The organism is Comamonas odontotermitis (assembly GCF_014207855.1).
GTDB classification, from domain to species: Bacteria; Pseudomonadota; Gammaproteobacteria; order Burkholderiales; family Burkholderiaceae_C; genus Comamonas; species Comamonas odontotermitis_A.
Window position 1 is genome coordinate 56,300 of the sequence record NZ_JACHKZ010000008.1, and the last position, 113,122, is coordinate 169,421.

98 protein-coding genes, 1 tRNA gene and 1 pseudogene (1 of these 100 only partly in view) are annotated in these 113,122 nt (G+C 62.3%); 46 read left to right on the plus strand and 54 right to left on the minus strand.

The window, feature by feature from the left end; translation table 11 throughout:
• A protein-coding gene (locus tag HNP33_RS08395; RefSeq protein ID WP_184707282.1) for a hypothetical protein crosses the window boundary here: on the plus strand, positions 1–911 show its 3' portion. Its footprint begins 718 nt before the window's first position; 911 of the gene's 1,629 nt are visible here — the last part of the coding sequence; the start codon falls outside the window, past its left edge; it ends in the stop codon at positions 909–911.
• Between the two features lie 33 nt (positions 912–944).
• On the plus strand, positions 945–2,462 hold the full coding sequence (locus HNP33_RS08400; RefSeq protein ID WP_184707284.1) for a hypothetical protein: 1,518 nt from the start codon (positions 945–947) through the stop codon (positions 2,460–2,462).
• A 47-nt stretch (positions 2,463–2,509) separates the two neighbouring features.
• Here HNP33_RS08400 and HNP33_RS08405 read toward each other — a convergent pair whose 3' ends face one another.
• The 4 genes from HNP33_RS08405 to HNP33_RS08420 are packed head-to-tail and all read right to left on the minus strand — an operon-like array spanning position 2,510 to position 4,593.
• On the minus strand, positions 2,510–3,304 hold the full coding sequence (locus HNP33_RS08405; protein ID WP_184707286.1) for a pseudouridine synthase: 795 nt from the start codon (positions 3,302–3,304) through the stop codon (positions 2,510–2,512).
• Positions 3,305–3,358: 54 nt separating this feature from the next.
• The gene (locus HNP33_RS08410; protein WP_184707288.1) at positions 3,359–3,793 is read right to left on the minus strand and encodes a DUF6691 family protein; all 435 of its coding nucleotides are present in this window, start codon (positions 3,791–3,793) and stop codon (positions 3,359–3,361) included.
• A gap of 10 nt (positions 3,794–3,803) precedes the next feature.
• Complete coding sequence (locus HNP33_RS08415; RefSeq protein WP_184707290.1) at positions 3,804–4,232, minus strand: YeeE/YedE family protein; 429 nt, start codon at positions 4,230–4,232, stop codon at positions 3,804–3,806.
• 37 nt (positions 4,233–4,269) lie between these two features.
• Positions 4,270–4,593, minus strand: coding sequence for an ArsR/SmtB family transcription factor (locus HNP33_RS08420; RefSeq protein WP_184707292.1), 324 nt, complete (start codon positions 4,591–4,593; stop codon positions 4,270–4,272).
• A 90-nt stretch (positions 4,594–4,683) separates the two neighbouring features.
• Here HNP33_RS08420 and HNP33_RS08425 point away from each other — a divergent pair, with 90 nt between their 5' ends.
• Complete coding sequence (locus HNP33_RS08425) at positions 4,684–5,598, plus strand: MBL fold metallo-hydrolase (protein ID WP_184707294.1); 915 nt, start codon at positions 4,684–4,686, stop codon at positions 5,596–5,598.
• 20 nt (positions 5,599–5,618) lie between these two features.
• On the opposite strand, the gene HNP33_RS08430 is transcribed toward HNP33_RS08425, so the two are convergent.
• The 3 genes from HNP33_RS08430 to HNP33_RS08440 form a co-directional block, all read right to left on the minus strand.
• On the minus strand, positions 5,619–6,899 hold the full coding sequence (locus HNP33_RS08430) for an MFS transporter (protein WP_233464443.1): 1,281 nt from the start codon (positions 6,897–6,899) through the stop codon (positions 5,619–5,621).
• Positions 6,900–7,276: 377 nt separating this feature from the next.
• Positions 7,277–8,119, minus strand: coding sequence for an META and DUF4377 domain-containing protein (locus tag HNP33_RS08435; RefSeq protein ID WP_184707298.1), 843 nt, complete (start codon positions 8,117–8,119; stop codon positions 7,277–7,279).
• A 295-nt stretch (positions 8,120–8,414) separates the two neighbouring features.
• Entirely contained in the window at positions 8,415–9,299 is an 885-nt protein-coding gene (locus HNP33_RS08440) for a M23 family metallopeptidase (RefSeq protein ID WP_184707300.1), read from the minus strand.
• 386 nt (positions 9,300–9,685) lie between these two features.
• Here HNP33_RS08440 and HNP33_RS08445 point away from each other — a divergent pair, with 386 nt between their 5' ends.
• The 7 genes from HNP33_RS08445 to HNP33_RS08475 all read left to right on the plus strand — a co-directional run bounded on the left by HNP33_RS08445 (position 9,686) and on the right by HNP33_RS08475 (position 15,053).
• The gene (locus tag HNP33_RS08445) at positions 9,686–10,252 is read left to right on the plus strand and encodes a DUF2242 domain-containing protein (protein WP_184707301.1); all 567 of its coding nucleotides are present in this window, start codon (positions 9,686–9,688) and stop codon (positions 10,250–10,252) included.
• Between the two features lie 164 nt (positions 10,253–10,416).
• Entirely contained in the window at positions 10,417–10,980 is a 564-nt protein-coding gene (locus tag HNP33_RS08450; protein ID WP_184707303.1) for a DUF6891 domain-containing protein, read from the plus strand.
• 83 nt (positions 10,981–11,063) lie between these two features.
• The gene (locus tag HNP33_RS08455; RefSeq protein ID WP_184707305.1) at positions 11,064–11,654 is read left to right on the plus strand and encodes a lipocalin family protein; all 591 of its coding nucleotides are present in this window, start codon (positions 11,064–11,066) and stop codon (positions 11,652–11,654) included.
• A 297-nt stretch (positions 11,655–11,951) separates the two neighbouring features.
• Positions 11,952–12,028: transfer RNA gene (locus HNP33_RS08460), tRNA-Arg, on the plus strand.
• An 813-nt stretch (positions 12,029–12,841) separates the two neighbouring features.
• Positions 12,842–13,243 carry a BLUF domain-containing protein gene (locus HNP33_RS08465; RefSeq protein WP_184707307.1) on the plus strand — a complete coding sequence of 134 codons (402 nt, stop codon included), beginning with the start codon at positions 12,842–12,844 and terminating at the stop codon, positions 13,241–13,243.
• 290 nt (positions 13,244–13,533) lie between these two features.
• On the plus strand, positions 13,534–13,938 hold the full coding sequence (locus HNP33_RS08470; protein WP_184707309.1) for a hypothetical protein: 405 nt from the start codon (positions 13,534–13,536) through the stop codon (positions 13,936–13,938).
• A gap of 44 nt (positions 13,939–13,982) precedes the next feature.
• Positions 13,983–15,053, plus strand: coding sequence for a linear amide C-N hydrolase (locus tag HNP33_RS08475; protein WP_184707457.1), 1,071 nt, complete (start codon positions 13,983–13,985; stop codon positions 15,051–15,053).
• A gap of 89 nt (positions 15,054–15,142) precedes the next feature.
• Here the strand turns inward: HNP33_RS08475 and HNP33_RS08480 are convergent, their stop codons facing one another.
• The gene (locus tag HNP33_RS08480; RefSeq protein WP_184707311.1) at positions 15,143–15,571 is read right to left on the minus strand and encodes a tetratricopeptide repeat protein; all 429 of its coding nucleotides are present in this window, start codon (positions 15,569–15,571) and stop codon (positions 15,143–15,145) included.
• 44 nt (positions 15,572–15,615) lie between these two features.
• On the minus strand, positions 15,616–16,491 hold the full coding sequence (locus HNP33_RS08485) for a LysR family transcriptional regulator (protein WP_184707312.1): 876 nt from the start codon (positions 16,489–16,491) through the stop codon (positions 15,616–15,618).
• A 98-nt stretch (positions 16,492–16,589) separates the two neighbouring features.
• On the opposite strand from HNP33_RS08485, the gene HNP33_RS08490 reads away from it, so the two are divergent.
• The gene (locus HNP33_RS08490) at positions 16,590–18,104 is read left to right on the plus strand and encodes an MFS transporter (protein ID WP_184707314.1); all 1,515 of its coding nucleotides are present in this window, start codon (positions 16,590–16,592) and stop codon (positions 18,102–18,104) included.
• A gap of 28 nt (positions 18,105–18,132) precedes the next feature.
• Positions 18,133–18,651: a spermidine N1-acetyltransferase gene (speG, locus tag HNP33_RS08495; protein WP_184707316.1), complete on the plus strand. Its 519-nt coding sequence runs from the start codon at positions 18,133–18,135 to the stop codon at positions 18,649–18,651.
• A gap of 96 nt (positions 18,652–18,747) precedes the next feature.
• On the opposite strand, the gene HNP33_RS08500 is transcribed toward speG, so the two are convergent.
• The gene (locus tag HNP33_RS08500; RefSeq protein WP_325064919.1) at positions 18,748–20,319 is read right to left on the minus strand and encodes a M14 family metallocarboxypeptidase; all 1,572 of its coding nucleotides are present in this window, start codon (positions 20,317–20,319) and stop codon (positions 18,748–18,750) included.
• On the opposite strand from HNP33_RS08500, the gene HNP33_RS21280 reads away from it, so the two are divergent.
• The gene (locus HNP33_RS21280; RefSeq protein ID WP_325064920.1) at positions 20,309–20,518 is read left to right on the plus strand and encodes a hypothetical protein; all 210 of its coding nucleotides are present in this window, start codon (positions 20,309–20,311) and stop codon (positions 20,516–20,518) included. The genes HNP33_RS08500 and HNP33_RS21280 overlap by 11 nt on opposite strands.
• 153 nt (positions 20,519–20,671) lie before the next feature.
• Here HNP33_RS21280 and HNP33_RS08505 read toward each other — a convergent pair whose 3' ends face one another.
• Positions 20,672–21,754: an endonuclease/exonuclease/phosphatase family protein gene (locus HNP33_RS08505; protein ID WP_184707320.1), complete on the minus strand. Its 1,083-nt coding sequence runs from the start codon at positions 21,752–21,754 to the stop codon at positions 20,672–20,674.
• 85 nt (positions 21,755–21,839) lie between these two features.
• A complete protein-coding gene (locus tag HNP33_RS08510; RefSeq protein WP_184707322.1) occupies positions 21,840–23,612 on the minus strand; it encodes a DEAD/DEAH box helicase in 1,773 nt (590 codons plus the stop codon).
• Positions 23,613–23,866: 254 nt separating this feature from the next.
• Here HNP33_RS08510 and ettA point away from each other — a divergent pair, with 254 nt between their 5' ends.
• The 9 genes from ettA (at position 23,867) to HNP33_RS08555 (ending at position 42,150) form a co-directional block, all read left to right on the plus strand.
• Complete coding sequence (gene ettA / locus HNP33_RS08515) at positions 23,867–25,528, plus strand: energy-dependent translational throttle protein EttA (RefSeq protein ID WP_184707324.1); 1,662 nt, start codon at positions 23,867–23,869, stop codon at positions 25,526–25,528.
• Positions 25,529–25,592: 64 nt separating this feature from the next.
• The gene (locus tag HNP33_RS21285; RefSeq protein WP_184707326.1) at positions 25,593–27,506 is read left to right on the plus strand and encodes a DUF1631 family protein; all 1,914 of its coding nucleotides are present in this window, start codon (positions 25,593–25,595) and stop codon (positions 27,504–27,506) included.
• A 364-nt stretch (positions 27,507–27,870) separates the two neighbouring features.
• The gene (locus HNP33_RS08525; RefSeq protein ID WP_233464444.1) at positions 27,871–28,893 is read left to right on the plus strand and encodes a Bug family tripartite tricarboxylate transporter substrate binding protein; all 1,023 of its coding nucleotides are present in this window, start codon (positions 27,871–27,873) and stop codon (positions 28,891–28,893) included.
• Positions 28,894–29,088: 195 nt separating this feature from the next.
• The gene (gene recC / locus HNP33_RS08530) at positions 29,089–32,763 is read left to right on the plus strand and encodes an exodeoxyribonuclease V subunit gamma (RefSeq protein WP_184707328.1); all 3,675 of its coding nucleotides are present in this window, start codon (positions 29,089–29,091) and stop codon (positions 32,761–32,763) included.
• Positions 32,760–36,674 carry an exodeoxyribonuclease V subunit beta gene (gene recB, locus HNP33_RS08535; protein ID WP_184707330.1) on the plus strand — a complete coding sequence of 1,305 codons (3,915 nt, stop codon included), beginning with the start codon at positions 32,760–32,762 and terminating at the stop codon, positions 36,672–36,674. Before recC ends, recB begins: the two co-directional genes overlap by 4 nt.
• A gap of 32 nt (positions 36,675–36,706) precedes the next feature.
• The gene (gene recD, locus HNP33_RS08540; protein ID WP_221452028.1) at positions 36,707–38,950 is read left to right on the plus strand and encodes an exodeoxyribonuclease V subunit alpha; all 2,244 of its coding nucleotides are present in this window, start codon (positions 36,707–36,709) and stop codon (positions 38,948–38,950) included.
• Positions 38,951–39,469: 519 nt separating this feature from the next.
• Positions 39,470–39,796 carry a hypothetical protein gene (locus HNP33_RS08545; protein ID WP_184707334.1) on the plus strand — a complete coding sequence of 109 codons (327 nt, stop codon included), beginning with the start codon at positions 39,470–39,472 and terminating at the stop codon, positions 39,794–39,796.
• Between the two features lie 248 nt (positions 39,797–40,044).
• Positions 40,045–41,565, plus strand: coding sequence for a 23S rRNA (uracil(1939)-C(5))-methyltransferase RlmD (gene rlmD / locus HNP33_RS08550; RefSeq protein ID WP_233464445.1), 1,521 nt, complete (start codon positions 40,045–40,047; stop codon positions 41,563–41,565).
• A gap of 177 nt (positions 41,566–41,742) precedes the next feature.
• On the plus strand, positions 41,743–42,150 hold the full coding sequence (locus HNP33_RS08555; protein ID WP_184707338.1) for a heme-binding protein: 408 nt from the start codon (positions 41,743–41,745) through the stop codon (positions 42,148–42,150).
• A 333-nt stretch (positions 42,151–42,483) separates the two neighbouring features.
• Here the strand turns inward: HNP33_RS08555 and hemP are convergent, their stop codons facing one another.
• A complete protein-coding gene (gene hemP / locus HNP33_RS08560) occupies positions 42,484–42,681 on the minus strand; it encodes a hemin uptake protein HemP (protein ID WP_184707339.1) in 198 nt (65 codons plus the stop codon).
• Positions 42,682–43,535: 854 nt separating this feature from the next.
• Here hemP and HNP33_RS08565 point away from each other — a divergent pair.
• Positions 43,536–44,345, plus strand: a complete 810-nt coding sequence (locus HNP33_RS08565; RefSeq protein ID WP_184707341.1) for a pentapeptide repeat-containing protein — start codon at positions 43,536–43,538, stop codon at positions 44,343–44,345.
• A 749-nt stretch (positions 44,346–45,094) separates the two neighbouring features.
• Here the strand turns inward: HNP33_RS08565 and HNP33_RS08570 are convergent.
• A complete protein-coding gene (locus HNP33_RS08570) occupies positions 45,095–45,328 on the minus strand; it encodes a hypothetical protein (protein ID WP_184707343.1) in 234 nt (77 codons plus the stop codon).
• Positions 45,329–45,583: 255 nt separating this feature from the next.
• Here HNP33_RS08570 and HNP33_RS08575 point away from each other — a divergent pair, with 255 nt between their 5' ends.
• Complete coding sequence (locus tag HNP33_RS08575; RefSeq protein ID WP_184707461.1) at positions 45,584–46,966, plus strand: PLP-dependent aminotransferase family protein; 1,383 nt, start codon at positions 45,584–45,586, stop codon at positions 46,964–46,966.
• 437 nt (positions 46,967–47,403) lie between these two features.
• Positions 47,404–48,345 (plus strand): nitroreductase family protein, encoded by a 942-nt coding sequence (locus HNP33_RS08580; RefSeq protein WP_184707345.1) that lies wholly within the window; start codon positions 47,404–47,406, stop codon positions 48,343–48,345.
• A 201-nt stretch (positions 48,346–48,546) separates the two neighbouring features.
• On the opposite strand, the gene HNP33_RS08585 is transcribed toward HNP33_RS08580, so the two are convergent.
• The 9 genes from HNP33_RS08585 to HNP33_RS08625 all read right to left on the minus strand — a co-directional run bounded on the left by HNP33_RS08585 (position 48,547) and on the right by HNP33_RS08625 (position 57,496).
• On the minus strand, positions 48,547–49,575 hold the full coding sequence (locus HNP33_RS08585) for a Bug family tripartite tricarboxylate transporter substrate binding protein (protein ID WP_233464446.1): 1,029 nt from the start codon (positions 49,573–49,575) through the stop codon (positions 48,547–48,549).
• Positions 49,576–49,985: 410 nt separating this feature from the next.
• Positions 49,986–50,399, minus strand: a complete 414-nt coding sequence (locus tag HNP33_RS08590; protein WP_184707347.1) for an ExbD/TolR family protein — start codon at positions 50,397–50,399, stop codon at positions 49,986–49,988.
• A gap of 2 nt (positions 50,400–50,401) precedes the next feature.
• Positions 50,402–51,127, minus strand: a complete 726-nt coding sequence (locus HNP33_RS08595) for a MotA/TolQ/ExbB proton channel family protein (RefSeq protein WP_184707349.1) — start codon at positions 51,125–51,127, stop codon at positions 50,402–50,404.
• A gap of 23 nt (positions 51,128–51,150) precedes the next feature.
• Positions 51,151–51,882 (minus strand): energy transducer TonB, encoded by a 732-nt coding sequence (locus HNP33_RS08600; protein ID WP_184707351.1) that lies wholly within the window; start codon positions 51,880–51,882, stop codon positions 51,151–51,153.
• 97 nt (positions 51,883–51,979) lie between these two features.
• Complete coding sequence (locus HNP33_RS08605; RefSeq protein WP_184707353.1) at positions 51,980–52,252, minus strand: (2Fe-2S)-binding protein; 273 nt, start codon at positions 52,250–52,252, stop codon at positions 51,980–51,982.
• 217 nt (positions 52,253–52,469) lie between these two features.
• On the minus strand, positions 52,470–53,600 hold the full coding sequence (locus tag HNP33_RS08610) for an alpha-hydroxy acid oxidase (RefSeq protein ID WP_184707355.1): 1,131 nt from the start codon (positions 53,598–53,600) through the stop codon (positions 52,470–52,472).
• Positions 53,601–53,646: 46 nt separating this feature from the next.
• Positions 53,647–54,336 carry a Fe2+-dependent dioxygenase gene (locus tag HNP33_RS08615; RefSeq protein WP_184707357.1) on the minus strand — a complete coding sequence of 230 codons (690 nt, stop codon included), beginning with the start codon at positions 54,334–54,336 and terminating at the stop codon, positions 53,647–53,649.
• An 84-nt stretch (positions 54,337–54,420) separates the two neighbouring features.
• The gene (locus HNP33_RS08620; protein ID WP_184707465.1) at positions 54,421–56,595 is read right to left on the minus strand and encodes a TonB-dependent receptor; all 2,175 of its coding nucleotides are present in this window, start codon (positions 56,593–56,595) and stop codon (positions 54,421–54,423) included.
• A gap of 601 nt (positions 56,596–57,196) precedes the next feature.
• The gene (locus HNP33_RS08625; protein ID WP_184707359.1) at positions 57,197–57,496 is read right to left on the minus strand and encodes an SWIB/MDM2 domain-containing protein; all 300 of its coding nucleotides are present in this window, start codon (positions 57,494–57,496) and stop codon (positions 57,197–57,199) included.
• On the opposite strand from HNP33_RS08625, the gene HNP33_RS08630 reads away from it, so the two are divergent.
• The gene (locus HNP33_RS08630) at positions 57,423–57,776 is read left to right on the plus strand and encodes a hypothetical protein (RefSeq protein ID WP_184707475.1); all 354 of its coding nucleotides are present in this window, start codon (positions 57,423–57,425) and stop codon (positions 57,774–57,776) included. The genes HNP33_RS08625 and HNP33_RS08630 overlap by 74 nt on opposite strands.
• A 15-nt stretch (positions 57,777–57,791) precedes the next feature.
• On the opposite strand, the gene HNP33_RS08635 is transcribed toward HNP33_RS08630, so the two are convergent.
• Positions 57,792–58,715: a DMT family transporter gene (locus HNP33_RS08635; RefSeq protein ID WP_184707361.1), complete on the minus strand. Its 924-nt coding sequence runs from the start codon at positions 58,713–58,715 to the stop codon at positions 57,792–57,794.
• Between the two features lie 110 nt (positions 58,716–58,825).
• Here HNP33_RS08635 and HNP33_RS08640 point away from each other — a divergent pair, with 110 nt between their 5' ends.
• Both HNP33_RS08640 and aceA read left to right on the plus strand, forming a co-directional pair.
• The gene (locus HNP33_RS08640; protein ID WP_184707363.1) at positions 58,826–59,089 is read left to right on the plus strand and encodes a hypothetical protein; all 264 of its coding nucleotides are present in this window, start codon (positions 58,826–58,828) and stop codon (positions 59,087–59,089) included.
• 152 nt (positions 59,090–59,241) lie between these two features.
• Positions 59,242–60,573 carry an isocitrate lyase gene (gene aceA / locus HNP33_RS08645; protein WP_184707365.1) on the plus strand — a complete coding sequence of 444 codons (1,332 nt, stop codon included), beginning with the start codon at positions 59,242–59,244 and terminating at the stop codon, positions 60,571–60,573.
• 129 nt (positions 60,574–60,702) lie between these two features.
• Here the strand turns inward: aceA and fabF are convergent, their stop codons facing one another.
• Positions 60,703–61,986, minus strand: coding sequence for a beta-ketoacyl-ACP synthase II (fabF, locus tag HNP33_RS08650; protein WP_184707367.1), 1,284 nt, complete (start codon positions 61,984–61,986; stop codon positions 60,703–60,705).
• Between the two features lie 110 nt (positions 61,987–62,096).
• Here fabF and HNP33_RS08655 point away from each other — a divergent pair, with 110 nt between their 5' ends.
• The gene (locus tag HNP33_RS08655; RefSeq protein ID WP_184707369.1) at positions 62,097–62,747 is read left to right on the plus strand and encodes a TetR/AcrR family transcriptional regulator; all 651 of its coding nucleotides are present in this window, start codon (positions 62,097–62,099) and stop codon (positions 62,745–62,747) included.
• Positions 62,748–62,874: 127 nt separating this feature from the next.
• Positions 62,875–63,246, plus strand: a complete 372-nt coding sequence (locus HNP33_RS08660) for a cupin domain-containing protein (RefSeq protein ID WP_184707372.1) — start codon at positions 62,875–62,877, stop codon at positions 63,244–63,246.
• Between the two features lie 133 nt (positions 63,247–63,379).
• Here HNP33_RS08660 and HNP33_RS08665 read toward each other — a convergent pair whose 3' ends face one another.
• A complete protein-coding gene (locus HNP33_RS08665; protein WP_184707374.1) occupies positions 63,380–64,795 on the minus strand; it encodes a sigma-54-dependent transcriptional regulator in 1,416 nt (471 codons plus the stop codon).
• Complete coding sequence (locus tag HNP33_RS08670; RefSeq protein WP_184707376.1) at positions 64,792–66,639, minus strand: sensor histidine kinase; 1,848 nt, start codon at positions 66,637–66,639, stop codon at positions 64,792–64,794. The genes HNP33_RS08665 and HNP33_RS08670 overlap by 4 nt, the downstream gene beginning before the upstream one ends.
• Positions 66,640–66,764: 125 nt before the next feature.
• Between HNP33_RS08670 and HNP33_RS08675 the strand changes: the two genes are divergently transcribed.
• On the plus strand, positions 66,765–67,415 hold the full coding sequence (locus HNP33_RS08675; protein ID WP_184707378.1) for a DUF4166 domain-containing protein: 651 nt from the start codon (positions 66,765–66,767) through the stop codon (positions 67,413–67,415).
• Position 67,416: 1 nt separating this feature from the next.
• On the plus strand, positions 67,417–68,886 hold the full coding sequence (locus HNP33_RS08680) for a TIGR01777 family oxidoreductase (protein ID WP_184707380.1): 1,470 nt from the start codon (positions 67,417–67,419) through the stop codon (positions 68,884–68,886).
• Positions 68,887–68,990: 104 nt separating this feature from the next.
• On the opposite strand, the gene HNP33_RS08685 is transcribed toward HNP33_RS08680, so the two are convergent.
• From HNP33_RS08685 to HNP33_RS08710, 6 genes are all read right to left on the minus strand, one after another.
• Complete coding sequence (locus HNP33_RS08685) at positions 68,991–70,076, minus strand: metallophosphoesterase (protein WP_184707382.1); 1,086 nt, start codon at positions 70,074–70,076, stop codon at positions 68,991–68,993.
• A gap of 203 nt (positions 70,077–70,279) precedes the next feature.
• Complete coding sequence (locus HNP33_RS08690) at positions 70,280–70,795, minus strand: dihydrofolate reductase (protein ID WP_184707384.1); 516 nt, start codon at positions 70,793–70,795, stop codon at positions 70,280–70,282.
• Positions 70,792–71,883, minus strand: a complete 1,092-nt coding sequence (locus tag HNP33_RS08695; RefSeq protein WP_184707386.1) for an acyltransferase family protein — start codon at positions 71,881–71,883, stop codon at positions 70,792–70,794. Before HNP33_RS08695 ends, HNP33_RS08690 begins: the two co-directional genes overlap by 4 nt.
• 179 nt (positions 71,884–72,062) lie before the next feature.
• Entirely contained in the window at positions 72,063–73,457 is a 1,395-nt protein-coding gene (locus HNP33_RS08700; RefSeq protein ID WP_184707388.1) for a YdgA family protein, read from the minus strand.
• A 285-nt stretch (positions 73,458–73,742) separates the two neighbouring features.
• On the minus strand, positions 73,743–76,232 hold the full coding sequence (locus tag HNP33_RS08705; protein ID WP_184707390.1) for a DUF11 domain-containing protein: 2,490 nt from the start codon (positions 76,230–76,232) through the stop codon (positions 73,743–73,745).
• A 230-nt stretch (positions 76,233–76,462) separates the two neighbouring features.
• Complete coding sequence (locus HNP33_RS08710; RefSeq protein WP_184707392.1) at positions 76,463–78,280, minus strand: glutamine--tRNA ligase/YqeY domain fusion protein; 1,818 nt, start codon at positions 78,278–78,280, stop codon at positions 76,463–76,465.
• Between the two features lie 159 nt (positions 78,281–78,439).
• On the opposite strand from HNP33_RS08710, the gene HNP33_RS08715 reads away from it, so the two are divergent.
• The 8 genes from HNP33_RS08715 (at position 78,440) to gsiD (ending at position 87,034) form a co-directional block, all read left to right on the plus strand.
• Complete coding sequence (locus HNP33_RS08715; RefSeq protein WP_184707394.1) at positions 78,440–78,778, plus strand: hypothetical protein; 339 nt, start codon at positions 78,440–78,442, stop codon at positions 78,776–78,778.
• Between the two features lie 147 nt (positions 78,779–78,925).
• Entirely contained in the window at positions 78,926–79,387 is a 462-nt protein-coding gene (gene aroQ, locus HNP33_RS08720; RefSeq protein WP_184707395.1) for a type II 3-dehydroquinate dehydratase, read from the plus strand.
• Between the two features lie 12 nt (positions 79,388–79,399).
• Positions 79,400–80,311: an alpha/beta fold hydrolase gene (locus HNP33_RS08725; protein ID WP_418903829.1), complete on the plus strand. Its 912-nt coding sequence runs from the start codon at positions 79,400–79,402 to the stop codon at positions 80,309–80,311.
• A 27-nt stretch (positions 80,312–80,338) separates the two neighbouring features.
• On the plus strand, positions 80,339–81,361 hold the full coding sequence (locus HNP33_RS08730) for an isoaspartyl peptidase/L-asparaginase family protein (protein ID WP_184707397.1): 1,023 nt from the start codon (positions 80,339–80,341) through the stop codon (positions 81,359–81,361).
• A gap of 271 nt (positions 81,362–81,632) precedes the next feature.
• Positions 81,633–83,537, plus strand: a complete 1,905-nt coding sequence (locus HNP33_RS08735) for a dipeptide ABC transporter ATP-binding protein (RefSeq protein WP_184707399.1) — start codon at positions 81,633–81,635, stop codon at positions 83,535–83,537.
• An 87-nt stretch (positions 83,538–83,624) separates the two neighbouring features.
• Positions 83,625–85,157, plus strand: a complete 1,533-nt coding sequence (gsiB, locus tag HNP33_RS08740) for a glutathione ABC transporter substrate-binding protein GsiB (RefSeq protein ID WP_184707400.1) — start codon at positions 83,625–83,627, stop codon at positions 85,155–85,157.
• A gap of 3 nt (positions 85,158–85,160) precedes the next feature.
• Complete coding sequence (gsiC, locus tag HNP33_RS08745) at positions 85,161–86,081, plus strand: glutathione ABC transporter permease GsiC (protein WP_184707402.1); 921 nt, start codon at positions 85,161–85,163, stop codon at positions 86,079–86,081.
• An 11-nt stretch (positions 86,082–86,092) separates the two neighbouring features.
• Complete coding sequence (gene gsiD / locus HNP33_RS08750) at positions 86,093–87,034, plus strand: glutathione ABC transporter permease GsiD (RefSeq protein WP_418903830.1); 942 nt, start codon at positions 86,093–86,095, stop codon at positions 87,032–87,034.
• 124 nt (positions 87,035–87,158) lie between these two features.
• Here gsiD and HNP33_RS08755 read toward each other — a convergent pair whose 3' ends face one another.
• From HNP33_RS08755 to gloB, 3 genes are all read right to left on the minus strand, one after another.
• Positions 87,159–87,476, minus strand: coding sequence for a tetratricopeptide repeat protein (locus tag HNP33_RS08755; RefSeq protein ID WP_184707406.1), 318 nt, complete (start codon positions 87,474–87,476; stop codon positions 87,159–87,161).
• A gap of 121 nt (positions 87,477–87,597) precedes the next feature.
• Entirely contained in the window at positions 87,598–89,166 is a 1,569-nt protein-coding gene (locus tag HNP33_RS08760) for a transglycosylase SLT domain-containing protein (protein WP_233464447.1), read from the minus strand.
• Positions 89,163–89,951, minus strand: coding sequence for a hydroxyacylglutathione hydrolase (gene gloB / locus HNP33_RS08765; protein WP_184707408.1), 789 nt, complete (start codon positions 89,949–89,951; stop codon positions 89,163–89,165). Before gloB ends, HNP33_RS08760 begins: the two co-directional genes overlap by 4 nt.
• Between gloB and HNP33_RS08770 the strand changes: the two genes are divergently transcribed.
• On the plus strand, positions 89,950–90,909 hold the full coding sequence (locus HNP33_RS08770) for a class I SAM-dependent methyltransferase (RefSeq protein ID WP_184707410.1): 960 nt from the start codon (positions 89,950–89,952) through the stop codon (positions 90,907–90,909). The genes gloB and HNP33_RS08770 overlap by 2 nt on opposite strands.
• Before the next feature lie 133 nt (positions 90,910–91,042).
• Positions 91,043–91,492 (plus strand): ribonuclease HI, encoded by a 450-nt coding sequence (rnhA, locus tag HNP33_RS08775; RefSeq protein WP_184707412.1) that lies wholly within the window; start codon positions 91,043–91,045, stop codon positions 91,490–91,492.
• A 202-nt stretch (positions 91,493–91,694) separates the two neighbouring features.
• Here the strand turns inward: rnhA and HNP33_RS08780 are convergent, their stop codons facing one another.
• The 6 genes from HNP33_RS08780 to HNP33_RS08805 all read right to left on the minus strand — a co-directional run bounded on the left by HNP33_RS08780 (position 91,695) and on the right by HNP33_RS08805 (position 98,880).
• A complete protein-coding gene (locus HNP33_RS08780) occupies positions 91,695–92,408 on the minus strand; it encodes a Crp/Fnr family transcriptional regulator (protein ID WP_184707414.1) in 714 nt (237 codons plus the stop codon).
• A 404-nt stretch (positions 92,409–92,812) separates the two neighbouring features.
• Positions 92,813–93,688 (minus strand): DMT family transporter, encoded by an 876-nt coding sequence (locus HNP33_RS08785; protein ID WP_184707416.1) that lies wholly within the window; start codon positions 93,686–93,688, stop codon positions 92,813–92,815.
• Positions 93,689–93,889: 201 nt separating this feature from the next.
• Complete coding sequence (locus HNP33_RS08790) at positions 93,890–95,392, minus strand: PepSY domain-containing protein (RefSeq protein ID WP_184707418.1); 1,503 nt, start codon at positions 95,390–95,392, stop codon at positions 93,890–93,892.
• Between the two features lie 4 nt (positions 95,393–95,396).
• A complete protein-coding gene (locus HNP33_RS08795) occupies positions 95,397–97,565 on the minus strand; it encodes a TonB-dependent receptor (protein WP_418903831.1) in 2,169 nt (722 codons plus the stop codon).
• Between the two features lie 177 nt (positions 97,566–97,742).
• Positions 97,743–98,105 carry a DUF2946 family protein gene (locus HNP33_RS08800; RefSeq protein ID WP_184707422.1) on the minus strand — a complete coding sequence of 121 codons (363 nt, stop codon included), beginning with the start codon at positions 98,103–98,105 and terminating at the stop codon, positions 97,743–97,745.
• Between the two features lie 139 nt (positions 98,106–98,244).
• A complete protein-coding gene (locus tag HNP33_RS08805) occupies positions 98,245–98,880 on the minus strand; it encodes an FMN-dependent NADH-azoreductase (protein ID WP_184707424.1) in 636 nt (211 codons plus the stop codon).
• 69 nt (positions 98,881–98,949) lie between these two features.
• On the opposite strand from HNP33_RS08805, the gene HNP33_RS08810 reads away from it, so the two are divergent.
• From HNP33_RS08810 to HNP33_RS08825, 4 genes are all read left to right on the plus strand, one after another.
• Positions 98,950–99,189, plus strand: coding sequence for a hypothetical protein (locus HNP33_RS08810; protein ID WP_184707426.1), 240 nt, complete (start codon positions 98,950–98,952; stop codon positions 99,187–99,189).
• A complete protein-coding gene (locus tag HNP33_RS08815) occupies positions 99,189–100,115 on the plus strand; it encodes a LysR family transcriptional regulator (RefSeq protein ID WP_184707471.1) in 927 nt (308 codons plus the stop codon). The genes HNP33_RS08810 and HNP33_RS08815 overlap by 1 nt, the downstream gene beginning before the upstream one ends.
• A gap of 81 nt (positions 100,116–100,196) precedes the next feature.
• Entirely contained in the window at positions 100,197–100,916 is a 720-nt protein-coding gene (locus tag HNP33_RS08820) for an RBBP9/YdeN family alpha/beta hydrolase (RefSeq protein WP_184707428.1), read from the plus strand.
• Positions 100,917–101,018: 102 nt separating this feature from the next.
• Entirely contained in the window at positions 101,019–101,663 is a 645-nt protein-coding gene (locus HNP33_RS08825; protein WP_184707430.1) for a trimeric intracellular cation channel family protein, read from the plus strand.
• Positions 101,664–101,802: 139 nt separating this feature from the next.
• Here the strand turns inward: HNP33_RS08825 and HNP33_RS08830 are convergent, their stop codons facing one another.
• The 12 genes and pseudogenes from HNP33_RS08830 to HNP33_RS20850 all read right to left on the minus strand — a co-directional run.
• On the minus strand, positions 101,803–102,252 hold the full coding sequence (locus HNP33_RS08830; protein ID WP_184707431.1) for a hypothetical protein: 450 nt from the start codon (positions 102,250–102,252) through the stop codon (positions 101,803–101,805).
• A gap of 22 nt (positions 102,253–102,274) precedes the next feature.
• Complete coding sequence (locus HNP33_RS08835; protein WP_184707433.1) at positions 102,275–102,802, minus strand: hypothetical protein; 528 nt, start codon at positions 102,800–102,802, stop codon at positions 102,275–102,277.
• Between the two features lie 306 nt (positions 102,803–103,108).
• Positions 103,109–104,179 (minus strand): alcohol dehydrogenase, encoded by a 1,071-nt coding sequence (locus HNP33_RS08840; RefSeq protein WP_184707435.1) that lies wholly within the window; start codon positions 104,177–104,179, stop codon positions 103,109–103,111.
• Between the two features lie 307 nt (positions 104,180–104,486).
• Complete coding sequence (locus HNP33_RS08845) at positions 104,487–104,987, minus strand: disulfide bond formation protein B (RefSeq protein ID WP_184707473.1); 501 nt, start codon at positions 104,985–104,987, stop codon at positions 104,487–104,489.
• 183 nt (positions 104,988–105,170) lie between these two features.
• Positions 105,171–106,304 (minus strand): sulfate/molybdate ABC transporter ATP-binding protein, encoded by a 1,134-nt coding sequence (locus tag HNP33_RS08850; RefSeq protein ID WP_184707437.1) that lies wholly within the window; start codon positions 106,302–106,304, stop codon positions 105,171–105,173.
• Positions 106,305–106,330: 26 nt separating this feature from the next.
• Positions 106,331–107,308 carry a sulfate ABC transporter permease subunit CysW gene (gene cysW / locus HNP33_RS08855; RefSeq protein ID WP_184707439.1) on the minus strand — a complete coding sequence of 326 codons (978 nt, stop codon included), beginning with the start codon at positions 107,306–107,308 and terminating at the stop codon, positions 106,331–106,333.
• 3 nt (positions 107,309–107,311) lie between these two features.
• Positions 107,312–108,184 (minus strand): sulfate ABC transporter permease subunit CysT, encoded by an 873-nt coding sequence (cysT, locus tag HNP33_RS08860; protein WP_184707441.1) that lies wholly within the window; start codon positions 108,182–108,184, stop codon positions 107,312–107,314.
• 78 nt (positions 108,185–108,262) lie between these two features.
• The gene (locus HNP33_RS08865; RefSeq protein WP_184707443.1) at positions 108,263–109,267 is read right to left on the minus strand and encodes a sulfate ABC transporter substrate-binding protein; all 1,005 of its coding nucleotides are present in this window, start codon (positions 109,265–109,267) and stop codon (positions 108,263–108,265) included.
• A gap of 292 nt (positions 109,268–109,559) precedes the next feature.
• Positions 109,560–110,243, minus strand: coding sequence for a glutathione S-transferase (locus HNP33_RS21020; protein WP_233464452.1), 684 nt, complete (start codon positions 110,241–110,243; stop codon positions 109,560–109,562).
• A 21-nt stretch (positions 110,244–110,264) separates the two neighbouring features.
• A pseudogene (locus HNP33_RS21025) lies at positions 110,265–111,221 on the minus strand (rhodanese-related sulfurtransferase); the annotation flags it as partial.
• A 609-nt stretch (positions 111,222–111,830) separates the two neighbouring features.
• A complete protein-coding gene (locus HNP33_RS08875) occupies positions 111,831–112,796 on the minus strand; it encodes a midcut-by-XrtH protein (protein ID WP_184707447.1) in 966 nt (321 codons plus the stop codon).
• 34 nt (positions 112,797–112,830) lie between these two features.
• On the minus strand, positions 112,831–113,122 hold a 292-nt coding region (locus tag HNP33_RS20850), incomplete at its 5' end, for a hypothetical protein (protein WP_221452029.1).

Here is a 113,122-nt window from a genome sequence, read left to right on the forward strand (position 1 = left end):
AGACCAATGATGTGCGGGGTTCCAACCGGGGAGCAGAGGCTTTCAAGGGCCCTTTGCTTACCGTGCATGGCGGCAGCAATACATTGCAAGCCCTGCCGCTGGACACAGCCACGCCGCCTGCAGGTGCGGCCGGGGCCGTGGTTCCCGACAGCGGTACCTGGATGGTGACCGAAGAGAGCACCGGCCAGCCCGGCCGGGGGCTGAGTATCGATCCGCAAGGCGGGCAGGTGCTGGTGCAGGTGTTCAATTACGGCAGCGATGGGCAGCCGACTTTCCATATGGGCACTGGCCCGTACCAGCAGGGGGCCGCAACCGTGGCTCTCAGGCAATACCGAGGGGGCCGCTCACTGGGCGGCGCAGCCGCATCGGGTACGGAAATGGGCGAGCCCCAGGCAATGGGCCTGCAATTCGATACGGCCACCACCGGCTGGGTGCAGTTTCCGGGTGAAGCGGCAAAGCGCATCCATCGTTTTCAGTTTGGCGTGAACCATTGGTTTGTGGAGACCATGAGGCAGCCGTTGATGTATCTGGAAGGGGAGTGGTCTGCGGTATCGGCCGATCCCAACATGGCGCTGCGGGTCAAGCTCTCGCCGGCCAATTGGCAACCTGGGGTCCATCCGCCGACTTGGTATGACAACTGGCCCGATATCAACTCCAGTGAAAAAGTGAAGTGCTGGTACGAGCAAACGGCCGACGGCAATGTGCGCTGCACGGTGACGGACAAGCGGCTGGGCAGCTATCCGGAGCTGGAATACCGCTTTGCGCTCAGCTACCGGGGGCGCAGCCTGGCCACCGTGTACCGGCTGCAGAGTGACAAATCGCTGCTGCTGTTGGGGCAGGTGCCTTTGATTCGCACAAGCAATTTTTACACCGCATTTGGCGAGGGCATCGCTTTGCCCAGGACACGCTGACATGGCGAGCGGCATGGAAGACAAGGATTTTGTATGAAGCGTTTGCGTAGACAGATTCTGGGGCTGTTGGGGCTTGCCGCGGGCATGGCTCCGGCGTGGGCCGCGCGTGATTTCACGCCGCAGGCGGGCACGTGGGTGATCGATGCCGAGTTGGATGGCAAGCCGGGGCGCGGTCTGGCGATTGACGTGCAGGGCAATACCGTGGTGCTGCAGGTGTATGGCTACGAGGCCGATGGTGCTGCTACCTTCTACATGGCTTCTGGCCAGATGGAGGGAGACAGTGCGGTGCTGCCGCTGCAGAAGTTCAAGGGCGGAACCGCGTTGGGCGGTGCGGCGCAGGATGCAGAGCTTGCCGAAAACGTGGGCAATGTGCGGCTGCAATTTGCCAATGGCGTGCAGGGCAGCATCCAATTGCCGGGCGAGCCTGCGTATGCCATGCGCCGCTTCATCTTCAACCCGCGTGGTGACCAGTCGGTCTCCCGGCGGCAGCGCTTTGCGCTGGCTGAACTCGATGCCGAGCGCCGTCCTGTTGGTTTATGGAATCTGGAGGTCTATGGCGCAGGGCGCCTGACCTTGGAAAGGCAGACTCCAGCGGAGTACTGGTATTTTGTGTGCCCGCCGGCCAATGAACATGGCACCGTGGAGTGCAGTGGCGAGATGCCAGCCGAGACATCCACCAAAAAAGCTCGACTGAGCTACCAGCAACATCTGTACGACCTGAGCGCCCTGATGGAGGTCGATGGCGAGCCCGCTCGCAGGATGACGGGCGCTTACCTGGACACCTCGACACCGAGGACGATGCCATCGAGTGGCGATCAGATATGGTTTTCGGGATTTCAGGGGGGCTATGGAGCACAGCGCATTCCAGAGCCGGGTACCTGGATCGTGCGGGACGAAAAGACCGGCAAGCCCGGCCGCGGTTTCAGCCTCGATGTGCAATTTGACCAGGCACTGCTGCAAATCTTCAATTACCGGCCCGATGGCCGCGCCACCTTTCATATGGGCTCGGGTGCATTTGCCAACTCGAAGGCGCAGATTGCACTCAAGACCTACCAGGGCGGGCGCTACCTGGGCGGGCCGTGGCAATCGGCCTCCGAGGCATCCGATGCAGGGTTGACGACCATCAGTTTTGATCGCATAGACAGCCACAAGAACATGAATGAAGGCTCGATTCGGCTGCCGCAGGAGCCGCTGCGCGTGATCGAGCGTTTTGAGCTGCAGCCAACCCGCCCTGATCTTGCCAGCCTGATGGGCGATTGGATATTCACTACCAGCAATAACGGGCAAAAGCAGTTCGTTGTTGCGCTGAACGTGATCAAAGGCAATGTGGTGAGCAATGCGGCTGGAGATTTCCAATGCGAGTTTGCGCAGTTGCTGACCGATACGGTAGTGGATTGCAACACCATGCCTGCCGATGCCGAGCGGGCTCTCCGCCTCAGTTTTCCGTTCAGTTACCAGGGGCGCAGTATGAATGGCTATAACAACATTGCCTTTCGGGTGCGGGACAGGTTTGGCAATCTCTCGGGCGTAGGCCCGCTGATCAAGCCTTGAGTACGTGAGTATCTGGGTTTGCGGCTGCTGAGATTGCGCGGCTGCGCCTATCCCGCAAAGTGGCGCAACAGGTGCTGCCATTGCAGCAGGCTGGGGTGATCGCCGTCAGCAGGCGGGCATTCTCCGGCTGTAGGCCATTGAAGGCCGCTGTGCAGTTGCAGAGCCTGTTGCGTGTACGGATGAACCAGATGCATGCTCCAGGCATGCAGCCATAGCCGCTGCAGGCCCAGGCGCTCGGCCCACCAGCGGTTGAGTGGGCCTTTGCCGTGGGTGGCATCACCGATGACGGGGTGGGCGATGTGCTTGAGGTGGCGGCGTATCTGGTGGCGGCGCCCGGTGCGTGGCTCGGCCTGCACAAGCGACAGGCGTGTGCCGGCAAAGCGGCTGTCATAGGCATCGGGGTGTTCCAGCGCGGCCAGCCTCGCAAAGCGGGTCTGTGCAGCTTGGGCGGGGGCGTCGGCCGGTGCGTCGTCGGGGCGCAGGGCGTGGTCTACCTCACAATGCGCCGGCGCCCAGCCGCGCACCAGGGCCAGGTAGCGCTTGTGGATCTGGTGATTCTCAAACTGCGTGCGGGTGCGGCTCGCGGCTTCGGGGTGCAGGGCCAGCAGCAATACGCCGCAGGTGCCTTTGTCCAGCCGGTGCAGCGGGTAGACATGCTGGCCGATCTGGTCGCGCAAGGTCTGCACGATAAAACGCGTCTCGCCCGCGTCCAGCCCCGTGCGGTGCACCAGCCAGCCCGCTGGCTTGTATATGGCAATCAGGTGCTCGTCGCGCCACAGCACGGGCAGGGGCGTGCCCTCGGTGTGTGCATGCGCGATGGCGGGGTCGATGGGAAGAGACATTTGAATCACATAAAGCGATGGCGCATGCTGGTACAGCGCCATCAGCTATCTATTTTATAGTGATCGAGCGCTGCGCTCCTGCAGCTTGCGCCACAGCCCGAACAGCACCATGCCCGCGAGCATGGCAGCGCTGAAGATAGCGGCCGATTCCATGCCTGCGGTGATACCCACCAGCGCCGGGCCGGGGCAGTAACCGGCCAGACCCCAGCCTATGCCAAAGAGGGCCGAACCCATGACAAGCGGCGCGTCGAGCGTCTTGCTGGTTGGCAACTGCATGGGCTCGCCCAGCAGACTGCGCTGGCGTTGGCGCGCCAGTGCAAAGCCGGGCAGGCCAACGGCAATGGCCCCGCCCATCACCAGGGCCAGCGAGGGGTCCCAGGCACCGGCCAGGTCCAGAAAGCCCAGCACCTTGTGCGGGTCGGCCATGCCCGATACCAGGAGACCCAGGCCAAAGACCAGGCCCACGATGGCGGCAATGATGGTGGTCATCACAGTCTCCTTACAGAACGTGGCGCGCCACAAACACGGTGGCAAAACCGGCGATCATGAAGCACAGGGTGGCGACCAGCGATCGTACCGACAGGCGGGAGAGCCCGCACACGCCGTGCCCGCTGGTACAGCCCGAACCCAGCCGCGTGCCAAAGCCCACCAGCAGCCCGGCAAGCACCAGCACTGGCCAGCTCGCCGGGCTGGCGGCGGCGGGTACGGGCGCAAACAGGCCATAGACCCAGGGCGCGGCCAGCAGGCCAATGACAAACGCTACCTGCCATGCGCTGCCCTGCGCGCGCGGTGGCAGCAAACTGCCCACAATACCGCTGATGCCAGCGATACGGCCGTTGAACAGCACGAGCAGCACGGCGGCCAGGCCGATCAGGGCGCCGCCGACCAGGGCAGCCACTGGGGTAAACGCAGAAAAATCAACGGTCATGGAGGGCTTTCATGGGGGGATAAAGGGGCTGTGCGCATCAGGGCGCGGGGCAGTACTGGGCATACATGGTCTGCAGCAGTGCCAGAAGGCGCGCGTCGGCCACCTGGTAGTAGATGTTCTTGCCTTCGCGCCGCGTGGTGACGGCCTTCTCGCGCCGCAGCACGGCCAACTGTTGCGACAAGGTGGGCTGCAGGATGCCCAGATGTGACTCCATATCGCTGACGCAGCACTCGCCCTGGCTCAGGTGGCACAGCAGCAGCAACCGGTCCTCGTTGGCGAGCACCTTGAGGGCGGCAACGGCCTGCTGCGCGGCGTGGCGCATGGCTTCGGGGGGCAGAGGAGCGGTGGGGCTATCAGTCATCGGCAGATGGCTTGTGTTATGGGCTTGCGGATATGTGTGATTTTCATTATATTGAAATATATATTGTTTTATTTGAATATATTTTTAACCATGACTTCACCAACTGCATTTGGCGTACGGGCGTTCTTTGACGAGGTGACGGGTACCGTCAGCTATGTACTGCACGATGGTGCGAGCCGGGAGGCGGCGGTGATTGATCCGGTGTGGGACTTTGATGCCAAGAGTGGCCGCACCAGCACGGTATCGGCCCAGCGCATCGTTGATTACCTGCAAGCGCAGCAGCTGGATCTGCGCTGGGTGCTGGAGACGCATGCGCATGCCGATCACCTCTCGGCTGCCCAATGGCTGCGTACGCAGGTGCCTGCTGGCACGGTCCGCACGGCGGCCCCTGTCGTGATTGGCCAGCAGATCACCGCCGTGCAGAAGGTGTTTGGCGGTATCTATGCAATGGACGATTCCATCGCACCACAAGGGCGAGACTTTGACAGGCTGCTGGCCGATGGCGACGTGCTGCAGCTGGGCGCCATTGGCATTCGGGCCTTGAGCGTGCCGGGGCACACGCCGGCAGACCTTGCCTATGCGGTAGATGATGGAAGCGGCAGTGGTGTTAGCGCCATTTTTGTCGGCGACACCCTGTTCATGCCCGATGTGGGAACGGCGCGCTGCGACTTTCCAGGTGGCGATGCGCACCAGCTCTACCGGTCCATCCGCAAACTGCTGGCCCATGCGTCGCACACCGCGCTGTATGTCTGCCACGACTACCCACCTGCAGGCCGTGCACCCGCATGGCGCAGCACGGTGGCCGAGCAGCGTGCGCACAACGTCCATGTGCACGATGGCATCGATGAGGCCGCGTTTGTTGCAATGCGCCAGGCACGCGATGCAACCCTTGCCATGCCGCAGTTGATGCTGCCATCGGTACAGGTCAATATCCGTGCAGGCAGGCTGCCCGACGCTGATGCGCAGGGCCGGCGCTTTCTCAAGCTCCCGGTGAATGCGCTGTAGCCGCTGTAACTGCGGCTGTCTTATCGGCCCGCAGACTGGTGCTGCGCGTCTTCAAAGCGGTTCACATTCCACAGGCTGGGGAAAAGCCGGCTCCACAACCCCACTACGGCCAGCGTGCACAGCCCGCCCGCCACGGCAGCAGGTACGGCCCCCAGCAGGGCGGCACTGCTGCCTGCGCGGAACTCGCCCAATTCATTGGATGAACCGATGAACAACATGTTGACCGCGTTGACACGGCCCCGCATGCCATCGGGCGTGGCAAATTGCAGCAGTGCGCCGCGCACGTACACGCTCACCATATCGGCGGCACCAGCCACTGCGAGCGCGATGCAAGACAGCCACAGCCAGTGCGACAGCGAGAACACCAGGTTGGCGATGCCGAATACGGCAACAGCCAGCATCATGCGTTTGCCCACATGCGTGCCGAAGGGGCGGTTGCTCAGGTACAGGCCCGCGCAGACTTCGCCCATGGCCATGGCGCTGCGCAGCAGGCCCAGGCCCTCGGGGCCGGTGTGCAGCACTTCATGCGCGTAGATGGGCAGCAGCGCCACCACCCCGCCCAGCAGCACGGCAAACAGATCGAGTGAAATCGTGCCCAGCACCATCGGCCTGCCGAAGATAAAGCGGATACCGGTGCCAAAGCGCTGCCAGATGGTGTCGGCGGGCGCATCCACCCCGTCCTTGGCCCGCGGCGTGGCATACAGCACCTGCACGCGCAGCAGCATCACGGTGCCGAGCGCAAACGCCAGCAGGCACGTGCCATAGGTCCACGCTGCGCCGCCTGCGGCATACAGAAAGCCGCCCAGCATGGGCGCGCCGATGGCTGCACACCGCATGACCACGCTGTTGGTTGCGATGGCCTTGGGCAGCAGCGCCTGCGGCACCAGTTGTGGCAACAGGCTTTGCAAGGCCGGGCCGGAAAATGCCCGCGTGGCGCCATACAGCACCAGCACGGCATAGATTCCGGCCACCCCCGCATGCCCATGGCTTGACAGCCACAGCAGCAGCGCGCTGCACACGCCCCCGATCGCCCAGCTGGCCGCCAGCACCTTCTTGCGCGGCAGCCGGTCAATCAGCTCGCCTGCTGGCAGCAGCAGCACCAGCATGGGAATGAACTGAGCAAGGCCCACAAAGGCCAAGGCCATCGGGTTGCGCGTGAGGTCGTACACCTGCCAGGCCACCACCACGGCCTGGATCTGCGTGGCGCCAACGGCAAACACGCGGGCCACCAGAAAGGTCAGAAAGCCGCTGTGCTGGTCGCGCAGCAGTGGGGGGTGGGCAGAGCTGGATGGAGCGGGCATGGATGGCAAGGGCAGGCGGCCATGCCGCATGCAGTGCAATCGAAGGGATTGCGGTGTTGTTGGTGGTTATGGCGCCATTCTGCCATGGCAGCTCAACTCTTATATAAGACCTGGGCTTCGCAAGCGTGCAACAGCGTATTGCCCAAAAACTGGGCATGGTGAAAATGTGCTTGCAGATCAAATGTCTTGCTCGCTTTTGCCAAGCTTATGCACAGAGGCATCCCCGCAGGTTGGGAATAACTGCGACTGTTGCAAGACCGTCTTTCGCACAAAGGCCGCTGGCAAGAGCGGGCTCTGCCTGGCCGCATGCGTGGGGCAGCTCCCGGCAACAAAAAACCCCGGCGAGCCGGGGTTGAACGAGGCGTGGCGCGTGGCGCTTACTTGGTGCGTTCGGATTCGACCGTCATGTCCAGCACGTAGGCGTAGCGCGAGGCATCGGCAGGCGGGTTCTGTACCGTGTAGCGCTTGACGCGCAGCACATTGCGAATGCCCGGCTCGTGCTGGTAGCCCTCGATGTTGCCGTAGAAATTGCCCCACTCGCCAGTCGTGGTCTTGCGGCCAGCGCCGTCATAGCGCACTTCGCGCACCTGCAGGCACTGCGTTCGCATCACGCCCGCGCTGCATGGCTTGGTCTGGGGGCCCACTTCCAGGAAGATGGTCTCGCCCGCATTGCCGTACTTGGTGGCATTGGTCGGCACGGCCTTCAGATTCCAGCGGCTGCCATCACTGAAGGTGAGCACCATGCTCTGCGGGTTGGCATCCTGCGCAATGCGTACGCTCTGCGCGCGCGGCAGCTGGGCGCCAACGGCTTGCTCCAGCTGCATCACACGGTTATCGGCGCACGCCATCTGGGTCGAGATCATATTGCCGATCGAGATCTTGTCGCCATCGAGCTGGTAGCTGCCGCCCAGGTTGTTGCAGATCTTGGTGGAGACCAGTTGCTGGCCAGGCTGGCTGCCTGCAGAAAAGTTCAAGCGCACGGCAGTCTTGGGAGCCAGGGCGGTGAAACTGGGCAGGGCGCGGCCGGATTGGTCCTGGGCGCTTTCCAGATCCCAGTGGTAGGCCTGCAGGGTTTTGTTGAGTGCAGAGGTGTTCATGCTGGGAGCGGTGGAGGCGGCGCCAGGCGTGCTGGTGGATGGGTCGGCCGAGCCCGTGCTGCTGCAGGCAGAGATGCCAAGCAGGGCGGCGGAAGCAAAAGCGGCGAGTGGCCAGCGTGTCATGGTGGAATCCTTTCTGAAATGGGATGGTAGCCGATAGGGGCTGCCAACCGGTGGTTGGAACGCATACACGTTCAGCAAGTGTGCGCCATCCTAGAGGATGCGCATGTGCGCAGGCTGTAGGCTGTTATCCGTTTTGGTTGCCTGCGTGCGAGGCAATGCTGCGAAGCAGCACTGCACAAACACTGCACAAAAGATGAGCAGTGATTAATAGTTTTAATAAAACAATGGCTTGCGCGCTTGTCCCCAGGCTTGCCCACACCATCGCCCACAGAAGTGAGGGATAAGATGGTTGCGATCAGGCTGGCAGGAAAAGGGCTGGGTCGACCATGGTGCGGTTGAGCATGACACCCCAGTGCAGGTGCGGGCCGGTGACGCGGCCGGTGGCCCCGACCTTGGCAATCACATCGCCAGCACGTACCGCGTCGCCCACGGCGCAATCAATCTTGCTGAGGTGGCAGTACATGGTCAGAAAGCCGGAGCCATGGTCCAGCCAAACGGTATTGCCGTTGAAGAAGTAGTCGCCCGTGTCGATCACCTTGCCTGCCAGCGGCGCCTTGATGGGCGTGCCGGTGGGGGCTGCGATGTCCATGCCGCTGTGCGGATTGCGCGATTGGCCGTTGAACACGCGGCGCAAGCCAAACGAGCTGGAGCGCCGCCCCGGCACGGGCGCAGGCAGCACCATGCTGGCAGGAGAGACATTGCTGAAGGTGGCCATGACCTGCTTGAGATGGACACTTTCCTTCTCATAGCGGGCATTGTCCTCGGGCGAAAGATCGACCGTCTTGGGTGCTACCTTGAGCCGCTGCTCGCTGTATTTCTTGTCTCGCACGGTGTACGCAACGGTGCGGCTGCCTTCGGCGGTCTGCACGCGGATACTGGCGGGCCCTACGGGGGCAGACAGTGGAATGCCCACGAGGGCTGTCCATTCGATCGCATCGCCCAGCACCAGCACAGGCATATCGCCGCTGAATGCCTGGGGACGACTTGCCGCAGGCCCCAGCGACAGGCGCGCCACGCCACCGGGCACCTGCGAATCGGCAGGCCAGCCATCGGATGCATGGGAGGGCGCTGCCAGCAAATGCGGCGCAAAAATGGCTGCCGCGCTGCCCAGCAAAACCTGCCGGCGGCTGACGCCTGGGCACACGGCTGCAAGGGCTGTGGGTGTAACTGGAAGGAACATGGCAGAGTGCAAATTCTGTAAAGCGCTTTAAAAAGCATAGCGTCTTGCGCTTGCCCCCTGCGCGCAAACCTTGCATTTAATGTGCAAATTTTGGTAAACCAGACGATGTGTAACCACGACTGCCACGCGGGCTGGTAGCATATTTGATGCTATCCTTTTTGCAAATGGTAAAGCGTTTGGGAAGCCCGCAGCGGCGAGATGTTTGCAATTGCCGCTGCAATACCGCATCCATCCGCTACATTAACTGCGGCAGCAGGTGCCAAGGCGTTTTCCGCAAAACCATACTCCGGGAGTTTGTGTCGTTCATGTTGGGCAAGTATTCAGACAGACCTTACCTTGCGCGCGCAAGTGGCAATCTGCAGCTTCGCGCTGCAGCGTGGGTGCTGATGGCTGCCAGTGCGGTCCTCTTATCGGGCTGCGCCAGCCTCGGCGGTGGCCAGGATGGCGGGCATTACAACGTGGTGGCACACGAAACCTTTGGTTCGGCCAATACCTATTCGCGTCTGTTTGATGCCTCACCCGAGCGTACCTGCGAAGCTGCGCGACGCGCGCTGCTGAGCCAGGGCTACCTGATCAATGTGTCCAAAGACAAGGAAGTGGAGGGCCAGAAGACCTTCCAGCCTGCGCCGGACAACAACCAGGTCATCACCATCCGGGTGGTGTGCGCCCCTGACAGCAAGGACGGCAAGGTGAGCCTGGGTTTTGTATCGGCGCTCAAGGACACCTACAACCTCAAGAAGAGCAGCAACTCGGCCAGCGTGGGCGTGGGCGCACTGGGGTCGCTGTCGCTGCCGTTCTCGGCAGGCAATGATTCGCTGATCAAGGTGGGCAGCGAAACCGTGAGTTCGGCCACCTTCTACGACAGCTTTTTTGATCTGATCAAATCCTTTCTGCGCCAGGACGACAGCCTGCGCCAGCAAAGTCTGCACGACGGCGAAGAGTTCGTGGAATAAATGGCTGGTGGCGGTTGATCCACAAGCCAAAGCAGTTCCAAAAACGCGGCCCCTGGCCTGGTGTCAGTTGTTTCTGGTAGCTACTGCGGCTGTGCGCGCACTTGCTGGCATGCCAGTGCTGGGTTAAAAGCAGTCATGGGCAACTGAAATGTGGAGCGTGCAATATGCCATTGAACCATGAGGTGCAGGACGAGATCACGGTACTGGTACACGGCGGGTTTGAAGATGCTTCTCGCATTGTTGAAATCATTGTCGACGAGATGTACGAGCCCGGAGAGCTGGACGAAGACGAGGTTCAGGTTTTTGTCGACCAGTGTTTTGCCGCCTGGGAGCTGGCCAAGCGCCAGTGGCCGCGCGTGACGGACTGTGACCGCCTCGATCAGGCCTTTGACCAGTTGGAGCAGCAAGGCGTGGTCTGCCTGCAAAACGCGGGTTACACGCAAAGCGACGGTTACAACGACATCCGCGAAGAACTTCGCCAACGCAGCGATGCAACGCGTTTCATTGGCTACTGCTTCTTTCATGAGCAGGACCTTGCCCGTGCGGTGCGCGGAGGGGGCCTGTATCTGGCCTTTGGGCCGCTGGATGCGGCGCTGGAGCATTCGCTCGGTCTTGAGGTAGGGCAGCGCGTGATGCGCGCCCTGGTTGCCGCGGGCCTGCATGCCCAGTGGAGCGGCATGTTTGACCAGCGCATATCGGTGCCGGTGTTTGACTGGAAAAGCCGCTGATCGGGCAACCATGGTTTGAGCGAAATTCCTACCCAAAGCCCCTGTCGAGGCTCCTATAAAGAAGGTTTCGGAAAGGGAGTCTCATGGAAAGAAAGCCGCCCAGTGCCTGTAGTACTCATTCTTCTGCAGCAAGGTGCCTGCTGGCCGGAGGGGCCGCCCTCGCTGCGGGCTGGTATTGGGCGCAGCGCGTCTCCATTCCGCCTGAAGTTCTGCCTGTAGAGGATTTCGACGTTGAGCGCTACCAGGGGCATTGGTATGAGATCGCACGGATTGATTATCTGTTTGAGCGTGGGCTCACATCGTGTACAGCAGACTACAGCATGAATGCCGATGGCACGGTGCGCGTGTTCAACCAGGGTTTTGATCCGGAAAAAGGGGTCTGGAAGTCTGCCAAGGCGGTGGCCAGGTTCATTGGCGCGCATACTGAAGGGGCGTTGAAGGTTTCTTTCTTCCGCCCGTTTTACTCAGGGTACTACGTGGTGCATGTCGATGACGATTACCAATGCGCAGTGGTTGTGGGCGACGGATGCCGGTACTGCTGGGTTCTGTCGCGTTCACCGGAAATGAATGACAAGCTCTATGCAGGCCTGCTGTCGGTGGCGGCTGCCAACGGGGTAGATATCAGTCGCATGCACCGGGTACCGCACGGCGCACAACCTGATCCAGAGGATTGAAGGCCCCGACCAGGCAGTAGATGACAGTGACAAAACCCCGGCCCGGTCTCGAAGCAGGCCGGGCTTTTTTCCCAGGCGCATACTGGCGAGGCTGACATGCAATTGCTCGGATCTGCAGCGCTGTCGCGGGCATTCAAAACAGCGGAGGGAAGCCAGGGCTACAAAATAGGCCTGTTCTTTTCCGTGCATAATAACGCGCAGTCATAAAAGACGAAAAATGAGATTTGCGGAGCGCTCCGCAGACTCTCGAAGTCTGACTTTGCCTGATATGGCAAAAAATCTAGTCAATTCAATAAACTGCCCGTAGCTCAGTTGGATAGAGCAACAGCCTTCTAAGCTGTGGGTCACTGGTTCGATTCCAGTCGGGCAGGCCAATCCCGCAACGCACCGTTGCCATCAATCCCATCGCTTTGGCGCGCCATGCTGCCCAGCCAAGCCGACAACCTTTCCCGAACTAAATGGATAGAGCACTGCCAGGGCATCCATGCCCTGAATGGCAGGCTGCTCTTGCTCTTGGCCGACGCTCCACGGTGAGCTAGTCATGCCTTTCGTGGGCAGAGCCGATGTCACTTCGAGATTTCGGTGCCCGTTCAGCTGTGCAGAACTATTGCCATTGCCTGCTGAGGCGGGTCGGGCGCTTACCAGTCCTTCTTCCGCTTGCTGCGTCGCGGTGGGCTATATCGGGTTTTGATGGAGGTAGCTTGCATTCCAGCCATGCACAGTGCTGAACCGCCAAAGACAAAGGCCACCCAGAGGGTGGCCTTCGTTTCGCTGTAAAAAAAGCCGACCCTGGGTATCCAGGGATCTCGTGCAAATACATAGAGAGGGAGGGAGGAGAGCACGAACTCGGCGTAAACCGTTCGAACAATATTAGCGCATTCCTATCGGTGAATGAAGAATGTTTGTATATTTTTCCGAAAAATGGAGTCAAAAAAAGAGCCTGCATTGCGCAGGCTCAAAAACGGTACTCACTCGTTTTAGTGGTATTCCCCTCCCGTGGAGGCCTTAATGATATGTCAAATTTATGATCATTTAAATTTAATAATTTTGATAAATATCACAGCGATGCAAAATTAGCAGTGCTGTCAAGTCGGCTGCATGTGCGCCTCAGCCTTAGAAAGCAAAAGAACATGGAAGTTAGCCGTAAGCCAGTTACCATGCTTGGTATCTGATTGAAAGCTTTACCTATGCCACCCCTATTGAGCTGTTTTCTTTATACAAGCCAGATGACTCCTGATTTGGACGTTCATCAGATCGGTCAGATTGTCAAGCAGGCCCGAGAGCTCAATGCCATCCAGGGCATCACCGGGATGCTGGTGTTCGATGGAGAGCGATTCGCCCAGTACGTGGAAGGGCCACCAGAGGCGGTTTCTCAACTGGCTGTCAAATTGGCAGCCGATCCTCGGCACTGTGATTTTCATCCTTTGCTGAGCCAGTCGCTTACCGGTGGGCGCAGATTTGCCCACTGGGCAATGGGCTACTCTGATGCAGATATGCACGATTTTGATATCCAGGCGCTGAACGACATGGCTGCCGATCTGGCTCTGGAGAGTTTCTCGGCTGCAGCGGTCGCCATCGACAGTCTGTAATGTGCGGAAGGCTCGGGTGAAGTAGGCCCAAGCCGGAGACACTGTATCGGGCTCGGCCTGCTGCATAACCGGATGCATGCGCGCAGGCTGCGGTCTCACCCCCCATGTACTTTTATGAAGCATTTTTTCGCAGAATGGCATGTTGGCTTCCAGCTGCTCCCAGTGCCTGCTTCGTGTGGTAACGTTGATCGCCAGCAAGCATCCAAAGGTAGCAGGCTCAAATCCTTCGATTCGAGAATGGGTGTGGGTATTGATTCGTTTCAGTTTTTCTTAACCTAGCAATTCCTTATATGAAAAAAACCACCTTTTACCGAAACCTCGTTATTGCGATGGGAGTCGCAGCTTCGTCGGCGCAGCTTTATGCGCAGGTGGCGCCTGCCTTTTTTCTGAATGACACGATCATTCGAAATATTCCGGCAAAGGACTTGCCTTCGTTTCGCTCGGCTTTGGGCAGTGTGCTGGAGAGCCCCCAAGACGGCGTTGCCAAGTCCTGGAGCAGCACCAGCAAAGTGGCATCCAAGGCCATCAGGGTGGTTCTGACGCCTTTGCAGACGGCGCAGACCCAATCGGCCAACACCTGCAGGCTGGTCAAGGCCGATGTGGCAAGGGGTAGCCAGTCGGAAAACTGGCAGTTCTGGTTCTGCAAGCAGGGTGACGGCGCCTGGAAGGCGAGCGGAAGCTCCACTCCGCGCTGATGGATCGGCATATGGCGGTATCTAAAAACACCCGGGGCAGCTGCATGAACCCTCGCAGGAGCCGGTTCTTTGGAATCAAGCCGTTGCTTCTGAGCCTGGCGCTGTTGAATGCGCTTCCCGGTGCGTCGGCGTGCACGAGGCTTGTCTTTCTGGGCGATGGTGGGAAAGTGGTGACTGCGCGCTCCATGGACTGGAAGAGTGATATCACCAGCAACCTGTGGGTCATGCCGCGCGGCATGGCCCGAAGTGGTGAAGCAGGACCGAATTCTCTGCGCTGGACGTCGCGTTATGGCAGTGTGGTGACTTCGGGCTATGACATCTCCACGACCGACGGTGTCAACGAGGCGGGCTTGAGCGCCAACCTGCTCTGGCTTGTGGAGTCGCAATACCCAAAATTCGATTCGAACAGCAAGCCAGGGTTGACCATTGCCGCCTGGGCACAGTTTGTTCTGGACAATTTTGCGACCGTGGATGAGGCGGTGGCTGCCTTGAAGCAGCAGCCTTTCACCATTGTCACGGACAGCGTCCCCGGGGAGAAGCGGTTGGCCACGCTGCACCTGTCGATATCGGATGCAAGCGGCGACAGCGCCATTGTTGAATATATTGATGGGCGTCAAGTCATCCACCATAGCCGCAGTTACCAGGTGATGACGAATTCGCCGGTTTTCGACCAGCAACTGGCGCTCAACAGTTATTGGCAGCAGATCGGTGGCACGACGATGCTGCCGGGCACCAACCGTGCAGCAGACCGGTTTGCCCGCGCGTCGTTCTATGTGAATGCCATTCCCAAGGATCAGGATGCCAACAAGACGCTGGCAAGTGTTTTCAGTGTCATTCGCAACGTCTCGGTGCCCTATGGGTTGACCACCCCTGGCGAGCCCAATATCTCGTCGACGCGGTGGCGCACGGTGTTTGACCATCAGCGCAAGCTGTATTTCTTCGAGTCGGCGCTGACACCCAACACCTTCTGGGTGGATCTCAAGAGCATTGACTTCAGCAGCGAGAAAGGAAGGGTTCTCAAACTCGACCTGGGGCCCAACCAGGATCACCCCTTTGCCGGTGACGCAACCAGCGCCTTCCGGCCCGCAGAGCCATTCAAGTTTCTGGGTATCTGAAGGTGATGGTGGCGGGCGGCTGACTCTGCACAAGCCCACGACAGAACGAGACCCCTTCGCCGGGAGGGGGCGTTCAAGCTGTGGGCTTTTTACGGCGGCAGGCTTTCCAGGTAGTCCAATGTCGACTGCGCATGGGGGTATCCGCTCGCTGTGGCTTTTTTTGCCCAGTAGAGGGCCTTGTCTCTGTCGTTTTCATACAGGTAGATCTGTGCCAGGTTGTATTGCGCAGGCGCATACCCCAGCTCCCCCGCAATCAATATCCACTCCCTGGCCTGTTTCTGGTCGTCGGCAGCAGACCGGTAGTAGGTGTAGACGTTGAATGCGGCCCTGCCGTCCCCATTGTTGGCCAGCCCTTTCTGTCGCTCCAGCTCTCTTGGCGACATCCTTGGAATGCCGACAGTCAATACATTTGGGTCGTACCGTATGCCCGTGTCTGGAGGCGGACGGTTGAAATGAGGAATATTGGTGCACGAGACAGTGCTGAGCACTGCAAGGGTGGTGATCAGGAGATGTTTCATGGATTGCCAGTGGGTTGGGTGAAGGGGCGCCTTGCAATGCTTGCTCAATCGCCCACTATCAGCAGCTCTGCCAGCCGCTGCTGCAGCCACAGTGCGGTGCTCTCCAGTGCCGCGCCCTGCAGGCTGAGCATGCGAACGGCCAGCGGGGGCAGGCGCAGCTCCGGGCAGTCCAGGGCGACAATGCGTGGCTCAATGTCGGGCGCCTGCGCGATATTGCGCGGCAGGATACCCCAGCCTATGCCATCGGCCAGCATGTCGGCGAGCACGTAAAAACTCTCCGAGCGCCAGATGCGCGGGCTGATAACCAGATCTTCCACTCCTTCGATATGCATCACCAGCTGGCGGTGGCCGGCCAGATCCTCGCGGGTGATCCGGGCCTGGGCGGCCAACGCATGGTTGCGCGCCACGAACACCATCTGCGGCACGCCCGCCACATAGCGCTGGGCAAACTGCGCATCCACGGGGCCGCGGTCGAACTGAAAGGCCAGCGCAGCATGGCGCGACTGCACGGCCTGGGCGACCTCCGCTGCCGTGCCATTGAGCAAGGTCAGCTCCAGTGCCGGAAACCGTGAGGCCAGCTCCCGCAGCAGCCGGGCGATGGGCGGGTAGGGCAAGGCTTCGTCAATGGCCACACACAACTGCGCGCTCTGGCCTGCGGCAAGTGCCTGGGCGCGTAGATCGAGCGCCTGGGCCTGATTGAGCAGGGCGCGTGCCTCTGTCAGCATCACTTCGCCTGCCGGCGTAAGGTGCACCGAGCGTCCGACGCGCCGAAACAGCGCCAGCCCCAGGTCGGCCTCCAGCAGGCCCATGGCCATGCTGACTGCCGACTGCGCGCGCCCCAGACGCCGCGCAGCTTGGGTCATCGAGCCGCAATCAGCCACGGCCACGAATTGGTTCAGGCGTTCAAGAGTCCATTCCATTCATCAATTTTACTGATTAACTCAAACTTTTAATAAATTAAAAATTGATCAATCATGGAGGTGTTGTTAAAAAATCGCCCCTCCAAAAAGAGGATTCCATGCAAACCACTACTTTTCCCTCTTCACGCAATCCAAGCCTGGGAGCCCGCCGCTGGCTGGTGCTGGGCATTGTCTCCGTCGCATTGCTGCTCATCGTCATCGATATGACGGTGCTGTATACGGCATTGCCGCGCCTCACCCATGATCTGGCCGCTACCGCTTCAGCCAAGCTCTGGATCATCAATATCTACTCGCTCGTCGTCTCCGGGCTGCTGCTGGGCATGGGCACGCTGGGCGACCGCCTGGGCCACAAGCGCCTGTTCATTGCAGGCCTTGCCGTATTTGGCGGTGCTTCGCTGGCTGCGGCCTTTGCGCCGGGAACTGGCGTGCTGATCACGGCCCGTGCACTGCTGGGTGTGGGCGCTGCCATGATGATGCCAGCGACGCTGTCGCTCATCCGCCTGAGCTTTGGCGACGAGAAGGAGCGCGCCCTGGCGATTGGCATCTGGGCCTCGGTAGCCTCTGGTGGTGCGGCCTTCGGTCCGGTACTGGGTGGGGCGCTGCTGGAGCACTTCTGGTGGGGATCGGTATTCCTGATCAACGTGCCCATCGTGCTCATCGCCTTGCCGCTGGCCTGGCGCTGCATTCCCGCCAGCGAGGGCAATCGTGAACGCCCCTGGGATCTGGTGGCCTCCATCCAGGTCATGCTGGGCCTGGTGGCTGGCACCTATGCGATCAAGGAGCTGGGCAAGCAGTCTCCTGACTGGGTCATGGCCGCTGGCGCGCTTGCGGTTGGTGTCGGCTTTCTGTGGGTCTTTGTGCGCCGCCAGCGCAGCAGCCGCCATCCGCTGCTCGATCTGGCCTTGTTCCAGGACCGGGGCTTCACCACGGCCGTGCTCTCGGCCCTGGTGGCTGCTGCCGCGCTGCTGGGCATGGAGCTGGTGTTCAGCCAACGCCTGCAACTGGTGCTGGGCTTCAGCCCACTGGAGGCGGGTTGGGCCGTGTTGCCACTGCCGGTTGCAGCCTTTGTAGCAGGTCCCATTGCTGGTCGCCTGTTGCCACGTTGGGGCAGCAGCCGCTTGCTGGCGCTGGCGTTGCTGGCTTCAGGCCTGGGCATGGGTGCCTATCTGGCACTGCACGAGGCAGCTGCGGTGTGGCAGTCGCTGAGCCTGGTGTTGCTGGGCGTGGGCATTGGCGGAGCCATTACCGCTGCTTCGGCCACCATGCTGATGAGTGCACCTGCCGACCGTGCTGGCATGGCCGCATCGGTAGAGGAGGTTTCATACGAACTGGGCGGCGCCCTGGGCGTGACTGTCATGGGCAGCCTGCTGTCGGCGGTCTATGCGCATTCGCTGGTCTTGCCGCCATCGGCTGCGGCTGCGCTATCGCCCACGGTGCGCGACAGCCTCGATGAAGCCCTGCTGGCAGCAGAGAAACTGCCGCAAGGCGCTGCCCAAAGCCTGGTGCAGGCGGCCAGCACGGCCTTTGACAAGGGCTTTTCCGCAGTGCTGTTGCTGGCCACGGTTCTGCTGCTGATTACCGGCTGGGTGGCTTGGCACAAGCGCGCCCGCTGAGCGATTAAAAATTTGAAAGGATCGATTCATGAATGTGAAGACTCAACTGAGACCGCTGGAGCGCGAGGATTTGCGCTTCGTGCACCTGCTGGACAACAATGCCAGCGTCATGCGCTATTGGTTTGAAGAGCCCTATGCCACCTTCGACGAGCTGAGCAGCCTGTACGATGCCCATGTGCATGACCAGGGCGAGCGCCGCTTTGTGGTTCAGCACGGAGGCGAGCGCGCGGGCCTGGTGGAGCTGGTGGAGATCGACCTGATTCACCGCCGCGCCGAATTCCAGATCATTGTTGCCCCCGATCAGCAGGGCAAGGGCATTGCGGCGCATGCCACGCGACTGGCGCTGGACCATGGCTTTCGCGTGCTGAACCTGCACAAGATCTACCTGTATGTGGACAAGGAAAACGCGAAGGCGATCCACATCTATACAAAGCTGGGCTTTCAGCCAGAGGGCGAGCTGGTGGATGAATTCTTCTCCCACGGCCAGTACCGCAGCGCAATCCGCATGTATATGCTGCAGGTGCCTTATCTGCAGCGCGCGGCCTGATGGAAAGGACGCATGCCCAAAGAAGAAAGCCGCCCTGGTATGCCAAGGCGGCTTTCTTGTGTGTGCTTGCTGGTATGGCAGCGCGTTCGAGGCAGCTCAATCCGTTTCGTCGTACACCAGCGACGGATTGTTCATGGAGCGGGCAACATCGCTCAGGCCGGTGATGATGTGATTGGCAAAGAAACTGCTCTGTGTGTCGGGCTCCAGGGCGGCGATGGCCAGGTTGGCCAGGGGCTGGTTCAGCGGCACGTAGTAGCTGCCTTCCGGCACATCGATGGCAATGCGCTGCAGTTGCACCTTGACGCGCTCCACCGAGCGGGAAGAGGGGCCCAGCACATCGTTTTTGGCACTGCTGCTGCGCTCCACTTCCTGGTAGGTATCCGCCAGCATGTTGCCGGGTTCGGCAACCCGCAGCACCTGCAGCCCCAGGGCGCGCAGCTTGTCAGCGGCTTCGCCGGCACCGGTGGACAGCCAATAGCCGCAAGGGCGGGCCCGCGTCTCACCAGGCTGCAGCTTGACGGAGGATTTCCAATCCACCTCTTGCGGGCGGTCTTCTCCAGTCTGCGGGTCGAGGAAGACAATGCGCCGTTTTTCAGTGGTTTGCTGCGATTCAAGGACGAACTGGCCGCGACAGGCTTGCGATGCCACATCGCGGGCGACGAATGCGCGAACCTGTTCCAGATCCTTGGCGCGCTGCGCCGTGGTCTGCAGCGCCGATGTGAGTGCCACCACATGGCTGTGCACGCGGCGCTGGATATGGGCGCGGCCAATGCCGACGCCACGGGTCTCGATCAGCAGGCTGGGCGAATTCTTGAGGGCGTAGACATTGCGGCCGGTATCCGGGCGCACGCCGCCCATCGACAGCGTCAGGTCATCGGCCTTCTTCGTGGTGGTGTAGTACCAGTTGGTGCTCATGCCCTGGTCAGTCAGCGCTTTTTGCATGGGCAGCAGATACCATTCATTGGCCGCCTTGCCGATGAACTCATGCGTATTGGCGGTGGTCGGGGTCTGCAGCAGAGCGTCGTAGCGCTGCACAGCCTGGAATTTTTCCAGATACCGGCCGGCGACGGTGAATTCGTGCGAGTCAAATACCGCAACGGGGCGGTAGTTGCGGCTGAGCTTGGCCAGCGCGTCGGCCTCAGGGGTCTGCAGCAGCAGATGGTCGCGGTTCATGTCGATGCCGTTGGCGGTAGTGCGCCGGCCCGAGGCTGCGCCATCCGGGTTGGCGCGTGGCACCAGCAAGACATTCAGCTTGTCGAGCACAGGCGCAAGCGGGCCCTGGGCCAGTGATTGCGACAGCGCGAGCAGGGCTTCGCTGCCAGCGGGCTCATCGCCGTGTTGCTGGCCGATCAGCAATACCGTCGGGCGTCCGCTGGCATCGAGGTCATGCAAGGTGGTGCCGGCGGCCCGCGTCAGCAGCAGTGCATGGATGGGCGTGCCCTCCTGCGAGGTGCCTGCGGTGATCAGCTCAGCCTTGGTTCCTCCGGCTGGAGCTGCGGCGATCTGTCGCAGCATCTGGCTGAGCTCCGCGTTGCTGGTGAATGTGGTGCGTCCGGTGGTCAGGCCAGGGGTGCTGTAGGGCGTTGCCGGATCAGGAAACCGCGCGGCAACTTCGGGGCTTTCCTGCCACACGCTCAAGGGCGTGGCCTGCAGTGGCGTGGATTCCACAGGGGTGCTGATGACGCCTGGGTTGCTGACCCCTGGGATATGTACCGGTGCTGGCCCCTGGCTCTTGGGGGCGGTGGTGACCGTGCCGGGCACTGCCGTTGGCGTGCTCGTCCAAGGCGGCAGCGGCGTGCTGGTGCATGCGCTTAGCAAGACGGCAGCAGAGACGGCGCAGGGCGCCATCCAGCGCGAGGCAGTGTGAGAGGAATGGGGTTGCATCATTGTTGTTGCGTGACGAAGCACGGCCCTCCTGAAAATAACGTTGCCATTATGCAAAACGGAGACTGGCGTTTGCGTAGGATGGGTGCGAAAGAAAAACATGCTGCAGTTGATGTGCAGCAGAGAATCCAGTTTCTCAGAATGTACCAGCGACCGGCGTAGTTGCTGCGGAGTTGGGCCCGGTGGCGGCTCGCTCCTTGTCCGGAAAGCGCAGGCGCAGCAGAGCGCGGACAAACCCATGGTCGGAGCGCGTGCGGTCACGGCCCTCGTGCAGGTGGTCATTGAAATAGTCCAATCGGCGCACATCACCAACGGAGTGCTTGCTGAGCGGGTCGAACTCCTCGCTCACCAGGATCTGGTCGAGCACGGCAGGAGACCCTTGGTGGATGTGTGAATAGGCGACATCCTTTTTGAGGGCCGCATCACCGAGCAAATCGTAGGCGTTGAACAGGGCGCGGTCGCGTGCTCCCCGGTCATAGGCGACCTCTGATGTAGCGGCGATCAGCTGGGTGGTGACGCTGTCGGGTGTGTCATTGAAGTCGCCCATCACGACGAGGGGCATGCGCGTGTGCCGCAGCAGATCGATCACCAGGCAGCGCATCGCCAGGGCTTCCACCCCGCGCATGATGAGTGAGCGCAGCGAAGCCAGGGCTGCAATCTTGGGGTTGTCGCGGTCTTCCAGCGGATTGCCTGCTTCGTCTTGCAGGAATTTGGGGCGCTTGGATTTGAGGTGGCATGTGAGTACCGACACCACTTGGCCGTGCTTCATCTGCAAGGTGGCAACCAGCGGTGGGCGCTCGAACTTGTCGTGTATGCCCAGCCCCGGGATCGGCTGGCCCAGGCCCGCCGGAAAATCCGGGAACGAGCGGCAGGCCAGTACCTTGAGCCTGGTGGCAATGCCGACACGCGGTGTGCCGCTTGCACCAGCCTGTGCGTCGGTGTTCTCGGCGCCAGGCACCGTCACAAAAGGGTAGTGCAGGCCGCTGAGCTTGAGGGCTTCCTGCAGCGCAGCTGCATCCCAGACCTCCTGCACTGCCAGGATATCGGCATTGAGCGTTTGAAAGCGATTGGCCAGCCATTGCACCTTTCGCTCGTACTGGTTGCGGGTGTAGGCGTCCTGGTTGGCGTAGAACACGCGTTCGGGAAGCGCCAGATTCAGGGTGTTGCAGGTCGCAACGGTGAGGGTGTCAAGAGGTGCTGGTGAAACAAAAGGCCGCATAGAAATCTCTTTCTGATGCGGCCCTACCGTAGCGGAATCTGGTGACTAGATCAACGAAAAGAAGATTTGTTCACCATGCAAATGCTTATCTTGAAAACGAATGGTTACGATTTCCTCGTCCGCCATTGCCGCCATTGCGGTTACCGCCGCCGAAGCCGCCACGGCGACCGCGTTCAGCCATGCTGTCTACGCTGGTGCGCATGGGGTCTGGTTGCGCGTTGCCGCCACGGCGATGATCGCGGCCATCCACGGTGCCGCCAAATTGGGTGCCCAGATGGGCATCGGCGCGCGGCTGGCGCTCGTCATGGCGAGGGCCGCGTGGATTATTGCTGTGGCGGGGATTGGCGCCCTGCGGATGGCGGGGTTGTGCGCCTTGTCCGCCTGCCCGGCGCTGCTCGCCGGAGCCGCGAGGGCCCTGGCGGCTGCCTTCACGCCGTGGGGGGCGCTGTTCGCGGCGGGGTTGCTCCATGCCTGCAGCATCAAATTCGCCGCCTTCTGCCCGGGGAGCTGCGCCGCGCTTGGCATTGCGCTGGCCGCCATTGGCATTGCCTGCGCTACCCGTGCCGCGGGTTGCCTTGTTGGTGCGAATGCGCTCCATCATTTCCTGGCGGGCGGCCTTGGCTGCTGCCTGCATCACATCGCGGCTTGGCGGTTTGCCAGCACCGCCCCAGATGGTTTGCCGGCCCATGGCGATGGGCTCGGCCTTTTCGCCTTCTTCAGGGCCAAAGCCATCAATCACCTGCACGGGGATTTCCTGCTTGGTGAAGCGCTCGATGTCCATCATGAAGCCTTCTTCATCCATGCACACCAGGCTCACGGCATTGCCTTCGCGGCCCGCGCGGCCGGTACGGCCGATACGGTGCACATAGTCTTCCGAGACATTGGGGATCTCGTAGTTCACCACGTTGGGCAGTTCATCGATATCGATGCCACGCGCTGCAATATCGGTAGCAACCAGCGCACGCAGGTCGCCGGTCTTGAAGCCTTCCAGGGCTTGGGTGCGGGCGCTTTGGCTCTTGTTGCCGTGCAGGGCCATGGCCGAGACGCCATTCTTGGTGAGAAACTCGGCCACATTGTTGGCGCCAAACTTGGTGCGCGTGAACACCAGCACCTGGCTCCAGTTGTTTTCCTGGATGATGTGCAGCAGCACCTGCTTTTTCTTGCCGCGGCCTACGGGGTGGATCACCTGCTTGATGCGCTGCACCGTGGTATTGCGCGGCGTGACCTGGATGGACTGCGGGTTTTTCAGCAGGCCGTTGGCCAGCTCGCGGATTTCATCGCTGAAGGTGGCGGAGAACAGCAGGCTTTGCTTGTCCTTAGGCACCAGGGCCAGCACCTTCTTCACATCGTGGATGAAGCCCATGTCCAGCATGCGGTCGGCCTCGTCCAGCACCAGGATTTCCACGGTGGACAGGTCCAGAAAGCCTTGCTGCTGCAGGTCCAGCAGGCGGCCAGGCGTGGCTACCAGTACGTCGATGCCCTTTTTGATGCGGTCGATCTGTGGCTTCATGCCAACGCCGCCAAAGATGACGGTGGATTGGATGTCCAGATGCGTTGCATAGTGGCGCACGTTTTCTTCCACCTGGGCCGCCAGTTCGCGGGTGGGCGCCAGGATGAGCGCACGGATGGCCTTGCCGCCCCATTGGTTGCGGCTGCCTTCGGATTGGGAGAGGCGGTGCAGCATGGGTAGCGTGAACGCTGCGGTCTTGCCAGTGCCGGTCTGTGCGCCGGCCAGGAGGTCTCCACCTTGGAGCACTACAGGAATGGCCTGGGCCTGGATGGGGGTAGGGGCGTCGTAGCCCTGCTCGCGCACAGCCTGCACAATGGCTGGTGCCAGATTCAGTTCTTCAAATGTCATTGGATCAGATGCGTCCAACCTGGACGCTGGGTATCAGCCTTGTCTCAGCAATTTCTTGGAGTTATTGCCGCCAGTCAAAGGCAGATGGGTTCAAAGAGTGGAGCCTGGAATTGATGTCCGTCGTCCCCAGCATTAGCGCTGAAGTCCTAGGCAACTGGAGCCTTTGACTGGGGGTATTGTCGCATGCACCGATAATCCTGGGGTGGCCGCGACCAAAAATCGCATATTTTTTTACTGATTTACCAAAACAACACATGGCTCAATACGTTTTTTCGATGAACAACGTCACCAAGACGGTTCCTCCGAAGCGACAGATTTTGAAGGGCATCTCGCTCAGCTTCTTCCCTGGCGCCAAGATCGGTGTGCTGGGCCTGAACGGCTCGGGCAAATCGTCGCTGCTCAAGATCATGGCGGGCGTGGACAAGGAGTTCGAAGGGGAGGCCATTCCCATGCAGGGCCTGTCCATCGGTTATCTGCCGCAGGAGCCCCAGCTCAACCCCGAGCACACGGTGCGCCAGGCCGTGGAAGAGGCCATGGCTGAGGTGAACAACGCCAAGGCGCGCCTGGAGGAGGTGTATGCCGCCTATGCGGAAGAAGATGCGGACTTCGACGCGCTGGCTGCAGAGCAAGGCCAGCTCGAAGCCATCATTGCAGCTGCCGGTACCGATTCGGAGCACCAGCTTGAAATCGCTGCGGATGCGCTGCGACTGCCTCCTTGGGACGCTGTTGTTGGCAAGCTCTCCGGTGGCGAAAAGCGCCGTGTGGCGCTGTGCAAGCTGCTGTTGTCCAAACCCGACATGCTGTTGCTCGACGAACCGACCAACCACTTGGACGCTGAATCCGTCGACTGGCTGGAGCAATTCCTGCACCGTTTCACCGGCACCGTGGTGGCCATCACCCACGATCGCTACTTTCTCGACAACGCTGCCGAGTGGATTCTGGAACTGGACCGTGGTCACGGCATTCCCTACAAGGGCAATTACTCCGACTGGCTGGTGCAGAAGGGCAATCGCCTGGAGCAGGAACAAAAGGGCGAGGAAGCCCGTGCCAAGGCCCTGAAGAAGGAGCTGGACTGGGTGCGCCAGAACGCCAAGGGGCGGCAGGCCAAGTCCAAGGCCCGTATTGCCCGCTTTGAAGAGCTGAGCGATTACGAATACCAACAGCGCAACGAAACGCAGGAAATCTTCATTCCTGTGGCAGAGCGCCTGGGCAGCCGGGTGATCGAGTTCAAGAACGTCTCCAAGGCCTTTGGCGACCGCCTGCTGATCGACAACCTGAGCATGAACATTCCGGCTGGTGCCATCGTCGGCATCATCGGCCCCAATGGCGCGGGCAAGTCGACCCTGTTCAAGCTGATCGCAGGCAAGGAGCAGCCTGATTCTGGTGAAGTGGAAATCGGCCAGACGGTGAAGATGGCCTATGTGGACCAGAGCCGCGACGCGCTCTCCAACGACAAGACGGTGTGGGAAGACATCTCCGGCGGCCTCGACATCATCAATGTGGGCAAGTTCCAGATGGCTTCGCGCGCGTACGCCGGGCGCTTCAACTTCAACGGCCAGGACCAGCAGAAGAAGGTCGGCAACCTCTCCGGTGGTGAGCGTGGACGGCTACACTTGGCCAAGACCCTGATCCAGGGTGGCAATGTGCTGCTGCTGGACGAACCGTCCAATGACCTGGACGTGGAAACCTTGCGTGCACTGGAGGACGCCTTGCTGGAGTATGCGGGTACCGTGCTGGTGATTTCGCACGACCGTTGGTTCCTTGATCGCATCGCCACCCACATTCTTGCGGCAGAAGGGGATAGCCAATGGGTATTTTTTGATGGAAACTATCAGGAATACGAATTAGATAAGAAGAAGCGGTTGGGTGAAGAAGGGGCGGCGCCAAAACGTATGCGCTACAAAGCCCTGAAGTAAAGCCGACACACCGCCCGCCGCTTCGCGCAAGCGCCGGGCGTTTTACTTTGGGGAGTGGATTACAGTGGAACAGCGCGCAGCATCCGTATTCGACACCTGTCTGGAACAGGCCCTGCAAGAGGCTGAGCCTCTGATGACGGCCATGGGCAACGCCGCTTTGGCCTCTTTGCGTGCCAAATTGTTGGATCCTGCCAACAGTCATCTGGAACCTTTATTGCAGGATGCCATTGAACAGTTGAAGCGCGGACGGGGGGTCTTGCAGGCCAATTACGCCAAAAGGTTGCGCCAGGCAGCCTTTCTGATTGCCCAGGGCAAGCCTGCCGACTACCACCAGTTGATGGGTGGCGACAACATGGCATCCGCGGATGCCATGGAATCCGATGTACTGCGCAACCAGATCGAATGGGGCCGGGTGCAGATCAGTCTGCTGCAACAGACTGGAGAGAGTCTGGCTGCCCTTGAGCGGGTATACCGGCCATTGCGCAAGATCACCCGTTACTGGCGCAATGGCAATCCGCTGCACCATACGGTGTACCTGGACAGCCTGCAGGCAAGCCTGCACGACCAGGGCATTACCACCGAGGCGACGTCGCTGTTCCTTGCGGACATGGTGGGCGTGATGGCCGATCACCTGCAGATCAGCTACCGGCGCATCATGACTTTGGCAATGAACAGCTATGCCGAGCTGCTTGCCAAGGCCGAAACCAAGCGCCAGGCCGAAAAAGCCAATACCAAGGCATTTGCGCGCAAATCCAAAAAGCTGTTCGAGATTCCGGAGCATTGCCCCGTGGGGGCCGTGCGCGCCTACAAGAGACTGATCCCTGTGCTTGAGCGTCTGTCGGAGCGCGACGCCAGCTTCTGGACTGACGCCTCACACCCTGCGCGCCTGTTGGTTCAGGCCATTGTGGACAAGGCGACCGCGCTCAAGGACAGCGGCGGGAGCATGTCATACCCGGAGTTTCCGGGGGTGGTGTCGGAATCGGTTGAAACCTTGTCTGCGCTCAAGATGCCAGCCTGGACGGATTTCGCGCAGGCGCTGGTGCGCCTGGATGCAGCTGCACCCATTGCATCACGTGCAATACCTGCCAGCCGCAGGCCTGAGCTGGCTATTGATTCCAGTCAGCCCGTAGAAAGCCAGTGGGACGCATCCGAGCTCATGAGCATCAACCCGGAATCGGAGCTCACCACATCGGATTTCGCGGGCCTGGATGCTACGCCAGCCTCGCTCATGGATCTGTCTGCTGCGACGGCTCCGGCTGCTGCCACTGCAGGCAACGCAGCTTCCGCGGAGGCGAACAGCCTCGAAGCCATGGAGCAAGATGTCATGGCCATGGTCGCCTTGCATGTCCGCAGCATCGACGCCGATCCGGCTGTGCTGGCCGTACTCACCAACGCCTGGCCCAAGGTGCTGTACCAGGCGGCGCAACGTTCGGGGATCGAATCATCGAGCTTCCGCGCCTACCGCCAGGTGGTGCCTGAAGTGCTGGCCTTGGCAGATGCCCACGCGGGAGCGGCCCCGCTCAGCGAAGCGGATGTGCTGATCCCGTCATTGCTCACCCGCCTGAAGCTGGGGTTGACCAGCATCGGCTGGATGCCCGAGCGCATTGCTCCCGTGTTGACCTCGGTCGCCCATATGGCGCCCAGTGCCATTGTGGAGCTGCAGGTGGTGCAGGACGAGGAGCCCGCCGAGCGGGCTGTTGCTGCACCCCCTCCGGCGGCGCCAGTGGCTGTTTCCGCCGCCGCGCGCGCACCGGTTTCGGTGGCGCAGGATGCCGTCCTGCACATTTGCGGCCAGAAAGTCCAGGAGGGCGTGCGTTTCGAGTTTCTCAGCCGCGGCGAATGGGTGCCCAAGAAGCTGAGCTGGTCCAATCCCCAGGCCACCATGTTTCTGTTTACCGCCAGCGATGGCGCCAACCAGTCCATCACGCGGCGCATGCTGGAAAAGCTGGAGCAGGAAAACGCCGTGCGCGCGCCCTGACCACGCGGCTTTGGCGTTGGCCTGCGCATGGCCCGTGGCACAATGGCGGCCGTTGGTGGTTTCCGGGAGGACATGCCCGGGGCCGCCCGTCGTCATGAGCCGGTGCAGGCAACAATTCTGCCGCCCGGCCTACATGCACCATTACCTGGGGAATCTTTGCAAAACTCCCTGCCGTGGTCTGAACGCGGCGTCGGGCGATCCGCTGCGTTGTCTTTTGCGCCAATGGCTCCGGCTATTGCCTTCAAAAGATACCTTGCGGCGCGTCCCGGTCCACGTCCGGCCCATCTGGCAAAGGTTCTGCAGAGGATTCCTGGCTAACAAACCGGCCTGTCGTGCTCAGCGGCAGGCTTTCAAGGGGACAAACATGAGCCATATTTCTCGCCGCGCCCAGGGCATGGGCAATGCCGCATCGCGCCGTACCGTTCTGGCCGCTGCACTGCTGGGTGCCAGCGCCTTGGTGCCTTTGGCCGCGCAAGCAGCCGATGTCAAAAAATACCCGGAGCGCCCGGTGCGCGTAGTGGTCGGCTTTTCGGCAGGCGGCACCACCGACGTGGTGGCCCGCATCATGGCCAAGGAACTGACGGCCGAGCTCGGCCAGTCGTTCGTGATCGACAACAAGCCCGGCGCTGGCAGCAACATCGCCACCGAGCAGGTGGCGCGCGCCGAGCCCGATGGCTACACCTTGCTGTTTGTGGCGGTGACCAGCGCCATCAACCAGACGCTGTACCCCAAGGTGCGTTTTGACCTGGTCAAGGACTTTGCGCCGGTCGCCCTGGGTGCCAAGGTGCCCAATGTGCTGGTGGTCAACCCCAGCGTGCCAGTCAAGAACGTGCAGGAGCTGATCGCCTACGCCAAGGCCAATCCGGACAAGGTGTCCTACGCCTCTTCGGGCAGCGGCACCTCCATCCACATGGCCGGTGAACTGTTCAAGCTGCGCACCGGCCTCAAGACCCAGCACATTCCCTACAAGGGCAGCGCTCCCGCGCTCACCGACCTGATGGCTGGCCAGGTGCAATTCATGTTCGACAACATGCCCTCGTCGTGGCCGCATGTGATGAACGGCAAGCTCAAAGCCCTGGCGGTCACCACCAGCAAGCGCTCGCCCACGGCGCCTGATCTGCCCACCATGGAAGAAAGCGGCATCAAGCCGTTTGATGTATCTTCCTGGTTCGGCCTGATCGCCCCTGCAGGCACGCCGCCTGAGGTGGTTCAGAAGCTCAATGCCGCCATGAACAAGGCCTTTGACAAGCCCGAAGTGAAAGAGGCCTATGCAAAGCTCGGCGCCGTGTCGGAGAAGAACACGCCTGAGCAGTTCGGCGCTTTCATCAAATCGGAAGTGGCCAGCTGGGCGCCTGTGGTCAAATCTTCGGGTGCCACCGTGGATTGATGGAGCAGGCCGCGCACAGCGGCCGCCACAATTTAGTAAAACGAGAGCTGTCAGCGCTTGTTGGTGTTGGGTTTCATGGTGTTGTAATTCTGAAATCAAGCAATGACATGCGCCGACGGCTATTATTTTTTACAGCCATGCCCTGAGCGGCATGGCGTGCCATGTTTTCCGCCTTGCAGGATTGATCCGCCATCGATGAACGCTCCCGTATCGCCAGCCATCACCCCCGGTCTGATGGTGATCCACAGCAACCACCCCGAAGCGCTGCGCGATCTGGTGGTGGCCTGGATGCGGCGCTACCCGCTCGCGCCGCTGGAGAGCGAAACCATTCTGGTGCAGAGCAATGGCATTGCGCAGTGGCTCAAGCTGTCGCTGGCGCAGCCGGTGGCGCAAGGCGGTTGTGGAGTTACAGCTGCCGTTGATGTGCAGCTGCCCGCGCAGTTTCTGTGGCGCGCCTACCGCACCGTGCTGGGCAAGCACCAGGTGCCCGAGATTTCACCGCTCGACAAGCAGCCACTGACCTGGCGGCTAATGCACCTGCTGCCCCAGCTGCTGCAGCAGGACACCTTTGCCGCACTGCGCCGCTTTCTGCAGGACGATGGCGACCAGCGCAAGCGCTACCAGCTGGCCGAGCGCATTGCCGATTTGTTCGACCAGTACCAGGTCTACCGTGCAGACTGGCTCGAAGACTGGGCGCAGGGCCGCGATGTGCTGCGCACGGCCAGAGGGGGCGAGGCGCCGCTCGCGGCAGACCAGTGCTGGCAGGCCGCGCTGTGGCGCAGCCTGCTGGACGATGTAGGCCCTGCCGACATGCAGACCAGCCGCGCTGCCGTGCACCAGCAGTTTCTGGACTTCTGGCAGGTGCCGCATGCCACGCCCGTGGGGCTGCCGCGCCGTGTCGTGGTGTTTGGCATCTCGTCCATGCCTGCCCAAACCCTGCAGGCGCTGGCCGCCATTTCTTCCACCTGCCAGGTGCTGCTGTGCGTGCACAACCCGTGCCGCCACCATTGGTCGGACATCGTTGCCGACAAGGACCTGCTGCGCCACCAGTACCGCCGCCAGGCCCGCAGAAGCACCATGGCCCACGCGCTGAGCGATGACGAACTGCACCAGCACGCCCACCCCTTGCTGGCGGCCTGGGGCAAGCAGGGGCGCGATTACATCCATCTGATCGACGAATTTGATGACTCGCGTCAATGCGCAGCGCAACTGGCGCCCATCAACGGTGGCCGCATCGATCTGTTCAGCGACGACAAGCCCCGCCACATGCTGGCCCAGCTGCAGGACGATATTCTGGACCTGCGACCACTCGCAGAAAGCCGCGCGCGCTGGCCGGCGTTCTCGCCCACGCAGGACGGCTCCATCCGCTTTGCGACGGCTTTCAGCCCGCAGCGCGAAGTGGAAGCACTGCACGACCAGCTGCTGGCGCGCATGGACGCCGACCCCGCGCTTGCGCCACGCGACATCATCGTGATGGTGCCGGACATCAACGACTACGCGCCGCATATTGAGGCCGTGTTTGGCCGCATCGGGCGCGACGACCCGCGCCACATCCCCTACACCGTGGCAGACCAGGGCCAGCGCGGCCGCGCCCCGCTGCTGGTGGCGCTGGAGCACGTGCTGGCCATGCCGGAGAGCCGTTTTGCCGTCAGCGAAATTCTGGATCTGCTGGCGGTGGACGCCGTGCGCCAGCGCTTTGGCATCGATGAAAGCGATGTGCCGCTGCTGCACCGCTGGATTGAAGGCGCCGGCGTGCGTTGGGGACTGGATGCTGCGCAGCGCGCGCGTATCGGCCTTGCGCAGGCGGGAGAAACCAACAGCTGGCGCTTTGGCCTGCGCCGCATGCTGCTGGGTTTTGCTGTGGGGCAGGGCGAGGCGCTGGCAGACATCGAGCCGTACGACGAAATCGGCGGCCTCGACGCCGTGGCGTTGGGCGGGCTGGCCGCGCTGCTGCGCGCGCTGGAGCAATCCTGCACGCTGCTGGCCGAGCCGGTTTCGCCCGAGGCATGGGTGGAACGTGCGCGCACGGTGCTGGAGCTGCTGCTGGCGCCCCGCCAGGAGCGAGAAAGCCTGCTGCGCGATCAGCTGCTGCAGGGGCTGGACAAATGGCTCACCCAATGCAAGGCGGCGGAGTTTGCAGACGCGGTGCCGCTGTCGGTGCTGCGCGAGGTGTGGCTTGCGGGCATGGATGCTGGCAGCCTCAACCAGCGCTTCATGGCGGGCTCGGTGAGTTTTTGCTCGCTGATGCCGATGCGGGCCATCCCTTTCAAGCTCGTGTGCCTGCTAGGCATGAACGATGGCGCCTACCCGCGCCCCATCTCCGTGCTCGATTTTGACCTGATGCGCCAGGAATACCGGCCGGGCGACCGCTCGCGCCGCGACGACGACCGCTACCTGCTGCTGGAAGCCGTGCTCTCGGCCCGCGAGCAGCTCTACATCAGCTGGGTGGGGCGCAGCATCCGCGACAGCACCGTGCGACCTGCCTCGGTGCTGGTAGGCCAGTTGCGCGATCATCTCTCGCAAGGCTGGCGGCTGGCGGGTGATGGCCAGGCGCCGCACGGCAGCCAGCCGCCCTCCGATGCGGAACGCGCGCGCATGCTCGCCGCCATCACGCAGGAACACCCGCTGCAGGCCTTCAGCCCGCGTTATTTTGCGCAAGCCATGGCAGGCGGCAACCCTTCTGACGGCCTGTTCACCTATGCGCAGGAATGGCATGGCGTGCATGTGCCTACGCCCACATCCGTGCCAGCGCCCGCCACTATTGACGGGTATCAAGACGTACATGCGGCTTTGCTCCCTCCGGAGGCGCGCGATGCGGCGGTGGGGCTGCGTGCGCTGCAGGATTTTGCCCTCCAGCCCGTGCAGGCTTTCTTCCGCCAGCGCCTGCGCGTCTACTTTGCCGATGAAGCCCTGACCAGCCAGGACGACGAAATGTTCACCCCCGATGGCCTGCAGGCCTGGCAATTGCAGGCCCGCCTGCTGTCCGATGTGCAGCCCTGGCTGGAGTCGCAGGACGCACAGACCCTGCAGGGCCCGCACCTGCCAGCCGCCCTGGCGGCGCAGCTGGCGCTGTCTGCGGGCCGCCTGCAGCGCGAAGGCATGCTGCCGCTGCAAGGCTTTGCCGAATGTGCGGTGCAGCCCGCCACCCAGGCGGCGCAGCGCGGCCTGCTGCACTACGCACAGGCGCTGCGCATCTGGCCACAACGCATTGACGAAGCTTGGGAGCTGCGTAGCAGCCATGCAGACGCTGGTATCGACGTGGCAGACTGGCTGCGCGGCCTGCGTGCGGCGGCGGGCGTGGCCGAAGCGGATCTCACCCGGCCGGACCTCACACGCCCCGAGCAATGCGCACGCATCACGCTCTCCGCAGGGCGATTGCACTCGGGCAAGGAAGTGCGGCATGACCGCCTGCTGCGCCACTGGGTGGAACACCTGGCTTGGCACGTGGCCGGGCGGCCGCTGGTGAGCGTGGTGTGCAGCGAATCGGGCATCGCGGTATTGCCACCGCTGCCCGCCCCACAGGCCCGGATGCACTGGCATGCCCTGCTGGCGCTGTGGGCCGAAGGCATGCGCGAGCCGCTGCCCCTGGCCGCGCGCACCGGCATTGCCGCAGCGCAGGGCATGCAGGCGCAGCAGATTGCCGGTGTGTATGACGACGCCTACCGCGGTACAGGCGAGGTGCAGCGCCTGCCCGAGCTGGCGCGCAGCTACCCCGATTTTGACCACCTGCAGGCCGATGGCCGCTTTGCGCAACTGGCGGCCCAGCTGTATGGCCCGATGCTGGAATGCGTGCGCCTCATCAGCAGCCATGATCCCGCAGCGCTGGGCCGCATCGCCCGTGGCGAGGCAGATACGGGAGGCGCGCCATGAGCGGGCAGGGCACCGTGCCGCAACGCCTGGCAGACGCCGTGCAGGCCCTGCATCCCCTGCAGTTTCCGCTGTGGGGCAGCCGCCTGATCGAAGCGAGCGCGGGTACGGGCAAAACCTACACCATTGCGGCCCTCTACCTGCGCCTGGTGCTGCAGCATGGCGCCGAAAACGCTTACCGGCGCCCGCTGGTGCCGCCAGAGATCCTGGTGGTCACCTTCACCGACGCCGCCACGCAGGAGCTACGCGACCGCATTCGCCAGCGCCTGGCCGAAGCAGCCGAGCTGTTTGGCCGCGACCCGGCAGACACCATCGGGCTGGATGCGGTAGACCCCTTGCTGCTGGCGCTGCGTGCGGACTACCCCGACGCCCAATGGCCCGGCTGCGCCCGCCGCCTGCGTGAAGCCGCCAACTGGATGGACGAGGCTGCCGTCTCCACCATCCACAGCTGGTGCTACCGCATGCTGCGCGAACATGCCTTTGATAGCGGCAGCCTGTTCCAGCAGCAGCTGGTGACCGACCAGACCGAGCTGCTCACCCAGGTCGTGCAGGATTACTGGCGCACCCAGTTCTACGGCCTGCCCGCCAGCGCGCTGCGCAGCCTGCAGACCGTGGTGGCTTCGCCCGCCGCACTGCAGGACGCGCTGCAAGGCATGTTGGCGCGGCAAGAGGCCGAATGGCAGTTTGAGGGCCAGGCGCTGCCAGCGTCCGCAGCGGTGGATGTTGCGGCGCTCCTGAACCATGCCGCCGAGCAGGCCGAGCGCTGCGAACAGCTGCAGGCAGCCGCGCGTGATGCCTGGCGTACCCACCGCGCCGATCTGGAGCAACTCTTTGCCACGCTGCTGCCGCACTTCAATGGCACCACCTACCCCAAGAAAGACGAAGAGGGCGTGTTCGATGGCTGGATGGCCAGCATCGCTGCCTGGAGCGAAGGGGCCGATGCACCGGCGAAGATCCGCGCCTTCAGCCAGTCGGGCATTCGCCTGAAAAAAGGCGCCAGTGTACCCGCGCACCCCGCGCTGGCGGCGCTGGATGACTGGCTGGCTGCAGACGGCGAAGCCGTGCCGGCCGCAGCGCAGATCAAGCCGCTTTTGCTGCGCCATGCGCTGGGCCATGTCAGGCATGCACTGAACGCCGAAAAACAGCGCCGCGCCGAGCTGGGTTTTGACGATCTGCTGCAACGCCTGGACGCCGCCTTGCAGGCCGAAGGGGGCGAGGCGCTGGCAGCGCGCATCCGCGCGCAGTTTCCGGTGGCGATGATCGACGAGTTTCAGGACACCGACCCGCTGCAGTACCGCATCTTCGAGCGCGTGTACGCCATCGATGCCAACGACGCTGGCCTGGGTTTCTTCATGATTGGCGACCCCAAGCAGGCGATCTACGCGTTTCGCGGTGCAGATATCTACACCTACCTGCGCGCGCGTGCGGCAACGGCTGGGCGCCACTATTCGCTGGGCACCAACTACCGCTCCACCACGGCGGTGGTCGACGCCGTCAACCACTGCTTTTCCCATGCCGAGGGGCATGACAGCGGGGCATTCCGCTTTCGCCAGGGCCCAGCCAACCCGGTACCGTTTGTGCCCGTGGGCGCCAATGGCCGCAGGGAGGGCTTGTTTCTTGCAGGGGCCGCCCAGCCCGCCATGACCCTGTGGACCCTGCTGGCGCCGGAGCGGGAAGCGGATGGCGAAGGCGTGGAGGGGGCAGGTAGTGCAGAGGAGGCCGCCGCCAGTGCCGCATCCACACGCACCGGCGTGCCCGAAGGCCAGTACCGCCGCCGCATGGCTGCATCGGCGGCTGCGCAGATCACCGAATGGCTCAATGCCGCGCAACGCGGGCAGGCCGGGTTTGGCACCGACCCTGATGCCCTGCAGCGGGCGCTGCGCCCGGCCGATATCGCCGTGCTGGTGCGCGGCCGCGCCGAAGCCGAGCTGGTGCGCGAGCAGCTGGCGCTGCGCGGCTTGGCCAGCGTCTACCTGTCCGACCGCGATTCCGTCTTCCAGACCGCAGAAGCCGCCGACATGCTGCGCTGGCTGCGCGCGGTGCATGCGCCGACTGACGACGGCTTGCTGCGCACCGCCCTGGCTACCGCTGCCATGGGCTGGTCGTGGCAGGCGCTGGACCGGCTCAACCATGACGAACAGCACTGGGAGCAACTGACCCTGCGCATGCGTGCGCTGCAGCAGCTGTGGCAGAAAAAGGGCGTGCTGCCCATGCTGCGCCAGTGGCTGCTTGATTTTGACCTGCCCGCGCGCTGGCTCGCGCAGACCGGCGGCGAGCGGCGCCTCACCAATGTGCTGCACCTGGCCGAATGGCTGCAGCGCACCTCGGCCGCTGTCGATGGCGAGCAGGCGCTGATGCGCGCCCTGGCCGAGCAGATGGCGCGGCCCGAAGGCGACGAGGAAATCTTGCACCTGGAAAGCGATGCCGATCTGATCAAGATCGTCACCATCCACAAATCCAAGGGGCTGGAATACCCGCTGGTGCTGCTGCCCTTCATCAGTAGCTGGCGCGATTTTGATGGCAAGAGCCGGGGCTACGCCCAGTTTCACGACGCGGCCACCGGCGCGCTGGTGGTAGAGCTGAGCAACAAGCACGCGCCCGCCGTAGCTGGCCACAATGACGAACGCCTCAGTGAAGACATGCGCCTGCTGTACGTGGCGCTCACGCGCGCTCAGTACGCGCTGTGGCTGGGCATTGCGCCCATCGCCAAGGGCAGCAGCAAGGCCGGTACGCTGGAGAAAAGCGCCATTGGCTACCTGCTGGCAGGCGGCAACAAGCTGCCGGATGCGACCTTGGGCGCCACCTTGCAGGCGTTTGCCCAGGGCTGCGCAGGCATTGCCGTGCAGCCGCTGCCGCCAGCGACAAGCCCGGACGCGGTGCGCTACACGCCGCCGCCAGCCCCCGCTCTGCATGCACCGCGCCACCCGCAGCGCCGCTACGACGAACACTGGTGGATCGCCAGCTTCTCGGCACTGACCGACAAGCTGGGGCATGTTGGCCATGTTGGAGATGTGGCAAGCCTGGCGTTGCAGACAGTGGATGCCATTGATTTGGATATATCAGCGCAAGACGGAAGGACGCCAGAGCCCGAAACAGCCCAGGAAGACCAATACCTGGAGCTGCAGGACGTGGCCCCCGACACGCCAGGCGCTACGCTACCCGTGCGCGCAGCCGCTGCCGTGCCCGGCAGCCTGCATGCCTTCCCCAAAGGGCCGGATGCCGGTAATTTTCTGCACGGCATGCTGGAATGGTGTGCGCAGGAAGGCTTTGGCGCTGTACTGGCACAGCCTGCGCAGCTGGACAACCTCATCGCCCACCGCTGCAAGGTGCGTGGCTGGGCGGACTGGGCCGAGCCGCTGCAGGGCATTGTGCGCCAATGGCTGCAGGCGCCGCTCGTGCTGCAGGGCGAAGCCGGGCCTTCGCTGGCCCAACTGGCGCAGTGGCAGGTCGAGATGGAATTCTGGCTGCCCGTGGTGGGCCAGGCATCGTCTGCCCAGCTCGATGCGCTGGTGCAGCAGCACATTGCGCCGGGCCAGCCGCGGCCTGCGCTCGCTTACAACCGGCTCCATGGCATGCTCAAGGGCTATATGGACCTGGTGCTGGAGCATGGTGGTCGCTACTACGTGCTCGATTACAAATCGAACTGGCTGGGCACGGACAGCACGGCCTATACACCCGCTGCCATGCAGGCTGCGGTGCTGCAGCACCGTTACGATGTGCAGTATGTGATCTATACCTATGCGCTGCACCGCCTGCTGCAGCTGCGCCTGCCTGGCTACGATTACGAACGCGATGTAGGTGGCGTGGTGTACTGGTTTCTGCGCGGCGTGGATGCTGCGGGCGCCGGCATGTATGCCGACAAGCCGCCGCGCGCGCTGATGGATGCGCTCGATGCCCTGTGGGCTGCGCCGTGATGAAGAATGCAATGACACGAGAAGAACAAGATTTGACTGCGAACACCTCTGGCCGGGAGCGCCGCCGTGAGGAGCAGGCGCGGCCTGCCGTGAAGGTGGCCGCCGACAGCGCCACAGCCACCTTGCTGCACACGGTGCAGCGCTGGACGGCCCACGGCTGGCTGCGCAGCCTGGATGAGGCGCTGGTGCTCTTTCTGCACGAGCTGGACCCTTCTGCCTCGCCACTGGTGCTGCTGGCCGCTGCGCTGGCCAGCCACCAGCTGGGGCGCGGCCACGTTTGCCTGGACTTGCGCGCCACCCTGGCTGGTAGCCGTTTTGTTCTGTCGCTGCCGCCTGATGCGGCCGACCAGGGCAGCGGCGCGGTGGAGGCTACGCCCCTGCCATTGCCCAGCGAGCTGCTGGCGAACGTGAGCCTGCCCCAATGGCAGGGCGCACTGCTGGCCAGCGCACTGGTGGCGGGCGAAGGCAAGGCCACGCAGGGCGGCACGCCGCTGGTGCTGCAGGGCGACCGCCTGTACCTGCGCCGCTACTGGCAGCACGAGCAGGACGTGGCGCGCGCCATTGGCCAGCGCATCGATGCCAGCGGCCGCCTGCGCGCCGCGCGCACGCCCGCGCAGGATGCCGCGCTGCGCGAGGCGCTCGATGTGCTGTTTGCCCCGCAGGGCGCAGATGCCGAGGGCCCTGACTGGCAGAAGATGGCCTGTGCGCTGGCTGCCACCAGCGCCTTTGCCATCATTACCGGCGGCCCGGGCACCGGCAAGACCACCACCGTCGTCAAGCTGCTGGCGCTGCTGCAGCACATGGCCTTGCAGCCCGATGCGGCCAGTGGCAAGCCCGCGCGTCCATTGCGCATCTGCCTCGCCGCGCCCACGGGCAAGGCCGCTGCGCGGCTGACCGAATCCATCGTGCAGGCGCTGGGCCGCATCTCCGATGCCGAAATGCCCCACACGCCGCCAGTGGTGATGAACGGCGAGGCGCGCAGCCTCAAGCAGCTCATCCCCGCCGAGGCGCAGACCCTGCATCGCCTGCTGGGCAGCCGGCCCGAGAGCCGCCACTTTCGCCACAATGCGCAGAACCCGCTGGCGCTCGATGTGCTGGTGATCGACGAGGCGTCGATGGTCGATCTGGAGATGATGGCCGCCGTGCTGACGGCGCTGCCGCGCGATGCGCGCCTGGTGCTGCTGGGCGACAAGGACCAGCTCGCATCGGTGGAGGCGGGCGCCGTGCTGGGTGAGCTGTGCGCGCAATCGGAGCGCGGCCTGTACTGGCACGAGACCGCACACTGGCTGCAGCAAGTCACCGGCCAGCAAGTGCCCGCGCAGCTGCAGGACATGGCAGGAAAACCGCTCGACCAGGCGGTGGTGATGCTGCGCGTGAGCCACCGCTTCCATGCCCAAAGCGGCATTGGACGGCTGGCGCGCGAGGTCAATGCCGGTAACGGCAAGGCCATCAAGGGCCTGCTCAAGGAGCAATACCCGGATGTGGCCGCGTACGCAGTGCCGGACATCACGCACTCATCGCTGGCACAGCTCGTGATCGATGGCGGCGGCAAGCGCTTTCCTGAAAGCGCACAAAAGCAGCAGGGCGGCCCGGTGGGCTATGGCCACTACTTGCAATTGCTGCGCGCCATGCCCCAGGAGGGCGGCCAGGCAGCGCTGGACGAATGGGCGCACGCCCTGCTGGCCGCGCACAGCCGCTTTCAGGTGCTGTGCGCACTACGCAGCGGCCCCTGGGGGGTGGAGGGCATGAACGAGCGCATTGCCCAGCTGCTGGCCCACCGCGACCTGATTGCGCACAGCAGCGGCTGGTATGCAGGCAGGCCGGTGCTGGTGACGCGCAACGACTACAGCCTGAAACTGATGAATGGCGACATCGGGATCACGGTCGAAGTTCCGCTACACCATCAGGAGCCGATGGCGCAGTCTGTGCGTTTGCAAGAAGTCAATCACGCCACAAACCCGTTGCGCGGGCTGCGCGTGGTGTTTGCCACCAGTGAAGGCCTGCGCTGGGTACTGCCCAGCCGCCTGCAGGCGGTGGAGACGGTGTACGCGATGACCATCCACAAGTCGCAGGGATCGGAGTTCGACCATGCCGCGGTGGTGCTGCCGCCGCAACTCTCGCCCATCATGACGCGCGAACTTGTCTACACCGGCATCACCCGCGCCAAGAACTGGCTGACGGTGGTGGCAGGCGGCACCAGCAGCTTTGCAGTACTGGAGCAGGCAAGCAACCTGCAGGTCAAGCGCGCCAGCGGCCTGCGGCAAGGCGAGCTGTGATGCATGAAGCGGGCGGGAGTAATCGCCACCGCCCCTTTTGAACAGGGCCTGAAAAACAAAAAGCGCCTGCAGTGCAGACTGCGGCGCAACAAAAGGCTTGCCAACGTTCATGGCACATGGCCAGAGCAGGGCATAACAAGGCGTTCATAACCTCCATCGTTTCATCGAAAAAATGCGTGGCTACCCGACAAGTCGTTGGCTGGCTAAAACGACCCCGAAGCTGAACAGGCCCCGAGTGTCGCCCCACGATGAAACAATCACTGTTGCGTTGGCACAAGCGCTTTTTGGAGGGAGCGTCTGCGCCTTCTGCAGCGGCGATGAACGAATCATAACATTGAATGAGAATAATTATCAATAAGAATGTGGATAAATTCTTTGCCAGACCCTCATTTTGTGTAAGTGTTTGTTTTTGTGTTGGTTCCTGCCGCAAATTGCGCATAAGCAAGGGTGCGCGCGTCGCAAAATTTTGGTAACTTATGGCTATCAATACAACAAACAGGATTGCGGAGGATTGCAATGATGAACAACAGCTACAGTTTCAGATCGAGCGTGCTGGCGCTCCTGGCGCTGACGGCTTCTGCATGGTCTCAGGCTGCGTGCTACACCGTCTACAACGCCAAGAACGAAGTGGTGTACCGCAGTGTGGAGCCGCCCGTGGATATGTCCAAGCAACTGCACCAGTCGCAAAGCCAGCTGCCTGCTGGCAGCCAGGTCGTGTTTTCGCCCAACCAGAGCATTTGCGTAACGGAAGTCAATGAGTTGCAAGCAGGCAAGGGTTTCAAGTCCACCAACGCCAATATGGTCACCGATCAGTTGAATCTGGGCAGCATGATTACTGCCCAGTGATCCCATGTGGATCCGGCCCATCGGGCTCATCTGGCCCTGGGGCCAGCCTGAAAAGCCAGCCTTCGTGCTGGCTTTGTTCTTTGAGGAAACTGCGCTGGCTGCTCCGGTGCCTCGGCAGACAGCGCCACCATTGCGCTTGAAATTGCCACAGGTTTGCTTTGGGCCATTGCCCGGCCTGCGAAAATAGCGGGATGAGTGAAGCGCAGACCCCACCAACATCCCCCACATCATCCCCTGCAGCCGCTGAAATGGCTGCCGACATTGCTGCGCGCGAAGCAGCGCAGTTTCCTGCAGATGCCTTGTGCATCACCTCCATGGACATGGATGCCCAAGGCGTGGCGCGCCGCGCCGACGGCAAGGTCGTGTTTGTCGACGGAGCCTTGCCCACCGAATGGGTCAGCGCCAAGACACGCCGCAAGAAGAACAACTGGGAGCAGGCCGATCTGCTGCAGATCCACCGCGAATCCTCGCAGCGCGTGCGCCCTGGCTGCCCCCATTTTGGCCTGCATGCCGGCGCCTGCGGCGGCTGCAAGATGCAGCATATGCACGTAAGCGGCCAGATCGCCATCAAGCAGCGCGTGCTGGAGGACAACCTCTGGCATCTGGGCAAGGTGGTGCCCGAGACCGTGATGCGCCCCATCGAAGGCCCGAGCTGGGGTTACCGCTTCCGGGCGCGCCTGTCGGTGCGCTATGTGGCAAAAAAGGGCAAGGTGCTGGTGGGTTTTCATGAGCGCAAAAGCCGCTACATCGCCGATATGGCAACCTGCAAGGTGCTCCCGCCCCATGTCGATGCCATGCTGATGCCCATGCGCGAACTGATCGCCAGCCTGGATGCGCGCGAGACCTGCCCGCAGATCGAAGTGGCTTGCGGCGACGATGTGACCGCGCTGGTGCTGCGCCACCTGGAGCCGCTGTCTGATGCCGACCAGCAGCGCCTGCGCAGCTTTGCCGCTGCGCATAACGTGCAATGGTGGCTGCAGCCCAAGGGGCCGGACACCGTGCGCCTGATGGACGAGGGCGGCACCCAACTGTCGTATGGCCTGCCCGATTTTGGCATCACCATGCCTTTCAAGCCGACCGACTTCACCCAGGTGAACCCGCACATCAACCGCGTGCTGGTGACCCGCGCTTTGCGCCTCTTGGATGCGAAGAAGACCGAGCGCGTGATCGACTGGTTCTGCGGCCTGGGCAACTTCACCCTGCCGATTGCCACGATGGCGCGCGAAGTACTGGGTATCGAGGGCTCGGACGCGCTGGTGCAGCGCTCGCACGAGAACTATGCGGCCAACAATGCTGCAATGCCAACCGGTCAGGCGCTGGCGGCTACTACTTTTGTAGCGCGCAATCTGTTCGAGATGACACCAGAGATGCTGGTGGCAGATGGCCAGGCCGACAAATGGCTGGTCGATCCACCCCGCGAAGGCGCGTTTGCGCTCTCCAAGGCCCTGGCAGATATCCACAAGGCGCGCCACCAGGTGCCCGACGCGCCGGTGTTGCCCGAATCCGCCAAGGATTGGACGCCGCCTGGCCGCATCGTCTATGTCAGCTGCAACCCGGCCACACTGGCGCGGGACGCGGGGTTGCTGGTGCACCAGGGAGGCTACCGCTGCGTGGCGGCGGGCGTGGTCAACATGTTCCCGCATACGGCCCACGTCGAAAGCATGGCCGTCTTTGAATGGGATGGTCATCCGCCTTCCGTCAAAGCAGAGGCAGAAGCAGATTTGGTCGCGCTGGCAAAAGAGAGCGAGAACAACCTCATGGACGCCTGACAAGGCCGATTACCACCTTTTCAGGAACAAATGCTGTGATGGTGGTGACGGATTCCATCTGTTCATAGCCGGTTATGCTAGTGGAACCAGGAATGTGCGCAAAGTCCCCTCGCTCCAGCGAGAGTGGCTTTGGACACATCCTTTCCATCTGAACCGATTCGATTGAGGAGAGTCACCATGAAAACCAAACCCGTGCTGGAGCTGGCCGATGTCAAGGCCATCCTGAACGCTGCCGAGGCCGAAGCGGCCAAGAACAACTGGGTCGTCAGCATTGCCGTGGTGGACGACGGCGGCAACCTGCTGGGCATGATCCGCCGCGACGGCGCAGCCCCCGTGTCTGCCCACATCTGCCAGGCCAAGGCGCGCACCGCAGCACTCGGCCGCCGCGACACCAAGGGCTATGAGGACATGATCAACAATGGTCGTACTGCCTTCCTGAGCGCGCCCGTGATCGACGGCATGCTCGAAGGCGGCCTGCCCGTCATGAAAGATGGCGAATGCCTGGGCGCTGTGGGCGTGAGCGGCGTCAAGGCCAGCGAAGATGCGCAAATTGCCAAGGCCGGTATTGCTGGCATCGGCCTGTAATTATCAACATCAGCAGCATCTTCAGCGATAGCAAGCTCTGTGCATAAAGCGGCCATCTGGCCGCTTTTTTCATCCCCAGCTCCCGGGGTGTTCTCGGGGGCTGTGCGTAGCGCAAGAGGCGCAGGGGGCAAATGCTCTGGGATGACTCGCATCAAGCGCCACTGCTTCTGCGTGCGACAGCGATGGAGATCGCCAAAGAACAACGGCCGCAGTAGCGGCCGTTATGCATATGGACAGTGGGAAAAAAGTGCCTGGCTACGTGGCAAGCCTCTGGCTGGCAAATACGACCTTTGGAGGGTGTGTTGGCCTCCTAGAGTCGCCCCACGATGAAACCTATTTCGTCAGGATCAACTTGCCCAGCTTGGTAGCCTGCAGGCGGTAGATGGCCCCGTTGTGCAGAATGGAAACCGCCTTGGCGCCCTGCAGCAGCTCGCTGCTCTCCAGGGTACCTGCAGGGCACACGGGCTGGGGCGTGCTGGCAGTGCTGAGCGGGGCAGTCTTTGGTAGGGCAAGAGGTGCGCTGGTTTGCATGGCAATCGCTTGTTGATTCAAAACTTGATCAAATGATAACGATTCTTATTTGCAGTGTCCAGCGTTTTTTTCGGATACCCGTACAAGACCTCGGAAATAAGCCTCGCCCATTGCGTTGAATGGCGTTGCGCGCGCTTTTGTCCGATGCGCAAGCCATCCCCATGAATTTGCTACCACCCTTGCTCCAAGAGTCTGTTCGGCTAATGGGTTTGGCGCCCACTATGGCACAGGCCCAGGTCATGTCAGGTCATGGGTGGCAGACGGGTGTACATCCCCAAGAGCGTCACATCTGAGCACCCCTTTGCAGCCATCATTGGTCTGGAAAGTCTTTTGAAGCCGGGGTCAGTCTACGGTGGTGAGGATCATTTCCAACGGCACAAGGCCGAGAGCGCTCTTTTTGGCACTTCGCATTGCTTCGATTGCGGAAATTTACGCCACCAGCAAAGCCGCTCGCTCGGTGGCTATCGAGCAGGGGCTAACTGAGGGTCGAATTGTCTGGACCGTATCAGCCTTGGGTGTTGCTGCGCCCACGATATGGAGAGAGCGGAAGATAGACCAATAAGCCCCAGGGCACCAAGGGGAGAGACTGAGGCCGCTGATGGACCACTCCTATTACTCTGCACATTGAACGTAAGCACTGGTGGACCCGCGAGTTCGGCCAACTGGCCGGCAGTGCCTGGTATGCATTCGAGGGTAGGATGAGGGCTTGTGGTCAGGAGCCGTCACCCGCGAGCGACCGGTCTGTAGAGGCTAGCATTGCCGTTTCGCACAGGTTCGGAATTACCGCGAATCGCGGCGGTCAATCATCCGGGACCTGACAATGAGGGATCAAGAACAACGCTACCCTTTCGCCAATGCGCATTCCAATCATTGCTGTCCTTACTTTCGCCGCAATAACCTTTTTGGTTACTGGATTTTGGGATTTTGTATCAGACGCCATCCTGCCAAATACGATTTGGGGCCTGTACTCACGATCGTTCTTTGAAAATGTATTAGTCGAAGCACATGGGGCCGTGCTTGATCTGCTGGTCGTTGGTGTCATCCTCTATTGGTTTGAGCAGCGTCGCGCTCGGCGTGATCAGATTGGAAGGCTTGAGGAGGAGCTTGCTGACTTGCGGCTTTACCGTGCGCCGGATGCCCCTTATCGCACTCTCGGCACGATACGTCGACTTCTAGCCCTAGATGACAGCAAGGCGCTGCAAATTTCCGAGGTAACGCTGAGTCATCTCGAACTCAAGGACCTAAACCTTTCCGAGTGCAATATATACGCTACCGTCTTCACAGATAGTCGGATAAGAAACGTGCACTTCAAAAACTGCAGCCTTGACGCTGCAATCTTCGCAGGGGTGATCATGGAACACACCCAGTTGACAGGTTCAAGTCTGAAGCGAGCAAAGTTTCAGAGCGCTAAGCTCAACGGACTAAATTTGACCTCATGTCAAATTCAGAATGCCGACTTCACTAGTGCGTCCCTGCGCAGTGCGAATTTCAAGGGGGTGGACTGCAAGGGCGTAGTCTTCAAAAATGCAGACCTGACATCCACAAACTTCATAGGCGCGCGCAACCTGGACCCATCCGCCATTGCCACTGCAAGATGTGTGCGAGGTCTAAAGTCTGACGATCCTAGGATCAGCGCAATCGTTGCTGCGCATAAAGGTAAATAACTGGGATGGAATCGAACCCTTCCCCGGAGTTGCCTCCGTTAGCCGCACCAGCCAGTTGACTTCCAAATCTATCACAGTTGTGGATTGATGCCTCACTGGCCGTTTGAAGCCTCAATCAGGTGCACTGCTTGAACGGCTACTTCCGGGGAGGATTGTTTTTCCAGCGCGAACTTCCGCTTTGGGTCGATATCTGCCTTCAGTGGCTGCGCGGATATCAGCCCCCCTTTTGTTAGGCAACCGAAAGCGCTGTCTTAGAGCCTGGCCACTGAGAATTTAATGAAGCTTGCTCCCTAAAAAAAGAGCGGGCTTTGTCGTTGTTGAAAGGCGCTGTTCACCTCCAACCATCGTCGAGGTGGGAAGTGGCGGAAAAAGCCGTATTCCTGAGCTAGCTTATTGTTTTCCCCGGTATTTGCCAGGTTGGAACTTCTCGCTGCTTCCAACCTGACCACTTCCCGCCTCGATGACCGAGCGGCATCCCATGTATCTCCCTCTTTTTCGTTGATTTACCAATGAGATATAGGTGGTGCAAATTCAGCCCAGGAATGTGCCGTAATGGTCCATTTTGGCCCTATGGACTGCCCAATCGGCGCCAAAGCGATTCGCAAATGCCAAAGTGCCAAAATGGCATGGATGCTGCGCCAACATTGGATTTCCCAATTCTTCTGCAGCCCACCCTTTGAGTCAAAACGATTACCCTCTCACCGGCAATCGTCTGGTGCGAACTGGCTCCCCATTCTTACGACGAGCCCTCATGGAAAGCTCAAGTCCAGACCGAGCATTCTGACCAGGGTGAAAGTAATGAGCCCCAGGCCCAGGAGTGAGAGCACGAAGACTGCGGCCACCATACCGCCTGCGCGCAGCACCGCGCGCCTGTCTTTCCCTTTGGCTCCTTGGTCGTAATGCCATTTGATGGCGAAGAACATGCAGGTTCCGAACATGAGAACCTTGAAGGTAACGAAGGCTATGGGGATCCAATCGATCATTTTGGGTATTTCCGGCCAATGACTTGGCACTGTCTATCGCAAGAAAGCATGAGAAGCGAAGCGTCAGCGACTGCCCTGCAAGAGCGGTGTTGCCGCGCGTTGAAGGATCCTCTGTAAAACTCCTAGCCATGGTCTGAACGCGGTATCGTGCGATCCGCGTCCAGACCATTGGGCGGGGGGCTGCAGAGAATCCCTGAGGCATAGTACTTAGAAGCAATTTCCATACATGGAGGCACATTGTCTCTGTCGAAAACCATGCAAGATGAAAATTCGCCGCTCTGGTTACCGCGACTGGTCGCACACGGCGGGCCGCGTTTTTTGCAGATTGCGGATGCATTGCAGGCGGCGCTGGTGGGCGGGTCGCTGAAACCCGGCGATCGCCTGCCGCCGCAGCGGCAGCTGGCCGCGCAGTTGGGCGTTGACCTGACGACAGTCACGCGCGCATACGACGAAGCCAGACGCCGCAACCTGCTGGAAGGCCGGGGCGCGCGAGGCACCTATGTCGCTGCGCCGAAAGTCCAATTGACATCGGTCCTCGACCTGAGCATGAATACCCCGCCGCCGCCGGATGGGGTGGATTTCGGCGATATGCTCAAGCAGGGCTTGTCTCAAGTGCTGATGCAGGCAGATGCTGAACTGCTGATGACGTACCACGTGTGCGGAGGAAGCGACTCTGCCCGCAAAGCGGGAGCCAAATGGCTCGAACCGATGTTGGGGCATATGGATTGCGGGGAGCTTGTTGTCTGTCCGGGAGCCCAGGCGGCGATTGCGGCATTGGTTCTTGCTCTGACGCAGCCAGGCGATGTTGTTCTGGCAGAGCCCATGGCTTACCCTGGCCTGCGTGCCGCAGTGACGCAGCTTGGCCGGCGCATCATTGCGGTAGATGCAGACGAACATGGCATGGTGCCAGGGATGCTGGAGGAGGCATGCCGCCAGTACAAGCCGGGGCTGGTCTATCTCAATCCGACACTGCAGAACCCAACTGCCATCACCATGCCGGAGCGGCGGCGTCAGGAACTCGCCAGCGTCGCAAAGCGCAACCATGTGCGCATCATTGAGGACGATCCCTATTGGCTGCTTGCCGATGCTCCCCCGCCGCCCATTGCGAGGTTGGCGCCGGAGCAGGTGTACTACATCTCTACGCTGTCGAAATGCCTGACACCTGGCCTGCGGATTGCCTTCGTGTTGATACCCGATCCGGGCGAACGCGAACGCTTTCTTGCGGCACTTCGATCATTTGCGCTGATGGACGCTCCTTTGACGGCCGCCTTGGCCACCCAGTGGATCTTCGACGGTTCGGCTGACCGATTGACGGAAGGCATACGCCATGAGGCGCGCCTGCGCCATCGGATGGCTCGGGACATTCTGGCGGGGCGGTACGGCGGCGTAGGAGACGGCCTGCACGCATGGCTGGAGTTGCCGGGGTATTGGAACTCCTTACAGCTTGCGCATGCGGCCGCTAGCGAGGGCATCGTGGTGACGCCGGCGGAGGCGTTCGCAACAGGCGGCGGGGCCGTGAATGCAATCCGGATTTCCTTGGGCAGCATTCAGGATCGCAGACGCTTGCAGGCAGGTCTGCAGCGCTTGTCTCATCTGCTTGCGCGGCGGCCCGGTGCGTTCAGCACTGCTGCGGTCTGACGATGCAGGCAACACCGTGCTCTTTCGTCTATTTGCCCCAGCCCACGGCATTGCCAAACCGGTTGCGCAATCGCGGAAATGGGTATGCCCTTGATTGAAATCAAGAAATGTTGGGGCGAGCCCCGTGGCTTGCTCTGGTTTGGGCACTGTCGCGGATTCGTTATTCCAAAATATAATAGCGATCACTCGATGGTTTGCTGCTGGCTTCATCCAAGGGCAGATTTCGTTGCAGAGGCGGCGCTGCCATTGCCACGCCGCCTGCTGGTGGTCTGGCGCCTGGGATGTCAGTCTTTTTTGCAGCGCGAGCCGGAAAAGCCTGCGAAGCTGAAGACAGGCACCCAGGTGGTGCAGACGGAATTTGGGCCTTTGGGCCTTTGGACCTTTGGTGAAAGTTCCATCCCAGAGCCAGGCGAGCAAGTTCTTATGCTGGAGATGCCATGTTCACGCGCGCAGAATCGCTGCCTCCCCATTTCAATCTGTTGGCCATTACTCCCCAATTGTTCGCTCTGGAGCGCACGCGTGATTGGCAAGCCGCTGCGCTCACCTGTGCTCTTTCCTACGAGGGGCTGCAAGCATCCATCGCGCAAGCCGAAACGGAGTATGGAAAAAAGCTGGTTGTACCAGGCTACCCTTTTGCTGGATTCACCGCGTCTGGTGAGCAGGTGCTGGAATGGGCGCACAAGTTGACTGACTCCGTGGAGGAGCTCAAACATATTTTTGCGGCATCAAGAAAAAAAGCTGCTGTGGGCTTCTTGATTGATCGCAGATCGGTATCTCCGAAGCGTCTTGGTTTGCCAGGGCCCCAGATTGAAGACATAGATCTGATGACCGAGGCGGCACTGGCGGCCCCCGATCATGGAAACCTCCACCCCTGGCGCTTGCTCACGTTTGCACCGCATCAGCGCCAGGCACTGGCTCGGCTGTTCATGGAGGAGAAGCTGCGCCGGGACCCCTTGGCTTCAAGGGCAGATATCGATCGCGCCATGGAGCATGCGACGCGGAGCCCTGTGTTGCTTGCATTCATCGTTTCCCTGCAGGAGCGTAAGAACATTCCCTTCCGTGAGCAGTGGCTGTGTGCGGGCGCGGCAATAGGCAATTTTCTCAATGCAGCGCATCAGTTGGGCTTTGGTGGCATTTTGCTCAGTGGAGATCGGTGCTTTGATCCTCTGCTCAAGGAGGCGTTAGGCGTTGGTCACCATGAGTTTCTGGCGGGGTTCATCAGCCTCGGGAGCATCGCCATGGCTCCTCCTCCGCGTCGTAAGCCGCCAGCGCAACGTATGCGTAGCCAATGGGAGAGTGTTTTCCCAAATGCAGATGTACCCGTGCCTGTTTCTGGTGCTGCCGAAGTAGTGAGCAAGGGGACGGGCAACCCAGCTTGAATCCGCTGAGACAGTGGGTTTGAGGACGCCCGGTTAGGGGCACCCGGCTAGGGGCGCCCGGCTAGGGGCGCCCGGCTAGGGGCGTCCGGCTAGGGGCACCCGGCTAGGGGCGCCCGGTTAGGGACGCCTCGCAAGGCCGCTGCCGTGGCGCGAGGAGATTGCCGCCACGTTTGAAGGACGATGATCGTGTTTACGCGCAGCCTAGGTAGGCTGCACGCCCGCGTCCTGCAGCAGCTGTTTCCATATGGGGAGCTCGCGGCGCCAATCGGCCTGGTACCTCTGAGGGCTGTCGTCGGTCAGCGGCACGAAACCAGCCATCAGCACCCGTGCGTTGACCTCGCGGGTCTGCAGGGCTTTGCGAATCTGAGCCCCTAGCTGGTCCGCCACGGCTGCCGGCGTACCCCCGGTGGCCGCTACCCCCAGCCAGCCCGAGACGGTGAACGCATCTTGCTGGTGGCCCAGTTCGGCAAAAGTAGGCACCTCGGGCAGGGCGGGCACACGGGTGCGGCCGGTGAAAGCGATGGCCCGCAGCTTGCCGCTGTCGATGTGCTGCTTGAGCGAGAGGATGCTGCCGATGCCGATCATCAACTGGCCTCCCACCAGGTCCTGCACCATCGGGGCCTCGCCCTTGTAGGCGATATGGGTCATGTCCGCATCAGTGACCTTGCTCAAGGTGGCCAGCGCCAGATGGCCTTGCGAGCCGATGCCATAGCTGCCGTAGGTGAGCTGGCCTTTGTTGGCCTTGGCGTAGGCCATCAGCTCGGGCAGAGTGCGTGCGGCCAGCTTGCTGTTCACTACGAGCACGATTGGCGCCCAGCAGATGCGTACCACCGGCACCAGGTCCTTTTGTGCGTCGTAAGGCAGCTTCTTGAACATGAACTGGTTCGATAGCATGGTGCTGGTAGTGCCCAGGGTCAATGTATGGCCGTCAGGCGCTGCCTTGGCGACAGCGTCGCATGCGAGCAGCCCCGCTGCGCCCGGGCGGTTGTCCACGATGGACGGCTGGCCCAGTTGCTGCCCCAGCTTGTCGCATACGGCGCGGGCGAGCACATCGGTGGCACCGCCTGCCGCAAAAGGCACGATCACGCGTACGGGTTTGGTGGGGAACGCTGTTTTTTCACCCGAGGCAAAGGCCCAGCCGGTGGTGCTGGCAGCGGATGCGGCAGCAGCCATGCGCAGCAGTTGGCGACGGTTCAGGGAAGGGTGGGGGTGGCCGGATTCAGTCTTCAAAATGTCTCCTCGTTGCACGGTACCAGTCAGGGAGGCGCTGGAGAGTGAATGCCCGCCACTGCTTCGTCCAGTGCAGCTCGCCCAGGTTCCCGAGACCAGTGTAGAGGCTGGTCTGACAGGCTGTTTTTGGGGTAAACCTGAAGGCGCGCTGTTGCAGATCTAGGGGCTTTGACAAAGCGCAATGGTCTAGCTTGCTATTTGAACGATAGCGCTATGCCTATATGGCACTGCCGCGGGCGGCAAGAAATGGCCGAGATGCTGTACGGGCTCTTCATGGGCATGGGCAGGGCGGCGGCAGCAAGAAGGGCGCGGGCCTGCTGAAGCGCGGACACTGTGGTTGTTGTGCTGCAAAAGAACAAGGGCCCCTGAGGGAGCCCTTGTTCTTTTGCGGTGCCAGATACCAGATAGGTTTACTTGGCAGCCTGTTCGGTGATGAAGCCGATTTTCTTGATGTTGCTGCGTTGGGCAGCGGCCATGGCCTGTGCGACCTTTTCGTAGAGCACATCGCGCGCGCCACGGATGTGCAGCTCGGGCTGCGGCTCCTTGGCGGCTTCTGCCTGCAGCTTCTGCTCCAGCTCGGCATCGGTGACGGCTTGACCGTTCCAGTTGTAGCTGCCGTCCGAGAGGATGGCCAGCTGGATGGTTTCAGGCTTGGTCTCCTCCGGCACGTTCTCGGCGCGCGGCAGGTCCACGTTCACCGAATGCTTCATCACGGGCACAGTGATGATGAAGATGATCAGCAGCACCAGCATGACGTCGACCAGCGGCGTCATGTTGATCTCGTTCATCACCTCATCGGATTCGTCTTGGGTTCCGAAGGCCATGCTCAGGCCCCTTTCTTCAGCGGCGTCACCACGGCACGGGCGCTGCCGCCTTCCACATTGAGGCGCGCACCGGTCACAAAGAAGGCGTGCAGGTCGTGGGCAAAGCTGTTCAAGCGGTTGAGCACGGATTTGTTGCCGCGCACCAGCGCGTTGTAGCCCAGCACGGCGGGGATGGCGACTGCCAGGCCCAGGGCGGTCATGATCAGCGCTTCTCCGATGGGGCCCGCGACTTTGTCAATCGACGACTGGCCCGACAGGCCGATGGCGACCAGTGCATGGTAAATGCCCCAGACGGTACCAAACAGGCCAATGAAAGGCGCGGTGGAGCCAACCGATGCCAGCACGGCCAGGCCCGATTGCGCACGGGCGGTGAACTCGTCAATGCCGTTGCGCAGGCAGCGCGTCACCCAGTCGCTGATGTCGAGCGAATCGTGCAGGTGCTCGGCCGTTTTGCGGTGGTGCGAGGTGGCTTCGCGGCCTTCCAGGGCCAGTTGGCGGAAGGGGTTGTCCGCCTGCGCGCCCAGCTTGTCCAGGCCAGCGGCAAAGTCGGCGCTGTGCCAGAAATCCTGGGCGCTGCGGGCGTACTTCTTGAAGCGCATGATGTCCAGCGCCTTGATGATGATCACGATCCAAGAGGCGAGCGACATGGCGACCAGAATCAAGGCGACTGCCTTGGTCACGAAATCTCCCTGGGCCCAAACGTGGGCGATGCCGAATTGCGAGTCCATAGCTTTTCCTGTTTCCGAAATATTTAATTGAGTTCCCACTTCATGGGTACATTGACCCACATGGGTTGAGGTGTTCCGTTGGACGTGCCGGGCTTGAAGCGCCATTTTCGGATGCCATCGAGTGCAGCCTGGTCCAGGCGGTCATAGCCGCTGGATTTCTTCAGCTGAATATCGAGCACCTTGCCTTCTTCGTCGATGTGGACGCGCACGATGGTCGTTCCCGTCTCACCCATGCGCTTGCTGATGCTCGGATAAGGCGGCAGCGGATTGCTCAGATAGGCCGCATTGACATCAGGCAGGCGAATCACCGGCTGGGCGGGCGGCGCGGGAGGCGCTGGCGGCGGAGACGGTGGGGCAGGCGGTGCAGGTGGCGTAGGCGCCTCGATGGGCGGCGCTGGCGGCTGAGGCTCTGCGCTGCCTTTGACGGCATTGGGCGCTGGCGTCGGGTCCTTGATCGCCTGCGGCTTGGGCATGGGCTTGGGCGCTGGCTTGGGTTTTGGCTGCGGCTTGGGCACTGGTGCGGGCGGCGGCGGCTTGGGCGCAGGCGGTGGAGGCGGCGCCACCACGGGCATGGGCTCAGGTGCAATCAACTGCACCACCACGGGCTCAGGTTTGGGTAGCTCAACGGCAGCGCTTTTGAGCAGGCCTGCCTGCAAGGCCCACAGGCCGGCAACGTGTGCTGCCAGCACCGATCCCGCGACCACGATGTTACGCCCCGTATTCTTGGGGGGGCTGGTAGGGTCTGAAGGATGCATAAGGCGATAAAAAGTGCTGCGGGCAGAGTGCCGCAGCACGGCAAATCAATGGTGGTTTACTTCTGAAAGACCCACCAGATGGAGGCAGCGACGAGGATCAGGCTGCCTGTGACAGCGGCGAGGAGTTCCATGCTTTGCTTTCCGTAATGGCTTTGGCAAGCTGGACCGGCTGTGTCATCGCTTCGTTACGCAAAGCGGCAACCGGGCGCGACGCGCTGCACTGCTCGACCACATCGCGGGCGCAGCCTTCGCAGCAACCGCATTGCAGTCCAACACCCAGTTCGAACTGGATTTCATCAAACGACATGCCTGCATGCGCGTGGCGTGCAATCTCTCGATCCGAGACCCGACGGCAAACACAAACGATCATGGTGTGACGAACAGCGTGGTGGCTGGCTAGTGATAAATGTTGGATGGATTATAAATAAGAATTTGTCGCATTCGCAATAATCACATGAGCGTGATAGGGATGCTGTGTTGCGCCAATGCGTATAAGCTATGAATCGATCTGAATGAAATTGCTCTCAAGGCCAATCTAGGTATGTATCAAATGCTCTTGATTTGGTAGTAAAAAAAGCCCTGCTTTTCTAGCGTTGCCAGTCGCCGGCCAGCAGCTCAGGGCCGATATCGGACATGCTGCGGCAGCCGGTGAGCGCCATGGCAGCCTCCAGCTCATCACGCAGTAGCCGGATGACATGGGCCACGCCGGCTGCTCCGGCTGTGGCGAGGCCATACACCAGGGGCCGGCCTACCAGTACAGCCGATGCGCCCAGCGCCAGGGCCTTGAAGACATCGGTGCCGCGCCGGATGCCGCCGTCCACCAGCACCGGAACGGCGCCACCCACGGCTGCCACCACGCCCGGCAGCAGGCGTGCGGTGGCGGGCATGGTATCGAGGGTACGGCCGCCATGGTTGCTGCAGATGATGCCGTTGGCCCCCAACCCCACGGCTTGCTTCGCATCCAGCGGGTGGGTGATGCCTTTGAGCAGAATCGGCAGCGCCGTCTGGCTGCGCAGCCAGGCAATGTCGTCCCAGGTGGGCGCATGGCGCAGCAGGTCGTCAAACAGGGGGCTGTCGGCAGGGGTGAGCCGCACTGGTTCGGCAGCGGGCAGACCGGTCATGTTGATGGCGCCGATACCCGCAGGCAGCTTGAACGGGGCTCGTCGCTCGCGGTCACGGACGCCGCTGGTGGGCGCATCCACCGTGACCACCAGTGCCTGGTAACCGGCAGCTTCTGCGCGGCGCAGCAGATCGATGTTGAAGGCGCGGTCATGCTGCAGGTAGAGCTGAAACCACAACGGGCCGTGGGCGGCATCCTGCAAGTAGCTGGCGGCAATGGCATCCAGCGGCTGGCTGGCCTGGGTGCTGACCACCAGCCCCGCTCCCATGGCGGCGCAGGCATAAGCCATGCCGATTTCGCCCGATTCCTGCGCCAGGCATTGAAAGGCCATGGGGGCCGCGAGCAGGGGGTGCGCCAGGCGCTGGCCCAGCAGCTGCAACTGTGTGTTGCCGTGGGCCAGGGGGCGGAGCACGCGGGGCGCAAGCTCGATCTGCTGCCAGGCGCTGGCGTTGGCGCGCAGGGTGATTTCATCACCAGCGCCGCCGCTGAAGTAGGCCCAGGCATTGGCGTCCATGCGCGCCTGTGCATGGCGCTCGTAATCGGCCAGGTTGACAGTGCCCGGTGGGATGGGAAGCAGGGTGGGCAGGGGAGCGGTCATATCCTGAAAGCTTCAATTTGCTATGAATAGAGTAGCTGATCGCGCTCTATACATCTGCCCAAAGGCGCAAAAGGTTGTGGTAGGTTCCGGTGAGGCCGATGATGGACGGGTTCTGTTCCCCCACTTGCTGGCGCAGGCGCAAAAGCTGCATGTCCATGTCAAACAGCATCTGGCGCTGCTCGGTGGAGCGCACCATGCTTTCTACCCAGAAGAAGCTCGCCAGGCGCGTGCCACGCGTCACCGGCATGACCTGGTGCACGGTGCTGCCGGGGTAGAGGATCATGTCGCCGGCGGCGAGCTTGATCTTCTTTTCACCAAAATGCTCGCGCATCACCAGCTCGCCACCCTCGTATTCGGAGGGTTCGCTGAGGAACAGGGTGCACGAGATGTCGCTGCGCACCCATTGCTGCGTGGCTTTGGAGTGAAGGACCGCGCCATCGACATGCTCGCCATAGAAGTTGCTGGCGCCGCTGTAGCGGTTGAACAGTGGGTTGAAGATGCGTTTGGGCAGGGCGGCAGAGAAGAACAGCGGATCTCGCTTGAGCGCCGCCAGCACCAGCTCCTGCAGCTCGCGCGCGGTATCGCTGTCCTGCGCAAGCTGCTGGTTGTTCTTCTGGTGCACGGCCTGCGCTCCGGCGCTGGTGGCGCCATCGCTCCAATAAGGACTGTTGTCCAGCAGTGCGCGGGCGCGGTTCAATTCAGCTGCACTCAGCAGCTTGGGGACATGAAGAAACATGGCTGAAATCGATGGGCTATCCGGCGATGAAAAAAAGGGCGTGCGCTGAATGCGCACGCCCTCGGCCTTGGAGGCTGGCTGACTTTAGAAGCGGTGCTTCAGGGTCATCTGTACGGCGCGCGCAGCACCCGGCTGGTAGAAGCCACGGTACAGCGTATCAGCATACAGCTTGTCGGTCAGGTTGGTCACATTCAGCTTGAGCGAAGTCTTCTGGTCGAACGTGTATTCGGCCATCGCATCGATCGTGGTGAAGCCCGATGCCTGTACCTGGCGGGCACCTTCCGGGCTTTGTGCGCTGCGGTAGGTCAGGCCGGTACCGATGCGCAGCTTGGGCAGCACCTGGTAGGTGGTCCACACGCTGCCGCTGTGCTTAGGCGTGAGACCTGGGCGGTCGCCTTCCACCTGCGCTCCGCCACCATTGGCAGCCAGCACCACATTGCTCTTGTCGATCTTGGCACGGGGAATCCAGGTGTGGTTCCACATCACTTCCCACTGGGGCGTGATGCGGCCGGCGAAGTTGAATTCCACGCCCGCAGCGTGGCGCTTGCCCGACAGCAGCTCCTGCGTGGCGGTGGTGTCCGGGTCGGTGTTGCGCTCGTTGTACTTCTCGCTGTAGAACAGGGCAACGCCAGCCAGCGCCTTGCGCTCGAACAGCTCCCACTTGCCGCCGATTTCGAAGTTGCGGCTCTTTTCCGGGTCGGTGTTGGCGGTACGGCTGGTTCCGTTGCTGATGTTGATGGCGTACTGGTAGGTGTCGCCCGAGGTGTTGTACGAGGTGCCGTACGACATGTAGTAGCTGCTGAGCTCATCGGGCTGGAAGATCAGGCCGACACGGGGACTCCACAGGCCGTCGCTGCGCTCGCTCGACAGGCTGCCGTCCGCATTGCGGTACGAGGCCTTGAAGTGGTCATAGCGCAGGCCGCCGACCAGCTTGACGGTGTTCGTCAGCGACACGGTGTCCTGGGCATACAGGCCCAGATTGCGGGCCTTGAAGGTGTTGAAGGCAATCGGGCCACGGTTGTCAGGCACCCAGTCGCCATTGTTGGGCGTGCCCACGCTGGTGTTGGGGCGCGTGCCGGTGTTGGCTACGTTGCTGTTGCGGTCGGCATCGTCGTTGTAGAAGTCGAAGCCGGTGATGATGTCGTGCTTCATGCCACCGAGCTTGATGCTGTTGGTGTAGTCGCTCTGCAACTGGCTCATCGTGCTTTCGCCGATGCGGCCCTTTGAACCACGGGTCAGCTGGGTGTTGTCGGTGATATCGCTGATCACGGTAGGGCGTGGGTTGGCAAAGCCGATGGTCGATGCCAGCAGGTCGCGTTCATACTTGCCATGACGCACGCGGGTCTTGAGCTCACCGCCATCGTCAAAGCGGTGGATGTGGCCCAGGGTCAGGTACTTGGCCGAGGTGTTCAGGTGGTCACCGTTGAGACCGTAGAAGTTCTTGGCAGGCAGGGTCGGAATGATCTTGCCGTCAGCCGTCAGCCACGGGTGGTTGTAGCTGGGGCGGCCCTTGATGTCCAGGTAATAGGCGCCGATCGAGAACTCGTCACGGGTGCCGATGCCCCACGAGAAGGTGGGCGCGATGCCGCGCTTCTTCTGGAAGGCGCCGTAGTTGTAGTCGTTGTTGATCATGGCGTTCAGACGCAGGGCTGCGTTTTCGCCAGTCACAAAGTTGAAATCGCCGGTCGCGCGGTGGAATTGGCCGGTGCCGAAGGTGTAGCTGACTTCCTTCTGGTCGATCAGCAGGGGCGACTTGTTGACCTGGTTGACCACGCCGCCGGTCGAACCCTTGCCAAACAGCATCGAGGCAGAGCCCTTGAGCACTTCCACGCGGTCGAGGTTGAAGGTGTCGCGCTCATAGAGGGGGGCATCCTTCATGCCGTCCACATAGATGTCGCCAGCCTGGCCCAGCGAGAAGCCGCGCAGGCGCACGTCTTCTTCGCCGGTCTCGCCTGCCTGGAAGGTCACGCCAGCGGTGGTGCGCAGCACGTCGCGGAAGTCATCCTGGTTGCGGTCGGTCATCAACTTTTCGGTGAACACCGTCACCGATTGCGGAATGTCCTTGATGTCCTGGTTGCCTTTGCCGACCGTGGTCTTCTTGACCATGATCGTGTCCTTGCTCTGCACTTCGGCTGCGTCCTTGACCGTCACCGTGCCCAGTGTGGCTTCCGGTGTGGCGGCCTGGGCTGCCGGGGCGGGCTGCGTCTGGGCCCAGCTGCTGACCGAGGCGGCCAGCATCAGTGCGCCCAGAGGGAGCATGGCCTTGTCAGCCACGGTGGAAATGGGTGCCGCAGTTGCTTGCGTAGCCGGGCTCGCCTGTTTTGCGCGCTGGCGGTGTTGGCGTTTCTTGGACAAGTTTTTCTCCTAAGGCAGGATGTTATGAAGCTCTCAAACGGGAATGCCAGCGTCCAAAACAAGACGCTGGCATGACAGATGTGGCTGGCAGGGGAAAAAGGCGAAGGCGGCGCCAATGACACGCAGCGCAAGCCCTCGCGCTCTTCTTCACTCGCTCGGGTCGTAATGCTACGCTAAATGAGTCTGATTCTTATTTTGAATTTTGCAAAAAAGCAACAAAAAGCTCGAAAATCTTCACAATTGTGCGTTGCGGAGTAGAGCTTTCAGAGGGAGTGTGCACAAGTGGCGCTGCCAAATGTAACGGAACTGCGTGAGGCGGCCTGAAATGGCTCGGGCCAGGCCGAAGGGCAGGGCATGGGTACAGAGCGAGCCCATTCGCTTGGGGGGTCGAGGATGGGGGCTGGTTTTGACGGGCGAAAAAAAACCAGCTCGCACGAGGCGGCTGGTTTTCTGGCAGAACCTGCGCTTATGCGGCAGGCCTGCGGGCCGGTAACTGGTACAGGACTTACTTGACGTGCTTGCCGATCAGGCCAGCCATTTCGAACATCGAAACCTGTGGCTTGCCAAATACCTTCTTGAGCTTGTCGTCGGCATTGATCATGCGCTTGTTGCTGGCATCTTGCAGGTTGTGCGCCTTGATGTAGACCCACAGCTTGCTGATGATTTCGGTGCGTGGCAGTGGAGCGGTGCCCACCACGGCGCCCAATTCAGCGCTGGGAGTCAGCGGCTTCATGAAAGCAGCATTAGGGGTGCGCTTCTTGGCAGGAGCAGCAGTCTTTGCAGCGGTCTTGGATGCAGTTGCCATGTGTTGGTTTCCTTGTATCAATATCTTTGTCTGCCAGACAGAGCTTCCCTCCGCTGGTTACAGCCATGCTAACGGTAAAAAAAGGGCTTTCCAAGGGAGAGGCGCAATTTTTTGCCTCGAAATGTTGCTTCTTTCAGGCCCGCTGACCTTTGTTGATGGATTGCAGCTATCAATCAAAAGCAGTTTTGGTTTGATTTCCATAAATAATTGCGCACTTTTCGCCTCTCTTGCGCAAAATCGATTGCTGGTGAAAAAAAACCTGTCCGGCAACAACACCTGAAAGCCTGGGGTCATGCTAGGTCGGGTTGCGCTCGCGTCGGGGCAGTGGTGCAGTTGCCAGCACCAGGCTGGATACCGCGATCACAAATGCCAGAAGCTGCAGGCCATTGAGCGTTTCGCCCAGAAACACGACGCCCACCAGCGCCGTGGATACTGGCAGCATCACGGTGAATACCGCGCTTTGCGATGCGGGCACCGCCTGCAGGCCCGTCATCCATAGCCATACCGTGACGACGCATGCAGCCAGCGCATAGCCCAGCAGCAGCAGCCAAAGCGGTGCAGCCACGCCGCCAAAGTCAAAATGCCAGGCCAGGTACAGGCCAAATGGCGTGGTCAGCACAAAACCCCACAGGTTGATGAGTGCGGCAATGCGCTTGGGGCTGAGGCTTGCAGTGAGCTTCTTGCCGATGACCGCGTAGCTGGCTTCGCAGAACACGGCTGCAATCAGCAACGTCTGGCCAAGCCAGCTATGCCGGGCGGCGCCACCCGGCTCTGGCATGTGTGTGGGCTTGGCAAAGGCAAACAATGCAATGCCCAGCACGGCCAGGCCAATGGCGCACAGCACGCGGCCACTGATACGCTCCTTGAGCAACAGCCAGCTGAACAGCGCAATGGCTGCAGGAATGGCGGCCATGGTCACGCTTGCGGCTACGGCGCCTGTCATCGACACGCCTGTGATCATGCAGATGGTAAAGAGAAAGTTGCCAAAGAAGGATTCCAGAAACAGCAGGCCGCGCTCTTTGCCAGACAGCCGCGGCTCACTCGGCGGGCGCCGCAGCCAACCTGCCATGGCCACCACACCGATGCCAAACCGCAGCCAGGCCAGCAGCAGCACGGGCAGTACGGCTGCCAGCGGTTTGGAGAGCGCGACATAGGCGCCCACCAGCGACATGCTCAGCGCGAGGTAGGTATAAGCCAGCGGTTTGCTGATATTGCTCATAAATCAATAGCAAAGAAGAATTGCTCGGCAGACGTTGAAGCCTTGTCTGGCTTGCAGGATGGGCACGGGGGGCAGCTGTCACTGGCCTGCCATTTGGCGAGCCGATCATCATGCCAGAGCCCGGTATGCCTGGGGCGCCGCGCAGGCGACCGGCGCGGCGGCGAAGAGGCGAAGAGACTATTTTTGGCCGGGTGCACTCCTGCCGCTGCCCCCCGGCTGCGCGCGAAATTGCTGCGAAGCAGCATGATTTTTCAGCAATGAAAATGGTCTTCCGCATTATGAAATCATTAAATGCTGCAATGCGCAAAAATTTCTCAATACGAGAAATTGATTTTTATAATACGAAATTAAATATTTATGTTTTTGATTTTTAATGATTAAATTTTAGTCTTATATAAGACATAAGACAAAAAATGGCGGCCAATCGGGCTTACAGTAAAAGCCATGGACAGCACAGCGGTCCTCCGGTTCTTCTCACAGTTCCACAGTTGTCGACTACCTCACCTTTTTTGATAGGAGTTCCCCCATGTCTCAGAAACTGAACCAACAACTCAGCCGCGAACAGCAAATTGCCGCCCTGGAAAAGGATTGGGCGCAAAACCCGCGCTGGAAGAGCGTCAAGCGTGGCTATAGCGCAGCCGATGTGGTGCGCCTGCGCGGCAGCCTGCAGCCGGAGTACACCTTGGCCCAGCGCGGCGCCGATGTGCTGTGGGAAAAGATCAATGGCGGCGCCAAGAAGGGCTACGTCAATGCATTCGGCGCCATCTCTGCAGGCCAGGCCATGCAGCAGGCCAAGGCCGGACTGGAAGCGGTGTACCTGTCGGGCTGGCAGGTCGCGGCCGATGGCAACACGTCTGAAACCATGTACCCCGACCAGTCGCTGTACGCCTACGACTCGGTGCCGGCGATGGTGCGTCGCATCAACAACACCTTCAAGCGCGCCGATGAAATCCAGTGGGGCAAGGGTGTCAATCCTGGCGACAAGGAATTCATCGACTATTTCCTGCCCATCGTGGCCGATGCGGAAGCCGGTTTCGGCGGCGTGCTCAACGCCTTCGAGCTGATGAAGAACATGATTGCCGCAGGTGCTGCCGGCGTGCACTTTGAAGACCAGTTGGCAGCCGTCAAAAAGTGCGGCCACATGGGTGGCAAGGTGCTGGTGCCCACCCGCGAAGCCTGCGAAAAGCTGATCGCCGCGCGCTTTGCCGCCGACGTGATGGGCGTGCCCACCATCATCCTGGCCCGTACCGATGCCGAAGCCGCCAATCTGATCACCAGCAACCACGATGCGAATGACCAGGCTTTCCTGACCGGCGAGCGTACGCAGGAAGGCTTCTACCGCGTCAAGAACGGTCTGGAGCAATCCATCAGCCGCGGTGTGGCCTACGCGCCGTACGCCGATCTGGTGTGGTGCGAAACCGGCGTGCCAGACATTGGCTTTGCCCGCGAGTTTGCCCAGGCCGTGCACGCTGCAGCGCCCGGCAAGCTGCTGTCGTACAACTGCTCGCCCTCGTTCAACTGGAAGAAGAACCTCAACGACAGCCAGATCGCATCCTTCCAGGAAGATCTGTCCGCGCTGGGCTACAAGTTCCAGTTCATCACGCTGGCCGGCATCCACAGCAACTGGTACAACACCTTCAAGTTTGCCCACGAGTACGCTCGCGGCGAAGGCATGAAGCATTACGTGGAAATGATTCAGGAGCCTGAATTCGCCGCTCGCGACAAGGGCTACACCTTTGTGTCGCACCAGCAGGAAGTGGGCGCCGGTTACTTCGACGATGTGACCACCGTCATCCAGGGCGGCAGCTCCAGCGTGAAGGCGCTGACCGGCTCGACCGAGGAAGAGCAGTTCCACTGATCTGTGCGGGTCTGCAAGACACACCGGGGATTGGTCTCCCCGGTGGGCAAAAGAGAGAAAGGCGGTCTGCGGACCGCCTTTTTCATGGGCTCTGGCGTTTGCGTGGGTGGCTAGCCCAGGCGCCAGGCCTCAACCCGTAAAGCGTTTCAGAATGAGCGTGGCATTGACGCCGCCAAAACCAAAGCCGTTGAGCATGGCATGCTCGATGGGGTGCGGCTGGGCGTGGCCGCGTATCAGACCGAGGCCCTCGGCCAGCGGGTCTGGGTTTTCGAGGTTGAGCACGGGCGGTGCCACCTGATCGCGCAGCGCCAGTGCCGTGAAGATGGCCGCCGCGCCCCCGGCTGCGCCCAGCATGTGGCCCAGGGCAGATTTGGTGGCGGTGATGGACGGGCCTGTATTTGCCTCTGCTCCTGCGCCAAATACCCGGCGGATGGCCGCAAGTTCGCCCCTGTCTCCCACCGCGGTAGAAGTGGCATGGGCGTTGAGATGCTGGATATCACCGGGCTGCAGGCGCGCGTTGCGCAAGGCGTTGCGCATGGAGCGCGCCGCGCCCGCGCCATCCTCCGGCCCGGAGGTGATGTGGTAGGCGTCTGCCGAAGTGCCGTAACCCACCACCTCGGCCAGCGGCGTGGCTCCGCGCGCCAGTGCATGCTCCAGAGATTCCAGCACCAGAAGGCCCGCGCCTTCGGCCATGACAAAGCCGTCCCGCGCCAGATCGAAAGGGCGGGACGCGCGCGCCGGGTCATCGTTGAAGCGCGTGGCCACCGCCTTGGCCGCAGCAAAGCTGCCCAGCGCCACGCGGTCGATGGTGGCTTCGCTGCCGCCGCACAAGGCCATGTCGGCTTCGTCATTGCGAATGAGGCGTGCCGCGTCTCCAATCGCCTGGATGCTGGCTGCGCAGGCAGTGACCGGCGCGCCGAGCGGGCCCTTGAGCTGGTGCCGGATCGACACCTGGCCTGCTGCCAGATTGGCCAGAAAAGCGGGCACCGTGAAAGGCGAGAGGCGCTGCGGGCCCTTGGTGTCTGTGGTGCGCACCGCTTCTGCAATGGTGCCAAAGCCGCCCACGCCGGAGCCGATGATGGTTGCCGCGCGCTCCTGCTGCGCTGCACCGCTCTGCGCCCAGCGCGCATGGGCCAGCGCCTGGTCTGCCGCGCCCAGGGCAAAGGCGATGAAGCGGTCCATGCGGCGCAGCTCCTTGGCGGAGATGACGGCCTCCGCATTCCAGCCGGCCTGTGGGTCTTCATCCAGGCCGGGTACCCGCCCGGCAATGGCAACCCCTGTACCTTCTCCCACGTCACTGGCGAGAGACCTCACTCCCGACTCGCCCGCCAGCAGCCGCTGCCAGGCCACCTCCACATTGCACCCCAGAGGAGACACCAGGCCCAGGCCTGTGATGACCACCCGTCGATTCATGTCGCACCTTTCGTCTGCAGCCGCCTCGCTGTTTGAAAGCGAGCCCATGTCTGCTCTATTGATGATGGTCATCATCATACTGAGTTTTGATGATGGGTATCATCTAACGTATGAAAGTCAGCAAAGCCCAGGCAGCCGAAAATCGTGAAGGAATCGTGGACGCCGCTGCGCGCCTGTACCGGCAAAAGGGCCTGGATGGCGTGGGCGTGGCCGAGATCACGCGCGACGCCGGGTTGACGCACGGGGGGCTGTACCGGCATTTCGAATCGAAAGACGCTCTGGCGCGCGAGGCTTGCTTGCGTGCCTTTGACTGGACGATCACTCCGCTTGATCGCCTGGGCGGGCCGGAGCATGCGAATGCCGCATCCACTGACAGGCTCCACAGGCTGGTGCAAGGCTATCTTTCTGCAGACCACCGCGATCACCCCGGCGAAGGCTGCCCTGCCGCAGCCCTTGCCGCAGACGCCGCACGTGCGGGGCCAGAGATGTCGGAGGTATTTGCCCAGGGCGTGGAGCGCAATATCGCGCGCTTCATGGAGGTACTGCCGGGCGACGACGCCGTCACCCGCCGCACCCAGACCATTGTCACACTCAGCAGCATGGTGGGCGCGTTGGTGCTGGCGCGCGCCACGGCCGCCGGTAACCCGCGGCTGTCTGAAGAGATACTGGCCACCTTGCGCAGGCACCTGACAGCACCCTCCGATGCCCCTGCATCGGCTGCGGACGGTGGATCTGGCATGCGTCAGTCGACAGAGGTCTAAAACAGCTGATGGGCTTCCGCTGTCTGATGGAGTTGGTGGGGTCGGTGCAGCCGGTGCAACTGCCGCTGTGAATCATCGGGCGGCGCCATCGATAATCGTTTCTTTTGCCCTGTGAGCTTTCACAACCATGTCCGGCACCTCCGCAAAACCCGTCTCCATCATCCATTGGCCCGCCAAGACGCTGGTCAACCCCGTCATCGGCAAACCCAGCCGCCCGATCAGCGGCGATACCGAGTACCAGACCATGCAGGTGTTTGAAGGGCTGGGCGGCAAGGTGAGTTCCGGCACCTGGCAGTCGAGCGCCGGCACCTTCCGCTCCAACATCGTTGGCTACATCGAGTTTTGCTACATCGTCGAAGGCGCATGCCGCCTGGTGGATCCGGACGGCACGGTGCATGCGTTTGGCGTGGGCGACCATTTCATCATGCCCGAAGGCTGGACGGGCCACTGGGAGGTGGACGAGTTCGTGAAGAAGGTCTACGTGGTGGCCGAGGCCTGAATCCGCAGAGGCTGGGTGAAATTGGCTGGCAGCGCTTGTTTAGAAAGCGCTATATGCTATTGATTTTGCAGTTTAAGGCCGCGCGAATCTTGCCACGCCATTGCCGCAGGCGGCTTGGATCGCAGACCCATGCTCACTTCAGGCCCAGCCGACCCAGCTTTTTGATCAGCCCCACGCGCGAGATACCCAGGCGCCGCGCTGCCTCGGACTGGTTGCCGCCAGCCTGCGCCATGGCGTCGCGCAGCATGCGGGTCTCCAGCTCCAGCATGGCGGCATCGAGCGCACCGTGGCTGTCGGCTGCAGCGCTGGGGGGGCCCGCTGCGTCGGTGCTGGGCGATGCGGGCAGGTGGGTGGTGTCGCCATTGGCAAATTTCAGCAGCTCGGCATCCACCAAAGCGCTGCCCGGGGCGATCAGCGCACCAGCGGATTCGACCACTGCGCGCAGCTGGCGCACATTGCCCGGCCAGTCGCGCGACTGCAGCCACTGCATGGCATCGGCAGACAGGCGCGCCTGCGGCGCCACATGTTTCAGAAAACGTGCTGCCAGAACGGGAACGTCTGCCGTGCGCTCGGCCAGTGCAGGGGTGCGCAGCACCATGCCTTTCAAGCGGTAGAACAGGTCTTCGCGGAAGGTGCCTGCCTGCACCATGGCTTCCAGATCGCGGTGGGTGGCTGCAATCACGCGCACCTCGGCGCGGCGCAGCTCGCGCCCGCCCACAGGCAGAAAGCTGCCTTCCTGCAAGAAGCGCAGCAGCTTGACCTGCATGGGGGCGGGCATTTCGCCCACTTCGTCGAGGAACAGGGTGCCGCCGTGCGCGGTCTCCAGCAGGCCGGGCTGGTCGCGGTGGGCGCCGGTAAAGCTGCCTTTGAGGTGGCCGAAGAGCTCGCTCTCCAGCAGCTCAGCCGACAGCGCGCCGCAGTGGATCACGGCAAACGGCCCATCGGCGCGCGGGCTGCATTGGTGCAGGGCGCGCGCCACCAGTTCCTTGCCGGTACCCGTAGGGCCCAGCACGATCAGGTTGACCGAGGTGGCGCCCACGCGCTGCACCAGCGCGCGCAGCTGCTGCATGGCTGCCGTCTGACCGATCAGACCCATCTCGCCCGGGTCTTGTCCCTGCTGGGCACTGCGCAGGGCGCGCACCTGCTCGTCAAGCCGGGCCTTGTGAATGGCGCGCGTCAGCACCAGGCGCAGCACATCGGGGTCGATGGGCTTGGTCAGAAAATCCCAGACGCCGCGCTCCACCGCCTGCAGCGCAATGTCGCGCTCGCCATGGCCGCTCAGCACCACGATGACCGATTGCGCAAAGTGCGGAATCAGCGACAGCCCGGCCTGCGGATCCATGCTGGGCGGCATGGCCAGATCGAGCAGCACCACATGCGGGCGGTCATCGGCAAAGGCCTGCAATGCGCTGTCCACATCGCCTGCCACCGACACGCGGTAGCCCAGCTGGCGCAGAAAGCTCGCGCCCAGGCGCTGGTAGGCAGGCTCGTCGTCCACCAGCAGCACATGGCCGGATACCGAGGGTGTGGATGGGGCGGCAGAAGTCATGGTGCAAGCAGGCCCGAGGCCGAAGAATCAGTGGGTGCAATCCGTGGAAAGCGCAGTGTGAAGCAGGTTCGCCACGGCGCGCGCTCGGTCACGGAGGCAGCGCCGCCATGCGCGGCCATGATGCGCGCCGCAATGGCCAGGCCCAGTCCGGTGCCGCCGGGGCTGCGTGAGGCAAAGGGCTCGAAGAGGCGTTCGCGCAGATCGGCAGGGATGCCCGGGCCGTCGTCGCACACATGCACCAGCACTGCATCGGGCAGCTGTTCGGTATCCACCAGCACCCGCCGCTGGCCCGCTGCTGTGCAGGCGTTGGAGAGCAGGTTGCCCAGTGCCTGGTCAAACCGGGCTGGGTCGACCGTGGCCATGCGTGGCTGCTGCAGCGCGGCGCCCAGTTCCACCTCGGGGCGGTGGCGCACCTGGGCCTGGATGCGGGCGTGCAGATCGGTGGCCACTGGCGCAATCTGCCAGGGCTTGGCGTAGTCGAGCAGATCGCTGGTCAGGTGCGAGATGCGGGCAATCTGCTCGCCCACTTCCTGCCGGGTTTCGGCCGGGGCCATCGCCACGGCCATGGCGATGATGTTGAGCGGGTTGCGCACGTCGTGGGCCACCGTGGCCGCCAGCGAGCCCAGTTCCGCAAGGCGCGCCTGCAACTGGCGCTCGCGCTCGCGCTGCTGAGCCAGCTCGGCCAGCTCGACCTGCGCTGCCGCATCGGCCAGGGTATCGCCAAACAGTGCTGCCAGATGCCGCTGGCCGGGCGGCGCCTCTTCAAAACCCAGCAAGTGCGTCTGCCAGCCGCTCTGGGGGCTTTTATGGCACAGCAGGCCGGGCTGGCTGCGGTCGGTGGTGGCAGGCGGCGCGGCATCGGCCTGTACCTGCATCTGCAGCGGTGTGCCCATGCGGGTGGACAGCAGGGCGGCGGCAACCGCCTCCAGTGCCTCCATCGATTCGGCCTGGCCCATGGCGCTGCGCCACTGGCGCAGATCGCCCGCAGAGGGCGTGCCGCCTGGGTACACGAGGCGCGAGGCAAAACGCCACACCGGGCCGCTGAGGATGAAACACGCCGTCGCCACGGCAGCGGCATTGAGCCATTTCGATTCGACCGGCAACAGCACCGTGAGCGACACCACCGCCAGCCCCAGCACGATGAAAATGGCCGACGCCAGCGCGCGCCGCGCCCAGACATTGACGACAAACACCCGGTAGCGCAGCACGCCATACACCAGCAGCAGCGGAAAGACCGGCATGGTCAGCACTGGCCAGGGATAGTGCTCGATACCGAGCGCAGCAAAGGCAAAGCCCGAAATGGCCAGCAGGCCCCAGGCGCTCGAGACGGCAATCGACGCGAACTGCTTGCGGCGCAGCGGCGAGGGCGCATGCAGCCACCCCCAGCCCAGCACCAGCAGGCCCGCAGCCGCGAGAATGCCCCAGGCGAGGCTGTGCACCCAGCCCACCGCATTGGGCACCACCACCCATTGATAGCCGGTAAATGGCGGAAAGTGGATGAATTCGCCCGGCGAACGCACGAGCGACAACAGCGCCACCAGCGTCGCCATGGCATAGCCCGCGCGTACCCAACGCCGGTGCAGTGGTGCGCCACAGAAGATCACGCAGAAGTGAAAGAAGGCGGCAGAGGTGAAGGTGAGGGATGACAGCAGGGCCATGGCGACCGGCACGCTGCCCAAGCCCGCCCAGTTGGGCAACTCGTTGCCGACGATCCACGTCGCCACACCCAGGAGGAACACCACCAGCAGCCGGGCGCCGGCCACCTGTTTGGCCCACAGCAGCAGAACGCTGCCAAGGGCGAGGATTTCGAGCAGGGTGAGCAGCAGGGCGAGGTGGATGGCCATGGCTGGACTGTATACGGCGTTGACGTCTCGGGCAACGGCGTTGTATCCGGCGTTTACAGTGAAAATAAAAATGCAATTTAAATCAATTAGATAGTGAATGGCACAGATGCTGCATTGGTGTAGGCATGACCACCTTGCACGCTCCCCATTCGCACATCCATCCGGCCTCTGCCAGTGCCCAGGCGCTGGATATCAGCGCGCTGGTCGGGCCTGAGGCCTGGCAAGCGCTCTCGCCCGCCATCCGTCGCCGTTTTGCCAGCCAGCATGCGCCGGTGGCCTATGCCGGACACATGGAGCTGCGCACATCGCGCGTCGGCCGGTTGTTTGCCTGGGCGGCGCAGCTGCTGGGCAGCCCGCTGGCCGACAGCCGCGCTGAACTGGTGCCTACGCAGGTGCAGGTGGCAAGCGACGGGCGGGGTGGCGTGGTGTGGTCGCGCCAATTGGGCGAATGCGGCAGTGCGGGTAGCCAATCGGTGCGATCCACCAAGCGCCTGGGGCCCGGCGGCCAGCTGGAAGAGTGCACGGAGGGCGGTCTGTCGATGACGCTGCAGGTGTGTGTGGAGCAGGGTGCCCTGGTGTTCTACAGCCGCCGCTACTTCTGGCTGCTGGGCGGCAGGCGCCTGCCGGTGCCCGCCCTGCTGACGCCTGGCGTGTGCCGGGTCGAGCACCGCGACGAAGGCCCGGGGCGCTTTCGCTTCACCCTTGAGATGACGCACCCCCTGTGGGGCCGAACCTTTTACCAAACCGGTGTTTTTGCCGATCCTCTGGAGTCCTGAGATGACCATCGTTTTTGTACTGCTCACCGTGCAGTCGCTTTTGGGTGCGTTTGACAACTTCTGGCACCACGAGCGCGAAGCGCGCCTGCCGCAACGCACATCGGCGCGCCACGAACTGCGCCTGCATGCCGCGCGTGAAGCCATCTACGGCCTGCTGTTTGCCAGTTTTGCGTGGCTGCAGTGGCGCGGATGGTGGGTGCTGCTGCCTGCGGGCCTGCTGGTGGCCGAGCTGTTCATCACCATTGCCGATTTTCTGGAAGAAGACCGAAGCCGCAAGCTGCCGCCGCTTGAGCGCGCGCTGCACACGGTGCTGGCGGTGAGCTATGGCCTGCTGGTGGGGCTTGCGGGGCCGCTGTTCTGGCAGGCGGCGCAACTGCCTGGGGGTGTTTCGGTGGTGACGCATGGGTCGTGGACGCCGATGTTCAGTGTGGCATCGGTGTGCGTACTGGCCTGGAGCGTGCGCAATGCCCTCGCGGTGCGCACGCTGGGCGCCACCGCACACTGCAACGATTCCATCCCACCTGCCCAGGGTGCTGTACTGCAAGGTCTTGGGCAGCAGACGGTGCTGGTGACTGGCGGTACCGGCTTTGTCGGCCAGGCGCTAGTGCAGCGCCTGCTGCGGGAAGGCCGCCGGGTGCTGGTTCTGAGCCGTGACCCCTTGCAGGCGCGCGCAGCACTGGGTGAGGGCGTGTGGGTGGTGGACAGGCTGGACGACATTCCCTGCGAAACCCGCGTCGACGCCGTGGTGCACCTGGCAGGCGCTGGCATTCTGGGCGCCCCATGGACGGCCGGCCGCCGCCGCCTGCTGCTGCAAAGCCGCTTGCAGGTGATGGTGCAATTGCAGGGGCTGATCGCGCGCCTCTCCCACAAGCCCGAGGTGCTGGTCTGTGCGTCGGCCGTGGGCTACTACGGCGTACCGCTGGATGCCGTGCCGCTGGACGAGAGCGCGCCGCCGCAGCCAGGGCGTTTTCAGTCCGATCTGTGCAGGCTGGTGGAAGCCGCTGCCTCGCGCAGCAATGCGCTGGGTGTGCGCGTGGTCTGTCTGCGCCCTGGCATTGTGCTGGGCCGGGGCGATGGCGCCTTTCCTGCGCTGGCGTTTGCGGCGCGCTGCGGGCTGGGTGCGGTGCTGGGCGGCGGCCTGCAGCCCATGCCCTGGATTCACCTGGACGATGCGGTGGGCCTGGTCTGCCATGCCTTGGCAGAGCCCGCGCTGCGTGGCCCGTTGAATGCCGTGGCCCCGCAGGCGGTCTCACAGGGCCAGTTTGCCCGGTGCCTCTCGGGTGCGGTGGGTCGCCCTCAGTGGCTGCGTGTGCCTGGCTGGCCGCTGCGCCTGCTGTTGGGCGAGATGTCGGAGCTGCTGCTGTGCGGCCAGAATGTGGTGCCTGCGCAGGCACTGCGCAGCGGTTACCGTTTTCGCTATGCCAGCCTGGCGTCAGCGCTGGGCCAGCTGACGGGCAGATCAGCGGCTTGAGAGCCCATGGGGTAACTGAGCCATTGGGCCTTGGGGGCAAGGTGGCGCGATGGGGCGCGATGGGGCGTGGCGAGCGCGTGCCCCCGCTCCTGGTTGCTGCCGTATCAGGCGGCGATGGATTCGGGGCGGGTCATGAAGCCGGTGGTGGCGTGGCGGCTGCCATCGTCAAGAACCAGTTCACGCTCGGGCCAGCGCATGGCGGCCAGCTTGAAGTCGTCTTCGGGGCGCGTGCCTGCAAGGCGTGCCGTCCAGCGGGCGCCGACGGAGAAATCGACGCAGAACACATTGTGGAGGAGGCCATGCCAGGACGTGGGCGCAATGTCAGCAAACAGATCCTGGTCGCCTTTGCCCAGCACGGCGCGGTCAACCGGCGTGATGCGGCGCCAGTAATGGCCCACCAGCACGGGGGTGGCATCGGCATAGCGGTCCCACCAGGCCACGCGCTCCACAAAGCGCCATTTGCCACCGGCAAAGAAGGGTTCGGTGCCACGGCGCTCCACACCGCAGGTCAATACCTTGAGCGGGTTGTACTGCGATTTGTTCAGTTCGCTCTCGGCATGGGCGGGCATGAAGGGGGGCTGGCGCGCGCCATCTTCCAGGCTGTAAGGCCAGGCAGCGTTTTCGGCGGCAGAGCGGGCCGGAATGCCCTGTGCACGCGCGTGCACAGCTGCGCCTTCTTCCAGCCGGTCGTAGTCGTTTGCCACTTCACCCGCCTGCATCTGGCGGGCCTGGGCGATCTTCTCGTCTATCCAGGCGGCATGCACGATGCGGATATCGTCGCGCTCCAGCGCCAGGGGGAGCTGGCGCAAAAATGGGAACATGGCCTGGGGAAAATCTCGGTCTGCGCGCTGGTAGGGGGCGTATTTGCGATTGTCGGCCTCGATACGCTCGTCAAAGAACCAGCCCGAGCCATCTTTGGCGTCATCGCGCAGCAGGTTGATTTCGTGGTTGCCCAGCACGGCGTAGGCATTGCCCGCCTCGATCCAGCGGCGCACCAGGGCCAGCACGCCGGGGCTGTCCGGGCCGCGGTCGCAGAAATCCCCCACGAACACCAGCTTGCGGCCTGCCGGATGGCGGCCGTCGTCGTCATAGCCCAGATGCCTGACCAGTTGCTCCAGCGCCTGGCGCTCGCCATGCACATCACCGATCACATCCAACGGGCCGGGGGGCAGGGTATGTACCAGGCTCATCGTCGCTGTTCCATCAACAGTGCAGCGCTCAGTTGCACGGGCGCTGCGGCGTATTACAAACGGATGACCCATTGTGCCCGATTATGTTGCGCTGCACCAGAGCGGGTGCGCGCAAACCCTTGTAGGACGAAAGCAGGCTTTGGTGCTTTGCCGATAAGGGCGATAAGCTATCAATTTTGATGGCTTTGTGCTGCCCGAAATATCTAGGCGACAGCGCGGCGATAGCAAACAAAGCTGAACGGCAATCCGCTGGCGCTCGTGTGCGCTTCGCGCGAGGCTTCCTGCCACGCGGCGCCCAAGGTGGGTGCATAGGCGTCACCGGCAAAATCCTGGGCGATTTCGGTCACCCATACCTCGTCGGCCAGGGGTAGCGCCTGGGCATAAATCTGCGCGCCGCCTATCACCCAGACCGGCTTGCCGATGGCTCGGGCTGCATCCAGGGCCTGGGCGACATCGCCCGCAGCAGTGACATGTGCGGATGCCGGATCGGGCTGCCAGTCTGCCTGGCGTGTCACCACCACATTGTGGCGGCCCGGCAGGGGGCGAAAACGGGGCGGGAGCGAATCCCAGGTCTTGCGGCCCATGATGACGGTGCCGCCAGTGGTTTTCTGCTTGAAGAACGCCATATCCTCTGGCAGATGCCAGGGCAGCTGGTTGTTGATGCCGATCACGCCATTGGCGGCACGGGCGTAGATGAGATGGATATGTGGTGCGGTCATGCAAAGGGGCCCAGCCAGCGCGCAATCTGGCGCCTGTAGGCCTGGTAGAGAGGTCTTTCGATGGCGTGATGGTACAGCGCGGCGAGGGTGGCCAACAGCAGCAGCACAGCCACCGCTGCGCCCGCGCGGGGCAGGGCCTGCCAGCCCAGCGCCTGCAGCGCGCGGTCTGCCAGCACAAACACCAGGGGATGCAGCAGGTAGATGGCAAAGGAATAGTCGCCCAGGCAGGCCAGCCTGTGCTGCAGCGATCGGAGGCGGCGACTGCGAGGCAGGGGCGCCAGCAGGGCCGCACCGACAAGCGCCACGGCTGCGGAGCCCACCCACAGGGCGCGTTCGGGCCAATGGAAGAAACCGCTCATTCCGGGCGCGTGCGGGCTGTGAAACCGGGCCACATAGGCCGCCATACCGGCCAGCACAGCCGCCGCCAGCAACCACCAGCCCCAGTGCTGGCGCCCAAGGCGTTGTACCAGCAGGTAAAGAAAATACCCGGCAAAAAATTCCAGCACCAGCGGCGCCGCGTAGAACCACACGAGCGGCGTTGCGCGATCAAATGCGCTGGGGGCATAGCGGCCTGTGCACCAGAAATAGAACACCAGTACCGCGATACCGCCTGCCAGGGCTGCCATGGCACGCTGGCGCCAGGGCGGGGCGAGCAACAGACCGGCAGCGACCAGCAGGTAGAAGTACAGCTCGTACACCAGCGTCCAGATCACATTGCTGATGTGCAATGAAAAATTGCTGGGATAGAGCAGGGCCGATGGCAACAGGTCGACATTGGCAGGCAGACTGCCAATTGCGGTGAGTGCCAGCAGGCTGATGCCCATCACGGGCCACCAGCCCGTATAGATACGGCCAAAGCGCACCAGGGCAAACTGGCTGGCTGTGCGAATGCCGGGTGCGCTGCGCACTGTACCCAGCGCCATGATCACGCCGCTGATGACAAAGAAGATGTCCACCCCGGCATAGCCTCCCGCTGCGATGGTCTGCAGCCATTGGGGGGCATGGGGAAACCAGCCCCACAGCTGCGCATGGTAGACCGCAACCCACATGGCCGCTGCAAAGCGCAGCATCTGGATGGTCTGGATCATAGCAGGGAGGGGGCGATTTGGCGGCTGGGATGAAAGTGCACGATGGTAGCGTTTTGATATGGTTTTGATAGCTTTATATGCGCTGTAGATATACGCTGACTGCCTAAAATACATGAAAAAGGCCTGCTGGGCAGGCCGATTCATGGAGTGCGAAGCAGCATTGGCTGCGGCAGCCGCTGTTACGGCATTGCCGCCATCACTCCCATCATTTCTTCACCACCCAGCTTCTTGCCGTTGGCCTTGACTTCGCCACCGGCGTACTCGATCAGCGCGCTTATCTGGTTGTCTTTTTCCTGCAGCACGCCCGCCTGCATCAGGGTGTCGATACGCAGCTTCACATCGTCCTGCACCATGGTGGCCAGTTGCTGAGGGTTGTAGTCTTCGTCGCCTTCGTTGTCTGCAATCAGGGCATCACGCACCCTGCTGCCCATCAGCGACTCCAGCACGGGCTTGGGCATGTTCAGCTTGGCATGGGCCTTGATGTCGGTGGCTGGGTTGAGCCCCTTGGTGGCGTCGCCCTGGTAGGACAGGCCAGCCGACAGCTCGGCTGCGCCTTCATCCGAGCGCCAGGCAATGCGCTTGATCTCCAGCTCCGGCTTGCGCGCCAGCAACTGCTGCAAGCCCCCCATCAGCATTGCCTGCAGCGCTTGCGGATCGCCCTGGGCTTGCTGCGATTGCTTGGTGAACTGGTTGAGCCAGGTGGCATCCAGGTTGCGCAAGGCCAGATCCACTGCGATGTCGTTGATCTTCTTGCCTGGAACCGTCACCAGCTTGACGGCGGTGTTGATGCCGGTGTTGACCACATCGCCCTCTTGTTTGGTATCAATGTCCATCGTCAGTCCATCGATCTGCACAGGCTCGCCCCCATTCTTGGGTTCGGTGTGCATGCTGTCGAGCGTCCACTTCACGCTGCCCACCATGAACTCCTGACCCTGGGGCTGGAACAGGTCAAAGCGCATGTTGTTGCCCTTGAGCAGCATCTTGGCGGGGCCACTGTTGTCGCCATCCTCATCATCTTGCGCAGGGGCGGTTGACTCCAGTTGCAGGCTGGGCATGGTGGCCGTGCCCTTCATGCCCTTGAAATCGGCAGACATCTCGAAATCAGCCGTCAGCCCGGCAAAGGCGACCTTGTCCTTGTCGAACTGGCCAGCAACGGCGGGCGAGCTCAACTGGTGCTGCGAGGTGTGGGTCCAGCCGACGGAGGTCTTCCATTCCAGCGGCGATTTGTCCTTGTACAGGCTCAGCAGTTCGGGAGGCGCATCGTCGTTCCAGGCAAAGCGGGAGTTGATCTCTGCGGCATGGCCACGCGGCCAGGGACCGTGCGAGATCTCGTGGCTGGCGTTAAAGCTCAACTGCTCTTCGCCAGTATTGACCGTCCACAGCGTCTTGGCGGTAGATGTGAACAGGCCGCGCTCGTAGCTTTGCACCTGCACCGTCAGCGGTGGCTTGCTCCACGCCTTGGCAGTCGATTCAAACCCCTCCTGCACCTTGCCACCCATCACATAACTGGTGGCAACGCTGCCAGCCAGCAGCACAGCTACTGCGGCTGCAATTCCGATTCCAAGCTTTTTCATGTGTTTCCCACTGGTGTCGCACGCCTGTGTTGTTGTGTGATTTTGGTTGCGGCGCGGCGATTGAAGAAGCGGGAATTGTATGCGGTGATCGGGCAAATTCCACTGCCTGTGAGGAAAGGAGCGAAAGAGGCGCCAGAAAGAGGCGCCCGCAGGAGGCGCCTGCAAGAGCGCTCTGCAGAAGTGTCCGCAGAGGCGCTTGCCACGGCTCCGCTTTGCTGGGGACTGTTGCTCAGCGATAAAAAAAGGCCATGTCGCCCCGACATGGCCCTTTTATGAAAAGGATGCTTAACCCCGTTTTCGCTGGCGCAAAGCAGCCCCCAGCAGCATCGCGGTCAGCGCCAGGAGCGCCCAAGGCTTGTCCATCGGGACGGGGGCAGCGCCTGCCGGCACGCCAGGTTTGGTGGATACAGCAGCGCTTGCCTTGCAAGGCTGGGCCGTACCACCATCGCACTGCGTAGCGGCGACAGCGCTCGTTGCGCTGGCCTCATTGACCAGGGTGCTGCCCGCGGGGGCCTGCGCACCGATTTTTGCGGCCAGCGTGTACACCAGACTGGTGCCCGCAGGGAGTGTTGCCACGAACTGGCTCAGTGCGCCGTTGCCGCTGGCGGCAGGGCAGGTTGCCGTGCCGGTGGCAGTGCAGGTCCATGCGCCCAGCTCGATATACGCGGGCAGAGGATCCGTGATGGTCAGCTGCGAGAGATCGCCTGTGCCGTTGTTGCGCACAGTCACCGTATACATCAGAGGATCACCGGGGCTCAAGGGTACCGTTGCATCCACGCTCTTGCTGATTGCCAGGATAGGCAGGGCGGCGGTCTGGATGGCCTGCTGGGCCTGGCACGGCACGGTGCCTGTGATGACGCCAGCCCGCTGGCATTGGCTGTTCTTCGCATCTGCATCCAGGGTTGCAACATTGGTGATGCTGGCGGGAGGCTGCGCCGCTACGGTGGCAGTGACGGTGAATACGACCGAATCGCCAGCGGCCAGAAGGGGCAGCGTGGTATCAAGAGGCGCCGCTCCGCTGGCCGATGGGCAAGGGGTGGAGGCGCCGGGCGCGCATGTCCAGCTGCCGTTGACGAGGCCCGCTGGCAGCGTGTCCACCACCTTCGCATTGGAGACCGGGGCTTGCCCGGCATTTTTTGCCGTGATGGTGTAGACCACGGGCTGCCCTGCATAGAAAGTGCCCGAGCCCGCCACCGTTTTGGTCAGCTCCAGCACCGGCACAGGCCACAGCGTGACAGAGGCGCTGGCGCTGCAGGGCTTGGTGCTGCTGGTGGTGCCATCTGGATTGACGCAGAGTGCATCGGCCTCGCTGGCTGTTACCTGTGCCGTATTGACGACGCCGGGCGCCGGGCTGGTGATGCCCGCGACGGTGGCGGTGATGGTATAGACCAGGCTGGCATTGGCCTTCATCGAAGCAATCGTCTCGCTCAAAGTGCCGCCAGCTGCCAGGCTGCCGCTGGTTGACGGGCACACGGCCTGGCTGCCCACTGGAGACAGGCAGGACCAAACGGCAGATGCATAACCTGCAGGCAATGTATCACTCAGCAAGGTATTGCTCAGTTCGGTGGCCCCCTCGTTCTTCACCGTGATGGTATAGACCGCCGTGTCGCCAGGGTAGAGCGGCCCGGGCGACGCAACGCTCTTGGTCACGCTCACCAGGGGGGCCGTGCCTACCGATGCGGACGCCGAGCAGGGGGTGGGAAAGCCATCGCGCGGATCGCAGGTCAGCCCGCTGGCTGCAGGCGGTTCAATGGTTGCGGTGTTGGTGATCAGCGCCTGGCCTGCGGGCAGCGGATTGCTGAATTGGGAGTTGATGCGAAAGACCAGCGAACTGCCGGCAGGCAGCACCGGCAGACTTGTATTGAGCGGAAACGTATTGGGGCTCGGTGCCGGACACGCTGCAGCACTGCCTGCAGGCACGCGGCAGCTCCAGGTGCTGGCTGCGCTTTGCAACCCGGCTGGCAGGCTGTCCTTGAGCACCGTGCCGCTGGCGTCGGTATTGCTGGCGTTGGTGACCGTCACGTCATAGTAAATGGCGCTATTGGCGGTGGCCCGGCCGGTGAAAGGCGTTCCATCCGCATTCACCGCCTTTTTCTGAACATTCAGTGGTGGTGCGCACGAGGCTGTACCCGTGGATTGAACCAGCAGGCCCGATGGGTCGCCCTGGTTGCCAGTGACGACATAGATGGTGTTCAGCCCTGTCTTCCAGCCCGCATTGAGCAGGATGGAGACATTGCCGTTGGACTGGAAGCCGCCGATGCCCAGGCTGGTGCCATTGTTGGTGTAGTCGTTGATGGCATCGTTGACCAGGATGCGGGAGACCTGGTTGTCGGCGTACATGCTCAGGTTCAGGTTGAAGCCTGCCGGGTCGACGCCGGGGTCCAGGTTGAACTGGTAACGATACACGTAGTAGCTTTTGCCCCAGCTGACGCCAATCCATTCAGCATTATTGAAAGGGGAGGGGTACCAGGCCGGGTGGCGGTACAGCGGCCCTTGGGTGAAGGTCAGACCTGCAGCGGTAGAAGCATTGGGAACCGGGCCATCAGCCGGTGCGATGAACCAGTGCATATCCGTGGCGCCAAGTGGGAGCTTGGGGCTGTTGATGCTGTAACCGTTGGTGCCATCGATCCCCGTATTGAAGATGGCCGGATCGGTCGAACATGACACCGTGGGAAGTGACTGTGCGTGAGCCGTTGAGCACAGAGCGAGGCTGGCCGCCAATGCGGCGCCTGCGCCGCCAGAGCTGCGTAGCAATTGATTGAAGAATCGGATCATGCGAGCTTTCCTCCCTGGTTGCTGCTACGTGCTGGTAGGCGCGGTGCTGCAGCTATTTATGACTTGATGTGATTTTTCTATGATAAAACATATTTCTATCAATATATCGATACATGAATTTTGATAGATTTAATTTATTTTTAAGAATTGAAATCACCTCATCCGGCCATGAAAAAAGGCTGCGTGCGCAGCCTTTGACCATTTGACCGAAGAAGAGCTGGGCTCTATTTCTATTTGCCCCAGCTGTCCTTCAGACCCGTGATCTTGTTGAACACAGGCTTGTCGCCTGTATGTTCCTTGCGATCTGCCACAAAGTAGCCAAAGCGCTCGAACTGGTACTTGTCGTCGGGCTGGGCCGACTTCAGCGACGGTTCGACATAGGCAGTGACCACCTTCAGGCTGTCGGGGTTGAGCAGGGCGAGGAAGTCCTTGCCGCCGGCATCGGGCTGGGGATCGGTGAACAGGCGGTCGTACAGGCGCACTTCGGCTTCAATGCCGTCTTGCACGCCGACCCAGGTGATGGCGGCCTTGACCTTGACGCTGTCTGCGCCGGGCGTGCCGCTCTTGGTGTCGGGCACGACGGTGGCCAGCACCTTGGTCACATTGCCTTCGGCGTCCTTTTCGCAGCCCGTGCAGTCGATCACATAGCCGCCCTTGAGGCGAACCTTGTTGCCCGGGAACAGGCGTTTGTAGCCCTTGGGTGGCACCTCGGCAAAGTCCTCGCGCTCGATCCAGACCTCGTGGCCCAGCGTGAAATGGCGCTCGGGCACCGTTTCACCCTCGGCGTGGTGGGGCAGGGCAGGCAGCGTGCATTGCTCCAGGTGGCCTGCGCTGCCAAATACCTCAGCCCAGTTGGTTAGCTCCAGCTTGACCGGGTCGAGCACCACCATTGCGCGGTGGGCCTTGTTCTCCAGGTCTTCGCGCAGGCAACCGTCCAGCGTGCCATAGTCGATCCAGGCGTAATCCTTGGTTACGCCAATGCGTTCGCAGAAATTGCGGATCGACGCAGGCGTGTAGCCGCGGCGGCGCAGGCCGACGACGGTCGGCATGCGGGGGTCGTCCCAGCCGGTCACGAAGTGGTTGTCCACCAGATGCTTGAGCTTGCGCTTGCTGGTGATCACATAGGTGAGGTTCAGGCGCGAGAACTCGTACTGACGCGGCTGGGGCGCATCGATCAGGCCGCCCGCGCGCAGGTTGTCGAGTAACCAGTCGTAGAACGGGCGCTGGTCCTCGAACTCCAGTGTACAGATGGAGTGGGTGATGTGCTCGTACGCATCCTCGATGGGGTGCGCAAAGGTGTACATCGGGTAGATGCACCATTGATTGCCGGTGTTGTGGTGCTCGGCATGGCGCACGCGGTAGATGGCCGGGTCGCGCAGGTTGATATTGGGCGCAGCCATGTCGATCTTGGCGCGCAGCACGGCGGCGCCATCGGCGAGCTTGCCATCCTTCATGTCGGCAAAGCGCTGCAGGTTCTCGGCCACCGAGCGGTCGCGGAACGGGCTGTTCACGCCGGGGCGGGTGAAGTCGCCACGGTTGGCTTTCATCTCGTCGGCCGACTGCTCGTCCACATAGGCCAGGCCCTGCTCGATCAGGTAGACCGCGCAGCGGTGCATGAAATCGAAATAGTTGCTGGCAAAGTACAGGTTCTCGTGGCCGTCCGGGTCCTTCCAGTCAAAGCCCAGCCATTTGACGGCGTCGATGATGCCGTCCACGTACTCCTGGTCTTCCTTTTCAGGGTTGGTATCGTCAAAGCGCAGGTGGCATACGCCGCCGAAGTCGCGCGCCAGACCGAAGTTCAGGCAGATGGACTTGGCATGGCCCACGTGCAGATAGCCATTGGGCTCGGGCGGGAAGCGGGTGCGGATCCGGGCTTCATCCACGCGGCCTTGCTGGTGGTGCTGGGCGTCGCCAGGCGAGCCGCCCCAGTGGCGACTGGCGTAGGTGCCGTTGTCCAGGTCGGACTCGATGATGTGTCGCAGAAAATTGGTGGGTTTGACCACTTCGTCACTACCACTGTGCGAAGCGCTCGAGACAGGTGCATTCATAACGGCTTATTCTAAGGGACTACCCTGGTGTTTACGATTGGCAACACGATATCCTCTCTTGAAACGACAATTTGCAATCGCTTTGGTATCTTTTGAGCCTTGGCATGCGTTAAGGTTGTGATGACAATTTTTCAAGGTCACCCTCGCAAGGAGAAACAAATGACCAATTCAACGCTGAAACAGTGCTCTCGCTGGGCTGCCGCTGCGGCATTGGCGGGCTTGGGCCTGGTGTCCGGCGCCGCACATGCCAGCCGCGTTTCTTGGTCGGTCGGCATCAATGTACCTGCGCCCGTGTATGTGGCACCGGCCCCTGTGTACATGCCGCCACAACCTGTGTATGTGGCACCGCAACCCGTCTATGTTGCGCCGCCGCCACCGGCCGTGGTGTATCGCCCCGCTCCGATCTACCGTCCTGCGCCCGTGTACTACGGTCCGCCTCCCGGTCACCGCCGTCACCACCGCCATTGGGACCGTGACCGCGATTACTACCGTTACTGATCCCGTCCCCATCCGCGCCCTGGTTGCGCGGGTGTGCACCAGCCCCGGCCTGCCGGGGCTTTTTGTTGGCGCTCCTGTCGCATCCAGCAATGAAGACGGCTGCTTTTGCTCTGATAATCGATAGCAGAGACCGCTTGTGGAGCCTGCATGAAAACCGTCTTCGTACTCAATGGACCGAATCTGAACCTGCTGGGGCTGCGCGAGCCCGCCATTTATGGCGCGCACACCTTGCAGGACGTGGAGCGGCTGTGCGAGCAGGCGGCCATGCGCAACCAGCTGGTCCTGCGCTTTCACCAAAGCAACCATGAAGGCGCGCTGATCGACTGGCTGCATGAGGCAGGCCAGATGAAGCGCGACGGCCAGCTGGCCGGTGTGGTGCTCAACGCCGCCGCTTACACCCACACCAGCGTGGCGCTGATGGATGCGATCAAAGGGGCCGATCTGCCGGTGATCGAGCTTCACATCAGCAACGTGCATGCGCGTGAAGCCTTCCGCCACCATTCATATATCGCACCCGTGGCCAAGGCGGTGATCTGCGGACTGGGCGTGCAGGGTTACAGCATTGCCATCGATGCCGTGGCGCAGGTGCTGCTGGCGCAATCTGCCTGAAGGCGGTTCATCATGGAACATGCGGCTACGCCAGCGCAGCCATGGTCTGCTGCCATGCCTGCTGATTACGCCGCCTTACTGGCGCGCGCCACACGGCTGACCACCCCTTGCGGCGAGGGCGAGATGGTGTGGCACACATGGGGCGAGCGCCAGCCGGGTGCCTTGCCGCTGGTGATGCTGCATGGCGGCAGTGGCAGCTGGACGCACTGGATTCGCAACATCGATGCGCTGGTCGCTGCAGGCCACCAGATCTGGCTGCCCGATCTGCCGGGGTTCGGGGATTCTGCCGCGCCCCCTGCCGGTTTTGATGCCGATGCCATGGTCGAGCCTCTGTACCAGGGCATGCAGCAGCTGGGCCTGCTGCCCTGCAAGCTGATCGGGTTCAGCTTTGGCGGCATGACCGCCGGCATGCTGGCCGCAGCCCATCCCGATGTGGCCGAGCGCCTGGTGGTAGTGGGGGCTCCCGCCATGGGCGTGGTGCCGCACAAGCAGTTTGTGCTGCGCGGCTGGCGCCACCTGCCTGATATGGCCGAGCAGCGCGAGGTGCACCGTTACAACCTGGGCGCCTTGATGCTGTGGAACGCCACCCGCATTGACGATGAAGCCCTGGCCCTGCACCAGAACAACGTGCAGCGTGACCGTCTGCCACGTCGGCGCCTGGCCAATACCGACATCCTGGCGCAGTCATTGCCGCAGATCGCAGTGCCGGTGGCCGCCATCTACGGCGCGCACGATGCGCTCTACAAAACCTATATGGGCGCGCTGGGCGACAGGTTTCGCGCGGCCACGCCACAGCTGCTGGATTTTGTGCTCGTGCCCGACAGCGGCCATTGGGTGCAGTACGAGCAGCCCCGCGCATTCATGGCGGCCCTGTTGCCGCTGCTTTCCTCAACTATTGATGTAAAAAGTGCCCATGGCGCTTGATGGTCAAGCGCAGGCAGCTATCAAAATATGAGTCCAACCAAGTTCACTCCCGTCATTGCCATCCACGGTGGCGCAGGCACCATCACCCGCGCGTCGATCACGCCCGCACAGCAGCAGGCGTACCGCAATGCGCTGCGCGATGTTCTGCTGGGCGCGCAGCGCAAGCTGGCGGAAGGCGCGCCAGCGGAAGCCGTGGCGGTGGAGGCGGTGCGCCTGCTGGAGGAGTGCCCGTTGTTCAATGCCGGGCGCGGCGCCGTGTTCACGGCGGACGCCACCCACGAGATGGATGCCTGTGTCATGCGTGGGCGGGATCTGGCCTGCGGTTCCATCGCAGGGGTCAGCACCGTGCGCAACCCTGTCATTGCCGCAAAGGCACTGATGGAGGCGGGCGGGCCGGTCTTCATGATCGGTGCGGCAGCCGAGCAGTTTGCCCAGCGGCAGGGCTGCGAAATGGTGGCCAAGGACTGGTTCTCCACCGAGCAGCGCCTCGCGCAGCTGCGCACGGTGCAGGAAGCTGCCCGGGTATCGGGCAGCGATACCGTGGCGCTGGACCACACCGCGCAGAGCCTGGCTGCGCCGCAAGGCACGGGCGACGCGCCGCTGGATGAGCGCAAGAAAATGGGTACGGTGGGTGCCGTGGTGCTCGATGTACATGGCAACCTGGCGGCCGCCACATCGACCGGCGGCCTGACCAACAAGAAGCCCGGCCGCGTGGGCGATTCGCCCGTGGTGGGCGCTGGCACCTATGCCAAGAACGGCGTGGTGGCGGTGTCATGCACCGGTGTGGGCGAGGCTTTCATTCGCGGAACGGCCGCGCATGCCGTGGCCGCACGCATCGAGTTGCTGGGCGCAGATGTTGCCGATGCGGCAAGCGCCGTCATCCACCGGGTGCTGCCTCCGCTCGGTGGCGACGGGGGCCTGATTGCCGTGGGTGCGAGCGGTGAGGTGTCGCTGTGTTTCAACTCCGAAGGCATGTACCGCGGCCAGGTGGGCGTTGCGGGCGAGCCACTGGTGGCGATCTATGAGAGCGATCAATTGCTAACGGCATAAACGGTCCGGGTTCTGCCGTTGCACCAAGGCTGCCGCAGGCAGCCTTTTTTCATGCGATGACGGGTTTTACTTAGGTGAAAACACTAGGGTAATTTCATATGAAACCGCTTTCGGCGCTTCCTACAATGCGAGGACTGTCACCGAAGTGAGTGCGCAGATCCGTGCGATCTTGCCAAAGTGGGACACAGTCTTCGGGGTGCCGCATCTGCTGCGGCTATTCCTTTTTTCATAGCACATTCCGATTGCTGCTTGTGCGCTAAAGCCCAATTTTATGTCCACCCTTGCTCACTCCTCCGCCGAGAATGCTGCGTTGCCCGCGGTGTTGCAGGTTCGTGATCTGTCGGTCAGCTTCAAAACCGAGCAGGGCCGGGTGCAGGTGGTCAAGAACCTGAGCTTCGACGTGCATGCGGGCCAGACGCTGGCCGTCGTGGGTGAATCGGGCTCGGGCAAATCCGTTACCTCGCTGGCGCTGATGCGACTGGTGGAAAACGGTGGTGGCCAGATCGACAGCGGCTCCATGCTGCTGCGCGGGCGACATGCAGGTCAGCTGGATCTGGCCAAGGCCAGCAACGCGCAGATGCGCCAGGTGCGCGGTGCGGACATGGCCATGGTGTTCCAGGAGCCGATGACATCGCTCAACCCCGTCTTCACCGTGGGTGAGCAGATTGCCGAATCCATCCGCCTGCACCAGGGAAAATCGCGCAGCGAGGCCATGGCCGAGGCGCTGCGCATGATGGAGCTGGTGCGCATTCCCGAGGCGCGCAATGTGCTCACGCGCCACCCGCACCAGCTCTCGGGCGGCATGCGCCAGCGGGTGATGATTGCGATGGCGCTGTCGTGCAAGCCGTCGCTCTTGATTGCCGATGAACCGACGACGGCGCTGGATGTGACCATTCAGGCGCAGATTCTGGCGCTGATCCAGGAGCTGCAGCGCGAGATGTCGATGGGCGTGATCTTCATCACCCACGACATGGGGGTGGTGGCCGAGGTGGCTGACCGCGTGCTGGTGATGTTCCGGGGCGACAAGGTGGAAGAGCAGGACTGCGTGCAGCTGTTTGCCAACCCGCAGCAAGCCTACACCCGCAACCTGCTCGCGGCTGTGCCGCAGCTGGGTGCCATGCGCGGCAAGGATCTGCCCGAGCGTTTTGCCCTGCTGGGCCAGGGGGCGGCTGGCGCTGCAGGATCGGTTGCGCCGCAGGCCACGGTCAAGGCCGGTGCGCCGGTGCTGCAGGTGGACAAGCTGGTGACGCGCTTTCCGATCAAGGAAGGGCTGCTGGGCGGCGTCAAGCGGCAGGTGTATGCGGTGGAGCAGGTGAGCTTCAGCCTGCAGCCGGGCGAGACGCTGGCGGTGGTGGGCGAATCGGGCTGCGGCAAATCCACCACGGGCCGGGCGCTGGCGCGGCTCATCGATTTCCAGTCGGGCCAGGTGCAGGTGGCGGGGCGCGATATTGCGCGGCTCTTGGGCAGCGATCTGCAGGCCCTGCGCCGCGACATCCAGTTCATTTTTCAGGACCCGTTTGCCTCGCTCGACCCCCGCTTGACAGTCGGCTACAGCATTCTGGAGCCCATGCTGATCCACAGGCTCCTGCCGCGCGAGCAGGCCGAGAAGAAAGTGGAATGGCTGCTGGAGAAGGTAGGCCTGCCCGCTGCAGCGGCCAACCGCTATCCGCACGAATTTTCGGGAGGCCAGCGCCAGCGCATTGCGATTGCACGCGCGCTGGCACTCAACCCGCAGGTGGTGATTGCCGACGAGGCGGTGTCGGCGCTCGATGTGTCGATCCGTGCGCAAATCATCAACCTGATGATGGATCTGCAACAGGAGTTTGGCATTGCCTTCCTGTTCATCTCGCACGACATGGCGGTGGTCGAGCGCGTGAGCCACCGGGTGGCAGTGATGTACCTGGGCCAGATCGTCGAGATCGGCCCGCGCCGCGCCGTGTTCGAGAACCCGCAGCACAGCTATACCAAACGGCTGATGGCGGCGGTGCCGATTGCCGATCCGACGCGCCGGCGTGCGCACACCTTGAACGTGACCGAAATACCCAGCCCCGTGCGTGCGGTGAACGACCCACCCAGGGTGCTGCCCATGCGCGAGGTGGGGCCGGGCCACTGGGTGGCGACCGATGTATCTGCAGCGGCGGCGCAAAGCGCAGCTGCTGGCCGGGCGGTGGCCTGAAAAGCGCCACGAACGGATTGTTTTTGATGGGGTCTGGCGGCCACGGTGGCGTGCCAGAGTATGCAAAACCTGAAGAGGAGAGTTGATATGCAACGACGTTTGACTTCGATCGCCGCCGCCATGCTGCTGGCGGGTACTGCGTTTTCGGCCCACGCGGCCAAGGACGTTGTGGTGGCGGTGGCTTCCACCTTCACGACCACCGACCCCTACGATGCCAACGACACCTTGTCGCAGGCCGTGGCCAAGTCCTTCTACGAAGGCCTGTACGGCTTTGACAAGGACATGAAGATGATCCCCGTGCTGGCAACGGGCTTTGACGTGAGCAAGGACGGCCTCGTCTACACCTTCAAGCTGCGCAGCGGCGTCAAGTTCCACGACGGCACTCCCTTCAACGCCGAAGCGGTGAAGGCGACCTTTGACCGCGTGACCAACCCGGACAACAAGCTCAAGCGCTACAACCTGTACAAGAACATCGCCAAGACCGAGGTGGTGGACGATCTGACGGTGAAGTTCACGCTCAAGGAGCCGTTTGCACCTTTCGTCAACTCGCTCGCCCACCCCTCGGGCGTGATCATCTCGCCCGCTGCACTCAAGCAGTACGGCAAGGAGATCGTGCAGCACCCCGTGGGCACCGGCCCGTTCAAGTTCGTCGAGTGGAAGCCTTCCGACTACATGAAGGTCGCCAAGTTTGACGGCTACTGGCAAAAGGGCCTGCCCAAGGTGGATACGATCACCTGGCGCCCGGTGGTGGACAACAACACCCGCGCATCGATGATGCAGACCAACGAAGCGCACTTCGCCTTCCCGGTGCCGCCAGAAGCCGTGGCCAACCTGGAGAAGAAGCCAAGCCTTGAAATCACCAAGGCGCCGTCGATCATCCATCGCTACATCTCGATGAATGTGACGCAAAAGCCGTTCGACAACCCCAAGGTGCGTGAGGCGCTGAACTACGCCATCAACAAGGAAGCGCTCTCCAAGGTGGCGTTTGCGGGCTCTGCCATCCCTGCCGAGGGCGTGCTGCCCAAGGGCGTGGAATTTGCCACCAAGCTCGGCCCATGGCCTTATGACCCCGCCAAGGCCAAGGCCCTGCTGAAGGAAGCGGGCTACCCCAACGGCTTTGAGAGCACGCTGTGGTCGGCCTACAACCACTCCACCGCCCAGAAGGTGATCCAGTTCGCGCAGCAGCAGCTCGCCCAGGTTGGCGTGAAGGTGACCGTGCGCGCCCTGGAAGCAGGCCAGCGCGTGGCCGAGGTGGAATCCGTGCAGGACCCTGCCAAGGCGGGCGTGCGCATGTACTACGTGGGCTGGTCGTCGTCCACCGGCGAAGCTGACTGGGCGATGCGCCCGCTGCTGGCGGGTGAGAGCGCACCTCCCAAGGGCTTCAACACCGCCTACTACAACAACCCCGAAGTCAATGCCGACATCGCCAAGGCGCTGGTGACCACCGACGTGGCCGCGCGCGGCAAGATCTATGCCGATGCGCAGCAGAAGATCTGGAAGGACGCACCCTGGATCTTCCTGAACACCGAGCAGCTGGTGTCGGTGCGCGCCAAGAACCTGTCTGGCTTCTACGTCATTCCTGACGGCAACTTCAACTTTGTTGACCTGGACCTGAAGTAATCCATGCATCGCTACCTGCTCAAACGCTTGCTGGGGCTGATACCGACGCTGCTCATCGTGGCAGTGCTGGTGTTCGGTTTTGTGCACATGCTGCCTGGCGACCCCGCGCGCCTCGCGGCAGGCCCCGAAGCCGGGCCCGAGACGATTGAACTCGTCCGCAAGGACCTGGGGCTCGATCTGCCCCTGCACCAGCAGTTCATCCGTTTCTTCGGCAATGCGTTGCAGGGCGATTTTGGCAAGTCTGTTCGTACCAAGCGCCCTGTCTCGCAGGAGATCGCAGAGCGCTTTGGCCCAACCTTTTGGCTCACCGTCGTGGCCATGGCCTGGTCGGTGGTGCTGGGCATGTTCCTGGGCATCGTCTCGGCGGTCTGGCGCAACAAGTGGCCCGATCGCCTGGGCATGACGCTGGCGGTGTCGGGCATCTCGTTTCCGTCATTCGCCCTGGGCATGCTGCTGATGCAGTATTTCTCGGTCAACCTGGGCTGGCTGCCTACCGTGGGGGCAGATACCTGGAAGCACTACGTGCTGCCGTCGCTCACGCTGGGCGCTGCCGTGGCCGCCGTGATGGCGCGCTTCACGCGCAGCTCGTTCATCGACATCCTCAAGGAAGACTATGTACGCACGGCACGCGCCAAGGGGCTGAAGGAGACGGTGGTCGTCATCAAGCACGGCCTGCGCAATGCCATGATTCCGGTCATCACGATGATGGGCCTGCAGTTCGGCTTTCTGCTGGGCGGCTCCATCGTGGTGGAGGTGGTCTTCAACTGGCCCGGCATGGGCCGCCTGCTGGTCGATGCGGTCGAAATGCGCGACTACCCGATCATCCAGGCCCTGGTGCTGCTGTTCTCGCTGGAATTCATTCTGATCAATCTGGTGGTTGACTTGCTGTACGCATGGATCAACCCCACCATTCGCTACAAGTAAGGAGCATGGGCATGACTACTCCAAATGCTCCCCAAACCCCGGCCAGCGCTCCGGCAGGCAACGCGGCCACAGCCGCGCTGCCCGCCAACCTGGCCGCATCGACGCGCATGCGCACGCCCATGGCCGAGTTCTGGCGCAAGTTCAAGCGGCAGAAGCTGGCGCTGTGGGCCGGGGCCTTCATCATCGTGCTGGTGCTGGTGGCCATTCTGGCGCCGTGGCTCGCGCCATTCGATGCCGAGAATTTCTTCGACTACGACGCGCTCAACTCGCCACCCACTGCCAAGCACTGGTTTGGCGTGGATTCGCTGGGCCGCGACATTTTCAGCCGCATTCTGGTGGGTGCCCGCATCTCGCTGGCCGCAGGCTTTGTTTCTGTGGCCATCGGCGCGGTGATTGGCGCCGTGCTGGGCCTGCTGGCGGGCTACTACGAAGGCTGGTGGGATCGCATCGTCATGCGCATGTCCGATGTGCTGTTTGCCTTTCCTGGCATTTTGCTGGCCATCGGCATTGTGGCCATTCTCGGCAACGGCATGATCAACGTCATCATGGCCGTGGCGGTGTTCAGCGTGCCGGCGTTTGCGCGCCTGGTGCGCGGCAATGTGCTGGCGCTCAAGCAGCAGACCTATATCGAGGCGGTGCGTTCCATCGGCGCGCCCGATTGGGTCATCATGCTGCGCCACCTGCTGCCCGGCACGGTGTCGTCGGTGGTGGTGTACCTGACAATGCGCATCGGCACCTCGATCATCACGGCGGCCAGCCTGTCGTTTCTGGGCATGGGCGCCCAGCCGCCTACGCCCGAGTGGGGAGCCATGCTGAACGAGGCGCGCAGCGATATGCTCAACGCCCCGCACGTGGCGCTTTTCCCCAGCCTGGCCATTTTCGTGACCGTGCTGGCCTTCAACCTGCTGGGCGATGGCCTGCGCGACGCGCTCGATCCCAAGCTGGACAATTGACAATCGACAATCGACGATCGACGATCGACCGCCATGGACTGATACGCGGTCTGCTATCAAAAACAAAGCTGCTGGTGCTTGATTCATGAGCGCCAGCAGCTTTTTTAATACGTAATGGGGCCGCTTACTGCGGCTGCTCCTTGTGCAGGCGTTTGAGGAAGACCGTGATCTCCTTGGCGGTCTGCGCGTCGCCATTGGCATCTGCTGCCTGCATGCCTCGCTGCCAGGCTGATTCCGCCTTTGCCCGCTCGCCGAGCGCGAGCCAGGCCTTGCCCAGCAGCTTCCAGGCGGCAGAGTATTGCGGGTTGTGTTCCACCGCGCGGCTCAGATGCTCTGCAGCTGCGGCATGGTTCTCTTCCCGCAGGAATGCATTGCCCAGGCCAAAGCGCAGCAGGGCGTTGTCCTGGCCGCTGGCCAGCAATTTTTCGAGACCTTCGCGCATCGCTCATCCTTTCGATCCATGGAGGATAGCTGTGTCCGCTTGTCCGCAACGCGCGTGCGTGCATGCATCAAAAAAACAAAAGCGCCCGTAGGGCGCTTTGCTGCAAGTATCTGCGCAAGGCTCAGCGTTTTTTCTTGGTTGTGGCCGTGCTGCGCTTGGAGGGCGCTGCCTTGGTGGGCGTACTACGGGCCGTGCTCTTTTTTGCGGAGCTGTCTTTGCTCGGCTTGCCCGCTTTGCTGCTGCGGCTGGCTGCATGGCTGTTGTGGTTGCCAGCGTGCCGCTCTGCACCCACGCGCACCGGCAGGTACAGCACCACTTGCTGGCCCGCCTTGAAGGCGGCCTTCACGCCCACATCGTTCCAGTCTGCCACCTGGGCGGCGGTGACCTTGTAGCGCTGTGCGATTCCGGTCACGCTGTCGTGCTTGCGCGCCTTGACGGTGGTGCGCCGCGTCACGATCTCGGGCGTGAGCGCAATGTGTGCGTTGTCGGCCAGGTGGCTGGATACGTCCTGCTTGACAGCTGCCGAGCGGGGCACCATCAGTGCCGAGCCGCCCTTGACCATCATGCGCGGGGGAATGTTGTTGACCGCGCGCAGGTCGCCTTCGCTCATGCCGACCATGCCTGCGGCGGTGGCCACGGTCATGGTGCTGGGCACAGTCCAGACCGTCCAGCTGGCGTACTGGCCTTTTTCATGGGCTTGCAGGTTGCGGCGGAAGACATTGGCGTTGTCCCAGGGCAGCAGCACCTGGGGCGTTCCGGCCTTGAAGATGACGGGCTTGTTGAACGAGGGGTTGAGCGACTTGAGCTCATCCATGGTCACCCCGGCGAGTTCGGCCACCTGTGCGGTGTCGATGTCGCGGTCCAGCGTGACAGCCTGGAAGTAAGGGTGGTTCTCGATCAGCGGCAGCTCGGTCTGGAAGTTTTCCGGCCGGGCGATGATGTTCTTGACCGCCTGCAGCTTGGGCACATAGTTGCGCGTTTCGTCGGGCATGTTCAGGTCGGTGTAGCCCATGCCCAGGCCCTGCTTCTGGTTGCGCGCCAGCGCGCGGCCCACGCTGCCTTCGCCCCAGTTGTAGGCGGCCAGGGCCAGGTGCCAGTCGCCAAACATGTTGTAGAGCTTTTGCAGGTAGTCGAGCGCGGCGCGTGTCGATGCGAGCACATCGCGCCGGTCGTCGCGGAACATGTTCTGCTTGAGCTCGAAATACGTGCCGGTAGAAGGCATGAACTGCCACATGCCAGCGGCCTTGGCGCTGGAGACCGCCTGCGGGTTGTACGCGCTCTCGATGTAGGGCAGCAGCGCCAGCTCGGTCGGCATGCCACGGCGCTCCAGCTCCTCGACGATGTGGAACATGTACTTGGAGGAGCGCTGCGTCATGCGCTGGATGTAGTCGGGCCGGCTTGCATACCATTGCTCCTGGTTGCTCACCAGGTCGTTTTGCAGATCGGGCATGGCAAAGCCGCGGCGGATGCGATCCCACAGGTCATCTGGCACGGCCAGATTGGCCACGCCATTGCGCTGCACGCTGGCGGAGTTGATGGGGCTGAGAGGCCCCCGGGGGTAGTTGGGGGTGTGGCTGGCGGTGCTTTGCACCTCCGCTTCACTGTTGTTGGCCTCAGGCTGGCTGGTGGTGGCGCAGCCGGTCAGAATGAGGAGCGCGCTCAGGCTCCACAGGTGCAGGTAGTTCTTCAAAATTGGTTCTTCCAGCGACGCAGCGATGCCAGTACCGATACCGGATCGCCGCTGGGGGTGGATGGATCAAATTGCTGCGCAGCACGTGCCACGGCGGGGACTGCGCTGCGCAAAAACGGGTTGATGCGCAGCTCGTTGCCAAGCTGGGCAGGCAAGGTGGGAGCGCCCTGGGCACGCTGCGCCTGGCAGTGCGCCGTGTACCGGGCGATATCGGCATTGTCCGGCTCCACGGCCTGCGCAAAACGCAGGTTGGAGAGCGTGTATTCATGCGCTGCGCACACCAGGGTGGTGGATGGCAGGGCCGCCAATGCAGACAGCGATGCATGCATCTGCGCCGGGGTGCCTTCAAAAAGGCGGCCGCAGCCTGCAGAAAACAAGGTATCGCCACAGAATAGAACAGGGGCGGGCAGCGGGGCCTCGCCTTCCACCATGGGGCAGTAATAAGCAATGTGCCCGGCGGTATGGCCGGGCACATCGATCACCTGCCAGGTGTGGCCCAATAGCGGCAGGGTATCGCCGCCCTGCAACGGGTGGTAAGGTGCGGGGATGTCTTCGCGCGCCGGGCCGTACACGGCAGCTCCGGTGGCTTCGCGCAGTTCGGCCACACCACCCACATGGTCGCCATGGTGGTGGGTTACTACAATGGATTGCAGATGCAGCCCGAGTGCTTGCAGTGCCTCCATCACCGGGGCCGCCTGCCCGGGGTCGACCACCAGCGCCTGCCTGCCGTCGTGCAGCAGCCAGATATAGTTATCGGTAAATGCGGGCAAAGGGTGCAAGTGCATGAATGAACAAATTATAGGCACGCAAAACTGGTGGAATATGCCGCTGGGCCGCTATATGCTGGCCTGGGAGCAAACATGTTACGACGATGCGGTGGCCGACATCTTTGGCTTTCACAGCCTGCAGATCGGGCTTTTCCCATTGCAGGGGCTGCGGGCCAATCGCATGCCCCATCGCTGGCTGGCGCTCGACTCCGTGGAGCAGCAGGCGCAATGGCAGACGCTGGAAACTGTAAATGTAAACAGCTTTGCACAGGGTTTACAAAGTCCCCAGCCTGCGCCTGCTGAGGCGCAGCCAGCGCCGGGGGCGTTCGAGGAAGGCGCCGGTGCGGTGCGGGCTGAGAACGCTGCGGTGCCATCGCAGACGGCGGTGCTGCTGTGCGCCGGGCAGGCCTTGCCTTTTCCCAATGATTCGCTCGACCTCGTGCTGCTGCCCCACACGCTGGAGCTGAGTGCCGATCCGCACGCCGTTCTGCGCGAGGTGGCCCGCGTGCTGGTGCCTGAGGGCAGGGTGCTGATCAGCGGTGTGAACCCTGCAAGTCTGTGGGGCATGCACACCTGGAGTCGCCGCATTCCCGGCTTGCAAAAGCTCCCTCCCATGCCCGATGACCGCAGCCTGATCGGCTATGGCCGCTTGCGCGACTGGCTCAAGCTGCTCGATCTGGACCTGCAGACTGCCAGCTTTGGCTGTTACCGCCCGGCGATGCGCACCGATACCTGGCTGCGCCGCTGGGACTGGCTGGACAGCCTGGGGCCCACGGCGTGGCCGATATTGGGTGGCGTGTACTTTGTGGAGGCGGTGAAGAAGGTCGCAGGCGTGCACATGCTGGCTGCGCCCTGGAAGGCCGCTGCACCTGCTGCTGTGGGCCGACCCGTGGCGGCGCGCGATGGCGTGCTGGAGAAAAGGGACACAAGAGATGCCAGCCCGCCGAAGGGAGATGGCTGGGAAAGGCACGTTTAAGCGCTTTTGCCGCTCTGGCGCTTATCTGTCAAGCACAGTTAGCTATTAATTGTGAAGCGCCTTCTGGCGCCATCCCCTTCTGAAAACCGCTTATAGTTGCCGCACTGATATTGGCACGCGCCAAGGAGCTGGTTTGAACCAAGTTGTGATTTATACGGATGGCGCCTGCAAAGGCAACCCCGGGCCTGGCGGCTGGGGCGCGCTGCTGCGCGCTGGCCAGGTGGAGAAAGAGCTGTATGGCGGCGAGTTGAACACCACCAACAACCGCATGGAATTGATGGCCGTCATCCAGGCGCTGGAAGCGCTGAAGCGCCCCTGTGACGTGGCGCTCTACCTGGACAGCCAGTACGTGCGCAAGGGCATCACCGAATGGATTGCCGGGTGGAAGGCCAAGGGCTGGCGCACGGCAAGCAAGGAGCCGGTAAAAAATGTCGATCTGTGGCAGCGCCTCGATGCGCTCGTTCACGGCGGCGCGCACCGCATCAGCTGGCATTGGGTCAAGGGTCACGCAGGTGATCCGGGCAACGAGCGGGCCGACAGCCTGGCCAACAAAGGCGTGGATGTGGCGCTGGGCCGGGTTTGATTCAAGTCATATTTGACGAAGGAGCAGCCATGGGGCGGGCAATGCAGATTCTGGCGGTGATCGGTGTGGTGGCTGCGCTGTATGTGGCCTACCGCTACGGTATCTTCTAACGATACGGATGAACGTCAAACGTCAAACGTCAAACGCAAAAAAGCCTGATGACGAAGGCCATCAGGCTTTGTTTTTTGGAGGGTTGCGGCGCCTACTCGGCAGCGGCAATACGGCGCAGTGCATTCGTGTCGCGCACGATCAGGCCCGAGGGCTCGATGCGGATCGACGATTCGCGCTCCATCGACTTGAGCTCCTGGTTCACCCGCTGGCGCGAGGCACCCAGCAGCTGGGCAAGTTCTTCCTGCGCCAGTTGCAGGCCGATGCGGGTTTCGGTGCTTTCCTTGCCGGGCACGCCATAGCTGCGTGAGAGGTGCAGCAACTGCTTGGCCAGACGCGCGCGCAGCGGCAGGGTGTTGAGGTCTTCCACCATGCCGTACAGGCTGCGGATGCGGCGCGCATGCATGCGCGAGAGCGCCTGGTAAAACTCCACATGGGTCTGCAGAATGCGCTGGAAATCCGCCTTGCTCACGCAGACCAACGTGGTTTCGCCATGGGCGTATACATCGTGTGTGCGGCTGTCGTCGTCAAACAGGCCCACATCACCAAACCAGGTGCCGGGCTCCACGTAAGTGAGTGTGATCTGCTTGCCCGTGAGCGAGGCAGAGCTCACACGGGCCGAGCCGCGGGCCACCGATACCCATTCCTCCGGCGTATCGCCGCGCGAGAAAATCAGCGCGCCGTCCTTGAAGCGCTTGACATACGCACAGCGCAGAATGTCATGGCGCAGGGTGGGTGAAAGCGTCTGGAACCACCGACCGGTGTTGATGGCTTCGCGTTCTTCTTGCGTGAGGATGGGATCGTCCATGGCGTGTCGTCTCAGTGACTGAAGTTCTTTGTTTTGTCGCTTGCGCGACGGTCACGCTCGAATGTAAGGCATTGCTGGCAAGTTGTTAATTATCGTCTGACATCGTAGAAGGGCTGACAAAGGGAAATTTCCAGGTTTGGCGCCCGTTATTCAATCAGGAAATAGCGTAATTTGTATACCGGCAGGGCGCTTTCAGCTATCAGTTTTGAGCATGGGTTTTCCCTAGGTGCACCAATGGTGAAGACAGCCTTCTGCATCGGTGAAGGGTCGGTGATGGCGCAATAAATCAGTGGGGCTTTGCGGCCTGCAATCACGGGACAGGCCATTTGCTGGCAGCCACTGGCAGTGGCTGTCAGGGGTTTGTCAGTGCATGCCGCTAGCGCAACCGCTCACACACATCAGTCTCACGCGCCGGAGCTGCGCCGCCGCTGCTGCCACAACTCGATCAGCACCACCGCCAGGCCCGCCAGGCAGATGAGCGCCATGCCCGCAGCGGTAGTGGCGCCCGGCAACTGGCCAAACACCAGCCAGCCCAGGGTAGTGGCAGAGACGATCTGCAGGTAGTTGAAGGGCGCGAGCAAGGTGGCGCTGGTCTTGCTGTAGGCCGTGATCTGCAGCCAGTGGCCTGCAAAGCCGGTCAGTCCCGTCGACAGCAGCAGTGCCCACTGCCACAGGCTGAGGTCGAGCGTTTTCCAGAAAAACGGCAGCAGGGCCGTCAGCACGATGGCGCCCAGCAGGCCGCCGTAGAAATTGCTGGTCAGCGGGTCATCGCCCGCCACGCGGCGCGTGCTGATCTGAAAGAGTGCAAAAGTGGCGGCGGTGACGGCGCCCCAGATTGCGCCTTCGGTGGACAGCTGGCCGCCCGGCCGCACAACGATCAGCATGCCAACAAAACCCAGCAGCACGCCTGCCAGTCGATGCCAGCGGGGCCGCTCGCCCAGCAGCCACGGCGCCAGCACCATCACCAGCAGAGGGGCCATGAAGTTCATCGCCGTGCCCTCGGCCAGCGGCACCAGGCTCAGCACATGGAAAAACAGCAAGGTGGTGGCAATCATCAGCATCCCGCGCTGCAGCTGGCGCGGCAGCGACTGGGTTCTGAACAGGCTGCGGCCGCGTCTGGGCAGTACAAAAATGGCCATCAGCGCCACATGCCCGACATAGCGGAACCACGACACCATGAGCACCGGCACGCCCGCCGTCACCAGCAGCTTGCCGCTGGCGTCCAGGCTGGAGAGAATCCACAAACCGCACACATGCAGGGCGATACCGACGATATTCATGGCTTTGCAAGGCCTTAGAACGTGTTTACGATCTCTACGCGGCGCGAGGAGATCGTAAACACGTTCTTAGCGTAAGACGAGGGCGGCATTGTAGCTATGGATTTTGTAGTTGCCTGTCCGCTGCGTTACGCCCCCCCAAAGGCCTGATCAAAGTCAACTCCCATCCTGAAAGCGGCCTGGTGGGCCACCGCCTTGCGCCCCTTAGTGGCGCAGTGTTGCCCGCAGCCTGCGCCAGCCGACCACCACGCCGGTGGCGCTGAGCAGCAGCCCGCCCAGGCTCAGCACGATCAGCAAGACATCCCACAGCGGGCGGCACTCAAGCAGCGGCAGCCAGTCCCAGCTGTGCAGCATGGCAAACAGCCAGCGGTTGGCGCGGCGGTGGCTGTCGAGGCTGCCCAGAACTGCGCCGGTGCGCGGATCGATATGCACCCAGGTGCGGTTGGCGTCGTCAAACACCACGCGCCAGATGGGCAGGGGCTTGTCGCTGCCGCCCGTCATGCTGTGTTCGGTACGGGTGTAGTAGTACAGGTCGTAGGCGTCCAGCGTGTCGATTCGCCCCACGGGCGCAGCCAGCAGGCGGGGCAGGGCAGCGCGCAGTGCATCGGTATCCACACGCCAGGGCTGCGCCGTGCGGGCATCGAACAGTTGCGCGGTGGTGCTGGCGCCATAGGCTTGCACCACGGGCTGGCCCAGCACCATGGTCCAGCGCAGCTCGCGTGTGCCGGGGCCTGCGGCCTGCAGCAGTTGCTCCGGGGGGGCGCTGGCGCCCAGCTCTGCCAGAGCTTTGCCGTGCAGCGCGGCCGCCTGCAGGGGAGGCGCGCTGCTGCTCAGCACTTTCCAGGGGTTCATCGACATCAGGCCGCTGAAGATCCAGGTGAGGGTGACGGCGGCAAACAGCAGACCGCTGATGTGATGCCAGCGCATGAGGCGGCCAGGGTAGGGCGTGCGGCGCCCATTGCGGTAGCGGGCGCCAAAGCGCCAGCGCATGACCCCCACCACGCTGCCGGTGATGGCGCCTGCGATGCCCAGGATGGAGAGCCACACGACGGTGCCGTTCCAGTACTTGTCGAGCACGCCGCCGCGCAGCGGATAGAGCCAGTGCAGCCAGGCGCCCGCATAGTTCCAGGTGCGTTCGCTGCGGGTGGCATCGCGCACTACCTCGCCGGTGGGGCCCGATACGTAGAGCCAGGTGCCATCGGCCAGCGCCACCTTGTGCAGCGGGCGGTGGGCATCAAGTGCGCGCGAATGGGTGGCCGCGTCTTCCTCCAGGGTGCCCAGATACGTGAGTTGGCCGCTGCTGCTCACCCAGGCTGCAGCGCTGGCGAGGGCCGTGGCTTCATCGGCGGCGGGCAGGAGACGGCCGGTGCGTGCATCCACCACTACAGTGCCAGCGCCTGCCTTCTGGTGCGTACCTTTTACAGGGGTGAGCTGGTACACAGGCTGGCCTGCGCGGCTGGCAGACAGCCGCAGCTCTTCCAGGGGCTGCTGCCATCCGGCCAGGTGGAGCGCCTGCTGGGGCGGCAGCAGCCCGGCTTGGGATTGGAGGGCAGGCAGGTGGGCGAGGCGTTCGTGCGCGGTGAGCTTGGGGTAGCCCACGTACATCATCACCATGCCCGATACGAACCACATCGCAAACAGCAGGCACAGCGCAATGCCCAGCCAGCGGTGGGTCACGTACCACCAGCGCTTGAGGGATCGTGCCATGGCCTCAGAACCTCACGCGCAGCGTCACATCGGCCGTGCGCGGCGCGCCCAGGTAGGCCATTGTGCCCACATTGGCGGCGTAGACCTTGTCGGTCACATTGCGCACGCGGGCGACCACGGTGGCGTTGCGGCTCCACTGGTAGCTGGCGCCCAGGTCGAGCAAGGTATAGGCGCTCCAGGTCTGGGTATTGGCGGCGTCGGCGTAGACCCTACCCACATGGCGCAGGCCGGCATTGAACTGCCACTGCGGGCCCGCGTGGTAGGAAGTCCACAGATTGGCAACCACGCGCGGCGTATTGGTGGGCGTTTTGCCTGCGAGCGAGATGCCGCCCTGCGTGAAGTCGTCGTACTGCGCATCCACCAGCGCCACATTGCCTTGCACCGACCAGGCCCGGGTGGGCTGCAGGCCCATGGCCAGCTCCACCCCGCGCGATGACTGCTGGCCCACCAGCAGCGTCTGGCTCGGCTGGTTCGGGTCCTGCGTGGCGATGTTGTTGCGCTGCAGGTGGTAGAGCGCCACCGTGGCCGTGCCCTTGCCTTGCCAGAAATCCAGCTTGCTGCCCAGCTCCACCTGGCGGCCGGTGGTGAGGGCGCTGTTGTTGCGCACGTCGGCAAATGATGCGGTGGTGAGCACGCCCGAGGGCGGGTCAGCCGCCGTAGCGTACTGCGCGTACAGGTTGGCGCCGGGCGCTACATCCCACACCAGGGCGAGGCGGCCGGTGGTGGGTTGGTAGCCGCGCGAGAACTCGGCCGGGTTGGCGGCGGTCACTTCACGGCGGTTGGTCAGGTCCAGGTCGATGCGCTCATGCCGCAGTGCGCTCACCAGGTGCAAGGTAGGCGCCAGCTGCGTGCGGTTTTCGGCGTACAGCGCCACGGTGGTCACACGGTTTTCGCGGTCTGGGCGAAAGCCCGGTGTCATGCCCGGAATGTCGAAGAAGTGCTCGGTGCTGAAGTCATACGGATCGACGGTGCTGACGGTGGTGGACAGGCTATTGGGAAAGCGCGTCTGCCGGTTCACGCTCACATCCAGGCCAAAGGCCCATTCGCTGCGCAGGCCCGCCAGCTCGCCCTGGTACTGGCCATCAATGCGGTTGCCCACCAGCCGCTGCTGGTGGCGCTGTAGCAGGGGGGACGAGCGCAGCACGGCAGTGTTGTCCGGGTTGAAGCGGTAGACCTCCACATTGCGGTAGTCGCGCAGTGCGTCGTAGGCGTAGAAGGTGTTTTTCAGCTGCAGCTGGTCATTCACCCGCCAGTCGGTCAGCGAGCGCAGCCACTGCACCCGCTGGGCGTACAGGCCGTCCTGGCTGTTGTAGTTCTTGAAGCGCGTGCCCGGGTCGATCTGCAGCGCGCCCGCGGTGGGGTTGCGCAATGGCGTGCCCCAGTAGGGACGGTCCACCCGCTCGTGCTGGGCTTCGTAGGCCAGGGTGTGGGTGACGCCGCCGCCCAGGTCCGACAACAGCGAGGTGGCCAGCTGCGTGGCCTCGGCTCGGGTGCCTTGCGTCCAGCCGTGGGCGTTGCGGTGGTTCAGGTCGAAGCGCAGGTAGTGGTCGCCAGCGCCCGTGCCGTCGCCCGTCACGCGCCGGTTGATGCCGATGGACGCCTCCTTGGTGGCATGGCTGCCCAGGCGCAGCTGGCCTTCGCTGAAATCGCTGCGCTCGGCCAGTTTGGTGATGATGTTGATCGTGCCGCCCACGCCCCCTGCGCCATACAGAAAGCTGCTGGCGCCGCCGATGGCTTCGACGCGGTCGTAGATCCAGCTGTCCACGGGGCGCGCTGCAATGCCGTATTGCACATTGATGCCGTTGAAGAGCTGGTTGAGCGAGCTGCCGCCAAAGCCGCGCCAGCTCACCCCGACGTTTCCGGGTGCATCGTGCGCGGTCACGCCGGGAATGCTCTTGAGCATCTCCTGTGTATTGCTGGCGCCTCGCTCTTCGATGGTCGCGCGGTCCACCACCGTCACCGCAGCCGGTGTGTCGCGCACGGTCAGGCCCAGGCGGCTGCCCGTAGCCGCCGGGGCACCCAGGTTCAAGGTGCCGTTGGGGCGCTCGGCACTGCCTTGCACCGTGACGGCGGGCAGCTCCGCTTCACGGGCTGGGGCATCGAGAGAGGAGGCCGAGTGCGATTGCGATGGAGATTGCGCGCTCGCTGCAAAGGGCAGCGTGCCCAGCGCCATCCAGACTGCCACGCGAAGGGCCGAAAAAGCGGCGCCATGGGGGGCGCGCAAAGCGGTGCGGGCTGGCGCAGGCGGCGCAGCCACAGAGATCAGGGAAGACATGGTTCATCCGGGTAAAGCAGGGCGCTGCCGCGTGTGGAAGCAGAGCCCGGTTGGTTTCAGGCAAGGAAAACGGCTTTACACGGATGGAGGCGGCCCGCGCGGGGGCAGCGGCGCCCCCACCACGGCCGCAAGGCGCGCGGCAACAATGGGCTGCACGGCCCGGCCCAGCGGCTGGGCCTGGGGGAGCTGGGGAACGGTATCGGCCCCGGGCAGCGCCAGCGTGATCAGGCACATCGGGCAATCGAGGTGGTGCGGCGCCAGCGCGCTGTCGTCGCCACTGTCGCCCACCACCACGAGCTTCATGTCACCGCTGCTGGAGCAGACCACGTCCCACTGCTGCGGCGCGACGATGGGCGAGGCCATGCCCACGCCCAGCGTCAGCGCAAACCACACCAGCACGAGGCGGGCAGTCAGGCGGAGTGAGCGAAGGGCTTGCATGGCGCCGCATTATGCAGGATGAGGCGGCGCAGTGGCAAAAAAGCCGCCGGGCAAGACCATGCCGGGCGGCCAAAAAACTGCCGCAAAGGGGCGGCAGTGAGCGCGGGGGACGGAGGGGCTCGCCACTCCGGGCAGTCTGTCAGGCCGCTTGTGCCTCCAGAAGGGGCGTTGCCACGGCGCGGGCGATCTCTGCCTGGCCATTGGCGATGCCGGCGGCACGGGCTTCGGGGCCCATACCCAGGCCTTCGGCGCGTACAAACTGTACGTCCGTGATGCCGATGAAGCCAAAGATGGTTTGCAGATAGGTTTCCTGGTGCTCCATGGCGCGGCCCGCTTCAGTGGCCGAGTATTGGCCGCCGCGCGACTCCACCACGATCACCTTCTTGTCGCCGGCCAGGCCCTCGGGGCCGTTGGCGGTGTAGCGGAAGGTGCGACCCGCCTGCAGCACGCGGTCGATCCAGGCCTTGAGCTGGCTGGGGATGGTGAAGTTGTAGAAGGGCGCGCCCACCACCACCACATCGGCAGCGAGGAACTGGCTCACCAGCTGCTCGCTGATGGCGTTCTGCGCACGTTGTGCTTCGGTGGTGGCTTGCTGGCCGGTGCGAAAGCCCAGAGCGTCTTCACTCAGGTGAGGTGGCGTGTTGACGGCCAGATCCAGGTATTCCACCTCGGTGTTGGGGTGGATGGCAACCCAGGCCTTCACGGTCTCCGCCGTCAGTTGGCGGGATACGGAATTGGTGCCCAGGATGGACGAATCGATGTGCAGCAGTTTCATGGTCTTAAAAATGGAGTCGGAGATGGAAAAAGGCGGGCTTGCTGTCGCGGCAGCATGCAGCGCCCCCTGATGAAGAAATTCTGGCAGGTTTGCCTGGCGCGATTGACCGGCAAAACGGGCATAGATTGTTCTATTTATGGAACTATGGTGGCAAAATCACCACCACTGTCTTGGCCCGCGCTGTGTGGGCGCGATGCAGTGCAAAGCGCTGCTTTTTGGATTCTATTTGCTATTGAAAATGTAGCTTCAAATGCTTTGCACTCATTTGCTACAGGCGTTTTCATTCATTTTTCTGAGCCACCACCATGATGCACGATCTCAACGACATGTATTACTTTGCCGAAGTGGTAGAGCGTGGCGGCTTTGCCGCAGCGGGCCGCGCGCTGGGCATTCCCAAATCGCGTCTGTCGCGGCGCATTGCCGAGCTGGAAGGCAAGCTAGGCGTGCGCCTGTTGCAGCGCACCACGCGCCGCCTGTCGCTGACAGACGCGGGGGAGACCTTTCTGCGCCACTGCCAGTCGGTGCGGGAGGCGGCGCAGAACGCGCAGGCTGCCATCGAGCAGACCCAGCGCGAGCCATCGGGCACCGTGCGTGTCTCGTGCCCGGTCACGCTCAGCCAGGGGATCGTTGGCGCGCTGCTGCCGGAGTTTCTGCGCCGCCATCCCAAGGTGCGCATCGAGATGATGGTGAGCAACCGCACCATCAATTTGCTGGAAGAGGGGATCGACGTGGCGCTGCGGGTACGTGTGTCGCTGGACGACAGCGGCAGCCTCGTCGTCAAGCGCCTGGGCATGACGCGGCAGGTGCTGGTGGCGAGCCCCGAGCTGCTGGCCATCCATGGCGAGCCCACCTCGCCGCAGGATCTGGGCACCAAGCTTCCTACCCTGGCGCTCAACAGTGCGGATGGCCATTCCACCCTGCAACTGCAGACCAGCGCGGGCGAGCCCATGGTGCTGCACCACCAGGCGCGCTATGTGGCCGACGATCTGGTGACGCTGAAATATGCGGTGATGGACGGCATCGGCGTGTACTGGATGCCCGATTACATGGTGCGCGAAGAACTGGAGCGCGGCGATCTGGTGGAGGTGCTCAAGGACTGGCGCCTGCCGGAAGGTATCTTTCACGCCGCCTTTGTTTCGCGCCGCAACATGGCGCCGGCGCTGCGCGTGTTTCTGGATTACCTGGGTGAGAAGCTGCCGCAGCAGCACCCGCGCCTCATCAACCGGCTGGCTTGAGTTAGTGCAAATAGCAATTAGGCATAACAAAACAAAAAATAATTCGTTGTGGTTTGAAGGGATGGGCCAGACAATGCGCCCATGTCTGTCTCCTCTGCCGCTGGCTCCACGGGCTTGAAAGCTGCCCGCACCGTACTGGAAGGATCTGCCTTGCTGGCGCGCCCGCTGGTGCGCGGCGCCACGGCTGAGAGCGGCAGAGGTGCGCAAGACCATGGCGCGGATACAGGCGCTCTGCCGGTCACCGTCCTCATCGTGCCGGGCTGGCGCAACTCTGGCCCAGGCCACTGGCAAAGCCTGTGGGCCGAGCGCATACCGAGTGCGGTCCGCGTGCAGCAACTGGATTGGGCCAAGCCCCACCGCGCAGCCTGGGCGGCTGCCGTGCAGGAAGCGATTCTGGGCGCGCCGCAACCCGTGGTGATTGTCGCGCATTCGCTCGGCTGCATTGCCAGCGTGCACGCCCTCGCCAGCCTGTCACCCGAGGCCCTGGCGCGTGTGGCCGGTGCCTTGTTCGTGGCGCCAGCCGATCCGGAGCGCCGCGCGCTGTTTGAGGATTTCAGTCCCGTGCCCGCGCACCCGCTGCCGTTTGGCAGCATTGTGGCGGCTGGCAGCAACGACCCCTATTGCCCCATCCGCATGGCCAGCGCCTATGCCAAAAGCTGGGCCAGCACCTTTGTGCGGGTGCCCGATGGCGGTCACATCAACATCGAATCGGGCCACGGTGAATGGCCGCTGGGCTGGGCCTTGTTGGGAGCCCTGGTGGCGCAGGCACGTGCGCGGGCGCCCATACGGGCAGCGGCCTGATCCTTGCGCTGGCCTTCAAAGTGGGCACCTTGCCTGTCTCGCGCTTGCGACACCGGGCCAGCACGGGCGCGCATTCGCTGGCATTGCACCGACAATGCCGCCATGGCCATCAACACGCCCCAGATCATTGACACCGCCCGCCAGGTGCTGGAGATTGCGGCGACCATTGCATTTGCGCTATCGGGGGTGATCAAGGCCGCGCACAAGAAACTCGATGTGGTGGGCGTGTGCGTGGTGGCCTTTATCGCGGCGTTTGGCGGCGGCACTCTGCGCGATCTGTTGCTGGACCAGCGGCCCTTCTTCTGGGTGCGTCATGAAAACTTTGTCTGGGTCGTCATGCTGGTGAGCCTGCTGGCTGTGGGCTTCATGCGCCAGCGGCACTTTGCGGTCACCGAGCGTGCCATGCTCTGGCCCGACATGCTGGGCCTGGGCCTCTTTGCCGCCGTGGGCGTAGATATGGCGGCAGAGCAGGGCATGTCGCCGCTGATGTGCGTGATGATGGGCGTGATCACCGGGGTATTTGGCGGCGTGCTGCGCGATGTGCTGTGCGGCGAGATTCCGCAGGCCTTCCGCGACCACCAGCCCTATGCCGTGTGTGCATTCATTGGCGGCTGGGTAGACATCATGCTGCGCAACTCTCCGGTGCCGGAGATGGCACCCATGCTGGCGTGCGTGTTCGTCACGGCCGGGCTGCGCGCGATTGCCCTGTGGCGGCAGTGGCGGCTTCCGAGCTGGCGCGTGGAGTGAATGGCGCAAGTCGCCTGTAGTTACTATAAAAATAGTAGCTAGATACACATGATGGCTGTACGCTGGCGACTGATTTATTGCAGTTTATAAAAAGGGCCGCATTTTGCGGCCCTGTGCAATGTGCGTAGCGCGAGGGGTGTTAGGGCGCCAGACGGTCGGCCTTCATCTGCGCAAACCATTGGCTGCTGTCGCGCATCCACATGAACACAATGCCAATGACGTTGCCGACCATGCCGACGACCGACAGGAGGCCGACGAAGGTCGAGACGCTGAACAACAGGCCAATGCTGAATACGCTCATCAACACCCCCAGGATACCCAGCACCGTCCAGATGACCCGCGCCACATTGAAGCCCTTGGCAATGTAGAACAGCAGCGTGCCGGTGATAAGCAGGCTGAAGATCAGCATGCCAACGCCCATGCCGCCGCTTTGCGCCACAGCCTCGGGTGGCAGGCCCTGGCGGAGCATGACTTCCTTCATCGAGCTTTGTGCGAAAAAGCTGTTCAGGTAACCCACGGCGGCGAGCACTACGGTGATCAACAAGCCCTTGTTCAGACTGGCAGGACGCGGAATCGACGTTTCAATCATCTTTCTCTCCTTGTAAAAAACGTTATTGCAAAGGCGTGGGCGCTGAGAGCCTCTTCCAGACATTACGCTCCTTGGCGCGGAGCGTGTCGCGCCAGAGCGCATAGCTGGGCGCCATCAGCATGCAGCTGCCGATGAAAAAGCCCAGGCTCACCAGGCTGCGAAGGACAATGCCCAGCGTGGCATCGCGGCCGACGGTATGCCCCAGGTACAGGCTTATCCCGCTGGTGGAGAGCACCACGCATGCACCGAGCGCCATCATGATCCACCAGACGAGCCTGGCACCCGTGCCGCCCGCAGCCAGCCACAGCCACCCCAGCACCAGAAAACCCAGCATGCCCAAGGCGCTGGCCCTGAGGCCCATGTTCATCAGATCCTGCCCACCTGCGTCGGTATTCCTGTCCGTAGCCAATGCCAGCTGCATCGCAGGCAACTCGATCAGCCAGGTCACCAACTGGCTGACCAGCATGCAGATCAGCAGCAACAGCAATGCGGCTGCCAAGGCATTGGGCCGGGGCACCGATACCCCTGCTGTCTTGAGCAGCTTCCACATACGCGCTCCTTGGTTCTTATCCTTAATGGATGATTATTTTTGGATAGATTTTTTTAAATTATTACATGCTTTAAAAGGTGGAAACCTCCCGGATCTCCGCCCGCATGTTATCTGCCGCTTCCAGTCGCAGTCACTCTTTCTGCAGGGCTGGCGGGTTTGGACGGCGTTCGGATTTCTGTGTGGGTTGCTATATATTTATTAGCATTCGGTGATGTGCTGTAAATGGAATGAGCCTTTAAAAATAAAAACCACCGCAATGCGGTGGTCAGTGAAAGCGTCGGCGACGAGGCCGAAAAAGGCAGCGCCTCAGGCTGCTTCTCCTTCTGGCGTCAGCACCAGGCGCCCCACGGCCTTGCCTTGCTCCAGGGCCAGAAGCGCCGTGAATGCCTTGCTGAAATGCATGCAGGTGGTAGGTACCGGGCTCAGGTTCTTGTCCTTGACCAGCTGGATCAGCTCCTGCAGATCGCGCAGGTTGCCCACATAGGTGCCCTGGTAGGTCAGCGCGCGGATGGCGTGCGTGGGGGTTGGCAGGTCCACATGGCCGCCAAACAGGCCAATCTGCACCAGATGGCCGCCCTTGGTGAGCAGGTCGATGCCGGCCTGCACAGTCTGGCTGGAGCCCACGCAGTCGATGATGGCCCAGACGGCGCCGCCAGCGGCCGCCTTCACATCCGCCAGGAAGGTGGGCGATTTGGGATCGATCACCGTGTCGGCACCGGCCTTCAGCGCCGCTTCGTGCTTGCTGGCATCGGGCTCCACCACCACCACGCCCGCGCCACCCATGGCTTTCATCAGCAGGATGGCCATGAGGCCCAGGCCCCCGGCGCCAAACAGCACAATCTTCTCGTCCTTGAACACCTGCGGGTCGATCTTCTTGATGGCGCTGTAGGTGGTGAGGCCCGAGCAGGCATAGGGCGCTGCGCGCTCAGGAGGCATGTCGCCGATGTCCACAAGATAGTAGGCGTGGGAGACCAGTACATGGTCGGCATAGCCGCCAGGCTGGTACACGCCCATCGATTTGCCTGCGAGGCACAGGTTTTCGTCGCCGCGCTTGCAGACCTTGCACTGGCCGCAGCCATGCCAGGGGAAGACCACATACTTCTTGCCCACTTCCACGCCCTTGGCGTCGGGGCCCACGGCGATGACTTCGCCAGCAATCTCATGGCCCATGGTGAGCGGCAGCTTCATGCCACGGTCGGCCATCGACAGCTTCTTGCCATTGCCCAGGTCGTACTCGCCGTGCCAGATGTGCAGGTCCGAGTGGCACACCCCTGCTGCCTCGATGCGCACCAGCACCTGATCGCCGGTGGGCACTGGGGTTTCGCGCTCGGTACGTACCAGGGGTTCACCAAAGGCGGTGACTTCGTAGCTGATCATGGACTGTCTCCTTCGTAGTCGAATCGGTAGTGGCGCAGCCCGCATGCGGGCCTGACAACAATTGATGGTAGTGCCAGCCGCCGCGCAGGCAAACTGTGCCGGTGCCATGCCAGTCACCTAGGGGATAAAGTGGCGCAGGCCGTTTTGGCCAAGGACTGGTGGAAGAGTACCCATGGCCGTTGCCTGACGCCATGGGCAGGGCCGCTCCGGGCTGCTTTTGAAGAGCCCATAAAAACGCCCCTCGCAAGGGGCGTTTGGTGAACGTTCGATGCAGATGCGGTCAGCGCGTTCTCTGCGCCAGACTCCATCAGCGCTTGGCCTTGAAGATGGCCAGCAGCAGCACGATGAAGAACACCGTGAAAGCCACGAACGACCAGTTGGCGATGGAGCCACCCAGGAAAGTCCAGTCAATCGCCGTGCAGTCGCCCGAGCCGCGGAAGATCATGGGCAGCGAACGGCTGATGGGGTAGTTTTCGATCATGCCGTAAAAATCGCGCCCGCAGGTCGCAAATTCGGGTGGATACCACTGCAGCCAGCTCTGGCGGGCGGCGGTGAAGGCGCCAAAACCGGCAAACAGCACCGCCAGCCAGGCAAAGCTCTTCCACCAGCCGGCGGTTGATGGTTTCAAGCTGCCAATCAGCGCAAGCACGCCGACTGCAATGAGGCAGTAGCGCTGAACGATGCACATGGGGCAGGGCTCCAGCCCCACCACATGCTGCAGGTACATGCCAAAGCCCATCATGGCCGCGCAGTCCACAAAAATCAGCGCCAGGGTGCGGCGCGGTGCGTTCCAGATCCAGTTCACGATGTTGTTGTCCTTGTTGCAGCCTCACCGGGACAAGCCCGATATCCAGCCATCTTAAGCGAAGCGGTCAGCCGCGCTCAGCCCGCCACAGATACGCAGTTGAGCCAAGGCAGTAAACCCTGCTGCCGCAATGCTGCAGCGAGGCTTCGGCGACAATGCATCAAAAAGGGCGATAACCGGACCAGGCTAGATGTTGGCGGCGTAATCGACGAAAACCTTGGCTTGGCGCGGTGTCACCACCAGCGTCTCGCCTTCCTTGAGGCCCATGGCGCGGTATTGCTGTGCAGGAATCTGCGCTTCAATCAACCGTTCTCCATCAGCACCCTGGGCTTGGTGTCCGTTCGTTGGAATAAGTTCCAGGCGCGCAATCGGCCCCACGACAATGGCGCGGTCGAGCTGGGCGATGATGCCACGCGGGCGGCCCTGGGCGTCCTTTTCCTGGCCGGGCGAGTAACGCTCCACGTCCAGCTCGTGCGGGCGCACGTAGGCCAGGGTCTGGGCGCCGTTGGCTGCATTGGCGGCGGCCAGCTCTGGCGAATCGATCTGCACGCCGCCTTCCACGACGGTATGCCCGTCCACGGCGCGGCCGTGGAACAGGTTGACATCGCCCAGGAAACCGTAGACGAAGGGGCTGGCGGGGTGGTCCCACACTTCCTGCGGCGTACCGCTCTGCTCGATTTGCCCTTTGTTGATGACGACCACGCGGTCAGCCACTTCCAGCGCCTCTTCCTGGTCGTGGGTGACGAAGATGCTGGTGACGTGCAGCTCGTCGTGCAGGCGGCGCAGCCAGCGGCGCAGCTCCTTGCGCACCTTGGCATCCAGCGCGCCGAAGGGCTCGTCAAGCAGCAGCACCTTGGGCTCCACAGCCAATGCGCGCGCGAGTGCAATCCGCTGGCGCTGGCCGCCCGAGAGCTGCGAGGGGTAGCGGTCGGCAATCCAGTCGAGCTGCACCAGTTTGAGCAGGCTCATCACCTTTTCCTTGATCTGCGCTTCGCTGGGGCGTTCCTTGCGCGGTTTGACGCGCAGGCCGAAAGCCACGTTCTCAAACACGGTCATATGGCGAAACAGTGCGTAGTGCTGGAACACGAAGCCCACGTTGCGGTCGCGCACATGCACGTCGGTCGTGTCTTCGCCGCTGAACTGGATGGTGCCGCTGTCTGCGGTTTCCAGCCCTGCAATGATGCGCAGCAAGGTGGTCTTGCCGCAGCCCGAGGGGCCGAGCAGCGCAATGAGCTCGCCCGACTGGATGTCGAGGCTCACGTTGTTCAGCGCCTGGAAGCTGCCAAACGACTTGGAGATGTTTTGGATTTCGATGCTCATATCCAAACTTTCAAAATTTTATGTATTCAGGCGGCCACGGCGCTGTCATCGCGCGGGCGCTCGGGTGGCAGACTGGCGGCGGCCTGGCGGTCTTTTTCGGCCCGCCACTCGGCAAAAGTCTTGAGCACGAGCGTGACCAGTGCCAGCAGTGCCAGGAGCGAGGCCACGGCAAATGCGGCTGACGACTGGAAGTCGGCATACAGGATTTCGACCTGCAGCGGAATGGTCACCGTCTGGCCCCGGATCGCGCCCGAAACCACCGACACCGCGCCAAACTCGCCCATTGCACGCGCGTTGCACAGGATCACGCCGTAGATCAGGCCCCACTTGATATTGGGCAAGGTCACTTTCCAGAAGGTCTGCCAGCCGGTGGCGCCCAGCACAATGGCGGCCTGCTCCTCATCGCTGCCCTGGGCCTGCATCAGCGGGATCAGCTCGCGGGCGATGAATGGGAAAGTCACAAAGATGGTGGCCAGCACGATGCCGGGCACGGCAAAGATGATCTTGGTGTTGTGCCCCTCCAGCCACGAGCCGAACCAGCCATTGGCGCCAAACAGCAGCACATAGGTGAGGCCCGCCACCACGGGCGATACCGAGAACGGCAGATCGACCAGCGAAGTGAGCAGCGCCTTGCCCTTGAACTCGAACTTGGCAATGGCCCAGGCTGCCGCCACGCCAAACACCAGGTTCAGCGGCACGGCGATCACCGCCGTCAGCAGGGTGAGCTTGATGGCCGACCACGCGTCGGGCTCGGTCAGCGCCGCCACGTAGGTGTCCCAGCCCTTGCGCAGGGCTTCCACAAACACGGCCAGCAGCGGCAGCACCAGAAAGATGAGCATGAAGACCAGCGCGGCACCAATCAGGCTCCAGCGTACCCAGCGCGGCTCGGTCACCGTGCTGGTGGGTTGCGGGCCCTCGCGGTGCGATACATACAGGTAACTGGCGATCACCGCGCCCAGCACGGCAACCACACCGGCCAGCAGATACAGATACATGGATTGCATGGTTCAGATCCCCGCGCGTTTGCGTTGCCAGCTTTGCAGGCCGTTGATGAGCAGCAGCAGCACGAACGAGATCACCAGCATCACCATCGCAATGGCGGTGGCGCCTGCGTAATCGTGCAACTCCAGCTTGGCCATGATGACGAAGGGCGTGATCTGCGACTCCATCGGTTTGTTGCTCGACACGAAGATGACCGAGCCGTACTCGCCCACAGCGCGTGCAAAGGCCATGGCAAAGCCGGTCAGCAGGGCCGGGCCGATGGCGGGCAGAATCACCTTGTAGAAGGTCTGCCAGCGCGAGGCGCCCAGGCTTCCGGCGGCCTCTTCCAGCTCTTTCTCGAAATCTTCCAGCACGGGCTGCACGGTGCGCACCACAAAAGGCAGGCCGATGAAGATCAGCGCAATCACGATGCCCACGTTGTTGAACACGAGCTGGATGCCCAGCGGCGCAAAGTACTGGCCGATCCAGCCGTTGTCGGCCAGCAGGGCGGTGAGCGAGATGCCGGCCACAGCCGTTGGCAGCGCAAAGGGCAGGTCGACCAGCGCGTCGATGATCTTCTTGCCCGGAAAGCTGTAGCGCACCAGCACCCAGGCGATCAGCATGCCAAACACCAGGTTGACCACCGCGGCAATGGCCGAGGCGCCAAACGTGACTTGGTAGGCCGACACGGCGATCGGGTCGGAGATGACTTTCCAGAACTGTGCCCAGGTGAGCTCAAAGGTCTTGACGAGCAGGGTGGCCAGCGGAATCAGCACGATGATGCTGAGGTAGAAAATGGTGTAGCCCAGTGTGAGGCCAAAGCCCGGTAGCACGCGCCGAGCCGCACCCCGGCGGGGGGCAGGCGCGGCGGTGGCCGGGGCAGTGAGTGCAGCAGACATGAATCGCAGTCCGGTATTTACGATGAGTGCAGGAGCGCAGAGCGCCCGACTGGCGGGCGCTATAGACAAATTTGGCTCTTATTTCTTGTCGCCGGTGAACAGCTTGTCAAACTGCCCGCCATCGCCAAAGTGGGTCTTCTGCGCTTCGCCCAGGCTGCCAAAGTACTTGGCGACCGTGAACTGCTTGATCGGCTTGAACACATCGGCATGCTTTTTCAGCACGGCTTCGCTGCGGGGGCGGATGGCGTGCTTGGCCGCAATTTCCTGGCCTTCGTCGGAGTACAGGTAATCCAGATAATCCTTGGCCAGGGCGCTGGTGCCCTTCTTCTCGACGGTGCGCTCGACCACCGCCACAGGGTTCTCGGCCGTCACGCTGACCGATGGGTACACCGCATCGACCTTGCCCTTGCCGAATTCGCGCTCGATGGAGACGACTTCCGACTCAAACGTGATCAGCACATCGCCCACATTGCGCTGCAGGAAGGCGGCGGTTGCGTCGCGCCCGCCCTTGGCCAGCACGGGCACGTTCTTGTAGAGCTTGCTGACATAGGCTTGCGCATCGGCGTCCGAGCCACCCTTTTCACGCACCTGGCCCCAGGCGGCCAGATAGGCGTAACGGCCGTTGCCGCCGAGCTTTGGGTTGACCACCACGACTTGCACGCCGGGCTTCACAAGATCATCCCAGTCCTTGATGCCCTTGGGGTTGCCGTTGCGCACCAGAAACAGCATGGTCGATGTGGTGGGCGATGCGTCGTTGGGGAACTTCTTGGTCCAGTCCTTGGCGACCACGCCCTTTTCGGCGAGGTACTCCACGTCGGTGGTGGTGTTGAAGGTGACCACATCGGCGGCCAGCCCTTCGGCCACGGCGCGGGATTGCGCGCTTGATCCGCCGTGTGACTGGTCCACCTTCACATCAACGCCCTTGGTCTTTTTGTAGTGAGCGATGAAGGCGGCGTTGTAGTCCTTGTAGAACTCGCGCGCCACGTCGTACGACACATTGAGCAACTGGTTCTGGGCCAGGGCCGAACCACTGGCCACCACAGCAGCCGCTACCACCAAAGACTTGATTCCACCGAATTTCATGTTCTGCTACCCGCTTGTATGGATTGATGTAGCAAATTGTGGACTTCTGTTTTTAAAACTCAAACGAATATATTCTTTTTTATTTATGGTGTTTTGGGAATATAGAACGAAAAAGTCGCAGATCTGCCTCTTGGGATGCCGCGGTCTTGAAAAGGTCGAGTCAATGGAGTCTGACCCCATTTGGGTTACAGATTTCAGGTTCTTGGTGATATAAAAAGCTGCTAGCACCAATCTACATGGCGCTAGCAGCTATTGATTTTGTAGTGTGGGCGCGGCCCGTACTTACTTCTACTCAGACGGAGGCTTCACCTTCCAGCGTATTGGCGTCTGCGGGAAACAGCACGCCTGCCTCGTCCGGGTGCCAGGCGGGGTACTTGTTCATCACCTGTTCAAACAGGGCCGAATCGGTCAGACGTGTCAGCCAGGCCTGCAGATGCGGCCAGGGCTGGGCCTGCCAGGCGGCTTCGTCGATACCGGCGAACTGGCGCACAAAGGGGCGGATCGCCATGTCAGCCAGGCTCGGGTCGCGGCCAAACAGGTAGCCGGTGGCGGCGAGCTGCTCGTTCAGGCCCAAGAGGAAAGCACGGGCTGCGCCTTGCGCGGCAGCAGCATCGGCCTCCGGGTAGCGGTTGGGGTATTTGCAACGATCCAGCGCCTGCTTGAACTCGCCATCGTTGCGGGCAATCAGGGCGCGCATGTCGTCCAGGCTGCCTGCCGTGGGGGAGAGCCAACTGTCCGGGTCATTTTGACGCAGCGCCCACAGCATGATGTCCAGGCTCTGCTCAATGACGGTGCCGTCGGCCAGCACCAGCACCGGCACGGTGCCCTTGGGCGAGGCTGCCAGCAGAGCCGCAGGCTTGTCCTTGAGCACGACCTCGCGCAGCTGACACTGTACGCCTGCCTGGGCCAGGGCCAGCCGCGCGCGCATGGCATAGGGACAGCGGCGGAAGGAGTAGAGCACCGGCAGGCCCTGCATGGCGGTCAGCTGCTCTGCCATCTTCTGCTGGCGCGATTGTTGTGAGCTTGCTTGCGTATGGCCCAGGTGCGATTCGCCACGCGCGGCGGCCAGATCCATCTGGCGCTGGCGCTCGGCGAGAGCGGCTTCCTGCTCGGGCGTGCGGGTGCCATGGCAGTAGGGGCAACTGACGCCGCGCACATAGTGGGGGTGCTGCATTTCGGCCTTGCCCAGGGGCATGCGGCAGCTGCGGCACAGCTGGTGCGGGCCGCGCTGCAGTCCGTGGCCCACCGATACGCGCTCGTCAAACACAAAGCAGTCGCCCCACCACATCGATGCTTCCTGCGGAATCTCTTCGAGGTACTTGAGGACGCCACCCTGCAGGTGGTAGACGTTGTCAAAGCCTTGCGACTTCATGTAGGCAGTGGATTTTTCGCAGCGGATACCGCCGGTGCAGAACATGGCAATCCGCTCCTTGCCGTGCAGCACACCGCCTGGCTGCGATTGCTCGGCCACCCATTGCGGAAACTCGGTAAAGCTCTTGGTGTGCGGGTTGATCGCGCCTTCAAAGCTGCCGATGCCGACCTCGTAATCATTGCGCGTGTCCACCAGCACCACATCGGGCTGGCTGATGAGGGCATTCCAGTCCTCGGGCTTTACATATTGACCGGCGTTCAGCGCGGGGTTGAGCTCTGGCACGCCCAGGGTGACAATTTCGCGCTTGAGGCGCACGCGCATGCGATAGAAAGGGTTGGTGGCCGCAAAGGCCTCCTTGTGCACCAGATCGGACAGGCGCGCATCGCGCTTGAGCCAGTCCAGCACCGCATGCACATCATCGGGCAGGCCTGCAATGGTGCCGTTGATGCCTTCGTGGGCAAGCAGCAGCAGGCCCTTGACCTGGCGGGCGTCGCACAGATCCTGCAGGGGCTGCTGCCAGTCCGCAAATTCTGGCAAATCGATGAACTGGTAAAGCGCGGCGGTGAGGTATTGCTGGGACATGGGGTACTGGGCAGTAGATCGGTTGGTCTATGTTGTTGATTTACTGCGTTCAAATCTATAAGTGCATGATTTAGGTGGAAGATGCCTAATCCTAATCATTGCAACAACGATGAGTCAGATCTACATCTGAACTGTGCGAAACAAAGCCGTATTTCGAATACTCGCTGCGCTGAGCTGGGAGCGTGCTTTTTTCCTGCGCTGCATCTGCCTAACCAGGTAGAGGCCTTCCCGTGTCATTGGACGCAGGAGCAGCCGAGCTGCTGAAACCGGGTGAGCATATTACTGTAACGGATTCGTCAGGTCCTAGACTTGCGTCAGGAAAAACGCGAAGAACTTGGCGCTGTGGATTCAAGCCGCTGCAGACCGGGCAGATGAAGCGGGTTGCCAGTAGATTTCCGTGTAAACCTGACGCACCGGCGGCGCTCTTCAACAGCGAGGCGCCGACGTAGTCGCGCTGTGCGCCCAGGTGGCCGTTGAGCGCAGCTTGAATGGGGATGCGGGCCATCAGGCCTACGGGGCGAGTAGCCCAGAAACGAAAGAACCTCCCTGGTGCTCCATTCGGCACAGGGAGGTTCTCATTTCATTTATGGGAGCTCACATAGGGTGACCTCACATTTCTGGCACACCACAGGAGAAAGGCAAATCCCAAGTCGTAGTACTTGAAAGACTGGCTCCAAATCCATACCCAGCTGGAGCTGTCGCTATCACAGTAAAGATTCCAGAGATCAGGTCGTTTGTATTTGAAATCATTCCATTCGAAGCATACGCCGCTTGGGTTGCATTTCTGGTGAACGTTGAAGCAGTTGTTACGCCATTGATGTCAAACGATGGCGCTGCATCCAATACCGGGGGATTGACGGTTAACGTGCCTCCTGACGCGCTGGTGTTGCTTTGTGGGTATGTTGTCAAAATTGTGCTGTAGTCACAGGTAAATGTAGGAGCCGCCAGGATCATGATCTCCTGTACGACAGGAGGGGGTGGAGTACATGCGAAGGCTTGTGTTGTGCATGAGGCTCCTGGCGCTAGCTCTGCATTTACCGTGCAGGTGCCTGTTTCGGAGGCGTTGCCGTTGGAGGTGATCTTGATGCGTCCGCCGCTCGTGTTCGTAACGGTGAGCATGGGGGCTGGATCGGCATAGGCAACCTGTGTATCGGCCACCGTGCCGCCTGTAGCACTGGAGAACTCGTAAGGCCCGGCAGCCCGAACCACATTGACCAGGGAATCGCCACCTGCGACCGACAGAAGAGCCGCTCCGCTCATCAGCGCTACTGACATCAGCCGGTTAAAGCCGCCTTTATGCCTGTTGCGCCAGGTGATGGCGGCAAAGAGGCCTCCAAGAATTCCGATGCCAAGCAATGTCAAACCCGGAACGGCGGTGGGAGTGACAGCAGGAGGAGCCGCAACTGCGGCATATCCAAGTGCGATCTCGCAAGCGCCGGCCGTGCTCTGCGCCCAGGTTGAAGAGCTTGATGCAAGCAGAAGGGAAAAGGTCGCAGCGAATGTGGGGTATTGAGGATGCGAGTCATAAACGACCTTGGTCGGTGAAGGAAGCCGTTGGCAGAACGGCCATGACAACTTATTTGTTAATATTTGTAATATTAACGTTGTCTTAATAATTGTGCAATAAGCGATAGTTTTTTACAAATTCAGCCACCGTGCGTGCGCGATGGATGCAAGCTTTCGCGCTCGGATGGGGCGCAATAGCTGTGAACAATAGAAAGAGCTCCCTGGCGCCACTATGGAACTGGGAGACTCTTTCTTTGTTTCTTTCGTTTGTTTGTTTGTGCGTTGCAGGCGCGCTATAAAAAAAGCCACCCGAAGGTGGCTGTTTTTTTGCATCAGTGCTGGCGCCTGCGTAGCTGCACCACGCCCATCGCCACCAGCAGGAGCGACATCGCCAT

Coding starts and splice junctions, on each gene's coding strand:
- HNP33_RS08400 (WP_184707284.1), top strand. CDS start 945: ATGAAGCGTTTGCGTAGACAGATTCTGGGGCTGTTGGGGCTTGCCGCG.
- HNP33_RS08405 (WP_184707286.1), bottom strand. CDS start 3,304: ATGTCTCTTCCCATCGACCCCGCCATCGCGCATGCACACACCGAGGGC.
- HNP33_RS08410 (WP_184707288.1), bottom strand. CDS start 3,793: ATGACCACCATCATTGCCGCCATCGTGGGCCTGGTCTTTGGCCTGGGT.
- HNP33_RS08415 (WP_184707290.1), bottom strand. CDS start 4,232: ATGACCGTTGATTTTTCTGCGTTTACCCCAGTGGCTGCCCTGGTCGGC.
- HNP33_RS08420 (WP_184707292.1), bottom strand. CDS start 4,593: ATGACTGATAGCCCCACCGCTCCTCTGCCCCCCGAAGCCATGCGCCAC.
- HNP33_RS08425 (WP_184707294.1), top strand. CDS start 4,684: ATGACTTCACCAACTGCATTTGGCGTACGGGCGTTCTTTGACGAGGTG.
- HNP33_RS08430 (WP_233464443.1), bottom strand. CDS start 6,899: ATGCCCGCTCCATCCAGCTCTGCCCACCCCCCACTGCTGCGCGACCAG.
- HNP33_RS08435 (WP_184707298.1), bottom strand. CDS start 8,119: ATGACACGCTGGCCACTCGCCGCTTTTGCTTCCGCCGCCCTGCTTGGC.
- HNP33_RS08440 (WP_184707300.1), bottom strand. CDS start 9,299: ATGTTCCTTCCAGTTACACCCACAGCCCTTGCAGCCGTGTGCCCAGGC.
- HNP33_RS08445 (WP_184707301.1), top strand. CDS start 9,686: ATGGCTGCCAGTGCGGTCCTCTTATCGGGCTGCGCCAGCCTCGGCGGT.
- HNP33_RS08450 (WP_184707303.1), top strand. CDS start 10,417: ATGCCATTGAACCATGAGGTGCAGGACGAGATCACGGTACTGGTACAC.
- HNP33_RS08455 (WP_184707305.1), top strand. CDS start 11,064: ATGGAAAGAAAGCCGCCCAGTGCCTGTAGTACTCATTCTTCTGCAGCA.
- HNP33_RS08465 (WP_184707307.1), top strand. CDS start 12,842: ATGCCACCCCTATTGAGCTGTTTTCTTTATACAAGCCAGATGACTCCT.
- HNP33_RS08470 (WP_184707309.1), top strand. CDS start 13,534: ATGAAAAAAACCACCTTTTACCGAAACCTCGTTATTGCGATGGGAGTC.
- HNP33_RS08475 (WP_184707457.1), top strand. CDS start 13,983: ATGAACCCTCGCAGGAGCCGGTTCTTTGGAATCAAGCCGTTGCTTCTG.
- HNP33_RS08480 (WP_184707311.1), bottom strand. CDS start 15,571: ATGAAACATCTCCTGATCACCACCCTTGCAGTGCTCAGCACTGTCTCG.
- HNP33_RS08485 (WP_184707312.1), bottom strand. CDS start 16,491: ATGGAATGGACTCTTGAACGCCTGAACCAATTCGTGGCCGTGGCTGAT.
- HNP33_RS08490 (WP_184707314.1), top strand. CDS start 16,590: ATGCAAACCACTACTTTTCCCTCTTCACGCAATCCAAGCCTGGGAGCC.
- speG (WP_184707316.1), top strand. CDS start 18,133: ATGAATGTGAAGACTCAACTGAGACCGCTGGAGCGCGAGGATTTGCGC.
- HNP33_RS08505 (WP_184707320.1), bottom strand. CDS start 21,754: ATGCGGCCTTTTGTTTCACCAGCACCTCTTGACACCCTCACCGTTGCG.
- HNP33_RS08510 (WP_184707322.1), bottom strand. CDS start 23,612: ATGACATTTGAAGAACTGAATCTGGCACCAGCCATTGTGCAGGCTGTG.
- ettA (WP_184707324.1), top strand. CDS start 23,867: ATGGCTCAATACGTTTTTTCGATGAACAACGTCACCAAGACGGTTCCT.
- HNP33_RS08525 (WP_233464444.1), top strand. CDS start 27,871: ATGAGCCATATTTCTCGCCGCGCCCAGGGCATGGGCAATGCCGCATCG.
- recC (WP_184707328.1), top strand. CDS start 29,089: ATGAACGCTCCCGTATCGCCAGCCATCACCCCCGGTCTGATGGTGATC.
- recB (WP_184707330.1), top strand. CDS start 32,760: ATGAGCGGGCAGGGCACCGTGCCGCAACGCCTGGCAGACGCCGTGCAG.
- HNP33_RS08545 (WP_184707334.1), top strand. CDS start 39,470: ATGAACAACAGCTACAGTTTCAGATCGAGCGTGCTGGCGCTCCTGGCG.
- rlmD (WP_233464445.1), top strand. CDS start 40,045: ATGGCTGCCGACATTGCTGCGCGCGAAGCAGCGCAGTTTCCTGCAGAT.
- HNP33_RS08555 (WP_184707338.1), top strand. CDS start 41,743: ATGAAAACCAAACCCGTGCTGGAGCTGGCCGATGTCAAGGCCATCCTG.
- hemP (WP_184707339.1), bottom strand. CDS start 42,681: ATGCAAACCAGCGCACCTCTTGCCCTACCAAAGACTGCCCCGCTCAGC.
- HNP33_RS08565 (WP_184707341.1), top strand. CDS start 43,536: ATGCGCATTCCAATCATTGCTGTCCTTACTTTCGCCGCAATAACCTTT.
- HNP33_RS08570 (WP_184707343.1), bottom strand. CDS start 45,328: ATGATCGATTGGATCCCCATAGCCTTCGTTACCTTCAAGGTTCTCATG.
- HNP33_RS08575 (WP_184707461.1), top strand. CDS start 45,584: ATGCAAGATGAAAATTCGCCGCTCTGGTTACCGCGACTGGTCGCACAC.
- HNP33_RS08580 (WP_184707345.1), top strand. CDS start 47,404: ATGTTCACGCGCGCAGAATCGCTGCCTCCCCATTTCAATCTGTTGGCC.
- HNP33_RS08590 (WP_184707347.1), bottom strand. CDS start 50,399: ATGGCCTTCGGAACCCAAGACGAATCCGATGAGGTGATGAACGAGATC.
- HNP33_RS08595 (WP_184707349.1), bottom strand. CDS start 51,127: ATGGACTCGCAATTCGGCATCGCCCACGTTTGGGCCCAGGGAGATTTC.
- HNP33_RS08600 (WP_184707351.1), bottom strand. CDS start 51,882: ATGCATCCTTCAGACCCTACCAGCCCCCCCAAGAATACGGGGCGTAAC.
- HNP33_RS08605 (WP_184707353.1), bottom strand. CDS start 52,252: ATGATCGTTTGTGTTTGCCGTCGGGTCTCGGATCGAGAGATTGCACGC.
- HNP33_RS08610 (WP_184707355.1), bottom strand. CDS start 53,600: ATGACCGCTCCCCTGCCCACCCTGCTTCCCATCCCACCGGGCACTGTC.
- HNP33_RS08615 (WP_184707357.1), bottom strand. CDS start 54,336: ATGTTTCTTCATGTCCCCAAGCTGCTGAGTGCAGCTGAATTGAACCGC.
- HNP33_RS08620 (WP_184707465.1), bottom strand. CDS start 56,595: ATGCTCCCTCTGGGCGCACTGATGCTGGCCGCCTCGGTCAGCAGCTGG.
- HNP33_RS08630 (WP_184707475.1), top strand. CDS start 57,423: ATGAAAGCAGCATTAGGGGTGCGCTTCTTGGCAGGAGCAGCAGTCTTT.
- HNP33_RS08625 (WP_184707359.1), bottom strand. CDS start 57,496: ATGGCAACTGCATCCAAGACCGCTGCAAAGACTGCTGCTCCTGCCAAG.
- HNP33_RS08635 (WP_184707361.1), bottom strand. CDS start 58,715: ATGAGCAATATCAGCAAACCGCTGGCTTATACCTACCTCGCGCTGAGC.
- HNP33_RS08640 (WP_184707363.1), top strand. CDS start 58,826: ATGCCAGAGCCCGGTATGCCTGGGGCGCCGCGCAGGCGACCGGCGCGG.
- aceA (WP_184707365.1), top strand. CDS start 59,242: ATGTCTCAGAAACTGAACCAACAACTCAGCCGCGAACAGCAAATTGCC.
- fabF (WP_184707367.1), bottom strand. CDS start 61,986: ATGAATCGACGGGTGGTCATCACAGGCCTGGGCCTGGTGTCTCCTCTG.
- HNP33_RS08655 (WP_184707369.1), top strand. CDS start 62,097: ATGAAAGTCAGCAAAGCCCAGGCAGCCGAAAATCGTGAAGGAATCGTG.
- HNP33_RS08660 (WP_184707372.1), top strand. CDS start 62,875: ATGTCCGGCACCTCCGCAAAACCCGTCTCCATCATCCATTGGCCCGCC.
- HNP33_RS08665 (WP_184707374.1), bottom strand. CDS start 64,795: ATGACTTCTGCCGCCCCATCCACACCCTCGGTATCCGGCCATGTGCTG.
- HNP33_RS08670 (WP_184707376.1), bottom strand. CDS start 66,639: ATGGCCATCCACCTCGCCCTGCTGCTCACCCTGCTCGAAATCCTCGCC.
- HNP33_RS08675 (WP_184707378.1), top strand. CDS start 66,765: ATGACCACCTTGCACGCTCCCCATTCGCACATCCATCCGGCCTCTGCC.
- HNP33_RS08680 (WP_184707380.1), top strand. CDS start 67,417: ATGACCATCGTTTTTGTACTGCTCACCGTGCAGTCGCTTTTGGGTGCG.
- HNP33_RS08685 (WP_184707382.1), bottom strand. CDS start 70,076: ATGAGCCTGGTACATACCCTGCCCCCCGGCCCGTTGGATGTGATCGGT.
- HNP33_RS08690 (WP_184707384.1), bottom strand. CDS start 70,795: ATGACCGCACCACATATCCATCTCATCTACGCCCGTGCCGCCAATGGC.
- HNP33_RS08695 (WP_184707386.1), bottom strand. CDS start 71,883: ATGATCCAGACCATCCAGATGCTGCGCTTTGCAGCGGCCATGTGGGTT.
- HNP33_RS08700 (WP_184707388.1), bottom strand. CDS start 73,457: ATGAAAAAGCTTGGAATCGGAATTGCAGCCGCAGTAGCTGTGCTGCTG.
- HNP33_RS08705 (WP_184707390.1), bottom strand. CDS start 76,232: ATGATCCGATTCTTCAATCAATTGCTACGCAGCTCTGGCGGCGCAGGC.
- HNP33_RS08710 (WP_184707392.1), bottom strand. CDS start 78,280: ATGAATGCACCTGTCTCGAGCGCTTCGCACAGTGGTAGTGACGAAGTG.
- HNP33_RS08715 (WP_184707394.1), top strand. CDS start 78,440: ATGACCAATTCAACGCTGAAACAGTGCTCTCGCTGGGCTGCCGCTGCG.
- aroQ (WP_184707395.1), top strand. CDS start 78,926: ATGAAAACCGTCTTCGTACTCAATGGACCGAATCTGAACCTGCTGGGG.
- HNP33_RS08725 (WP_418903829.1), top strand. CDS start 79,400: ATGGAACATGCGGCTACGCCAGCGCAGCCATGGTCTGCTGCCATGCCT.
- HNP33_RS08730 (WP_184707397.1), top strand. CDS start 80,339: ATGAGTCCAACCAAGTTCACTCCCGTCATTGCCATCCACGGTGGCGCA.
- HNP33_RS08735 (WP_184707399.1), top strand. CDS start 81,633: ATGTCCACCCTTGCTCACTCCTCCGCCGAGAATGCTGCGTTGCCCGCG.
- gsiB (WP_184707400.1), top strand. CDS start 83,625: ATGCAACGACGTTTGACTTCGATCGCCGCCGCCATGCTGCTGGCGGGT.
- gsiC (WP_184707402.1), top strand. CDS start 85,161: ATGCATCGCTACCTGCTCAAACGCTTGCTGGGGCTGATACCGACGCTG.
- gsiD (WP_418903830.1), top strand. CDS start 86,093: ATGACTACTCCAAATGCTCCCCAAACCCCGGCCAGCGCTCCGGCAGGC.
- HNP33_RS08755 (WP_184707406.1), bottom strand. CDS start 87,476: ATGCGCGAAGGTCTCGAAAAATTGCTGGCCAGCGGCCAGGACAACGCC.
- HNP33_RS08770 (WP_184707410.1), top strand. CDS start 89,950: ATGAATGAACAAATTATAGGCACGCAAAACTGGTGGAATATGCCGCTG.
- gloB (WP_184707408.1), bottom strand. CDS start 89,951: ATGCACTTGCACCCTTTGCCCGCATTTACCGATAACTATATCTGGCTG.
- HNP33_RS08780 (WP_184707414.1), bottom strand. CDS start 92,408: ATGGACGATCCCATCCTCACGCAAGAAGAACGCGAAGCCATCAACACC.
- HNP33_RS08785 (WP_184707416.1), bottom strand. CDS start 93,688: ATGAATATCGTCGGTATCGCCCTGCATGTGTGCGGTTTGTGGATTCTC.
- HNP33_RS08790 (WP_184707418.1), bottom strand. CDS start 95,392: ATGGCACGATCCCTCAAGCGCTGGTGGTACGTGACCCACCGCTGGCTG.
- HNP33_RS08795 (WP_418903831.1), bottom strand. CDS start 97,565: ATGGCGCTGGGCACGCTGCCCTTTGCAGCGAGCGCGCAATCTCCATCG.
- HNP33_RS08800 (WP_184707422.1), bottom strand. CDS start 98,105: ATGCAAGCCCTTCGCTCACTCCGCCTGACTGCCCGCCTCGTGCTGGTG.
- HNP33_RS08805 (WP_184707424.1), bottom strand. CDS start 98,880: ATGAAACTGCTGCACATCGATTCGTCCATCCTGGGCACCAATTCCGTA.
- HNP33_RS08810 (WP_184707426.1), top strand. CDS start 98,950: ATGAAGAAATTCTGGCAGGTTTGCCTGGCGCGATTGACCGGCAAAACG.
- HNP33_RS08815 (WP_184707471.1), top strand. CDS start 99,189: ATGCACGATCTCAACGACATGTATTACTTTGCCGAAGTGGTAGAGCGT.
- HNP33_RS08820 (WP_184707428.1), top strand. CDS start 100,197: ATGTCTGTCTCCTCTGCCGCTGGCTCCACGGGCTTGAAAGCTGCCCGC.
- HNP33_RS08825 (WP_184707430.1), top strand. CDS start 101,019: ATGGCCATCAACACGCCCCAGATCATTGACACCGCCCGCCAGGTGCTG.
- HNP33_RS08830 (WP_184707431.1), bottom strand. CDS start 102,252: ATGATTGAAACGTCGATTCCGCGTCCTGCCAGTCTGAACAAGGGCTTG.
- HNP33_RS08835 (WP_184707433.1), bottom strand. CDS start 102,802: ATGTGGAAGCTGCTCAAGACAGCAGGGGTATCGGTGCCCCGGCCCAAT.
- HNP33_RS08840 (WP_184707435.1), bottom strand. CDS start 104,179: ATGATCAGCTACGAAGTCACCGCCTTTGGTGAACCCCTGGTACGTACC.
- HNP33_RS08850 (WP_184707437.1), bottom strand. CDS start 106,304: ATGAGCATCGAAATCCAAAACATCTCCAAGTCGTTTGGCAGCTTCCAG.
- cysW (WP_184707439.1), bottom strand. CDS start 107,308: ATGCAATCCATGTATCTGTATCTGCTGGCCGGTGTGGTTGCCGTGCTG.
- cysT (WP_184707441.1), bottom strand. CDS start 108,184: ATGTCTGCTGCACTCACTGCCCCGGCCACCGCCGCGCCTGCCCCCCGC.
- HNP33_RS08865 (WP_184707443.1), bottom strand. CDS start 109,267: ATGAAATTCGGTGGAATCAAGTCTTTGGTGGTAGCGGCTGCTGTGGTG.
- HNP33_RS21020 (WP_233464452.1), bottom strand. CDS start 110,243: ATGCAGGGCCTGCCGGTGCTCTACTCCTTCCGCCGCTGTCCCTATGCC.